A 113,343-nucleotide genomic window follows, 5' to 3' on the forward strand; every position below is an offset into this window, starting at 1 on the left:
CGGTTTGCTGATGGGACTCCGGCTCATGGTGTGCCGCGGTTTGCTGATGGGACTCCGGCTCATGGTGTGCCGCGGTTCCCTGATGGCACCCCGGCCCACGGTGTGCCCCGGTTTCCCGATGGCACACCCGCCCATGGAATGCCCCGCCTTCCCGATGGCGCCCCGGCTCATGGCATCCCGCGCTATCCCGACGGCACCCCGGCGCATGGCGTTCCCCGCGTCCGTGGTGGGCACCCTGAGCATCATGAATCCGGCGGTGGCTGGGGTGAGTTGAGGGCCGGGCCGGTCGCGGGTGGGATTCCGCAACAGCGGCCCGCATCCGTGTGTCGTGCGCCCCGGCAGGAGTACGTCGACGCCTTCGACCAGGACGTGGACGTCTTCACGCCCCGCAGCTCCGCCGACGCGTACGCCGCCGTCACCGACTGGTCCGCCGAGGTCGGCGTGGAGAGCGAGGCCGAGGCCGACTACCCTCCGCCCACCGGCGAGCCCGTCTCCGGCAAGGGCTCCAAGGGGCGTGCCTTCACCGGTATCGCGGCCGCCGCCGTCACCACCGTGCTCGCGATCGTGGTCGCCGGGCAGGTCACGGACCGGGGCGAGGACTCCGACGTCCAGACGCAGTCGGCCACCGACCAGGCGCGGGACGCGCGGGACTCCGCCTCGCGCGGGGACGGGCGGCCGGCGCCCTCGGAGCCGGCGGTGGCGCCGCTGACGTACGAGCGGAAGATGGGCAAGAGATACGCGCTCAGCGCCACGCTCGACGGGGCGGGGAAGTTCGACGCCGTGCCCGGCGTCGACAAGGCGCCCGGCACGGGGCAGAAGTTCACCTACCGCGTGGATGTGGAACAGGGGCTCGGCCTTGACGGTGAGCTCTTCGCGCAGGCCGTGCAGAAGACGCTGAACGACGACCGGAGCTGGGCGCACAACGGCGCGCGTACCTTCGAGCGCGTCTACTCCGGCAAGCCCGATTTCGTGGTCACCCTGGCCAGCCCGGGCACCACCGCCGACTGGTGTGCCAAGTCCGGCCTGGACACCACCGTGGACAACGTGTCCTGCGACTCGGCCGCCACCGAGCGCGTGATGATCAACGCCTATCGATGGGCGCAGGGCTCGGAGACCTACGGCGACCGGATCCACGCCTACCGGCAGATGCTGATCAACCACGAGGTCGGCCACCGGCTCGGCAACCACCACGTCACCTGCGACAAGGACGGCGGCCTCGCCCCGGTCATGCAGCAGCAGACCAAGTTCCTGGAGTACGACGGGATCAGCTGCCGCCCCAACCCCTGGGCGTATCCCGGGAGCTGAGTGCCCCCGCGGGAGGTGGCCGGGGCCTGACGAAGCGTAATCAATTGATCTCTTAGCGCGACCGAACGCTACTCGTGTGGGAAAGTTACGACCGTTCACCCCTTTTGGTGGCGCGATGGACAACCGTCCGTCGCGCCACCGCCTTGTCCGCATACGTTCGTCCCGCTGCGAGCCGTCGGGTCAACGGCGGCTCCCCTTACGGGAGATCGGGGGTGCACTCGTGCGCATCGGACTGCTTACGGAGGGTGGCTATCCGTATGTGAGCGGTGACGCCAGGCTCTGGTGCGACCGGCTCGTGCGCGGGCTCGGGCAGCACGAGTTCGACGTCTACGCGCTCAGCCGCAGCGAGCGCCAGGAGGACGAGGGCTGGGTCGCGCTGCCGCCGCAGGTCAGACGGGTGCGGACGGCACCGCTCTGGAGCGCCGAGGACGACGGGGTGGCGTACGGGCGGCGTGCGCGCCGGCGATTCTCCGAGCACTACGGCGCGCTGGCCATGGCGTTGTGCGCCGGAGCCGATCCTCAGGACAGTGGTTCCGAGGAGTCGTCCCTTGATGTGGCGGACCGTTTCGGCAACGCGCTGTACGGGCTCGCCGAACTCGCCCGCGACGAGGGCGGTCTGGCCGGCGCGCTCCGGTCCGAGACCGCCGTACGCGCCCTGGAACGTGCCTGTCGCGCGCCGGGCGCCCTCCGCACGGCGCGCGAGGCGCGCGTTCCCGATCTGCTCACCGTCGCCGCGCACCTGGAGCGCGCCCTGCGCCCCCTCTCGCTCGACTGGTACGAGGACGAGGGGCTCGGCTCGGTCGACCTGTGCCATGCCGCCTCCGGTGGGTCGGCGGCTCTGCCCGGGCTGCTCGCCCGGCACTTCTCCGGAGTGCCGCTGCTGGTGACCGAGTACGGCGTGCGGCTGCGCACGCACTACCTCGCCGCCACCGAGGCGCCGCCCGCCGTACGGGCGCCGCTCGCGGCCTTCCACGGCCGGCTCGCCGCCGAGATCTACGGCCGGGCCGAGATCATCACGCCCGGCAACGCGCACGCCCGCCGCTGGCAGGAGCACTGCGGCGCCGACCGCGCCAAACTCCGCACGGTCTACCCCGGCATGGACGCCTCCCGCTTCGCGGAGGTCGGCGAGGCCCCCGAGCGCGCGGACCCCGACACCCTCGTCTGGGTCGGCCGGGTGGAACCCGCGAAGGACCTGGTCTCCCTGCTCCACGCCTTCGCCGAGATCCGCAAGGAAGAGCCGAAGACCCGGCTGCGGATCGTCGGTGCCCCGGCCGGTTCCGAGGGCGCGGCCTATCTCGGCCACTGCAAGGCGCTGGCCGCGCAGCTCTTCCCCGACGAGGCAGAGGGGCTGCACGCCGTCGGCGACAACCCCGTGTCCTTCGAGGAGGTCGGCGGCCCGGAGCTGCCGACGCTCGCCGACGCGTACGCCGCGGGCGCCGTGACCGTGTTGTCCAGCGTCGTCGAGGGCTTTCCGATCAGCCTCGTCGAGGCCATGTTCTGCGGCCGCGCGACGGTGTCCACGGACGTGGGCGCGGTGGTCGAGGTCATCGGCGGCACCGGGCTCGTCGTACCCCCGCGCAATCCGCGGGCGCTCGCCGAGGCGTGCGTGGCGCTGGTGCGCGACCCCGAGCGCCGTGAGCGCCTGGGCGCCGCCGCACGCGCGCGTGCCCTCGAACTGTTCACCGTCGAGCAGAACATCACGGCATTTCACGGCATTTACCTGGAGATCGTCGCGCGCTGCCCGGTCCGCCGGGTCGTCCTCGACGAGACCGGCGAACCCTTGCCGTTCGCCGTGCCCGCCGAGGCCCATGTCCCCGGCCGCTGGGCCGGACCCGCCGCGCGTCTCATGGCCCGGGGCGGCCCCGGCTGGGCGGCGGGCCCGCCCGTGCGGGCCACTGCGCACGTGGCCGCGGAGGGAGCGCGATGAGCGGGCTCGGCGGACTGGACCGCCCCGGAGCACCGATCAGCCCCGGGGCCTGGGACGCACGGTCGGAGGAGTCGCTGGTGGCGGAGACGGATCTACCGGGCGCTGACGCATCGGACCCCGACGAGCCCGGCTCCGCGACCGCGACCGAGCGCCGTCCCAGCACCGCGCGACGCACCGCGGTCGACCCCGTGAAGGCGCTGATGCACCGTCACCGCGAGCTGTGCGAACGGGCCGTGGACCCCCTGGAGATCGCCGCGGGCCTGGAGGCGCACGGCGTCACCGACCGCACCGCGTCCCGCTTCCGGCACCGGGACGTCTTCTCCCTCGCCGAGGAGATGTACGCGCGCGTGTCCCGCGACGGGGACACACCGGCGCACACCACGACCCCGAGCGCCCTGCGGGCACGGGCCGACTGGGCCGTCCTCGCGCTGCTCCCCGGGGTGTTGTGCGCCGCCGCGGTGACCGCCCTGCGGCTCACCGAGGGACAGGCACGCCTGATCGTGGCCGTGGTGGGGGCCCTGGCCGTCGCCGTGGTGCTGCGCGTCGCCCTGTCCCGTGGCCCCTTGCGCATCGCGGACCGCCGCCCACGCCCCACCGCGGCCTGGGTCTGCTGGCTGATCGCGTACGCGGCCCTCGGCGACGGACTGCTCCGGTCGGCCCTCGCCGACGGTCCAGGCGCCCTGCCCACCGGTTCCCCGGACGGCGCCTGGCCCCTGGCCGCCGCCGGTGTCCTCGCGCTTGCCCTGTCCTGCGCCCCCGCGGTCTGGTGCGCCCACCTCTTCGCCGCCCGCGCCCGCCGCAGACTCGCGGCCAGCCGGGGCCTTGAGGAGTACGCCACCTCCGTACAGCCCTTGCTGCTCGGCACCTTCGCCCTTTTCCTGGCCTCCCTCGCCGCCCTCGTGGCCCTGTCCTCCGCGGCTCTGGACGAGGCCGCCGCCTACCCCCAAGTCCTGGCCCTGGGCGCGCTCCTGCTGCTCGCCCGGCTCCTCGCCGCACACGGCTTCACCCACGCCCCCGGGGCGGTCCTCGGCGCCGCCGCGACCGCCGAGGCCGTCGTCCTCGCCTCGGTGTTCGCCGCCCGCCTCCCCGGCTGCGGCTTCGTGGCCACCCCCGTGGAATCCCTCGTCACCGCCTGGGGGCCGGGCGCCGTCCCCACGCTCGTCTGCGGCGCGGGCGCCCTGACCCTGCTCATCCACTCCTCCCGCACCCTGACCCGGGCCTCGGCCCACGCCACGCCGGACGCACCGTGCTGACGCGACGTGTGCGAGCGAGCGCGTGTTCCCTCCCCGCGCGCAGGCCGCCGCAGGCACCGACCCATCCCTCCGAAGGAGAACCGCACATGATCACCTCCCGACCCGACCCCTCGGCCCCGGGAGCCGCGCGATGAGAGTCCTGCTGATCGGAGCCAACGGCTACCTCGGCCGCTATGTCGCCGACCGTCTGCTCGCCGACCCGGCCGTCCAGCTCACCGCCCTCGGCCGCGGCGACGACGCCGACGTCCGCTTCGACCTCGCGTCCGGCAGCCCCGGTGCCCTGACCCGCTTCCTCGACGCGGTCCACCCGGGCGTCGTCATCAACTGCGCGGGCGCCACCCGCGGCGGCGCCCGCGAACTGACCCGCCACAACACGGTGGCCGTCGCCACCGTCTGCGAGGCCCTGCGCCGCAGCGGCTGCGGCGCGCGTCTGGTGCAGATCGGCTGTGGCGCCGAGTACGGCCCCAGCCAGCCCGGCTCCTCCACCGCCGAGGACGCCGTCCCGCGACCCGGCGGCCCGTACGGCGTGAGCAAACTCGCCGCCACCGAACTCGTCCTCGGCTCCGGCCTGGACGCCGTGGTGCTGCGCGTCTTCTCCCCGGCGGGTCCCGGCACGCCCGCCGGATCGCCGCTCGGCCGGCTCGCCGAGGCCATGCGCCGCGCGATGCAGTCCGGAGACGGCGAGCTCAAGCTCGGCGGACTCGGCGCCCAGCGCGACTTCGTGGACGTCCGCGATGTCGCCCGCGCCGTGCACGCCGCCTCCCTCTCCGCCGCGCAGGGCGTCATCAACATCGGCTCGGGCCGCGCCGTCCGGCTCCGGGACGCCGCCGTGGTCCTCGCCCGCGTGGCCGGATACGGCGGCGCCCTCCACGAACTCGACGGCCCCCCAGGCCCGTTGCGGACCTCCATCGGGCACCCGCGCCCCGACCCGGACCATGTGGCCCCCGTCGCGTATCCGTACCCGGACGGCTGCGGCAGCTGGCAGCAGGCTGATGTGCGCACCGCACGCGACCGGCTCGGCTGGCGGCCCCGGATCAACCTCGAAGAGTCCCTCGCCGACATCTGGATGGAGGCGGCATGCCGCATCTGACCAGCACCAAACCGGGGACCGCGAGCACCGATCTGCGCACGGGGCTGGGCGTCCCCGGCTTCGCCCACCCCCTCGTCGCCCCCGCCGAATGGGCCGAGCTCATCCGTCCGGGCACGCCCCTCCACTGGGCCGCCCTCGATGTCGCCGACGGCCCCGGCAGCCGTCCCGACCCGCACTGTCTCGCCGCGGCCGGCCGGTTGCGCACCGCCGGTGTCCGGGTCATCGGGCGCCTCGACAGCACCTACGGCGCCCGCTCCTTCGGGGAGCTGATCTCCGAGGCCCACCGTTACCTCGACTGGTACCAGGTCGGCGGCTTTCTGCTGGACCGCTGTCCCACGGAGCGGACGGCGCTCCCGGAGATCCGGCGCATGGTCACCACGCTGCGCGCGCTGCGTGACGACGCCCGCATCGTCCTCGGCCACGGCACCCACCCGTACCCCGGCTACGCCGAGCACGCCGACCAACTGGTCACTTTCTCCGGGCCCTGGAGCGACTACCGCTGGTCGCAGGTGGCGGAGTGGACGGCCGACTATCCCCCCGACCGCTTCTGCCACTTCGTCCACGGAGTGCCCCGCGGACACCTGGAGGAGGCGCTGCGCATCGCCCGCTGGCAGGGCGCCGCCACGATCTGGTTCACCGACCGCACGGACCGTGGCGGGAGCACTGATCCCTGGGCGGCCCTGCCCGGCTACTGGGACGAAATCGTCTCGCGGATCGGAACAGGTGTCTCGGAATGAAAAAGGCCATGGCACTGTTACGGAGAGAACAACCGTAGTGATGAACCGACCAACGGAGCCCCCGTGTCGCTGCCACCCCTGGTCGAGCCAGCTCCTGAGCTCACCGTAGACGAGGTCCGCAGGTACTCCCGCCACCTGATCATCCCCGATGTGGGGATGGACGGGCAGAAGCGGCTGAAGAACGCCAAGGTGCTCTGTGTGGGCGCCGGCGGCCTGGGCTCGCCGGCGCTGATGTACCTGGCCGCCGCGGGCGTCGGCACCCTCGGCATCGTGGAGTTCGACGAGGTCGACGAGTCGAACCTGCAGCGCCAGATCATCCACAGCCAGGCCGACATCGGCCGTTCCAAGGCCGAGTCCGCCCGCGACTCCGTCAAGGGCATCAACCCGTACGTGAACGTGATCCTTCACGAGGAGCGGCTGGAAGCCGACAACGTGATGGACATCTTCAGCCAGTACGACCTGATCGTCGACGGCACCGACAACTTCGCCACGCGTTACCTGGTGAATGACGCCTGCGTGCTGCTGAACAAGCCGTACGTGTGGGGTTCGATCTACCGGTTCGACGGCCAGGCCTCGGTCTTCTGGTCCGAGCACGGCCCCTGCTACCGCTGCCTGTACCCGGAGCCCCCGCCGCCCGGTATGGTCCCCTCCTGCGCCGAGGGCGGCGTCCTCGGCGTGCTGTGCGCGTCCATCGGCTCCATCCAGGTCACCGAGGCCATCAAGGTCCTCACCGGCACCGGTGAGCCCCTGGTCGGCCGGCTGATGATCTACGACGCCCTGGAGATGCAGTACCGCCAGGTCAAGGTCCGCAAGGACCCGAACTGCGCGGTCTGCGGCGAGAACCCGACCGTCACCGAGCTCATCGACTACGAGGCCTTCTGCGGCGTCGTCTCCGAGGAGGCCCAGGAGGCGGCCGCCGGTTCGACGATCACTCCCAAGCAGCTCAAGGAGTGGATCGACGACGGCGAGAACATCGAGATCATCGACGTCCGCGAGATCAACGAGTACGAGATCGTCTCCATCCCGGGCGCCAAGCTGATCCCGAAGAACGAGTTCCTGATGGGCACCGCCCTGGAGGGCCTGCCGCAGGACAAGAAGATCGTCCTGCACTGCAAGACGGGTGTCCGCAGTGCGGAAGTCCTCGCGGTCCTGAAGTCCGCGGGCTTCTCCGACGCGGTCCACGTGGGCGGCGGTGTGATCGGCTGGGTCAACCAGATCGAGCCGAGCAAGCCGGTCTACTGACCCCAGATCTCCGTCACGGCGGGGGCTCCGGACGCCAAGGGCGCCTGGAGCCCCCGCCGTCGTCATGAGCAGACCTTGCCGTCCTTCGGAACCGTGCCGGACAGCAGGTAGTCGTCCACCGTGGAGTCGACGCAGTCGCTCCCGCTGCCATAGGCGCCGTGCCCCTCGCCCTTCCAGGTGAGCACCACACCGACGCCCTTGCCGAGCTCGTCCGCCATCTTCCGGGCGCCCTCGTACGGCGTCGCCGGGTCGCCGGTGTTGCCGACCACCAGGACCGGCTCCGCACCCGGCGCACTCACCTCCGGGGAGTCGTACTGACCGGGCACCGGCCAGTCGTGGCACCAGCCGGCCGTGTCCCAGCCCAGGGAGGTCCCGAACACCGGCGAGATCTTCTCGAACTCGGGCAGCAGCTTCTTCGTCTCCTCCACGGTCGGCCGCTGCTTGGCGTCCAAGCACGATATGACCCGCTGTGAGTGGGTCGTCGTGCCGTAGCTCCCCGACGCGTCACGCTCGTTGTAGTCGTCGGCGAGCGTCAGCAGCTCCGAGCCGTCCCCCGCCTCCGCCGCCTCCAGGGCGCTGGTCAGCGTCGGCCAGCTGGACTCGCTGTACAGCGGCAGCACGATCCCGGTGACGGCGAGCGTCTGCGTCAGCTTCCGCTCCGACGACGTCGGCAGCGGGTTCGCGTCGATCCGCTCCAGCAGGTCCGCGATCTTCCGCGAGCCCTCCTCGGGGTCCTGCCCGGTGGACTTCAGGTAGTTGTTCAGCGCCCGCTGGAAGCCCCGGGCCTGGTTCTTGGCGTGGTCCACGGTGTCGGCGCTCGGGTCGACCGCCGCGTCGAGGACCAGCCGCCCCACGTTCTGCGGGAACAAGTGGGCGTACACACCGCCGAGTTGGGTGCCGTAGGAGAAGCCGAAGTAGCGCATCTTGTCGTCGCCGAGGACCTGGCGCATCAGGTCCATGTCGCGGGCGGTGTCGGTGGTCGACACATGGGCCATCAGCTTCCCGGCCGACTTCGCACAGCCCTTCCCGAAGTCGCCGGCGTCCTTGAGGTACGCCATCTCCTCGGCCGCGGTGTCCGGAGTGGCGTCCACCGCCTCGGCGGCCTGGATCTCCTTGTCGCTGCGGCAGCGCACACCCTCGCTGGAGGCGACTCCGCGCGGGTCGAAGCTCACGAGGTCGTAGCGCTCGTGCAGCTTGGACACGGTGGAGCTGTAGTACGGCATCATCGAGACGCCCGAGCCGCCGGGCCCGCCGAAGTTGAACAGCAGCGAGCCGATGCGGTCTTCCCCGGTCGCCTCGGAGCGGATCAGGGCGATCCCGAGCGTCTCGCCCTCGGGCTTGGCCCAGTCCAGCGGCACCCTGAGCGTCGCGCACTCCCAGTCGCCGCCCGGGGCAGCCGAGTCCTCGGTGGCCTCGCAGCGGTCCCAGTCGAGCTTCTGGGAGGTCAGGGAGGCGGGCAGCGGCGCCCCGGAGCCGGAGGAACCGGCCGACGGTGTTCCGCTGCTGGTCTCCTCGCCGCCCTTGCCGTCACTGCCCTCGTCGCTCCCCGAGCTGCAGCCCGTGACCAGGAGCGCGGTGGCGGCGGTCAGAGCCGCCCACCGTACGCAACGCGCCATGTGCACTACCCCCTCGCAGGCCGTCCGCACCGTGCAGCGGATGGCGGTCAGGCCATAGTAGGCGGAGCACGCGAGACCTGCTCCGGCCTGTGGATAACCTTCTGACCTGCGGTTTTGGCGAGCCCGGGGGGTGTCAGTCGAGCCTGGGGTGGTGCCAGTCGATCCGGGGGTGGTGCCAGTCGAGCCTGGGGGGTGGGGTCAGGAGCAGACGGTCCCCGCCGCGGGCACCTTCCCGTCCAGCAGGTAGCCGTTCACCGCGTTCTGCACGCACCTGTTCTTGGAGTCGTAGGCGCCGTGCCCCTGACCCTTGTACGTCAGCTCGACTCCGACGCCCGCACCCAGCGCCTGCACCATCTTCCGCGCGCCCTCGTACGGTGTGGCGGGGTCGCCGGTGTTGCCCACCACGAGGATCGGCGCCGAGCCGGGCGCGCTCACGTCGGGGTGGTCGGCGGCGCCCGCCACGTCCCAGTCGGTGCAGGAGACCATGCCCCAGGCCAGGAAGTCGCCGAACAGTTCGGAGGCCGCCTGGAACTCCGGCAGTTTCGACTGCACGTACTCGGCGGTGTAGCGCGGCTTGTCGTCAGCGCAGTTGATGGACACGTTGGCCGCGGTGATGTTGCTGTACTCGCCGTTCTCGCTGCGGCCGTTCATGGAGTCGGACAGCAGCATCAGGATCCGGCCGTCCCCGTCGTACGCCTGCTGCAGGCCCTGGGTGAGGTACTCCCAGAAGTCCTGCGAGTACAGCGCCTGCGCGATGCCGTTGGTCGCGGCGGTCTGGGTCAGATCGCGCGGGAAGATGCCCGGCAGCGGCTTCTTGTCGAGGTCCGTAAGCAGCTTGGCGATGCGGTCCTTCACATCCTGTGCGCTGTCCCCGATCGGACAGTCCTCGACCTTCGAGGTGCAGTCCTCGGCGAAGTTGTCGAGCGCCAGCTGGAACCCCTCGGCCTGTCCGAGCGAGCCCTGTTCGGGGTTCTGCGTCGGGTCGACGACCGCGTCGAAGACGGCACGGCCGACCCGCTTGGGGAACAGGTGCGCGTACACACCGCCGAGTTCGGTGCCGTAGGAGATGCCGAAGTAGTACAGCTTGTCGTCGCCGAGGACCTGGCGCATCAGGTCCATGTCGCGGGCGGCGTCGGTGGTGCGCACATGCGGCAGCACCTTCTTGGAGTTCTCCTCACAGGCCGCGTTGAACTCCTTGGTGTTGTCCAGCAGCTCGGTGCGCTCGGTGGCGTCGTCCGGAGTCGCGTCCTGCTGGAAGTAGGCGTCGAGCTCCTGGTCGTTCTCGCACTCCACGGGGGCGCTGCGGCCGACCCCGCGCGGGTCGAAGCTGACCAGGTCGTAGCGGGTGCGCAGGGCCGCGTAGTCCTCGCCGAAGGCGGGCAGCGTGGTGACGCCCGAGCCGCCGGGCCCGCCGAAATTGAAAAGGAGGGAGCCGATCCGCTTGCTCTTGTCGCCGCTGGTCTCCGCGCGGATCAGCGCGAGGCCGATCGTGTCCCCCTCGGGCTCGTCCCAGTCCAGCGGGGCCTTCATGGTGGCGCACTGCCACTCGTCGCCGTTCGGCAGCGGCGAGGGTGCGGCGCCGCCGCCCTGCGCCTCGGAGGGGGCCGGGCAGTCCTTCCAGCTCAGCTCCTGGGCCGTCAGATCCTCGTCCTGGGAGTCGTCGCCGCACCCCGCCAGCAGCGAGGACAGCAGCACGGCGGAGGCGGTCAGGACAGCGGCGCGCAGGCGGGAGGGGTTCGGCATGATCCCATCCTGAGGTCGCGCACGACGGGACGCTCGGGGCACGGGCCGTACGAGGTACGGGCTGTGCGCGTCCTAGACCCGTACTTAGCAGGTCACCCGATCGTGAAGACCAAGCGGTCGTAGCTGATCGCTCGCCGGTCGGAACCGCAGCAGCGATGGCCGTCTCGGTCCGGCCCGGTCGAGATCGGACGCCGTGAGGCCGATGCGGAGAACCTTTTCGGCGACCTGCGAAGTACGGGCCTAGAGCGCGCCCTTGCGCGTGAGGTGGTTGAAGGCCAGCCAGCCCGGCAGGACGGGCAGCCACAAGGTGAGCAGCCGGTACAGCAGTACCGCGGGGGCGGCGACCTCGCTGGGCAGGCCGACGGCGATCAGACCGACCGTCAGGGTCGCCTCGACCGCGCCGACTCCGCCTGGTGTCGGGGCGGCGGAGCCGAGCGCGTTGCCCGCGAGGAAGACGACGGCGACGCTGGCGAGGCTGATCGACGTCTGCTCGTCGCCGAACGCGCGGATCGACGCGTCCAGGCACATCACGAAGAAGGCCGTCAGCAGCAGCATGCCGCCGATGCCCGTGATCAGCTTCTGGGGCCGCTGCAGCACATCGAGCATGCGCGGCACCACGCCCGCGAAAAGCGACCGCACGCGCGTGACGACGAATTTCCGCAGGAAGGGCACCGAGGTCACCACGAGCACCAGCACCGCGACCGTCAGCAGACCCGCGATGACCGTCCGGGACGGCGACAGCGACGGCGTCTTCTCCGTACCGGTCAGATAGCCGAAGGACAGCAGCATCAGGATGTGGCAGCCGAGCCCGAACAGCTGGGACGCGCCCACGCTCGCCACCGCGAGCCCCGGTCGCACGCCCGCGCGTTGCAGGAACCGGGTGTTGAGAGCGACCCCGCCCACCGCGGCCGGGGCGACGATCTTCACGAAGGATCCGGCGACCTGCGCCGCCACCGTCCGCATGAACGGCACCCGCTCCGGCACGAACCCGAGCAGCGCCATCGCCGCCGCGAAGTAGCTGGCCGCGGAGAACAGCGCGGCCGCGGCGACCCAGCCCCACTCGGCGTTGGAGACCAAAGGGCCGAACTCGATGTGGGTGAGCTGCGTCAGCAGGAAGTACGCGCCGATGGCACCGGCGATGAAGCTGATCAGCGTGCGCGGCCGCACCCGCTCCAGACGGGCCGGCTCGACCGGAGCCTGCGGCCTGATCCGCAGCACCTCGTGCCGGATCTGGGTGAGCAGATCCTCCTCGCGCGCTTCCTCGATGGCCTCGTCGATGGCCCGCTTCTCGGCCCGCTCCTGAGCCCGTACGGCTTTCTTGGCGGCCTTTTCCAGCACGACGGGCCCGGTGTCGTCGGCGGCGGCCTCCACGCGCGCGTGCTTGGCCTGCCGGGAAGCGTCCAGGACCGCCTCACGCTCACGCTCCGCCCGCTCCCGCGCGAGTCTGCGCAGCGTCGCGCGCGTGGAGCGCGTCAGCGCGATGGGCTGGAGCATCGGCAGACAGCCGGCCACGGCGTCGGGGCCGAGCACGCCGACCGCGGAGGCGACGGCGCGTTCGGCGCCCACCCGGAGCCCGAGCGTCGTCACGAGCTGCGCGATGTCCATGCGCAGCAGCAGCTCGCCTGCCGCGATCTCGCCGCCGCGCAGATCGGTGAGGATCACCGTGCCGGAACGATCCACCAAAATCGCGTCACCCGCGAGCCTGCGGTGCGCGATACGCCGTGACTGCAACGCCCGCACCTGATGCCAGGTGTTGCGCAGCAGTTCGTCGGTGATCTCCTCGTCGGCGAGCGAGTCCAGTGTGCGTCCGCCGCTGTGCTCGTAGACCAGCATGACCGCGTCGGGGCCGAGCTCGGAGGTGGCGATCAGCTTGGGCGCGTTGGCGCCGGCCGCGATGGCCGCGTAGGCGAGCAGCGCCTCCTGCTCCAGCGCCTGGCGCAGCGACTGCAGGCTGCGGCGGGTGGCGATGCCGCGCAGCGTCAGATTGCGCCATACCCGGTAGAAGAAGCCCTGTGCCTGCTGCTCACGGTCGACCACCGTGACATCCAGCGGCGGGCCGTCCTCCAGGGTGACGAAATAGCGCCTGCCGCGGTCGCCGTTGTCGCCGTGGTCCGCGGTCTCGTCCCGGGCCGCGCTCACCGGACGGAAGCCGACGGTCCGCAGGCCCGCCATCAGCGTCCGGCCGGTCGGACGGACATTGGGGGAGCCGACCGCGTACAGCGTGCCGTACGCCACGGTCCAGCCGATGAGCACCGTGAGGATGATCGAGAACGGGGTGGTGTACCCGGTGACGAGCATCGAGAAGGCGTCGAGCAGCAGCACGATCCACAGCACCGCGCGCCATCTCGGCCGGCGGGACATGCCGACGGCGGTCATGTAGGCGATGACCGGGGCCAGATAGCCGTGCACCGGGTCGGTGAGGGCGTTGATGTCACCGGGGTAGGGCCGGGTGAGCGCCTCCTGGATGGAGTCGGGGGCGGCCTTGGCGACCCAGAGATCGGTGGCGAGAGTCACACCGTGCGCGAGGACGGCGGCGAGCACACCGTCGGCGATGCGCAGTCCGTCGCGCTTGATCAGCCGTTCGATCGCGAAGGCGACCGGCACCAGCAGGATCGCGATGCTGGAGGCCAGTCCCGCGATCTTGATGAACAGGTCGGGTGCCTGTCCGGTGCCCTTGTTGATGTCCTGTTCGAGGCCCGAGGTGGTGCCGTGCGCGAACGCGGCGATGGCGATCAGTACGGCCACCGCGAGGACGCCCACCAGCAGCCGCATGAGGTCGGAGGGACGGTGCACGCGCGCGGGGAGCAGCGGTTCGTCGCCCTCCACCTCGTCAGCGGGCGGCTCGTCGTACTCCGCGGCCTTGTCGGCGTCGTTCGTGGCCGCGCCCTTCCTGTCGTCGGCGGCGTCCGGGCGCGACGAAGCCTCAGAGGTGCTCTCCGCATCCTCGGGGTGCACACCCTGCTGCTTCATCTTCTCTTCTTGATCTCGTATCAACGGTCACCGCCCGCACGATGGTGGCATGCCCCACCGACACACGGGGGCGTCAGGGTGCAGATGCGGGGCGCACAGTCTGCCGGAAGCGCCGCTCGGGGGCGAGGGCCACGCACCGTCGCGGGCCCGTCACATTGTCGGTGGAGTGGTGCAGGATGGGTCGGATGAGCGAGGAGAGCCTTCCGGAGGACGCCCACCCGGAGTACGCGGACGCGCTGCCCGAGTACGCCGAGCGGGTCCTTGAGGTCGCCGAACTGATCCAGCCCGGGCGCGTGATGACGTACGGGGACGTCGCCGAGTGGCTCCAGGAGGGCGGCCCCAGACAGGTCGGCCGGGTGATGGCCCTGTACGGCGGAGCCGTTGCGTGGTGGCGTGTCGTCCGCGCGGACGGCGTCCTGCTCCCGGGGCACGAACTGCGGGCGCTCGGCCACTACCGCACCGAGGGCACGCCCCTGAGGGAGGCCGGCCGAACCACCGAGGGGCACCTGCCGCGCCTCGACATGAAACGGGCACGATGGGACGGCGGCGAACACGCGGAAGGTCACACCTGACAGCTTCCGCCATCCGACGGGCCGCTGTGTGACCCGTGATCCGTACGGGGGAACAGGGGCACGTCCGTGGCATGACGTACGTTCGTGAGTCGAGGGACCCATGTGACGTGAGCGTCCCGAGGGATGAATCGGAAGCCCTGCTTCCGCCGGATCCGTCGGCGTAGCGTCGGCTGCACGCGTCCCCCTCATCCCGCCGCCACCGCCCTCCACGCGCGGTGGCCAGCCCACCAGCACAACCACCAGGACCGGCGAACCACGTGAGCTCCTCTTCCTCCACCAGGCGCCTGCCGCACCCCCAGGTGCGGCAGGGGAGTCGTGGCGCTTACCGACTGGTGCGTACCCCGCCGGCCAGGGTGGACCCCCCTCGTCTGGACGCCGCCCAGCGCTCCGTGGTTGACCACGGCACCGGCCCACTGCTCGTCCTCGCAGGTCCGGGGACCGGGAAGACCACGACCCTGGTCGAGTCGGTGGCGGAGCGGATCGCCCGGGGCGGAGATCCGGCGCGCATGCTGGTGCTGACCTTCAGCCGCAAGGCGGCCGTGGAGCTGCGGGACCGCATGGCGCTGCGCACCGGCGCCGCGCGAGCGCCCCAGGCGACCACCTTCCACTCGTTCTGCTACGCCCTGGTCCGCGCCCACCAGGACAGCGAGCTGTTCGTGGAGCCGCTGCGGCTGCTGTCCGGCCCCGAGCAGGACGTGGCCGTGCGCGAACTGCTCGCGGGCCAGCCGGACCTGGAGCGGCTGGGTCTCGCCCATGTGCGCTGGCCGGACGAACTGCGCGCCTGCCTGACCACCCGCGGCTTCGCCGACGAGGTCCGGGCGGTCCTCGCCCGCAGTCGTGAACTGGGCCTCGGACCCGACGCCCTGGACGCCTTCGCCCGCCGTATCGGCCGCCCCGACTGGCGGGCCGCGGCCGCCTTCCTCGCCGAGTACCTCGACGTCCTCGACCTCCAGGGCGTGCTCGACTACGCCGAACTGGTCCACCGCGCGGTGCTCCTCGCCCAGCGCCCCGACGTCAGCCGGCAGCTCGCCGACCGGTACGACGCCGTCTTCGTCGACGAGTACCAGGACACCGACCCGGCGCAGGTACGGCTGCTGCACGCGCTCGCCGGCAGCGGTCGCACCCTGATCGCCTTCGGCGACCCGGACCAGTCGATCTACGCCTTCCGGGGCGCCGACGTGAACGGCATCCTGGAGTTCCCGCATGCCTTCCCGCGCGCGGACGGCCGCCCGGCGCCCGTCGCGGTCCTGCGCACCTCCCGACGCGCCGGCGCGACGCTGCTGGCCGCGACCCGGCTGCTGACCCAGCGGATGCCGCTGACCCGCCTCCCCGCCGAGAAGGTCCGCGCCCACCGTGAGCTCGCGCCCGTCCGGGACGGAGGGCGCGTCGAGGTGTACACGTACCCGACGCCCGGCACAGAACTGGACAACATCGCCGACATCCTGCGCAGGGCGCACCTGGAGGACGGCGTCCCGTGGCGCGAGATGGCCGTCCTGGTGCGCGCCGGCTCCCGCACGATTCCCACGGTCCGCCGCGCCCTCACCTCCGCCGGCGTCCCCCTGGACATCGACGGCGACGATCTCGCCCTGCGCCACGAACCGGCGGTGGCGCCCCTGTTGACGGCGCTGCGGGCGGTGGCGGAGGCGGAAGCGGAGACTCGGGGGAGCGACGGGGAGGCGGACGAGGATTCCGCCGACGAGGACTCGGACCTCTGCTGGCTCGACACCGAGACCGCCCTGACCCTCCTCGCCTCCCCCTTGGCCGGCATGGACGCGGCCGACCTGCGCCGCCTCGGCCGTGCCATGCGGGACGAGGAGCGCGCCGCCGGGGTCGCCCTGCCGCCGCCCTCGGACGAACTGCTCGCGCGGGCGCTGGCCGAGCCCGAGCGGCTGGTCGCGCACGACCTCGTGTACGCGCGTGGCGCGCAGCGGCTCGGCGCCCTTCTGCGCAAGGCCCGTGAGCGCCTCGCGGGCGGCGGTACGGCCGAGGAGGCGCTCTGGGACCTGTGGGAGGGCACCCCGTGGCCCGGGCGCCTGGAGCGCGCCGCCCGGCGCGGCGGCGCGGCGGGGCGCAACGCCGACCGTGACCTGGACGCCGTATGCGCGCTGTTCGCGACCGCGGCCCGCTCCGAGGAGCGCACCGGGGGCCGTGGCGCGCTGAACTTCCTGGAGGAGATCGAGGCCGAGGACATCGCCGCCGACACCCTCACCCGGCGCGCCCTGCGCCCCGACGCCGTCCGCCTGATGACCGCCCACCGATCCAAGGGCCTGGAGTGGCGGCTGGTCGTCGTCGCCGGTGTCCAGGAGGGCCTGTGGCCCGACCTGCGCCGCCGCGGCTCCCTGCTGGAGGCCGACCGGATCGGCCGCGACGGACTCGCCGAACCGCTCACCCCGGGGGCGCTGCTCGCCGAGGAGCGCCGTCTGTTCTACGTGGCCGCCACGCGCGCGCGTGAGCGCCTCGTCGTCACCGCGGTGAAGGCTCCCGCGGACGACGGCGACCAGCCCTCCCGCTTCCTGACCGAACTCGGGGTCGAACCCAAGGACGTCACCGGCCGCCCGCGGCGCCCGCTGTCGCTCGCGGCCCTGGTCGCGGAACTGCGCGCCACGACCGTCGACCCGCGCGTGTCCGACGCTCTGAGGGAGGCCGCCGCCCGTCGCCTTGCCCGGCTCGCCGCGCTCGCCGACGAGGACGGCCGCCCGCTGGTCCCCTCCGCGCACCCCTACCGCTGGTGGGGCATGTTCGAGCCGACCGAGAGCAAGGTGCCGCTGCGCGATCGCGACCAGCCCGTGGTGCTGTCCGGCAGCGCCCTCGACCAGCTCGCCAACACCTGCTCCCTGCAGTGGTTCCTGGGCCGCGAGGTGAAGGCCGACGCGCCCGCGACCGTCGCCCAGGGTTTCGGCAACGTCGTGCACGTCCTCGCCGACGAGGTCGCCTCCGGGCACACCCCGGCCGATCTCGCCGTCCTCATGGAGCGTCTGGACTCCGTGTGGAACGCGCTCGCCTTCGACGCGCCGTGGAAGTCGGTGCAGGAGAAGGAGAACGCGCGCGTGGCGCTCGAACGCTTCCTCAAGTGGCACGTCACGGACCGCACCGGCCGTACTCCGGTCACCAGCGAGCACGACTTCGACGTCACCCTCGAAGCGGGCGACTACGAGGTCCGCATCCGCGGCCAGATGGACCGCGTCGAGGCCGACGGCGAAGGCCGCGCCTATGTCGTCGACTTCAAGACCGGCAAGCAGGCGCCGAGCTCGGCCGAGGTGGCCCGGCACCCGCAGCTCGCCGTCTATCAGCTCGCCGTCCGCGAGGGCGCCGTGGACGAGGCCTTCGGCGGACTGCGCCCCGAGCCGGGCGGCGCCGAACTCGTCCATCTGCGCCAGGGCGCCGCCAAGCGGGACGGCGGCGAGACCCTGCCCAAGGTGCAGGCGCAGGAGCCGCTTGAGGGTGAGTGGGTCGGTGAGCTGCTGGCCACCGCCGCCGGCAAGGTCCTCGACGAGCGGTTCACGCCGACGGCGGGTCAGCACTGCACGCACTGCGCCTTCCGGGCGTCGTGCAGCGCGCGGCCCGAGGGGCGGCACGTGGTGGAGTGACGGACCGCACCTCACGTGCTGACCTGCACTTCTTCCCTCTCGACAGCCGATTCGGCATCGACTGTCAGTGGCCGCCGCTAGCCTCTCTGAGGTGCCACCACGTATCACCGATCCCGATCAGCTCAAGGAGCTCCTCGGTATCCCGTTCACCCCGGAGCAGACGGCCTGCATCACCGCGCCGCCCGCCCCGCAGGTGATCGTGGCCGGAGCGGGGTCGGGCAAGACAACGGTGATGGCGGCGCGCGTGGTGTGGCTGGTCGGCACCGGCGAGGTCGCACCCGAGCAGGTCCTCGGCCTGACCTTCACCAACAAGGCCGCCGGTGAACTCGCCGAGCGCGTCCGCAAGGCGCTCATCAAGGCCGGCGTCACCGACCCCGACGTCATCGACCCGGACAACCCGCCGGGCGAGCCGGTGATCTCGACGTACCACGCCTTCGCCGGCCGCCTCCTGACCGACCACGGCCTGCGCATCGGGCTCGAACCGACCTCCCGTCTGCTCGCCGACGCCACCCGCTACCAGCTGGCCGCGCGCGTGCTGCGCGAGGCGCCCGGCCCGTATCCGGCACTGACCCGCTCCTTCGCGGACCTCGTCAGCGACCTCCTCGCTCTCGACGCCGAGCTCGCCGAACACCTCGTACGCCCCGAGTCCCTGCGCGCCCATGACGCGCAACTGCTGCTCACCCTGCACGGCGTCAAGCTCACCAACGCCGATCTGCGCAAGGTCCCCGAGACGGCCGCCGCGCGCCGTGAACTGGCCGACCTGGTGGTGCGTTACCGGGCCGCCAAGCGTGAGCGGGATCTGCTCGACTTCGGTGACCAGATCGCCCTGTCGGCACAGCTCGCCGGGATCCCCGAGGTGGGCCGCGTCCTGCGCGACGAGTTCCGCGTGGTCCTCCTCGACGAGTACCAGGACACCTCGGTCGCCCAACGGATCCTGCTGGCCGGCCTGTTCGGCGGTGGCACCGGGCACCCCGTGACCGCCGTCGGGGACCCCTGCCAGGCGATCTACGGCTGGCGCGGCGCCTCCGTCGCCAACCTGGACGACTTCCCCGAGCACTTCGCGCACGCCGACGGCCGCCCCGCCACCCGCCAGGCCCTCAGCGAGAACCGCCGCAGCGGCGGCCGTCTCCTGGACCTCGCCAACGGGCTCGCCGAGCCCCTGCGAGCCATGCACGCGGGCGTGGAGGCCCTGCGCCCGGCCCCGGGCGCCGAACGCGACGGCATGGTCCGCTGCGCCCTGCTGCACACCCACGCCGAGGAGATCGACTGGATCGCCGACTCAGTCGCCCACCTCGTGAACACCGGCGAGGCGCCCGGCGAGATCGCCGTCCTGTGCCGTACGGCCACCGACTTCGCCGAGATCCAGGGCGCGCTGGTGGCCCGGGACGTCCCGGTTGAGGTGGTCGGCCTGTCCGGGCTGCTGCATCTGCCCGAGATCGCCGACCTGGTCGCCGTCTGCGAGGTCCTCCAGGATCCCGGCGCCAACGCTTCCCTGGTGCGGGTGCTGACCGGCCCGCGCTGGCGCATCGGCCCCCGCGACCTCGCCCTCCTGGGCCGCCGCGCCCGACGTCTGGTGTCGCACGCGCGCGTGGACGGCGACGACGACGCGGACCGCCGGCTCGCCGAGGCCGTCGAGGGGGTCGACCCCTCCGAGGTGATATCGCTCGCGGACGCCCTCGACACGTTCCTGGAGACACCGCTCGACGGCACCGGGGACGACGACGGGCTGCCCTTCTCGCCGGACGCGCGCGTGCGGTTCGCCCGCCTGGCCACCGAACTGCGCGACCTGCGCCGCTCGCTGGCGGATCCGCTGATGGACGTCCTCCACCGGGTCCTCGCCGTCACCGGCCTGGAGGTCGAGCTGTCGGCGTCCCCGCACGCCCTGGCCGCCCGCCGCCGCGAGACCCTGTCGAACTTCCTGGACATCGCCGCCTCCTTCGCCGCAGGCGACGGCGAGGCCTCCCTGCTGGCCTTCCTCGGCTTCCTGCGCACCGCGGCCCAGTACGAGAAGGGCCTCGACAACGCCCTCCCGGGCGGCGAGAACACCGTCAAGGTGCTCACCGCGCACAAGTCCAAGGGCCTCGAATGGGATGTCGTCGCCGTCCCGGGCCTGGTCACCGGCACCTTCCCGAGCACCCAGGGCCGCGAGAAGTGGACCTCCCAGGGCAAGGTGCTGCCCCACGCCCTGCGCGGCGACGCCGCCACCCTGCCCGACGTCGAATCCTGGGACTCAAGCGGCCTGAAGGCCTTCCACGAGGCCATGAAGGAGCACCAGCACACCGAGGAACTCCGCCTCGGCTACGTCACCTTCACCCGCCCCCGCTCCCTGCTCCTCGGCTCCGGCCACTGGTGGGGCCCCAGCCAGAAGAAGCCCCGCGGCCCCTCCGGCTTCCTCCAGGACCTCCACGACCACTGCGCGGCCGGGTACGGCGAGATCGAGGCCTGGGCGGACGAGCCCGCCGAGGACGAGGAGAACCCCGCGCTGCACGCGACCGACACCGACCAGGTGTGGCCGTTGCCCCTGGACGACGCGGCGCTGGCCCGGCGCAGGGCGGCCGCCGAGACGGTCCTCGCGCACCTGTCCACCTATGAGGACGGCCACCCGGCTGGGACGCACGACCCGGACTGGCCCCCACCGCCGGACGACGAAAACGCCTACGACGAAGCCCCCTACGACGACGAAGCCCCCTACGACATCCCCGAGGAGGACCCGTTCGCGGAAGCCGCCACCGACCCCGCCGACGAGGACCCGTTCGCGGAAGCCGCCACCGACCCCGCCGACGAGGACCCCTTCCCGGAAGCCGCCACCGACCCCGCCGACGAGGACCCCTTCCCGGAAGCGCCCACCGACCCCGCCGACCGGGACTCCTGGACCGCGGACCGCCCCACCGTCCCCCACCAGGCGACGCCCCCCGAGGCGGAGCCGGCCCACACCCGCCTCACCCCGGAAGAGACCCGCACGATCGCCTCTTGGGACCGGGACCTGGACGCCCTCACCGGAGAGCTCCTCCGCGCGAGGGACAGCGTCACCGACGTACCCCTGCCGGCCTCCCTGACCGCCTCCCAGGTGCTGCGTCTGGCCGCCGACCCGGACGGCCTGGCTCAGGAGCTGGCCCGCCCCATGCCCCGGCCGCCGCAGCCCGCGGCACGGCGCGGCACCCGCTTCCACGCGTGGGTCGAGGCCCGCTTCGAAGAGCTGACCCTGCCCATGCTGGAGCCGGAGGAGCTGCCCGGCGCCGAGGCCGAGATCGCCGACGAGCGGGACCTGGAGGCGCTCAAGGAGGCCTTCGAGCGCACCGAGTACGCGCACCGCACCCCGTATCGCGTCGAGGCCCCCTTCCAGCTCGCCCTCGCCGGCCGCGTCGTGCGGGGCCGGATCGACGCCGTCTACAAGGAGGGCGACGGCGAGCGGACGACGTACGAGATCGTCGACTGGAAGACCAACCGCGCCCGCGACGCCGACCCGCTCCAGCTGGCCGTGTACCGGCTGGCCTGGGCGGAGCAGCAGGGGGTGCCCCTGGAGTCGGTCAGCGCCGCGTTCCTGTACGTGCGCGGCGGCGAGGTCGTCCGTCCGGACGGTCTTCCGGACCGGGCCGCACTGGAGCGGCTGCTGACCGAGGAGCCGTCGTGTGACGAACCGCCCAGCAAGGATGTCGGTGCGGGCCGATAGGCTCGTGACCATGAGCCAGACCCCGGACAAAGCCGTCCGTACGTACATCGAGCAGCACCGCGCCGCCTTCCTCGACGACCTCGCCGCATGGCTGCGCATCCCCTCCGTGTCGGCCCAGCCCGACCACGCGCCCGATGTACGACGCAGCGCCGACTGGCTCGCCGCCAAGCTCACCGGGACCGGCTTTCCGACCGTCGAGATCTGGCAGACACCCGGCGCCCCGGCCGTCTTCGCCGAGTGGACCTCCGATGACCCCGAGGCGCCCACCGTCCTCGTCTACGGCCATCACGACGTGCAGCCCGCCGCCCGCGAGGACGGCTGGGACAGCGACCCCTTCGACCCCGTCGTCCGGGGGAACCGCCTCTACGCGCGCGGGGCGGCCGACGACAAAGGCCAGGTGTTCTTCCACACACTCGGCGTCCGCGCCCACCTCGCCGCGACCGGCCGCACCGCCCCTGCCGTCAACCTGAAGCTGCTGATCGAGGGTGAGGAGGAGTCAGGCTCGCCGCACTTCGAGGCCCTCGTCGAGGAGCACGCCGACCGGCTCGCCGCCGACGCCGTGATCGTCTCCGACACCGGTATGTGGTCCGAGGACACCCCCACCGTGTGCACCGGTATGCGCGGCCTCACCGAGTGCGAGATCCGGCTGTACGGACCCGACCAGGACATCCACTCCGGCTCCTTCGGCGGCGCCGTGCCCAACCCGGCCACCGCAGCCGCCCGTCTGGTCGCCGCCCTCCACGACGAGCACGGGCGCGTGGCGATCCCCGGCTTCTACGACGGCGTCGTCGAGCTCACCGACCGCGAGCGGGAGCTCTTCGCCGAGCTGTCCTTCGACGAGCAGCGGTGGCTGCGCACCGCCAAGTCCTACGCCACCCACGGCGAGGCCGGGTACACCACCCTGGAGCGCATCTGGGCCCGCCCCACCGCCGAGGTCAACGGCATCGGCGGCGGCTACCAGGGCCCGGGCAGCAAGACGATCGTCCCGTCCGGCGCGATGCTGAAGCTCTCCTTCCGCATGGTGGCGGGCCAGGAACCCGGGCACATCGAGAAGGTGGTCCGCGCGTGGGCGGCCGAGCAGGTGCCCGCCGGAATCCGCTGCGAGGTCGTCTTCGGCCCGGCCACGCGCCCGTGCCTGACACCGCTGGACCACCCCGCCCTGCAGTCCGTGGCCCGCGCCATGGGCCGCGCCTTCGAGAAGCCCGTGGGCTACACCCGCGAGGGCGGCTCGGGCCCGGCCGCCACCCTCCAGGAAGTGCTCGGCGCCCCCGTGCTCTTCCTGGGCATCTCCGTTCCCTCCGACGGCTGGCACGCGCCGAACGAGAAGGTCGAACTGGACCTGCTGCTCAAGGGCGTCGAAGCCACCGCGTACCTGTGGGGCGACCTCGCGGAGAACTGGCGCCATGCGCCCTGACCGCCCGGCACCGTCCGGAGCGGCACCGCGCGCGGGGCACACTGGTAGAGCCGCCCCGTACCGCACCGGCCTGCCGGACACGGTCCCCTCCCGTCCCACGTCCCGCTGAACCGCCCGCCGAAATCAACCGTTCCACCGGGGGAGTTGGAAGCACCCGTGACCACCTGGACCGACCACACCGCCGACCGCCCCATTTCGCTCACCGCCCCGAGCGGCATCGACCGCGCCGCCCACCACCGCCTCGACGAGGCCTGGCTGGCGGCGGCATGGAGCCACCCCACGACCCGCTGCTTCGTGGTCTCCGGCGGCCAGGTCCTGATCGACGAGACGGCCGACGGCCGTACCGAACTCGTCATGACCCCCTCCTTCGAGGCCCCCCTCACCGAGGCACACCGCTACTTCCTCGGCATCGACGAGGACGGCGTCAGCTACTTCGCACTCCAGAAGGACGCCCTGCCCGGCCGTATCGACCAGTCCGCCCGTCCGGCCGGACTGCGTGAGGCGGGCCTGCTGCTGTCCCCGCGCGACATCGGCCTGATGGTGCACGCGGTCGGCCTGGAGAACTGGCAGCGCACCCACCGCTTCTGCTCCCGCTGCGGTGAACGCACGGTGATCGCCGCCGCCGGGCACATCCGCCGCTGCCAGGCGTGCGGCGCCGAGCACTACCCGCGCACCGACCCGGCCGTGATCATGGCCGTCACCGACGAGGACGACCGCATCCTGCTGGGCCGCCAGGTCCACTGGCCCGAGGGCCGCTTCTCCACGCTCGCCGGCTTCGTCGAGCCCGGTGAGTCCATCGAGCAGACGGTGCGCCGCGAGGTCTTCGAAGAGGCCGGGATCACCGTCGGGCAGGTCGAGTACGTCGCCAGCCAGCCGTGGCCCTTCCCGTCCAGCCTGATGCTGGGCTTCATGGCACGCGCCATTTCCACCGAGATCGACGTCGACGGCGACGAGATCCACGAGGCCCGCTGGTTCTCCCGTGACGAACTGGGCGCCGCCTTCGAATCGGGCGAGGTGCTCCCGCCCTACGGCATCTCGATCGCGGCCCGCCTGATCGAGCTCTGGTACGGCAAGCCGCTGCCGACGCGAAGTTTCATCTGACACGGCTTCATCCGACACAGCTTCATCACAGCCGGAAGGCGGTTCCCAGATCTCCTGGGAACCGCCTTTCGGGTAGCGCCGGACAGCGAGCCGTCAGACTCCGACCTTCTGCTTGACCTGAGCCAGCGACGGGTTGGTGAGCGTGGAGCCGTCCGCGAAGAGAACGGTCGGGACCGTCTGGTTTCCGCCATTGGCCTTCTCGACGAACGCCGCGGAATCCGGGTCCTGCTCGATGTTGATCTCGGTGTACGCGATGCCCTCGCGGTCCAGCTGCTTCTTCAGCCGCTGGCAGTAGCCGCACCAGGTGGTGCTGTACATCGTCACAGTGCCCTGCATGTCTCGCGCGCTCCTTCGATGGCTCGGGGACCAGGTCGTCCGATGAGGGAACGTACGCGACCGGGCCGCCATTCCCGCCGGGGGTATGCCCGGCGACGTGACGCCCGCCGCATTAGTACGACTGCGAGGCCCTGCCTGTGGACAACCGGCTCACCCGTCTCCGGCGACCTGGCAGCATGGCGGTGTGACAGCAGCAACGCACTCCCCGCTCTTCCCGCAGGTACCGGACTCGGCCGACGCGGTGCTCCAGGGGCTCGACCCCGAGCAGCGCGAAGTGGCCACCGCCCTGCACGGACCGGTGTGCGTGCTGGCCGGGGCCGGTACGGGCAAGACGCGGGCGATCACCCACCGCATCGCCTACGGAGTGCGCGCCGGGATCCTCCAGCCGTCCACCGTGCTGGCGGTCACCTTCACCAACCGTGCCGCCGGAGAGATGCGGGGCCGACTGCGGCAGCTCGGCGCCGGGGGCGTCCAGGCCCGGACCTTCCACTCGGCCGCCCTGCGACAGCTCCAGTACTTCTGGCCGAAAGCGATCGGTGGCTCCATGCCCCGGCTCGTGGACCGCAAGATCCAGCTCGTCGCGGACGCGGCCGCCGCCTGCCGCATCCGCCTTGACCGGGGCGAGCTGCGGGACACCACTGGCGAGATCGAATGGTCCAAGGTCACCCAGACCGTCCCCGCCGACTACGCGCTCGCCGCCGCCAAGGCCGGCCGAGAGACCCCCCGCGACCCGGCCGAGATCGTCCAGCTCTACTCCGCCTACGAGGACCTCAAGCGCGAGCGCGGCGTGATCGACTTCGAGGACGTGCTGCTGCTGACCGTGGCGATCCTCCAGGACCGCCATGACATCGCCGAACAGGTCCGCTCCCAGTACCAGCACTTCGTGGTCGACGAGTACCAGGACGTCAGCCCCCTCCAGCAGCGCCTGCTGGAACTGTGGCTCGGCGACCGGGACAACCTGTGTGTGGTCGGCGACGCCAGCCAGACGATCTACTCGTTCACGGGAGCAACCCCCGACCATCTGCTCGACTTCCGCACCCGCCACCCCGGCGCCACCGTCGTCAAGCTGGTCCGCGACTACCGTTCCACCCCCCAGGTCGTCCACCTCGCCAACGGCCTGCTCGCCCAGGCCCGGGGCCGCGCCGCCGATCACCGCCTGGAACTGATCTCCCAGCGAGACCCGGGCCCCGAGCCCGGCTACGCCGAGTACACCGACGAGCCCGCCGAGGCCGAGGGCGCCGCCCGACGCATCCGCGAGCTCATCGACTCCGGAGTCCCGGCCAGCGAGATCGCCGTCCTGTTCCGTACGAACTCCCAGTCCGAGACCTACGAACAGGCCCTCGCCGACGCCGGCATCCCCTACCAGCTGCGCGGCGCGGAGCGCTTCTTCGACCGTCCCGAAGTGCGCAAGGCCGGTATCGCCCTGCGCGGGGCGGCCCGCTTCGGCGGCAACGACTCCCTCCTCGACGACGCCGTCGACCTGCCGGCCCAGGTGCGCGCCGTGCTCTCCGGGGAGGGCTGGACCACCGAGCCGCCCGCAGGATCCGGCGCGGTCAGAGAGCGCTGGGAGTCCCTGGCCGCCCTGGTCAACCTCGCCCAGGACTTCGCCGTCGCCAGACCCGGCGCCACCCTCGGCGACCTCGTCGCCGAACTCGACGAACGGGCGAACGCCCAGCACGCCCCCACCGTCCAGGGCGTCACCCTCGCCTCCCTGCACTCGGCCAAGGGCCTGGAGTGGGACGTCGTCTTCCTCGTCGGTGTCGCCGAGGGCATGATGCCGATCACCTACGCAAAGACCGACGAGCAGATCGAGGAGGAACGCCGGCTCCTCTATGTCGGCGTCACCCGCGCCCGGGAGCACCTCCATGTCTCCTGGTCCCTCGCCCGCTCACCCGGCGGCCGCGCCAACCGTCGCCCCAGCCGGTTTCTCGACGGGCTGCGCCCCGGCGGCTCCACCGGCACCGCGGGCCGCGCCGGCGCGGGGCGCTCCGGGGGCGTGGAGCGCGGCTTCACCACCAGACCGGACGCCGCCCCGCGCCGCACCCAGCGCACCGTCGCCCGCTGCCGGGTCTGCGGACGCACCCTCACCGACGCCGGCGAGATGAAACTGATGCGCTGCGAGGACTGCCCGTCCGACATGGACGAGGGGCTGTACGAGCGGCTCCGCGAGTGGCGCGCGGACCAGGCCCGGCGCAGCGGGCAGCCCGCCTTCTGCGTCTTCACCGACAAGACGCTGATGGCGATCGCCGAGTCGAGCCCCGACGACGAGGGCGACCTCGCGCGGATTCCCGGGGTCGGCGTGCGCAAGCTCAACCGCTACGGAGCCGATGTCCTGGCCATCTGCGCAGGCCGGCAGCCCGGGGGAGACGAAGACGGGGACTGAAACGAACTCGTCGAAAAAATAGTTTGCGCATGCCCCAGCAATCCCCATAGGTTCTTAGGCATTGGAACGGAGGCCTTCCTGGAGGCCCCAATTCCGTGTTGTACTTGCATACCCGCCGGACTGGCTCACCCCAGTTCCCCAAGACGCCGAGAGGAGGCGAGCCCAGTGATCAGCATCAAGGCCAGCTCCACCATCAGCACCGTGAAAATGACCGATCGCTCGGTCGTCGCCTCCCTGTGCATGCTCGGCGCCTCGAACCCGGGCACCGGTCTGTCCGGCATCCGTGCCGTGCGTCCGGCCGCCTCCCTGTCTCTCGCGGGTCTTCCCATCCGTGAGCGCAATGAGCGACCGACCCAGGCACTGGAAGCGGCAGTAGTGGCACAGGCGCAGGCCTATGCCTTTACGGCGACCGGTGCCGGATTCCGGAAGCAGACGACGCAGCACCACCAGATGTGGGCCTTCCGTGGGCCAGAACCCTGGAGTGATCCAGCCTGATTGATCAGGCCGGCGCCTTCAGGGCCGCGGAACCCCATCCGGGATCCGCGGCCCTTCTGTTTGTCCCCGAACGGGGACGACGGAGCGAAGGGGCCTCGGGACAAGAAAAGAACCCGGTACCAGCCGCCACCCGGTCCAACCCCGACCGGAACGACCAGACGAGGAAGACGAACCGTGCAACTCGAAGCGCACGCCCCGTCCGTACCGCCTTCCGAAACGATCCCCCCGCCCGGCCTCACGGAGGACTCCACCTTGACCCCGCTCACTGCGCTCACCGCGCTCGACGACGCCATCGAGAACCTCGGCGTACCCGTCCCCTGCCGCTCCTACGACCCGGAGGTCTTCTTCGCGGAGTCGCCGGCGGACGTCGAGTACGCCAAGTCCCTGTGCCGCACCTGCCCGCTGATGGAGGCCTGCCTCGCCGGCGCCAAGGAGCGGCGTGAGCCCTGGGGCGTCTGGGGTGGCGAGCTGTTCGTCCAGGGTGTAGTCGTCGCCCGGAAGCGGCCGCGTGGCCGCCCGCGCAAGAACCCGGTCACGGCATGAACACCGCAGGAACGATCGACCGCCCCCTCACGCACGACCCCAAGAAGCAGGCCCCGATGAAGCCGTCCACCAACGAACTTGCAGGCGCCACGCCTGAAGACTTCACCTCCACCGGCGCGATCGACTCGCGTCAGAACAGGACCCGCGAAATGCAACTCATCCCAGAAGCCCTGGCTCGTGCGCATATGCACGAGCGCCTGCACGAGGCGGATCGGGAACGCCGAGCGCTGCGCCTGGTGACCGCCCGCCGTATGCAGCGCCGCGCCGAGCGTGCCTCGCGGCGCGCCCGCCGCGCGATCGCCATGGCGGTCATGCAGTAATCGACCCGACTGAAGCAGTCGCCTCCCGGCGTGGGAGGAAGTCGCTCCCCGCGGGGGCCGGTCCGTCCGAACGGACCGGCCCCCGCGGTGCGTTGTGCGCGCCGAGGCGTCGAAGGCGGCGATATCGTCGCGGGGTGACGAGTCTTCCCGGCGGCAGTGACGACCCTGACTCCGCCACGGAGCAACAAGCCCTGGTGTGCGCCGGCTGTGGCGTCAAGGCCGAGAGCCCCCAGCCCACCTGGACCTTCTCCGTGGAGAACGGCGAACGTCGCTACTTCTGCGACGCGTGTTCCCGGGAGAACCTCAGGGCGATCGAGGGACGGCTGGACTCGTCCTGGTGGTAGGGCTCAGGCCTCCGCGACCGACTCCTCCGGAACCTCGTCCTCCAGCACGAAGCCGGGCAGCCACTCCTCCAGCTCCTCGCGCAGCCGGACCGTGGCCCCCAGCTGGCACAGGACGCCGATCGTGCTCAGTGTCACCCGGTGTATCAGCAGATAGGAGGGCGGCAGATTGAGCTGCTTGCCCAGCTGATAGGCAGGAGAGCGAGGGTCGGCGACACGGGCCGCCTGGCTGCGCATCCAGCCCCGGGTGAAGGTGAACGCGTCGATCTGTGCCGGTTCGATGATCGGCAGGAGGTAGTCGAGGACGGCGTCCGGGTCCAGCTCTATGGACTCCTTGACGAAGCCCTCCCGGCACAGCAGCTCGTAGACGCCCTCCGCGTCGCCGTCCAGGGTCATACGCAGCGACTCACCGATCGGGGTGGGCAGACCTCCGGGCAGTCGGTCGACCGTGCCGAAGTCCAGGACGCCGAGGCGCCATTCCTCCTCGTCGTCCGGGCCGCCGGGCAGCAGACGGAAGTTGCCGGGGTGCGGGTCGGCGTGCAGCAGGCCGGTGCGGGCCGGGCCGGAGAAGAGGAAGCGGGCGAGCAGCTGGCCTGCGCGGTCGCGCTGCCCCTCGGTGCCGTCGGCGATGATCTCCGACAGCGGGATGCCGTCGATCCACTCGGTGATCAGAACTTGGTCGCACTGATGGACCACGTCGGGCACCAGGACGTCCGGGTCGCCCGCGAACTCCTCCGCGTGGACCCGCTGCGCCTGGGCCTCAAGGCCGTAGTCCAGTTCCTCGGAGACACGGTCCTTCAGCTCCGTGATGAGCGGCTTGATGTCCATGCCGGGGACCAGCGGGCCCAACAGACGGGCGAACCTGCTCAGTTGGGTGAGGTCGGAGAGCAGGGCCTCCCCCGCGCCCGGGTACTGGACCTTGACCGCCACCGCACGCCCGTCCTGCCACACCGCCCGGTGCACCTGACCGATGGAGGCCGCCGCGGAGGGCTTGTCGTCGAACTCGACGAACAGCTCGCGCCAGTCCTCACCTAGCCGCTCGGCGAGCACAGCGTGCACCGTGCGCGTCGGCATCGGCGGCGCCGCCTCCTGGAGCTTCGTCAGCGCCGCGCGGTAGGGACCGGCGACCTCCTCGGGCAACGCCGACTCGAAGACGGACAGGGCCTGCCCGAATTTCATCGCACCGCCCTTGAGCTCACCGAGCACCTTGAACATCTGCTCGGCGGTGCGCTGCTGCAGCTCTCTGCCGACGAGCTCCGCGGACTCGCCCACGATTCGCTTGCCCAGTCCCCAGGTCGCCCGTCCGGCGAAGCCGAGCGGGAGTGCGGCGAGCTTGGCGGTCCGGGTGACCGCCTTCCGGGGAAGATCAGACATGCGCCCTCCAGGTCCCAGCCGGCCGCGGGTCAGCCTGACGGCGTGACGTTCTCGACGGCCGTTGCTCCACCATTGTCTCGTGCGCCTCCCTGTCCTTGGAGGTGTGTCCTTCCTTACCTTTCTCCGCGGCCCCGCACGGGCATGCGGGATGGGCCCAGACCGGCCGCGCGTGCCAGGTCAGACCGGGCAGCGACACCTCCCATCGGACACCCGCGCTGGAGGGAGCCCCGCCGTCGAGGAACGCCAGCGCGTGCGCCGCCGCCAGTCCCGCGACCGTCGTGGCCAGCGTCAGATCGCAGGCCGGCACCGGGCGGGCCTTCCCTCCACCCGAACGCCACTGGGCGACCAGCCGGGGCCAGACCGGGTCCCGGTCGGTGCGTCCCTCGTGCAGACAGCCCGCGCAGCCTGTCTCGCCCGGCAGGACGAGCGGACCGACGACACCGGTTCCCTCGACCACTCCCGCGTAGAGATGCGGCGTACCGGAGGCGATCAGCGGATCGGCGGTGGACGGGACGGGCGCGTGCACCGCGACCTCGTCCCGTGGGGCGAGGATCACCAGGGAGTGGCCCGGATCGGCGTCCTCGGGCGGTGACTGAGGGCCGCGGCGGGGCGGGCGGGCCGGGGCCGCTCGGCGTACGGCCCGGCGGGCGGCCTCGTCCCTGCGCTCGCCGATCGCCTCGGAGGGCAGCCCGCCCGGTGCCACGTCCCACGGCTCGACCCGGCCGCCGTCGCGCACCTCGACCTCGCCGACACCCGCGCCCGACAACAGTGCGGCCAGCACCGCGCCCACCCGGCCGGCGCCGCGCACCTGCACCCGCAGGGAGCGGCGGGCGGCAAGCCGGTGCATGGCCTCGCCCGGCTCGGACGTGGTCAGGGAGAGCGAGGCCAGATCGGGGCGGAGCCGGTCCAGGACCTCCTTCTTCCCGCGCAGTTCGGCACCGCGCGAACCGCCCCCGCGCGCGTCGTCGAGCAGCCCGGCCCGCGTCAGCCGGGTCACAAGACCGTCGACATGGCCGTCGGGCAGGCGCATCCTCCGGCCCTCCGCGCGCAGCAGCTCCAGCCCTCGGGTGCCGTTGAGCAGGTCGAGGAAGCTGCCCGTGGCCGTGTCCATCGGGCCGAGCGTCATCGCGTGCGCCGGAGTCATCCCGAACTGCACGGTATTGAGATCGCGCCAGCCCCGCCTGAGCGCCGGTTTCACCATCGGATGCATGACAGGCCCCCGTAGTCATGGTTCGTCCCCGTAAGCCGGAGTCGTCGCGCGAGTGCAAAGGTAGTCACCCGCGTGCAACAGGCACTCGCTCGCGGCTGCCCCGGCGAGAGCCAGCATGCCCGGATGCGCGGTCCGGCGCCGAAAGTTGTCCACAGGCCCAGGGATTCTTCGTACAAATCAAACGCATGGTGGGGTCTAGGCGCCGAACCGTACCGGAGTCGGGACTTCCCCCGTGTGCAGCGGGTAACGTCGGGGCGTGTCCGTCGACCCACTGCACCGCGCCGGAACGCCACAGCGCCGCACGACGAGCCCGCCGCCGAACGGTTCGGGGGCGAGCGCGATCGAGGTGCGCAGAAGTCCCCGGCGCCGCAGGACGGTCTCCGCGTACCGCGAGGGTGATCGGACCGTCGTGCTCATCCCCGCCCGGATGTCCGAGGCGGAGGAGCAGCGCTGGGTGAGCGTCATGCTCGACAAGCTGGCCGCCCAGGAGAGCAAGCGGGTTCTCGGCGACACCGAGCTGGCGGAGCGCGCTGAGCGGCTCTCCGCCCAGTACTTCGACGGCCGCGCCCGGCCCAGCTCGGTCCGCTGGGTCACCAACCAGAACACGCGCTGGGGCTCGTGCACCCCCTCCGAGGGCAGCATCCGTCTGTCGCACCGGCTGCAGGGCATGCCCGAGTACGTCGTCGACTACGTCCTGCTGCACGAGCTCGCGCATCTGCTCGTGCCCGGTCACGGGCCCCGGTTCTGGCGGCTGCTGGAGGCGTACCCGCGGACCGAGCGGGCCCGGGGTTACCTCGAAGGAGTGGTCGCCGCCGATCGGCTGCCGCATCTGCCCGGCGCACGCGGAGAGTGACCGCTCCCCGACCTTCAGGTACCGCGGGGCGCTGGTTCTGTACCGGCTCTGTACCGACTTCGTCCGGTGTCCGAGTTTGCCGTTAGCCTGACGCGACGCACTCATATTCGGGATGGGGGACGGTCGTTACGCATGGCCAGGGAATTCCAACGCGGCCACAAGGCCAGGATCAGTGACCTCACCGCGGGCACGGATCTGTACGTAGGTGTGCAGATCTCCGGTCCCGGTCTGACCTTCGACATCAGCTGCTTCGGCCTCGACGCCGATGAACGGCTCTCGGACGACCGTTACTTCGTCTTCTTCAACCAGCCGAAGACCCCCGAGGAGTCCGTCCAGCTCCTGGGTGCCCAGGCCGGTGACACGGAGTCCTTCCGGGTCACGCTGGAGCGGATCCCGCCGCAGATCCAGAAGCTGTCGTTCACCGCGACGATCGACGGCGCCGGGCAGATGTCGCAGATCAGTCCCGGATACATCCGCATCGTGGCCGGTGGCGAGGAAGTCGCCCGGTACGCGTTCAGCGGCTCGGAGTTCAGCACCGAACGGGCCGTCATGCTGGGCGACTTCTACCTGAAGGACGTCTGGCGGTTCGCCGCGGTCGGACAGGGCTTCGACGGCGGCCTGGACGCGCTGCTGAAGAACTTCGGCGGCGAGGTCATGGAGGAGGAGACTCCCGCCCCGGCCCCGCAGCAGCCGCAGTCCGGCGCGGCCCCCGGTTTCGCGCCCCCGGCGCAGGCCGCCGCACCGCCGTCCTTCGGCGCCCCGGCAGCACCGGCGCCCGCTCCGGCACCGGCCCCCGCGCCCGCTCCGGCCCCCGCGCCGCAGCCCGCAGCCCAGGGCTTCGCGCCCCCGCCGGGAGCCACGCCGCCACCGCCCCCGGCCCCGTCGGTGCACGCCCAGCCGACGATCATCGCCCCCATGACGCCGCCCAGCGGCACCCAGGTGCCGCCGCCGGCCCCGGCCCCCGCGCCCTACGGCCAGCCCGCTCAGCCGCAGCAGCCGTACGGCCAGCCGCCGAGCGCACCGCTGCCCCCGGGCTACAGCCAGCCCCAGGCACCGCAGGCTCCCCAGGGGTACGGCCAGCCGACGCCGCCCCCCGGCTACGGCCAGCAGTCGGCGTACGGGCAGGTCCCGGGCCAGCCCGCCCCCTACGGCGCTCCCCAGGGTGCTCCGGCGGCGCCCGGTGTGGCCGCCGCGCTGGAGCAGTTCAGGGAGACACCCACCGGGCAGCGCTGGACGCAGCAGAACAAGAAGATGGTCCGCGTAGACCTCGGCATCGGCGGGCAGCCGGTGCTGGCCCGGCAGGGCAGCATGGTGCTCTACCAGGGCAAGGTCGACTTCAGCTACAAGGGCGCCGGGTTCGCGGGCCGTATCGCGGGCAACGCCACCGGCCAGGAGTTGCAGCTGATGCGCTGCACCGGCCAGGGTCAGGTGTTCCTCGCCGAGAACTCCACGATGCTGCACCCCATCGAGCTCCAGGGCGACGGGGTCTGCGTCTCCGCCGAGAACGTCCTCGCCTTCGACGAGGGCCTCCAGTACGAGGTCCGCCGTATCGAGGGGCACGGCATCCCCGGCGGCGCGCTGTTCACGATGCAGTTCACCGGCACCGGCACGATCGTCCTCAAGACGCACGGCACGCCCCTCGTCCTGCCGGTCACGCCGACCACCTTCGCCGACTGCAACGCCGTGGTCGCCTGGTCGGCCGCCGCCCAGGTGGTCGTCTCCAGCCAGGTCCGCATGCGGCGCAACGCCTACCCCGGTGACACCGGAGAGAGTGTCAATCTCCAGTTCCGGGCCGCTCCCGGCAACTTCGTCGTCGTCCAGCCGTACGAGATCTGAGGGAGAGCCCGTCATGAACCAGCCGCTCGCGGGCTACGCTCCCGCACCCGTCACCGCCCGCATGGAGAACCACGGCAACCACATGGTGAAGGTCGCCATGCAGACCGGGAACGACCTCCTCGCGCGCGTGGGGTCGATGGTCGCCTACGAGGGCTTCGTCCAGTACGAGCCCAACCCGCCGGCCGTGCGCCAGATCGCCAAGGACTGGATGACCGGCGAGGGCGCGCCCCTGATGAAGTGCTCCGGCGACGGACTGCTCTACCTCGCCGACTACGGCGCGAACGTCGTCGTCATCAACCTCAACGGCGATGGGATCTCCGTCAACGCCACCAACCTGCTCGCCTTCGACGCGCATCTGACGTGGGGCGTGGAGCGCGTGAAGGGCCTGGCGAAGTTCGCCGGACAGGGCCTGTGGAACACCAGGATCTCCGGGCAGGGCTGGGTCGCGCTGACCTCCCGGGGCAAGCCGATCGTCGTCGACTGCGGCGGCGGCGAGAACGAGACGTACGTCGACCCGGACGCGCTCGTCGCCTGGTCCCCGAACCTCAAGGTGAAGGGCAAGCGCAGCTTCAAGGCACAGTCGCTGATCGGCCGGGGCAGCGGCGAGGCCTACCAGATGGCCTTCTCCGGCCAGGGCATCGTCGTCGTCCAGCCCAGCGAGGACAGCACCGACCGCCTCCGAGTCCGGGGCTGAGGGGGAGCACCACACCATGCAGAGCCCGCTTTTCGCCCACAACGACCAGCAGACCCAGGAGCGCTGGAGCCTGCAGAACAAGCAGATGCTCCGGCTCACCCTGGAGGGCCACGACGACATCCTCGCCCGCAAGGGCACCATGGTCGCCTACCAGGGCCTGATCGAGTTCGACGCCGAGTACCAGAGCAACGACCAGGGACGCTCGCGTGCCCACACCGGCGAGGGCCTGGACCTGATGCGCTGCCACGGGCAGGGCACGGTCTACCTCGCCAACCTCAAGCAGCACATCCACATGGTGGATGTGGAGCAGGACGGGCTCACCGTCGACAGCAGCTATGTGCTGGCGATGGACTCCTCGCTGCACCACGAGGTCATCGCCGTGGACAGCCTGTACGGCATCTCCGGCTCGGGTAGGTACCAGCTCAACATCACCGGCCGCGGCAAGGTCGCCCTCATGACCTCCGGGATGCCGCTGATGATGCAGGTCACCCCGGACAAGTACGTCAACTGCGACGCCGACGCGATCGTCGCCTGGTCCACCAGCCTGCGCGTCCAGATGCAGGCCCAGACGCACTCCTCCGGGGTGTGGCGGCGCCGCGGCAACACCGGTGAGGGCTGGGAGCTCAGCTTCATGGGCAGCGGCTACGCGCTCGTGCAGCCCAGCGAACTCCTGCCGCCGCAGAACGCCCAGATCGGCTCGGGCCTCGCCGCGCAGTACGGCATGGGCCAGCAGGGCGCCCGCGGCCAGAACCAGGGCAACGTCTGGAGCTGAGCCCGAGTAAGGGGTGACCGCAACGGCGGTCACCCCTTACCGCTTCAGAGACCGGCGCGGGTTGCTTCGAGCAGCCGTACGACGGAGGCGTCCGCTACGTCCGCCACCTCGTCGTAGGCGAACCAGCGCAGGTCGAGCGACTCGTCGCTGATCGCTTCCACGGCTCCGCTCGGGGCTATGGCGGCGTACTGCACGTCCAGGTGCCAGGCACAGGGCGTCAAGTGCCGGTCCAGGCGGACCGGGGTGCTCCGCAGCAGGCGCAGTGAGGGGATGCCCGACTCTTCCGTGGCCTCCCGGAGCGCGGCGCCCGCGAGTGTGTCGTCGCCCCGTTCGCAGTGACCGCCCATCTGGAGCCACATACGCAGCTTCTTGTGGAGCGTGAGCAGGACGCGATCACGCTCGGGGTCGATCACCAGGGCGCTTGCCGTGATGTGCCCGTCCTTGCAGTCCTTCCACATTCCGTTGGGATGACCGTCCAGATGGCCCAGGTAGACCTGACGCAGATCCAGCTGGTCCTCGTAGGCCTTCAGTACCTGGACCGCGTCGCCGTGCAGAGTCACTCGGAGTCGTCGTCCTTATCCGGCTTCCCGGCGGAGCCGTCCGCCGCCTCGCCGAGCATCTTGTCGAGCTCGGAGAAGTCCAGCTGCTCCCGGTGGACGAAGCCGTCCGGGTCGTCCAGGTCGGTCGCCGTCGGCAGCATGTCCGGGTGGGACCACAGGGCGTCGCGGCCGTCGACTCCGCGCGCGTCCGTCAGCGAGGCCCACAGACGCGAGGCGTCGCGCAGCCGGCGCGGGCGCAGCTCCAGACCGATCAGCGTGGCGAACGTCTGCTCGGCCGGACCGCCCGAGGCGCGGCGGCGGCGCAGGGTCTCGCGCAGCGCGTCCGCGGAGGACAGGCGCGGCTTCGCGGCCGCGTGCACCACCGCGTCCACCCAGCCCTCGACCAGCGCCAGAGCCGTCTCCAGACGGGCCAGGGCGGCCTTCTGCTCGGGCGTGTCCTCCGGCTGGAACATGCCCTGCTGAAGGGCGTCCTGCAGCTGCTCGGGGTTCTGCGGGTCGAACTGGCCGACCACGTCCTCCAGCTTGGCGGTGTCGACCTTGATCCCGCGCGCGTAGCCGTCGACGGCGCCGAACAGATGCGAGCGCAGCCATGGGACGTGGGCGAACAGGCGCTGGTGGGCGGCCTCGCGCAGGGCGAGATACAGCCGCACCTCCTCCTTGGACACGCCGAGGTCCTTGCCGAACGCCTCGATGTTCACCGGCAGCAGGGCGGCCTTGCCGGCCGGGCCGAGCGGCAGGCCGATGTCGGTGGAGCCGACGACCTCGCCCGCGAGCACGCCGACGGCCTGCCCGATCTGCGTGCCGAACATGGCGCCGCCCATGGAGCGCATCATGCCGATCAGCGGACCGGCCATGGCCTGCATCTCCTCCGGCAGGACATCGCCCATGGCGGTGCCGACACGCTCGGCGACCGGGTCCACGAGCTCCTTCCAGGCCGGCAGCGTCGCCTCGACCCACTCCGCGCGGGACCAGGCCACCGCGGAGCCGGCTCCGGACGGCAGCGATGTCGCGTCGTCGAGCCACAGGTCGGCCAGGCGGACGGCCTCCTCGACGGCGGTGCGCTCGGCGGGGCCGACGCTCGCGTCCTTGGTGCCGTCCGACGTGCCCTGGGAGACCGTCTGGCGGGCGATCTGCTTGGCCATGTCCCAGTTCACCGGACCGCCCTCGTACGAGAGCATCTGGCCGAGCTGCTGGAATGCGGCGCCCAGGTCGGTGGGGTTCAGCGAACCGAACATGGCGGCGAACGGATTGTCCGCACCGGGGCCGCCAAAGCCCCCGGCACCGGGCAGGCCGCCGAAACCGAACGGGTTGGCAGGTCCCTGACCACCACCGCTCTCCTGGTCCTTCTTCTTGCCCTCGTCGCCGTCGTCCGGCTCCTCCGGCGGAAGGCCGAATCCGAATGGGGTGTCACTCACGGGATTCCTCGGCTGGTAAGGCCGCCGGTTTCGCTCCGACGGCGCGACTGCCCGATAACACCACCCAGCGTAGACACCACGGGCGGTTAGGGCCTCGGTGCTTCGCCGACTCTCGGCCTGCGGCAGGATGGATGCCACCTGGTACGTACGCGTCACTCGCGTATCTACTGAAGACAACCGCTGGAGACGCCCGGTGAGTTCCCCTGATCCGCAGGTTCGCGCAGCGCGAAACCAGTCAACCAGTCCCGCCGCGCGCGGGCCCGTCGTGGCGGTCACCGGTGCCGCGTCCGGCGTCGGAGCGCTGCTCACCGAGCGGCTCGCCGCGTCCGAGGAGATCAAGCAGGTCATCGCCATCGACGAGCGGCGTGGCGAGTGCGCGGGTGCCCAGTGGCACATCCTGGACGTGCGGGACCCCGCCATCGCGGACAAGCTCCGAGGGGCGGACGTCGTCGTCCATCTCGCGCTCGATCTGGATCTGGAGACCGACGGTGCCGCCCGGACGGCGTACAACGTCCGGGGGACGCAGACCGTGCTGACGGCCGCGGCGGCCGCCGGGGTGCACCGGGTCGTTCTCTGTACGTCCTCGATGGTCTACGGCGCGCTTCCCGACAACGAGCTGCCGCTGTCGGAGGACGCGGAGCTGCGGGCGACCGCTGAGGCGACCGGGGTCGGGGATCTGCTGGAGATCGAGCGGCTCGCCCGGCGGGCGCCTCGGGCGCACCCGGGACTCAATGTGACCGTGGTGCGGCCCGCCGTGCTCGTAGGAGGCACCGACACCGCGCTGACCAGGTATTTCGAGTCGCCGAGGCTGTTGGTCGTCGCCGGCTCGCGGCCTGCCTGGCAGTTCTGTCACGTCGAGGATCTGTGCAGTGCTCTGGAGTACGCCGTCCTGGAGAAGGTCGACGGGGAGCTTGCCGTCGGGTGCGACGGGTGGCTGGAGCAGGAGGAGGTCGAGGAGCTCAGCGGGATCCGTCGGATGGAGCTGCCGTCCGCGGTCGCCCTGGGGGCGGCGGCTCGGCTGCACCGGATCGGGCTGACGCCTTCGCCGGCCGGGGATCTCGCTTACACGATGTATCCCTGGGTGGTGAGCGGGAGCCGGCTGCATGACGCGGGGTGGCGGCCGCAGTGGACGAACGAGGAGGTGCTGGCCGAGTTGCTGGAGGAGGTGACCGGGCGGCACACGGTGGCCGGGCGGCGGCTCGGGAGGAAGGACGCGACGGCTGCGGGTGCGGCCGGGGCGACGGTGGCGCTGCTGGGCGCGGCCGCGGTGGTGCGGCGGGCGCGGAAGGCTCGGCGGCGGATCTGATCGGGCGGGTCCGGTGCCGGGCCGCACCGTCTGTAGGAGGCTCCAAAGCCGCACGCGTGTGTGCCGGGTGATTTCGGTATTCCCCGGGTTCCTCCGGGTGGGGCACGATGGGGCCATGGCACCCATGAACGACCATCCCGGTGAGCAGGCCGGGCAGGATCCCATCAAGTTGATCTCCGTCCGGGAGACCGCCCTCTCTCTTGACGAGGTGTTCCGGGCTGTCGGGGACGACGCCGCCGGCGGGACCGCCCTGTTCGTCGGGACCGTGCGCAACCACGACGGGGGTGCCGATGTCGACGAGCTCGGGTACTCCTGTCATCCCAGTGCCGAGAGCGAGATGCGGCGGATCGCCGAGAAGGTTGCCGCCGAGTACCCGGTGCGGGCCCTCGCCGCCGTGCATCGGATCGGGGACCTCCAGGTGGGGGATCTCGCCGTCGTCGTCGCCGTCTCCTGTCCGCATCGCGGTGAGGCCTTCGAGGCCTGCCGGAAGCTGATCGACGATCTCAAGCACGAAGTGCCCATCTGGAAGCACCAGAGGTTCTCCGACGGCACCGAGGAGTGGGTCGGCGCCTGTTGACCGACGCCCACCCCCCTCCGGTTGCGTAACCGCACCCCTGCCCCGAGCGTTGTCAGTGCGGATGGTTAATCTGCTGATCAGTCAGTTGCGGTCGCTCATTGGGGTTGGGAGGACGGCATGGCGGCGCTCGCCTGGTTGCTGATTCCGCTTGTCGCTGCGATCGGCGCCGGTCTGTGGGGCAGTTGGGCCAACCGGACCCGAAAGGTCCGTAGCGACGGTCCCGAGCTGGACGGATATGCCCGGTTCCGCGCTGCCATGGAGAAGACGCGGCCCTGACGGGACGCTGACAGGGGCGTCCCGTACTGTCGAGGCATGCCACGCCGCACCGCGACGATGCTCGCCTCCACTCTGATGCTGATCGCGCTTCTGTGCGCGGGAGTGTTCATCCCCGTGCCGTATTCGGAGATGTCCCCGGGGCCGACGGTGAACACGCTCGGGGACCACGGCGGCGAGCCGGTGCTGCAGATCTCGGGACGCAAGACGTACGCCACCAGCGGGCATCTGAACATGACCACGGTCCGGGTCACCAGCGCCGACTACAAGATGAACCTCGTCGAGGCCGTCTACGGCTGGCTCGCGCACGACAACAAGATCGTGCCGCACGAGACGCTCTACCCGGACGGCAAGACGGAGGAGGAGTCCACCCAGGAGAACGCCGAGGAGTTCAGCCAGTCCCAGGAGAGCGCGAAGGTCGCCGCCCTGGAGGCGCTGGACATCCCCGTGCGGTCCTGGGTGATCGTCTCCACCGTCGTCAAGGACTCCCCGGCCGAGGGCAAGCTGCACGCCGGCGATGTGATCAAGGCGGTCGACGGCAAGGCCGTCAAGGAGCCCGCCGACGTCGCCGAACTGGTCACCCAGCACAAGCCTGGCGAGGACGTCGACTTCACGATCGTGCCCGCCAAGGAACAGGCCGCGGCCGAGAAGGAGCAGCGGGCCCCGGCCAAGACGCAGAACGTCACGATCACCACGGCAACGTCCGAGGACGACGGCGAGAAGCGCGCCATCGTCGGGATCTCCGCAGGGACGGACCAGACCTTCCCGTTCACCATCGACATCAAGCTCGCCGACGTGGGCGGGCCGAGCGCGGGTCTGATGTTCGCGCTCGGCATCTACGACAAGCTCACCCCGGGCAGCCTGACCGGCGGCTCCTTCGTGGCGGGCACCGGCACCATCGACGACGACGGCAAGGTCGGCCCCATCGGCGGCATCGAGATGAAGACGGTCGGCGCCCGCGACAGGGGCGCCCAGTACTTCCTCACGCCCGCCGACAACTGCGCGGCCGCCGCCAAGGACACCCCCGAGGGGCTCACCCTCGTCAAGGTCCGCACCATGGACGACGCGCTCGCCGCCCTGAAGGACATCCGCGCCGGCGACACCGCCGACCTGCCGAAGTGCAAGGCGAGCCAGGCCTAGTCCTCGAACGTCGCCGCCAGCGCCTCCGCCAGACCCGGGACCAGGTCCTTGCCCGTCAGGACGTCGGTCGGGGTGTCCTTCTCGCGCAGCCGCAGGGCCGACTCCCGGGTGCCGTCGCGCAGCACGGCGACGGTCATCCGGACCTCCTGCCGCTCCGGGTGCCCCGCCACCCACTTCGTCAGCGCGGCCTCGTCGAGATCCTTCGGAACCTGCGCCTCCGCGGACGGCGGCAGCATCAGCCGCTCCACGGTGAGCGCGCAGCCGGTCACCGCGTCGGGCCAGGCGATGGTGCCGAGGAACTCATCGAGCGGCTTGCCCGTTGGCACTTCGTCCTGCTCGATGGGGGTCAGGCCGGAGGTCTCCTGCTCGTCCTCCAGGCCGAGCTGGGCGGCGAGGCCGGGTTCCTGGGCCCGCAGCCGTGCGGTGTCTACGAGGGCGAACAGACGGGCGGGCTGGTCCCAGCCGAGGCCGGAGGCGTACTCGTCGATCTCGAGTACGGCCCGGGTGAGCGGGCTCGCCGCCATGGGAGTGTTGGACATGGTCACAATCCTGCCTCGTTCCCGGCCGGAATCGGGAACCGAGTAAAGCGTGAGTAAGTTGCATAGGTGTGGGCCTACGATCACGAGGCCCCCCGGAGGGCCCGAAAAGTCGCGGGCCTGACGGATCGACAGCGAACTTCGAGGTGCGTACCTTGGCTTTCCAGATGCCGGACCGCGGCGGAGGCCCCACGGGGCCGCGGATCAGAGTGGGCCGCCCGTCCCGGCGTGTCCGGACCCTGCTCATGACGCTGGGCGTCCTTGCCGTACTCGGCATGGCGTTCACCATGTTCGCGGGCTTCTGGACGGACTGGCTGTGGTACCGGTCGGTGAACTATTCGTCCGTCTTCACGACCACCCTGTGGACGAAGATCGGTCTCTTCTTCGTCTTCGGCCTGCTGATGGCCCTGTCGGTCGGCTTCAACATCTGGCTGGCACACCGGCTGCGCCCACCGCTGAGCGCCATGTCGATGGAGCAGCAGAGCCTCGACCGCTACCGCATGGGCATCGCGCCGTACAAGAAGTGGCTGCTGCTCGCGATCACCGCGCTGGTGGGTCTGATCGCGGGTGCTTCCGCGTCCGGTCAGTGGCGGACCTGGCTGATGTGGGTCAATGGCGTGTCCTTCGGCCAGAAGGACCCGCAGTTCCATCTGGACGTCAAGTTCTACGCCTTCGACCTGCCCTGGTACCGGTTCCTGCTCGGCTTCGGCTTCGCCGCCGCGATCCTGTCCCTGATCGCCGCCGCGCTCACCCACTACCTGTACGGCGGGCTGCGCATCACCAGCCCCGGCGCGCGTGCCACCGCGGCGGCCACCGGGCATCTGTCGGTGCTGCTCGGCATCTTCGTCGCGCTGAAGGCGGTCGCCTACTGGCTCGACCGGTACGGCCTGGCCGTGAAGTCCAGCGACTTCAAGGCCACCGACAACTGGACCGGCCTGAGGTATGTCGACGCCAACGCCTATCTGCCGGCGAAGACGATCCTGTTCTGCATCGCGGTCATCTGCGCCCTGCTGTTCTTCGCCACCCTGTGGCGGCGCACCTGGCAGCTGCCCGTCATCGGCTTCGGTCTGATGGTGCTCTCGGCGATCCTCATCGGCGGTCTGTACCCCGCGATCGTCCAGAAGTTCCAGGTCCAGCCGAACGAGCAGGCCAAGGAAGCGCCGTACGTCGAGAAGAACCTCAAGGCGACGCGTGAGGCGTACGGCATCGACGACGCCAAGGTCACCGAGTACTCGGGCCAGAGCAGCACCGACGACAAGACCAAGCTGCGCGACGACGTCGACAACACGGCGAGCATCCGCATCATGGACCCGAACGTGGTCTCGCCGACCTTCCAGCAGCTCCAGCAGATCAGGAACTACTACGGGTTCCCGACCAACCTGGACGTCGACCGGTACAGCAAGGACGGCAAGGACCAGGACACGGTCATCGGTCTGCGTGAGCTGAACCTCAACGGCATTCCGAAGAACAACTGGATCAACGACCACTTCCGCTACACCCACGGTTACGGCGCGGTCGCCGCCGAGGGAACCAGCGCCGACTCCCAGGGCCGCCCGGTCTTCACGGAGTCCGACCTGCCGTCCAAGGGCGACCTCGGCAAGTACCAGCAGCGCATCTACTACGGCGAGAAGACCTCGACGTACTCGATCGTCGGCGGTCCCCAGAAGGAGATCGACTACTCCGACGACACCGGTGAGAAGACCTACAGCTACGAGGGCAAGAGCGGGGTCAACCTCTCCAACCCGATAAACCGCGCGGCGTACGCGGTGGCGTTCAGCGAGCCGCAGATCCTGTACTCCGGGGCGATCGGCGAGGGTTCGCGGATCCTCTACAACCGCACGCCCAAGGAGCGCGTCGAGGCGGTCGCGCCCTGGCTGACCATCGACGGTGACGCCTACCCGGCGGTCGTGGACGGCAAGATCCAGTGGATCGTGGACGCCTACACGACCACCAACGGCTATCCGTACGCCTCGCGTACGACCCTCGGTGACACGACGGCCGACTCGCTGACGGCGACCAACAACTCCCGCGCGGTGGTGGCCCAGCAGAACCAGGTCAACTACATCCGCAACTCGGTGAAGGCGACCGTCGACGCGTACAGCGGTGAGGTCAAGCTCTACCAGTGGGACACCCAGGACCCGGTCCTGAAGACCTGGATGAAGGCGTTCCCGAACACAGTGGAGCCCAGGAGCGACATCTCCGCGTCGCTGATGGCCCATCTGCGCTACCCGCAGGACCTGTTCAAGGTCCAGCGCGAGCTGCTCAGCCGCTACCACGTGGAGGACGCGACGACGTTCCTCAGCGGCAGCGAGGTGTGGCAGGTGCCGGACGACCCGACCAACAAGTCGGGCAACGCGGTGCCGCCGTACTACCTGAGCATGAAGATGCCGGACCAGAAGTCCCAGGCGTTCTCGCTGACGACGACGTTCACACCGAACGGCCGTGACAACCTCAGTGCGTTCATGGCGGTCGACGCGGAAGCCGGCACCAGTGACTACGGCAAGATCAGAATCCTGAAACTGCCGACGAACACCACCGTCAACGGACCCAAACAGGTCCAGAGCCAGTTCAACTCCGAACAGGACATCGCCGAGACGATCAGCCTCCTCAGCAGAGGCGACTCGAACGTCGAGTACGGCAACCTGCTCGCGGTGCCACTGGACGGCGGTCTGCTCTACGTCGAACCCGTCTATGTCCGCGGTGGCGGCCTCAAGTACCCGCTGCTGCGCAAGGTGTTGGTGACCTACGGAGGCAGTACGGCCTTCGAGGACACCCTCGACCAGGCTCTCAACAAGGTCTTCGGAGCGGAGGGTTCGACCCCCGAGCCACCGGAGGACCCCGGCGGTGACACCCCCGAGCCCACGCCACCGCCGACGACCGAGAACCCCACGGTCCAGGAGGCGCTGAACGACGCCCAGAAGGCCTTCGAGGACGGACAGCAGGCGCTGAAGGACGGCGACTGGGAGGCGTACGGCAAGGCGCAGAAGGCCCTGGAGGAGGCGCTGCGGCGGGCCGAGCAGGCCCAGTCCGGCGAGTCCGGTGACGGGGCGAGTCCCAGCCCGAGCCCCAGTCCTGACAGCAGCTGATCAAGAGCCCGTCTCGCGCCGTGATAGTGTTCAAACACAACGGCGCGGGGTGGAGCAGCTCGGTAGCTCGCTGGGCTCATAACCCAGAGGTCGCAGGTTCAAATCCTGTCCCCGCTACTGAAAGCGAAGGCCCGGATCCTCACAGGGATCCGGGCCTTCGTGATGTGCGAACGCATGTGCCGAGGGGCGGTACGGCCGTGCCGCTGTGGGGAGTTGGCAGAACTGTGTTTGACTTGTCTCTCTGTGGGCATGTCGACAAAACGCTGAAGTGACCTCACTGGCTGCGGTATACCAGGTGTACCCAGGTTGCAGGTGGTGCGACGATGGACGTTATGGGGGACAAGGCAACTCTGTTGGAGACAGGGCGTTTTGTGCAGTCTTCCGACCGGGACGAAGCCGGTGAGGCTGCCGAGGAGCTGCGCCTGCGGCTCGCCGCCGAGGCCGGCGATGTCGAGGCGATGAGCGTCTTCGGCTCGCTGCTGCTGCGCCGCGGTGATCTCGACGGAGCCGAGCCCCAGTTGCGTGCCGCCACCGCCGCGGGGGACCGTGCCGCCGCGAACAATCTGGGAGTCCTCCTTCATCAGCGTGGGTACGCCGACGAGGCGGCGGGCTGGTGGCGCATCGCCGCCGTCGCCGGATCGGCCGCGGCCGCGCACGCGTTGGGACGTCATCACCGCGAGCGCGGGGACGAGCCGGCCGCCGAGTACTGGCTGCGGCAGTCCGCCGAGCAGGGGCATGCGCTGGGCGCGTACGCGCTCGCCGATCTGCTGGAGCACCGCGGGGACTCCGGGGCCGAGCAGTGGATGCGGGCCGCCGCCGAGCGGGGGCACCGGGAGGCCGCGTACCGGCTGGCGCGAGCGCTGGACCGGCGGGGCGCGGGGGAGGCCGATGGTGACAACGGTGTCGATGCCGGTGCTGACGAGGACGCGTCCGCCGCGGAGGAGGCCGAGCAGTGGTACCGGCAGGCCGCCGCGCGCGGGCACCGGCGGGCCGCGCTGCATCTCGGGGCGATCCTTGAGCGGCGCGGTGAGCTCAAGGAGGCCGGGCGCTGGTATCTGACGTCCGCCAAGGACGGCGAGGCGCGGGCCGCCTGTGCGCTCGGGTTCCTGCTGCGGGACGCGGGAGACACCGAGAGCGCCGCCGTGTGGTGGCTGCGGGCCGCGCAGGAGGGGGACGGGAACGCCGCGAACGCGCTGGGCGCGCTGCATGCCGAGCGGGGCGAGACCCAGACCGCCGAGCGCTGGTACCGGGCCGCGATGGACGCCGGTGATGTGAACGGCGCCTACAACCTCGGGCTGCTCTGCGCCGAACAGGGACGGACCGCGCAGGCGGAGCAGTGGTACCGGCGTGCGGCGTACGCCGGGCACCGGGAGGCGGCCAACGCGCTCGCGATTCTGCTGCTCCAGGGCGGCGACACCGCCGGCGCCGAGCCGTGGTTCTCCAAGGCGGCGGAGGCGGGGAGTGTGGATGCCGCCTTCAACCTGGGGATTCTGTTCGCCGGGCGGGGCGAGGACGGCGTCGCCCTGCGGTGGTACGAGCGGGCGGCGGCCGCCGGTCATACGGAGGCCGCGCTTCAGGTCGGTATCGCTCGGTTGCGGGACGGCGACGAAGGCGGGGCCGAGCGGCATCTTCGGTGCGCCGCGGGGGGCGGCAGCGCGGAGGCCGCGTACCGGCTGGCCACCGTGCTCGACGCCCGGCGGCCGCCGACGCCCGCGCATGAGCTCGGGGAGTCCGTGCACGAGAAGAGCGAGTGCGAGGAGTGGTACGAGCGGGCGGCCGGGCAGGGGCACCGCCGGGCGCAGGTGCGGGTGGGGATGCTCGCCGCCGCGCGGGGCGATGTCGTGGAGGCGGCCCGGTGGTACCGCGAGGCCGCGGAGGCCGGGTCGCGCAATGGCGCCTTCAATCTCGGGCTGCTGCTCGCTCGGGAGGGGAGTGAGCCTGAGGCGGCGGTGTGGTGGACCCGGGCCGCCGATGCCGGGCACGGTCGGGCGGCGCTGCGGCTGGCCCTGGTCTACGCGCGTCGCGGGGAGCTGGCGGAGGGGCAGCGATGGGCCGACCGGGCCGTGGCGCTGGGGCCGGGGGAGGTTGCGGAGCGCGCGGCACGGTTGCGGGACGCGCTACGAGAGGAGCTGTCGGCGTGACGCCGTTGAGCGATTTGCTTCTGTCCGCGTCCTTGACGTAACGTTGCATTCATCGACGCGGGGTGGAGCAGCTCGGTAGCTCGCTGGGCTCATAACCCAGAGGTCGCAGGTTCAAATCCTGTCCCCGCTACTGAAGGCCGAGGGCCGGAATCCGAAAGGGTTCCGGCCCTCGGTGTTTTCAACCGCGGTGGCCCACCGCCTCCTCGTACAGGGCGCCTGTCACCGTCTTCGACTCGGGAAGCGCTGAACCCGTCGTCGCGCCCGCGCTTTGGCCGCCGACTGCAGACGCGCTGTCGTGCCCGCGCGGATCTCCCAGTCCATACGGAGGGGCGGAGTTGAGCTCAGGACTTCCTTGTCCGTCTTCAGCAGCTTCGCCAAATACGTGACAAAGGTCTCATCCGCCTTGTAGTCCGACGCGAAGTACGAATTCAGCGTCCGGATGTACGCCCTCAGCAGCGCCACCCCGGCATCCACGTCCTCCTGCAGCAGCACCCGGCCGTACAGCATGCCGCCCAGCGGCTCGCCCCTCGGCTGGCCGCCCAGGAACGCGTACCCGGGTGTGCCGTCCACCCTGCGCCACACCGGGTCCAGCAGCCACGCCGAGTCCACGCCGCCGCCCTTGTCGAGGTCGACCTGGAGCGGTGCCACGTACTCCGCGCTCAGGGTGCCCGTCGCGATCGTCAGGCTCCGCCGTTCCGCCGGCGGCCGGGCCGGCGGGGCGCCCGGCCGGCAGCGGGCCGGTGCCCGGTTCGGGGAGCGGTCCCTGGGGTCGGTCCACGATGAGGATCCGCAGCCCTCGACCGGGCTGGTCGTCCGGCCTCCGACGTCCGCCCCGGGCGCCGCATCCCCTGCGTACGGCGAGGAACAGGCCGCCACCGCGAGCAGCGCGAGTACGGCGCCGTAGACCCGCATGTTCACGACTGGCCCCTTCCTCGGTCCCTCGGTGCCCAGGGGGTGAGCAGACGGCCCGCCAGGCGGACCGGCTCGGAGAAGGCCACGCCCATGGCCGCCACGCACACGATGCCCACGAACATCACGTCGTTCTGGAACAGCGCGCGGAAATCTCCAGGCGGCCCGTGCCGGGGCGGAGCAGGCCCGCGGCGATGCGCAGGAGCGTCGACTTGCCGCAGCCCGACGGGCCTACCAGGCAGACGAACTCGCCGCGGGCGATGGTCAGATCGAGGGGGCCAGGGGCTGCGACCGCCCCCGGGCCTCTGCCGAAACGTGCGGGTCAGGTCGTGTACGCGGACTTTCGGATACGGCTCTCCCACTGCTGTCTCCCCGCGGAGTGCGGAACGGACTGGTGGGTGCCGCCAGCGATATGACGGCCAGTCAGATACCGGAAGGTCGCGTACCCGGGCGGCAAAAAGCCCCGGCACCGATCACTCGGTGCCGGGGCTCCTCGCGGGCGTCTGGTTACGCGGCCGCCGCGCAGTTCGGGCAGAGGCCGCGGTAGGTCACCTCGACGTCGGAGACCGTGAAGCCGAAGCGCTCCGAGGAGGGGAGGTCGGCGAGCGGGTTGCCGGTCGGGTGGACGTCCCGGATCGCGCCGCACCGGGCACACACCAGGTGGTGGTGCGGACGGTGCGCGTTCGGGTCGTACCGCTTGGCGCGCTTGTCGGTGGCGACCTCAAGCACCTCGCCGAGGGTGACCAGCTCGCCCAGCGTGTTGTAGACGGTCGCGCGGGAGATCTCGGGCAGCTTGGCGACAGCCCTGGCGTGGACCTCGTCGGCCGTCAGGTGGACGTGTTCGCCGTCGAGGACCTCGGCCACGACACGCCGCTGCGCGGTCATCCGCCATCCACGTCCGCGCAGCCGTTCCAGAAGGTCGCTCATGGCCAACAGCCTAACAGCAAGGGGACCAGATCCCGAATGGATGTGACTTTGGAACTTTATTTGACTTAGACATTGTCCATTGTAGGATCGGGAACGGCTTTAGCCAAGGGACAGGTACGGCAAGGAATGGCGCAGGAGGCACACGTGACACAGGGACCGCTCACTACGGAGGCCGGCGCACCGGTGGCCGACAACCAGAACAGCGAGACCGCGGGCGTCGGTGGCCCCGTGCTCGTGCAGGACCAGCTCCTTCTGGAGAAGCTGGCCCACTTCAACCGTGAGCGCATCCCGGAGCGTGTGGTGCACGCCCGCGGCGCGGGTGCGTACGGCACCTTCACGGTGACCGCCGATGTGACCCCGTACACGCGCGCCAGGTTCCTCTCCGAGGTCGGCAAGCGGACCGAGACCTTCCTGCGGTTCTCCACCGTCGCGGGCAACCTCGGCGCGGCCGACGCGGTGCGCGACCCGCGTGGCTGGGCGCTGAAGTTCTACACCGAGGAGGGCAACTACGACCTCGTCGGGAACAACACCCCGGTGTTCTTCATCAAGGACGCCATCAAGTTCCCGGACTTCATCCACACCCAGAAGCGCGACCCGTACACCGGTTCCACCGAGGCGGACAACGTCTGGGACTTCTGGAGCCTGAGCCCGGAGTCCACGCACCAGGTGACCTGGCTCTTCGGCGACCGCGGCATCCCCGCCTCGTACCGCCACATGAACGGCTACGGCTCGCACACCTACCAGTGGAACAACGAGGCCGGCGAGGTCTTCTGGGTCAAGTACCACTTCAAGACCGACCAGGGCATCAAGAACCTCACGCAGGCCGAGGCCGACGAGCTCGCGGGCAAGGACCCCGACTCGCACCAGCGCGATCTGCGGACCGCCATCGAGCGCGGGGAGTTCCCGAGCTGGACCGTGCAGGTGCAGATCATGCCGGCGGCGGACGCGGCGACGTACCGCTTCAACCCGTTCGACCTCACCAAGGTGTGGCCGCACGAGGACTACCCGCCGATCGAGATCGGCAGGCTGGAGCTCAACCGCAACCCGGAGAACATCTTCGCCGAGGTCGAGCAGTCGGTCTTCAGCCCCGCGCACTTCGTGCCCGGCATCGGCCCGTCCCCGGACAAGATGCTCCAGGGCCGCCTCTTCGCCTACGGCGACGCCCACCGCTACCGCGTCGGCATCAACGCCGACCACCTGCCGGTCAACCGCCCGCACGCCACCGAGGCGCGCACCAACTCCCGCGACGGCTTCCTCTACGACGGCCGCCACGGCGGGGCGAAGAACTACGAGCCGAACAGCTTCGGCGGCCCGGCCCAGACCGGCCGTCCGCTGTGGCAGCCGTACGACGGTTTCGGCGGCGGCACGGGCAACCACCCGGCGCCCGTGCACGCCGAGGACGACGACTTCGTGCAGGCCGGCAACCTGTACCGGCTGATGTCCGAGGACGAGAAGGAGCGCCTGATCGAGAACCTGGCCGGCTTCATCGCCAAGGTCTCGCGCGAGGACATCGTCGAGCGGGCGATCGGCAACTTCCGCAACGCGGACGACGACTTCGGCAAGCGGCTGGAGGCCGCGGTCCAGGCCCTGCGCGGCTGAGAATCCCACCAGCACTGGATCGCTCGCCGAAGCGGGCCGGATCCCCTGAGGAAGGGGGGCCGGCCCGTTCGCCCGTCCCTAGGCCGGCACCTTCTGCCGCAGCGGGGCCCAGCAGCGGATGATGTCGCGGACCGACACGATCCCGACGGGTTCGTCGTGATCGAGCACGATCAGATGGCGGAAGCCGCCGTGCGCCATCGCGTGGGCCGCCTCCTCCAGGGTCCAGGACGGAGCCGCGAAGACGACGTCGGTGGTGGTGTGGGCGTGGGCGTGTTCCGCGTCCGGGTCCTGACCCAGGCCTACGGAGTTGAGGACGTCGCGTTCGGTGAGGATGCCGATTCCGCCGGCGTCGGGGTCGAGGACGACGGCCGCGCCCACCCTGCGGGCGGACATCAGCGCGGCGGCCTGGCGAAGGGTGTGGGTGGGGCCGATGGTGAGGACCACGGTGCTCATGGCGTCGCGGACGAGCATGGATGCAGCCACCTCCTGAGGAGTACCCCGCCGTTTGTCCATCGTTTCACAAATTCACAAGGGGCGGGACTCTCAGAGTGGCAGGCAAAGAGGGGGTCAACAAGAGGGCGCGTGAAGCTCAGTGGCGCTCGTTGAGGTAGCCCAGGAACTCGTCGTGCAGCAGGCCGTTGGAGGCGGCGGCATTGCCGCTGTGCGGGCCCGGGCGGCCGTCGAGGCCCGTGTAGGTGCCGCCGGCCTCCGTGACGACGATCGCGGTGGCGGCCATGTCCCACAGCGAGAGCTCCGGCTCGGCGCAGATGTCGACCGAGCCCTCGGCGACCATCATGTACGGCCAGAAGTCGCCGTACGCGCGCGTGCGCCAGACCTCGCGGGTGAGGTCGAGGAAGCCGTTCAGCCTGCCCTGGTCCTCCCAGCCGGTGAGCGAGGAGTACGCGAAGGAGGCGTCGCTCAGCTTCGAGACGCGGGAGACCTTCAGCCGGGTGGCGGAGGAGAGGCTCCGGCCGGTGAAGGCGCCGTGCCCCTTCGCGGCCCACCAGCGGCGGCCCAGGGCGGGGGCGGAGACGACGCCGACGACGGGCTGGTAGCCGCCCTCGCCCGCCTCCATCAGGGAGATGAGGGTGGCCCAGACGGGGACGCCCCGGACGTAGTTCTTGGTGCCGTCGATGGGGTCGATGACCCAGCGGCGCGGTCCTGTGCCCTCGATGCCGTACTCCTCGCCCAGGATGGCGTCCCTCGGGCGGGCGCGCTGGAGCTGGCCGCGGATGAGTTCTTCCGCCGCCTTGTCCGCTTCGCTGACCGGGGTCATGTCCGGCTTTGTCTCGACCTTGAGATCGAGGGCCTTGAAGCGGTCCATGGTGGCCGCGTCTGCCGCGTCCGCGAGGACGTGGGCGAGGCGGAGGTCGTCCAGGTAGTCGGGCATGTCGTGAACGGTATCTGCCGGTGGTCGTAGGGGGCTACCGGGGCCGGAGTGTGGACGGTGCGGGGGTCTGGGGGCGCTTGCCGGCTGGAGGGCGCCGGGCTGTGCGCTCGCGGACCCTTGACAGTGCTTCCGCGCGCGTCAAATCTGGGCGCAGAGCCGGGGCCCTGGGAGGCGACGATGCCTGCAGCGCGGGAATCTCTGCTGGATGCCGCTTATACGGCGCTTGCGCGTCGGTCGTGGTCGGCTGTGCGGATGGTGGACGTGGCCGCTGCGGCCGGGGTTTCGCGGCAGACCCTCTACAACGAGTTCGGGAGCAAGGAGGGGCTCGCCCGGGCGCTTGTGCGGCGGGAGGCCGATTCCTATCTCGCCGGTGTGGAGCGGGCGTTGAACACGCAGTCCGACGCCCGGGACCGGCTCACCGCCACCGCCGAGTGGACCACCACCGTCGCTCGCGACAACGCCCTCGTCCGCGCCATGCTCACCGGCTGCTGGAGCGAGCGCCTGCCCTCGCCGACCCTGTCGCCCGTCCCGTCCTCCTCCGCGGTACCGGCCCAACGCCGGGCCGACGGCCCGCTGCCCTCACCCGGCGACTTCGTGACCATCGTCCGCGACCGTGCCGTGGCCGCCCTGTCCGCCCCCGGGGCCAACAACAGCGGGGAGCTTGCCCGGTCCTGCGAGCTCGTCGTCCGGATCGCGTTGTCCTGTGTGTCGGCACCGCCGGGTGAGGGCGGCGTGGCCGATCTCGTACGGGGCGCCCTGCACCGGCAGTTACAGGCCTGAAGACCCCTAGGGGGTGTTTTGAAAGTCCCGCACAGCACCCACGGCGCCCGGCACGCACCCTCGCCGCACCGGCCAAAGACCCAAGTACGTCCAGTACGAGGGCCTTCGTCCGGCACGCCGAGGGCACGCACCGAACACCGCGGGCACCGCACAGGACTTTCAAAACACCCCCTAGTTCGCCGACCCCGACAGCTGCAGTCCGATGACCCCCACGATCACCAGGCTGATCGAGACGATCTTCAGCGTCGAGACGATGTCACCGAGGAAGATCATTCCGTAGATCGCGGTGCCGGCCGCGCCGATGCCCGTCCACACCGCGTACGCCGGTCCGACGTCGAGTTTCTTCAGGGACAGGGTCAGCAGACCGAAGCTGCCGAGCGCGAAGATACAGAACGCGATCGTCGGCCAGAGTCTGGTGAAGCCGTGGGAGAGTTTCAGACACACGGCGAACCCGGTTTCGAGCAGTCCCGCCACAACGACCAGCAGCCACGCCATGTGCTGTCCTCCCGTATCCCCACGTACTGTGACCGCTTCGTCAGGCTTTGGTCAGGCTTGGTTCCGGCTCGGTGCGATTATGCCCTTACCGGACTCGGGTGGAGACAAACAACGCGGAGGTCAGTCGCCTTCCTTGCGCTCCCTCGTGGCCAGCAGCCTGCGCAGTGAGTACAGCCGCGCCGGGTCCGCGTGACCCTCGGCCACCCACTGGTCGAGAGCGCAGTCCGGCTCATCATGACTGCACGCGCGCGGGCAGCCCTCGGTTCCCGATTCCAGGTCCGGGAAGGCGTGGATCACGCGGGACGGGTCGATGTGCGCGAGCCCGAAGGACCGCACACCCGGGGTGTCGACCACCCAGCCGCCGGTCCCGGCGAGGGGGAGGGCCAGCGCCGAGGTCGTCGTATGCCGGCCTCGGCCCGTCACCGCGTTCACTTGGCCCGTCAGCCGCCGCCGCTCCTCCGGCACCAGCGCGTTCACCAGGGTCGTCTTGCCGACGCCCGAGTGCCCCACGAACGCCGTGATCTTGCCGTCCAGTTCCGCGTGCACCCGTTCCGCCGCTTCGCCGTTCTCCAGCTCCTCGCGGCTGGTGACGACGTACGGGATGTCCAGGTGGCCGTAGAGCTCCAGCAGCTTGTCGGGCTGGGCCAGGTCCGACTTCGTCAGGACCAGGAGGGGAGTCAGGCCGCCGTCGAACGCGGCCACAAGACAGCGGTCGATCAGGCGCGGGCGGGGTTCGGGGTCGGCGAGGGCGGTGACGATCGCCAGTTGGTCGGCGTTGGCGACGACCACGCGCTCGAACGGGTCGTCGTCGTCCGCAGTGCGACGCAGCACCGAGGTGCGCGGCTCGATGCGGACGATCCGGGCCAGGGTGTCCTTCTGGCCGGAGAGGTCGCCGACGATGGCCACCCGGTCGCCGACCACCGCGGCCTTGCGGCCCAGTTCGCGGGCCTTCATCGCCATCACGACCCGGTCCTCGACCAGGCAGGTCAGCCGGCCCCGGTCCACGGTGAGGACCATGCCCTCGACCGCTTCCTCGTGCTTGGGCCGGATGTTGGTACGCGGCCGGTTGCCCTTGCGGTTCGGGCGGCTGCGGATGTCGTCCTCGTCGGTGTGCTTGCCGTAGCGGCGCATGATCCCGGTCCGCCCGTCAGTTCCCGAGCATCCTGGCCCACAGTGCGGGGAAGTCCGGCAGGGTCTTGGCCGTCGTCGCCACGTTGTCGATCTGCACGCCCTCGACCGCGAGGCCGATGATCGCGCCGGCGGTCGCCATGCGGTGGTCCTCGTACGTGTGGAAGATGCCGCCGTGCAGTCGGCGCGGGCGGATGTGCAGACCGTCGGCGGTCTCGGTGACGTCACCGCCGAGTTCGTTGATCTCCTTGGTGAGCGCGGCCAGCCGGTCCGTCTCGTGCAGCCGCAGATGCGCCACGCCCCGCAGGGTCGAGGGGGAGTCCGCGAGGGCGGCGACCGCCGCGATGCCCGGGGTCAGCTCGCCGACATCGCCGAGGTCCACGTCGATACCGTGGACGGCACCCGAGCCGGTGAACTCCAGGCCGTACTCGGTCAGTTCGCAGGAGCCGCCCATCTCGGTGAAGATCTCGCGCAGCCGGTCACCGGGCTGGGTGGTACGGGACGGCCAGTCGGGGATCATCACCTTGCCGCCGGTGACCAGGGCGGCCGCCAGGAACGGCTGGGCGTTCGACAGGTCCGGCTCGACGGTGAGGTCACGGCCGAGCAGCGCGCCCGGCGTGACCCGCCAGACGTTCGGCTCGCCGCCCGACTCGGGGGTGTCCACCTGGGCGCCGACCGCGCGCAGCATGTCCACCGTCATCCGGATGTGCGGCATGGAGGGCAGCGTGGAGCCGGTGTGCCGGACCTCGACGCCCTGGTTGAAGCGGGGGCCCGACAGCAGCAGCGCCGACACGAACTGTGACGAGGACGAGGCGTCGATCTCCACGGGGCCGCCGTCCAGGGCGCCGCCGCCGTGCACGGTCAGCGGCAGCGCGCCCCGGCCGTCGTCGTCGATCCGGGCACCGAGGACGCGCAGCGCGTCGATCACACCGTGCAGGGGGCGCTCGTACGACCTCGGGTCGCCGTCGAAGCGGATGTCGCCGTCGGCGAGGGCCGCGACGGGGGGCAGGAAGCGCATGACGGTCCCGGCGTTGCCGACGTCCACCGTGGCGGGGCCCCGCAGTCCGGTGGGCAGGACGCGCCAGGCCTCGCCGGAGCCGTCGGGGCCCACGCCCTCCTCGATCTCCACGCCCATCGCGCGCAGGGCGCCGGCCATCAGGAGGGTGTCGCGGGAGCGGAGGGGGCGGCGGAGCCAGCCGGGTTCGCTGGCGAGGGCTGCGAGCACGAGGGCTCGGTTCGTGACCGACTTGGACCCGGGCACGTGGACGGTCGCTTCGACGGCACCGCGCGCATGGGGGGCGGGCCAGAGGGCGTTTTGTGCGTCGTTCGGGGCCATGCGTTCCACTCTAGTGGGCAGGGGGATGCGGGTCGGCTTTCGGCTGCGGGTCCATTGTGGCTGGTCGCGCCCACGCGGCGGAGCCGCACATCGATACAGCCCCGCGCCCCTGGTGACTTGCCCCTTCGGGGCTCGTCACATGGCCAACAGCCACCGTCCCCCGCCTATCAGCGAACACAGCGATACCGCATGGAACAGGAACAGCCACAGGCCCGCAGGTACATGCGTCAACCTCGACAACTGGTCCGCGTCCGAGTCGCCGGCGCCCCCACGCGCCCTCTTCGCCTGTAGCTCAAAAGCGGGACGTACCCCACCGATCAACAGGAACCACACCACCGCGTACGCGAACGCCGCCTGCACCTGCGGCCCCGCCAGCCACGAGACCACCACGAAGGTTCCGCCCGTCAGGAGGACCGTCAGGGCCCCGTACGCGTTGCGGATCATCACCAGCATCGCCAGGAGCAGGGCCGTCGCCAGCCACAGCAGCAAGGTGATGCGGCCCGCGCCCAGCAGAGCCGCGCCGCCCAGGCCCAGCAGGGGTGGTGCCGTGTAGCCCGCGGCCGCCGTGAGGATCATGCCGAGGCCGTGGGGTCTGCCTCGGCTGACCGTGAGGCCGCTGGTGTCGGAGTGCAGCCGTATGCCGGTGAGCCGGCGGCCGGTGAGCAGCGCGATCAGGCCGTGTCCCCCCTCGTGGGCGATGGTGATCGCGTTGCGGGCGAGGCGCCACACGCCCTGCGGGACGACCACCGCCACGGCGGCGACGAGGGTGGCGATCACGACCCACACATCCGGGTCGCTCTGGGTGCCGACGAGCTCGTCCCAGAGAGAGGTCGCTGTGCTGCTGTCCATGTGTCCGGGGTGCTCCCTCTGTTCCTACGGAGTCTGGCAGTGTGGCACGTATGTGCGGACGGTATGCATCGAGTCGTAGGCCCGAGGATCTCGCAGGAATCTTTGAGATCGAGAAGTGGGAGCCCGAGGAGACTCTTGAGCCCGACTACAACGTGGCCCCGACCAAAGAGGTCTACGCGGTCCTGGACCGTCCTCTGAAGGACGCGGACGAGAAGCGGCCGGTTCGGCAACTGCGCAAGCTCAAGTGGGGGCTCGTCCCCTCCTGGGCGAAGACCCCCGAGGGCGGCGCCCGGATGATCAACGCCCGCGCGGAGACGGTGCACGAGAAGCCGTCGTACCGCCGGGCCTTCGCCGCCCGCCGCTGCATCCTGCCCGCCGACGGCTACTACGAGTGGGTCACCGGCAAGCAGGAGCGGGACCTGGAGGAGGAGGGGAAGAAGAAGCGGCCGCGCAAGCAGCCGTACTTCGTGCTCCCCGCCGACGGCTCCGTCTTCGCGATGGCCGGTCTCTACGAGTTCTGGCGGGACAAGACCCTGCCCGAGGACCATCCGCAGGCCTGGTGGGTGACCTGCTCCGTGATCACCACCGAGGCGGAGACCAGCCCGCTCGCCGTGGCCCCGGCCGAGGGCCCGCACGCGCTGGCCGAGATCCACCCCCGGATGCCGCTGATGCTCACCCCGGACCGCTGGGACGCCTGGCTCGACCCGTCCCGCACCGACGTCGACGACCTGCGCGAACTGCTCGCCCCGCCGCCCGCCGGGCTGATGCGCGCCTACCCGGTGACCACCGCCGTCAGCAACGTCCGCAACAACGGCCCGGAGCTGCTGAAGGAGCTGGAGGGGCCCGAGGAGGGCACACTCTTCTGATGTGAGCACAGTGACCACCGAGATCATCAGCACCGAGGCCGGGAACGCCCGCATCACCTGGCACCGCGCGAAGAAGGCACGGCTCGTTCTCGCCGTCAGCCATGGCGCGGGCGGGGGCATCGAGGCGCGGGACCTGAAGGCGCTCGCCCAGGTCCTGCCCGCGCACGGGGTGACCGTCGCCCTCGTCGAGCAGCCCTGGCGGGTGGCCGGAAAGAAGGTCGCCCCCGCCCCGAAGACACTGGACGTCGGCTGGCGGGGCGTCTGGCCCGCGCTGACGAAGCCCGGCCTGCCGGTGATCTCCGGCGGCCGCAGCGCCGGCGCCCGTGTCGCCTGCCGTACCGCCACGGAACTCGGCGCCCACGCCGTCCTCGCGCTCAGCTTCCCGCTGCACCCGCCGGGCAGGCCGGAGAAGTCCCGTGCCGGGGAACTGCTCGGTTCCGGGGTGCCCACCCTCGTCGTCCAGGGCGACAACGACCCCTTCGGCAAGCCGGAGGAGTTCCCTGACGGCTCCTACGAACTGGTCGAGGTGCCCCACGGCGACCACGGCTTCGCCGTGCCGAAGCAGGCGGACATCACCCAGGAGCAGGCCGTGGCGATCGTCACCGACGCCGTGACCCAGTGGACCGGGTCACTCGGGTAAAGCTTCGGGAATGTTGAGCCCCGGACCACTGTTGAGGCGGACAGAAGCGCTGGCCACCAGCACCGACGTCGTAGGAGAGGAAGTCCGCCGCATGGGTTCGACCTTCTGCCCGGCCCGCAGCAGCCGCACTGACCTGGACTGGACGGTGCTGCACTCGGCCAAGACCGCTCCTATTCGAGGGGCGGCGGGAACGGGTAGTCGTCTATCCTCCGATTCTGGCGACACCGGCTTCGGTGCTGCCCGGAATCTTGAGGAGGTGGGTCCGGTCACCGGTACCGACGCAGGGACCGACAACGGCCAGGCCGAGTTGCCCGAGGGCCAGGGCGCGAGTACGGACACGTCCGCGGAGACCACCGCCGAGCGCAATGTGCGCTTCGAGCGGGACGCGCTCGAATTCCTCGACCAGATGTACTCGGCCGCCCTGCGCATGACGCGCAACCCGGCCGACGCCGAGGACCTGGTGCAGGAGACGTACGCCAAGGCGTACGCGTCCTTCCACCAGTTCCGCGAGGGCACCAACCTGAAGGCCTGGCTCTACCGGATCCTCACCAACACCTTCATCAACTCGTACCGCAAGAAGCAGCGTGAACCCCAGCGCTCCGCGGCCGAGGAGATCGAGGACTGGCAGCTGGCCCGCGCCGAGTCGCACATGTCGACGGGTCTGCGCTCCGCCGAGTCGCAGGCGCTCGACCATCTGCCCGACTCGGACGTGAAGGAAGCCCTCCAGGCGATCCCCGAGGAATTCCGCATCGCCGTCTATCTCGCGGACGTCGAGGGCTTTGCGTACAAGGAGATCGCGGACATCATGGGGACACCCATCGGTACGGTGATGTCCCGGCTGCACCGGGGCCGCCGTCAACTGCGCGGCATGCTCGAGGACTACGCCCGTGAGCGCGGGCTGGTCCCGGCGGGCGCCGGAGAGTCGAACGAAGCGAAAGGCTCGGGGTCATGAGCTGCGGAGAGCATCACGAGACGGACTGCAGCGAGGTTCTCGACCACCTTTACGAGTTCCTCGACAGCGAGATGCCGGACGTGGACCGCGACAAGTTCAAGCAGCACTTCCAGGAGTGCTCGCCGTGCCTGGAGAAGTACGGGCTCGAAGAGGCAGTGAAGAAGCTGGTCAAGCGGTGCTGCGGACATGACGACGTACCGTCCGACCTGCGCTCCAAGGTCCTGGGGCGGCTCGATCTGATCCGCTCCGGGCAGGCCGTCCCCGAGCACGACGTCACCATCACCCCGCAGGAGTCCTGAACTCCCGCCCCGGGAACGGCCGATCGTCACTCGAACGTGCTAATCAGCGGGTGATACGCCCGCACTCTCCCCCCTGGTCGCCCTAGGCTCCGGAGCCTGGAACAGGCATGGTCAGGGGAGGGGCTCATGGAGGGGATTCCCGCGCGGGCGCGTGTGTACGTAGCCTGCGCCGCCCTCGGTGCCCTGCTCTGTCTGCTGCCGCTGCCGGGCATCCGTACGCCCTGGTGGGCCCTCGCGCTCCTGGCCGCGCTGTACGCCGGCTGCGAGCAGATCGCCCGCCGGCGCTTCGCCGGCACCTTCTACCCCGTGCTGCTCGCCGGCGCCTTCCTGCTGCCCCCGCCCGCCGCCGCCCTCGTGGCGGTACCCGGAGCGCTGCTCTCCCAGGGCGCGCCCGTACGACGGGTCTGGCGGGCCGCCCAGTTGGCGCTCGCCGTGTGGGCCGCCGCCCGGGTGCACTGGGCGCTGGACGGGCGGGACGCGGTCGTCGCCTCCGACTTCCCGTACGCCCTGCTCCCCGCCGGGGCCGCGGTCCTGGCCTTCTGTCTGGCGCTCACCCTGCTCGACGGGGGCATCCTCGCCCTGGCCGAGCGGGTGCCGGTCCGCCGGGCCTGGCGCGGGCTGTTCCTGCGCTCGCTCGCCCCTGTCGCCGTGCACGGCCTCGCCGGGCTGATGATGGCCGTCCTCTGGCGTAGCCCCTACGGCCCGGTCGCCGCGCTGCTCGTGCTGCTGCCGATGTGCGTCTCCTGGTGGGTGTTCGCGCAGTACCACCGGGAGCGGGCCGCCCATCAGGCCACCATCCGGGCGCTGGTGCAGGCCGTCGACATCAAGGACGGCTACACCCGCGGACACAGCGAGCGCGTCGGACAGGCCTCGATGATGATCGCCCGCGAGCTGGGCCTGGACACCGAGCGCGTGGAGGTGCTGCGGTTCGCCGGGATCCTGCACGACGTGGGGAAACTCGGGGTGCCGACGAGGCTGCTGCGCAAGGACGGGCCGCTCACCCCGGAGGAACGGCGGATCATCGAGCTGCACCCGGAGTACGGGCACGAGATGGTGCGGGGCATCTCCTTCCTCGGGGAGGCCCGGGCCGCCGTACTTCATCACCATGAGCGGCTGGACGGGAGCGGGTACCCGTACGGGCTCGTGGGCGGGCAGATCCCGGAGTCCGCGCGGGTCGTCGCCGTCGCCGACGCCTTCGACGCGATGACGTCCACCCGGTCCTACCGGCGGGCGCGGCCGGTCCCCGTGGCTCTGGAGGAACTGGAGCGGTGCGCGGGGACGCAGTTCGACCCGCGGATGGTCTCGGCGCTGGGGCGGGTCATCGAGCGGTACGGATGGCACCCGGAGGTCACCGCGGGCGAGGGGCGCGTCCCGGCGCCCGGCGCCCCTCTCGCCGGTCGGCCGGGAGCCCATCGATGAGCTCGTCCCGGCCCACCTGGATCCTCGTCCTCATCCATGCCTCGGCAGCTCTGCTGGCCGCCGTCTCGCTCGCCGCCACCCTCTGGAACGGCCTGGAGGAACGTCCCGTCGCCCTGGCGTTCGGGCTCCTCATCACCGTCGGTGAGTTCACCCGCTGGACCGGCGCCCACGTCCGGGAGGCCGCGCCGCTCGGTGCCGCGGGCGCCCTGTCGTACGCGCTGCTCGGCGAGGACGCGGGGCAGCCCACGCACCACGGTGTGTTCCAGGTCGTCGCCATCGTCCTCGCCGCCGCCCTCCTCGGCGGAGTCCCGCACATCGCGCGTGGCCGCAGCCCGGAGCCCGACCATCTGGCCCGGCGTGTGCTCACCGTCGGCTTCGCCGCGATCTGCTTCCAACCCCTGTACAACCGGGGCGCGTTCGAGGAGTGGAGCGGCGCCGCCTACGCGCTGCTGCTGCTCGCGCTGCTCGCCCTCACCGCCCTGTGCGACGCCGTACTCGCCGCCGCGCTCGCCCACTCCAGGACCGGATGGCCGTTCGGCCCGCTGCTCAGGGACGAGATGCGCGCCCTGCTCGGGATCGGCTCGGCCGTCTGCGCGACCGGCGCGGTGATGGCGCTCGCGGTGGCCGTCGTCGGGCTGTGGGCGCTGCCCGTGTTCTGTCTGCCCCTGCTGCTCACCCAGCTCTCCTTCCGCCGCTACGCCGCCGTCCGCGCCACCTACCGCCAGACCATCGCCTCCCTCGCCCGGGCCACCGAGGTCGCCGGTTACACCCCGGCCGGACACGCCCGCAGGGTCGCCGCGCTCAGCGTCGCCGTCGGCCGGGACCTCGGCCTGTCCGGGGCCGAGCTCACCGTGCTGGAGTACGCCGCCCTCATGCACGACATCGGACAGCTCAGCCTGGTCGACCCGGTCCCGTCCGGCGCCACCGCGGGCCTGCCCGCCGCCGAACAGCGCAGGATCGCCCTCCTCGGCGGCGCCGTCGTCCGCCAGACCGGCGTCGACGGCTCGGTCGCCGTGGTCGTCGAGCGCCAGGCCGACCCCTGCCGGGAGCAGCCGGTCGCCGCGCGGATCGTACGGACGGTGAACGCCTACGACGAGAAGGCCCAGGGCACCGGGCCCGGCGGGCCGCTGACGGCGCTGGAGGAGCTGAGACTGGGCACCGCGGGGGACTATGACCCGGACGTCGTCGAGGCGCTGGCCAGGGTCCTGTCAAGAGACTGTCTGACCTTGGGTCGAGTGGGGTAACCCATGGGTAATGAGCGCCCCTCCAGCGGTACGTGGTTGGATGCGAAGGGAGAGGGTCTCCGAGAGGCTGTCCGGGGGCACAGCCGGCCCACTCCACGGAACTGGCAGGCGGGAATCGTGAGGATCTTCGGCAAGGGACGGCACCGGCCCTCCGCCTCCTGGCGGCAGGCCACCGACCGCGCGTTCACCCTGATCGGCGACGGTCGGTACGAGGACGCGGGCGCGCTGCTGACACGTGCCGCCGATCTGGAACCCTGGCTGTCCGAGTCCTGGTTCAATCTCGCCCTGCTGCACAAGTTCCGGCACGACTGGGAGCAGGCGCGGGCGGCGGGCCTGCGGGCCGTGGCGCTGCTCGACCGGGAGACCGGGGCGCCCGACTGGTGGAACGTCGGTATCGCGGCCACCGCCCTGCAGGACTGGCCGCTGGCCCGGCGGGCCTGGCAGGCCTACGGACTGCGGGTGCCGGGCGGCGCGACCGACTCCGGCGAGCCGGTCGGTATGGAGCTGGGCAGCGCGGCCGTACGGCTGTCCCCGGAGGGGGAGGCCGAGGTGGTGTGGGGGCGCCGACTGGATCCCGCCCGGATCGAGGTGCTGTCGATTCCGCTGCCGTCGTCCGGGCGGCGCTGGGGCGAGGTCGTCCTCCACGACGGAGTACCGCACGGCGAGCGGACCACGGCGGCCGGGCACGCCTACCCCGTCTTCGACGAGATCGAGCTGTGGGCGCCCTCTCCGGTGCCGACCTGGGTGGTGCTGCTGGAGGCGGCGACCGAGGCGGACCGGGACGCGCTGGAGCAGCTCGCGGCGGACGCCGGGTTCGCGGCGGAGGACTGGTCCTCTTCGGTACGGCTGCTGTGCCGGACCTGTTCCGAGTCCCGGATGCCTTCGGACGAGGGCGACGGGGAGCATCTGGATCCGCACGACCACAGCGAGCCGGGGCACCCCGGGCCGCTGGGGCATCGGACGGACGGGCAGCTGTGGGTGCCGGAGCGGGAGTGCGGGGTGGCCGCGCCGGCTTCGCTGGTTCGGGGGCTCTTGGACGGGTGGGTTGCGGACTCTCCTGATTCGCGGGACTGGCGGGATCTGGAAGAGGTCTGCTGAAACCTCGCCGTACCCTGTATCAGCACCGAATCCCAGTTTTCCAGGAAGGCATACGTCGGTCATGGCGCAGCAGGACACCGATCAGCAGCACGCGGGCGTGCTCCCCGTGGACGACGAGGGCTTCGTCATCGACACCGAGGAGACCGAGGAGCGCGAGAACGCCTGGCGCGAGCGGGGTACCTCGCGGCCGATCACCGTCGTCGGGAACCCGGTGCTCCACAAGGAGTGCAAGGACGTCACCGAGTTCGGCCCGGAGCTGGACCAGCTGATCGCGGACATGTTCGCCTCGCAGCGCACCGCCGAGGGCGTGGGCCTGGCCGCCAACCAGATCGGCGTGGACCTGAAGGTCTTCGTCTACGACTGCCAGGACGACCAGGGCGTGCGGCATGTCGGCGCCATCTGCAACCCCAAGCTCGTCGACCTGCCCGCCGACAAGCGCCGCCTCGACGACAGCAACGAGGGCTGCCTGTCCGTGCCGACCGCGTACGCGCCGCTCGCCCGGCCCGACTACGCCGAGGTCACCGGGCAGGACGAGAAGGGCAACCCGGTCAAGGTGCGCGGCACAGGCTACTTCGCGCGCTGTTTGCAGCACGAGACCGACCACCTGTACGGCTACCTGTACATCGACCGGCTCTCCAAGCGTGAGCGCAAGGACGCGCTGCGGCAGATGGCCGAGAACGAGCCTCGCTACCCGGTGGTCGCGAACGGCTGACGCCCCGCAAGGTCTCTCAAGTCCCGTACGTACGGCGCCTGTTCAGGAACCCCTTCCTGAACAGGCGCCGTACGTCTGTGCGTCGCACGTTCGATCCCGTGTGCGCGGCTAGTGATCCATAATCAGTCACACAAGGGGAGATTCTCGGCACTGTGGGGTAGTGAATGAAGCAAATCCGTTCCCAGATCGGTCAGTTGTAGTGCTGAATGGGAAGTGCGGGGATACGCAACGGCGCACGCCCGGCACGGCGGGAGGGGTGTGTGCGTAACTGGCGGCTGAGAGGGGTTTGTTCGTGCATGCTTTCTCACACAGCACCACATCGACGCCGACGGCGGTCGCGGTCCCACCATCGCTCTCCCTCCCGGTGATCGAGGCGGCGTTTCCCAGGCAACTCCACCCGTATTGGCCCCGACTTCAGGAGAAGACCCGCACCTGGCTGCTGGAAAAACGGCTCATGCCGGCAGACAAGGTGGAGGAATATGCCGACGGTCTTTGCTACACCGACCTGATGGCGGGCTACTACATTGGCGCCCCCGACGAGGTCCTGCAGGCGATTGCGGACTACAGCGCGTGGTTCTTCGTCTGGGACGACCGGCACGACCGGGACATCGTGCACCGCCGCCCGTCCGCCTGGCGGCGGCTGAGGTTCCGGTTGCATGCGGCCCTCGACTCTCCCGAGGACCACCTGCACCACGAGGATCCGCTGGTGGCCGGGTTCGCGGACAGCATGGTGCGGCTGTACTCGTTCCTGCCGTCGACGTGGAACGCCCGGTTCGCCCGGCACTTCCACGCGGTGATCGAGGCGTACGACCGGGAATTCCACAACCGTACGAACGGAATCATCCCGACCGTCGAGGATTACCTCGCCCTGCGCCGCCTCACCTTCGCGCACTGGATCTGGACCGATCTGCTGGAGCCGAGCGCCGGGCGGGAACTTCCGGACTCGGTGAGGAAACACCCGGCATATCGGCGGGCGGCGCTGCTGAGCCAGGAATTCGCCGCCTGGTACAACGACCTCTGCTCGCTGCCCAAGGAAATAGCGGGCGACGAGGTGCACAATCTCGGAATCAGCCTCATAAAGCACCTGGGGCTGACTCTGGAACAAGCGGTGGTGGAAGTCAGGCGGCGCGTCGAGGAATGCATTACCGAATTCCTGGTGGCCGAACGGTCCGCCCTTCGGCTCGCCGACGATCTCGCCGACGGCACCCTGCGGGGAAAGGAATTGAGTGCCGCCGTACGGGCCTGTGTCTGCAATATGCGGAACTGGTTCAGCACCGTCTACTGGTTCCACCACGAGTCCGGCCGTTACAGGGTCGACAGCTGGGACGACCGGTCCACGCCCCCGTACGTCAACAACGAAGCGGCAGGTGAGAAATGACCGTCGAGTCTGTGAAGCCCGAAGCGCAGATATATGCGGATTCGGAGCTGTGTGAGCCGCCTTTCGCCGGCGGCGGTGTCCCGCTTCTCGGCCACGGCTGGAAGCTGGTGCGCGACCCGCTCGCGTTCATGGCGGCGCTGCGCGAGCACGGGGATGTCGTCCGGCTGAAGCTGGGCCCGAAGACGGTGTACGCGGTCACCTCCCCGGACCTCACCGGCGCCCTGGCCCTCAGCACCGACTTCAAGATCGACGGGCCGCTGTGGGAGTCCCTCGAAGGCCTGCTCGGCAAGGAGGGTGTGGCCACCGCGAACGGCCCCCGGCACCGGCGGCAGCGGCGCACCATCCAGCCCGCGTTCCGGCTCGACGCGATCCCCGCGTACGGGCCGATCATGGAGGAGGAGGCGCATGCGCTGACCGTGCGCTGGCGGCCCGGCGAGACCATCGACTGCACCTCGGAGTCCTTCCGGGTGGCCGTCCGGATCGCCGCCCGCTGTCTGCTGCGCGGCGACTACATGGACGAACGGGCGGAACGGCTGTGCATTGCACTCGCCACCGTCTTCCGTGGTATGTACCGCAGGATGGTGATACCGGCCGGACCGCTCTACCGGCTGCCGCTTCCGCCCAACGGCAAATTCAACCGGGCCCTGGCCGATTTGCATCTGCTGGTCGACGAGATCGTCGCCGAGCGGCGGGCATCTGGTCAAAAGCCGGACGATTTGCTGACGGCCTTGCTGGAGGCGAAGGACGAGAATGGCGAGCCGATCGGGGAACAGGAGATCCACGACCAGGTCGTCGCGATACTCACCCCCGGCAGCGAAACGGTCGCTTCCACCATCATGTGGCTCCTGCAAGTACTCGCGGAACATCCCGAGCACGCCGACCGGGTGGCCGCGGAGGTCGAATCCGTCACCGGCGGCCGGCCCGTCGCATTCGCGGATGTCCGGGGGCTCCGGCACACGAACAATGTCGTCGTCGAGGCCATGCGTTTGCGCCCGGCCGTCTGGATATTGACGCGCCGGGCGGTCACCGACACCGAGCTCGGCGGGTATCGCATTCCGGCGGGCGCGGACATCGTCTACAGCCCGTATGCGATCCAGCGTGACGCGAAGTCGTACGCGGACAACCTTCGGTTCGACCCCGACCGCTGGCTTCCGGAACGCGTGAAGGAGGTGCCGAAATACGCCATGAGCCCCTTCAGCGTGGGCAACCGCAAGTGCCCGAGCGACCACTTCTCCATGGCTCAGCTGACGCTGATCACGGCGGCGGTGGCCACGAAGTACCGCTTCGAGCAGGCGTCCGGTTCCAACGACACCACCCGGGTGGGCATCACTCTGCGCCCGCACAACCTGCTGCTCAGGCCGGTGCCCAGGTGACGGCTCAGGCCGCCTCCGGGCCCCGGAAGGTGCGCCGGTAGGCGTTCGGCGTGGTCCCCAGGGCACGGACGAACTGGTGGCGCAGCGCCGCCGCGCTGCGCCCGCACAACCTGCGGCTCAGGCCGGTGCCCAGGTGACGGCTCAGGCCGCCTCCGGGCCCCGGAAGGTGCGCCGGTAGGCGTTCGGGGTGGTCCCCAGGGCACGGACGAACTGGTGGCGCAGCGCCGCCGCGGTGCCGAACCCGGTCCGGCTCGCGACGGCGTCCACCGTCTCGTCCGTCGTCTCCAGCAACTGCTGGGCCAGCAGTACGCGCTGGCGCAGGATCCAGCGGTAGGGAGTCGTGCCCGTCTCCTGCTGGAAGCGGCGGGCGAAGGTGCGCGGTGACATGTGCGCGAGGTCGGCGAGCTGCTCGACGGTGACCTCCTCGTCGAGATGCCGCTCCATCCAGGTCAGGACGTCGCCGACCGTGTCGCACTGGGAGCGGGGCAGCGGGCGGTCGATGTACTGCGCCTGCCCGCCGTCCCGGTGCGGTGGCACCACCATGCGCCGGGCGATGGCGTTGGCGACCTCCACCCCATGCTCCTTGCGGACGAGATGCAGACAGGCGTCGATCCCGGCGGCCGTGCCCGCCGAGGTGATCACCGGGTCCTCGTCCACGTACAGCACATCGGGTTCGATCACCGCGCGCGGACAGCGCCGGGCGAGCTCGTCGGCCTGCCGCCAGTGCACGGCGCAGCGCCGTCCGTCCAGCAGCCCGGCCGCGCCGAGCACGAAGACACCGGAACAGACGCTGAGCACCCGGGCACCCCGGTCCACGGCCCGCACCAGGGCGTCGAGCAGCGCGGGCGGATACTCCCGGCCGATGTAGTCGCTGCCCGCCGGCACGGCGATCAGATCGGCCTCGTCGAGCCGGTCGAGTCCGTATGGCGTGGAGACCGTGAACCCCGGGACATGGGTGGCCAGCGCCGGGCCCTCCGCCGAGACGACCGCGAAGTCGTACACGGGAAGTCCCTGGTCACTGCGGTCGAGTCCGAAGACCTCGCAGACGACGCCGAGTTCGAAGGGGTGTACGCCGTCGAGCAGGGCGACGGCCACGTTTTTCAGCACACCGCCAGTGTGCCACCCTCGTGGCAGTAATTCGAGGGTGTACGGCAGTCCTGCCACTGTCATGAGTGTTCACCGGGAACGAGACTTACCGCATGAACACAGTCCTCGAATACGTCGCCCTCTTCCTGCTCTTCTCTCTTCTTGCGGGTCCGGCGCTCGTGGGAGCGGTCCACGAGCGCCGGATCGACCGCCAGTTGAAGCGGGCGGAGACTCAGAAGTCCTCGTCCAGGTCCACGGTGCCCTCCACCGCGACCTGGTACGCCGAAGGACGCCGCTCGAAGAAGTTGGTGAGCTCCTGAACCCCCTGCAGCTCCATGAAGGAGAAGGGGTTCTCCGAGCCGTACACCGGAGCGAAGCCGAGCCGGGTCAGACGCTGGTCGGCGACGCACTCCAGGTACTGCCGCATCGAGTCGGTGTTCATGCCCGGGAGGCCGTCACCGCACAGGTCGCGCGCGAACTGCAGCTCGGCCTCGACGGCCTCCCGCAGCATGTCGGTGACCTGCTGCCGAAGCTCGTCGTCGAAGAGCTCCGGCTCCTCCTTGCGGACGGTGTCGACGACATCGAAGGCGAAGCTCATGTGCATCGACTCGTCGCGGAACACCCAGTTGGTACCGGTGGCCAGACCGTGCAGCAGACCCCGGCTGCGGAACCAGTAGACGTACGCGAAGGCGCCGTAGAAGAACAGGCCCTCGATGCACGCGGCGAAGCAGATCAGGTTGAGGAGGAAGCGGCGGCGGTCGGCCTGGGTCTCCAGGCGGTCCAGCTTCTCCACCTCGTTGATCCACTTGAAGCAGAACCCGGCCTTCTCGCGGATGGAGGGGATGCTCTCCACGGCGTCGAAGGCCGCCGCCCTGTCCTCCGGGTCGGGGAGGTAGGTGTCCAGCAGCGTCAGGTAGAACTGGACGTGCACGGCCTCCTCGAAGAGCTGACGGCTCAAGTACAGCCGCGCCTCGGGGGAGTTGATGTGCTTGTACAGCGTCAGCACCAGGTTGTTCGCGACGATCGAGTCGCCCGTCGCGAAGAAGGCCACCAGACGGCCGATCAGGTGCTGCTCGGAGGGCGTGAGCTTGGCGAGGTCGGCGACGTCCGAGTGAAGGTCGACCTCCTCGACGGTCCAGGTGTTCTTGATGGCGTCCCGGTAGCGCTCGTAGAAGTCGGGGTAGCGCATGGGGCGGAGAGTCAGCTCGAAGCCGGGGTCGAGCAGGTTCTGATTGCTGGGCATTACTGGCAGGCCTCGCAGGACTCGGGGTTCTCAAGAGAGCAGGCGACGGCGTCTTCGGGAGCCGGCTGCTGCACGGGGACAGTTGCCTGGGCGGCGCGGGCGATGCGGGTCGCCGGGCGCGAGCGCAGGTAGTACGTCGTCTTCAGCCCGGACTTCCAGGCGTACGCGTACATCGAGGAGAGCTTGCCGATGGTCGGCGTCTCCAGGAAGAGGTTCAGGGACTGGGACTGGTCCAGGAACGGGGTCCGGGCCGCCGCCATGTCGATCAGGCCGCGCTGCGGGATCTCCCACGCCGTGCGGTAGAGCCGTCGTACGTCCTCGGGGACCCAGGCGAAGTGCTGCACCGAGCCGTTCGCCTCGCGCAGCGCCTCGCGGGTGCGGGCGTCCCAGACGCCGAGCTCCTTCAGCTCCTGCACCAGGTAGGAGTTGACCTGGAGGAACTCACCCGACAGCGTCTCGCGCTTGAACAGGTTGGACACCTGCGGCTCGATGCACTCGTAGACACCGGCGATGGAGGCGATGGTCGCGGTGGGCGCGATCGCCAGCAGGAGGGAGTTGCGCATCCCGACCTCGGCGATACGGCTGCGCAGCGCCGCCCAGCGCTCCGGCCAGGCGAGTTCGGCGTCGTAGTGGTCGGGGTGCAGGACGCCCCGCGCGGTACGCGTCTTCTCCCAGGCCGGCAACGGGCCGTTGCGCTCGGCGAGATCGGCGGAGGCCTCGTAGGCGGCCAGCATGATGCGCTCGGCGATCCGGGTGGACAGCGCCTTGGCCTCGGGGGAGTCGAAGGGCAGGCGCAGCTTGAAGAAGACGTCCTGCAGGCCCATCGCGCCGAGCCCGACGGGGCGCCACTTGGCGTTGGAGCGGCCCGCCTGCTCGGTCGGGTAGAAGTTGATGTCGACCACGCGGTCGAGGAAGGTGACGGCGGTACGGACGGTGGCGTCCAGGCGCTCCCAGTCGATGTCCCCGTCGTTCACGAACGCGCCGAGGTTGACCGACCCCAGGTTGCAGACCGCCGTCTCCCCGTCGTCCGTGACCTCCAGGATCTCCGTGCAGAGGTTGGAGGAGTGGACCACATGGCCCGGCAGGGCCGTCTGGTTGGCGGTGCGGTTGGCGGCGTCCTTGAAGGTCATCCAGCCGTTGCCGGTCTGCGCGAGGGTGCGCATCATGCGGCCGTACAGATCACGGGCGGGGATGGTCTTCTTGGCGAGGCCCCTTTCCTCCGCCTTGCGGTACGCCTCGTCGAACTCCTCGCCCCACAGGTCGACCAGCTCGGGCACATCGGCGGGGGAGAACAGCGACCACGGGGCGTCGGCGTTCACCCGGCGCATGAACTCGTCCGGGACCCAGTGCGCGAGGTTCAGGTTGTGCGTACGGCGGGCGTCCTCGCCGGTGTTGTCGCGCAGCTCCAGGAACTCCTCGATGTCGGAGTGCCAGGTCTCCAGGTAGACCGCGGCCGCACCCTTGCGCCGGCCGCCCTGGTTCACGGCGGCGACGGAGGCGTCGAGGGTCTTCAGGAACGGGACGATGCCGTTGGAGTGCCCGTTGGTGCCGCGGATCAGCGAACCCCGGGAGCGGATACGGGAGTACGAGAGCCCGATGCCGCCGGCGTGCTTGGAGAGGCGGGCGACCTGGTGGTAGCGGTCGTAGATGGAGTCCAGCTCGTCCTTGGGGGAGTCGAGGAGGTAGCAGGACGACATCTGGGGGTGCCGGGTGCCGGAGTTGAAGAGGGTGGGGGAGGAGGGGAGGTAGTCGAGGCGGCTCATGAGCCCGTAGAGCGCGGCGACTTCGTCGAGGGAGCGGACGGTGTCGTCCTCGGCGAGGCCGGCGGCGACGCGGAGCATGAAGTGCTGCGGGGTCTCGATGACCTTGCGGGTGATGGGGTGCCGCAGGAGGTAGCGGCTGTGGAGGGTGCGCAGCCCGAAGTAGCCGAAGCGGTCGTCGGCGCCGGTGTCGACCAGCGCGTCGAGACGGGCGGCGTGGATCCGCACGAACTCCGCGGTCCGGTCGGCGATGAGCCCCTCCCGGTGCCCGACCGCGACGGACTCGGTGAAGGACGTGACGCCCTGGGAGGCGGCCTCGGCGGCGATCGAGACGGTCAGCAGCCGGGCGGCCAGCCGGGAGTAGGCGGGGTCCTCGGAGATGAGGCCGGCCGCGGCCTCGGTGGCCAGCTCGCGCAGCTCCGACTCGTCGGCCCGCGCGGACCGGCCGCGCAGCGCGGCGGCGGCGACCCGGCCGGGGTCGGCGTCGGGAAGGTCGGCGGTCAGCTCGGTCAGGGTCCGCAGCAGCGCGGTTCCGGGACCGTCGGTCTCCACCTGGGCGGCTGAAGCCGGGTCGGCTGGCGCGATGGTCACTGGGGGCTCTCCCTCGCTCGGCACGGGGCCTTGCGAAGAGCGGGCGGCAGCTCACGAGCGCACGGGGCGTCGCGTCCACCGGCCCATTCCCCGAGGCCCGGACGTCTGGCACCCGGACCGGACGGCCGGGCGCGCTGTCGGCAGGTCCTCGGACTGACTCCTGTGCACCCGTTCCTGGGAACAGACATGCACAAGTACACCGTTGCGGGACAGTTCCGGATTCGCACCGGATTCCCCTGCGACGACAGCGAGCATGAGCATACATCTTGTGCCGCCTAGCGGTGGCACCCCCAGATGTTGTGTCGCGTCGGCTTCAGAGCGTCAACCCGTAAGTGAGGAGAGTGAACTCCGGGTGCTCCGGGATCGGGCTCCAGTCGCGCTCCGGGGCGCGGGTGAAGCCGAGGCGTTCGTAGATGCGGTGCGGTGGGCGGTGTGCATCAGTGGCTGCGTCGACAGGACGATGCCGGTGCACTCCGCGGTTCTTGCCCGGTCGACACAGGCTCGTACGAGCGCTTCCCCGGCGCCCCTGCCACGGGCCGCGTGGGCGACGGCCAGCATGCGGATCTCCGCCTCCTCTGGGCGGGCCAGATCGGCCATGGGGCCGGGGGAGGGGACGAAAGTGACGCCGCCGAGGAGGTGGTTGTGGTCCACGGCCACCAAGACCTCGGCGGCGGCCGCCCGCTTGGCGACGTTCCTGAGTTCGCCGAGGTACCAGTCGCTCTCGCCGAAGGTGAGGAGGTCGTCCTGGAGGTAGGCCTGGGCGGTGATCTCGCCCAGTTCCTCGTATTCGGTGGGTTCCGCCGGGCGGATCTCGAAGTCCATGGAGTGAGTGTGTACGACAGAGGGCCGCCGTTCGACCTGCTTTCGGCGGCCCTGTGCGGAGGATGCGTCAGTGCACCGGGGTCAGGTCCTTCTGTACGCCCGGGTCTCCCGCGTCCGCCGTGTAGTCCTCGGGGCTCGTCTCGTCGATGCCCTCGGGAGCCTTCGCCGCCTTCAGGACGAAGGTCAGGACCACCGTCACGACCAGGTTCAGCACGAACGCCGTCAGGCCGATGTAGCCGATCTCCCCGATGCCCGGGATCTCCTTCGACGAACCGCCGAAGTGCTTCTGCGTCGGGGACGCGACACCGTACGCCGCCACCGTGCCGTAGATCATGCCGACCGCCCAGCCGGCGAGCAGCGCCCAGCGGTGGAACCAGCGGGTGAACAGGCCGCCGACCAGGGCGGGGAAGGTCTGCAGGATCCAGATGCCGCCCAGGAGCTGGAAGTTGATGGCGACCGTCTTGTCCATCGTCAGGACGAAGGCCAGCGCGCCGACCTTCACCAGCAGCGAGACCAGCTTGGAGACCTTCGTCTCCTGTGCGGGGGTCGCGTCCGGCTTGATGAAGTCCTTGTAGATGTTGCGGGTGAAGAGGTTCGCCGCCGCGATGGACATGATCGCCGCCGGCACCAGCGCGCCGATGCCGATCGCCGCGAAGGCCACGCCCGCGAACCAGTCCGGGAACATGTTCTCGAACAACTGCGGGATCGCCAACTGGCCGTTCTCCACCTTCACTCCGGCCGCGATCGCCATGAAGCCCAGCAGGGCGAGCAGGCCGAGCATCAGCGAGTACAGCGGCAGGATCGTGGTGTTGCGGCGGATCACGTCACGGCTCCGGGAGGAGAGGGTCGCGGTGATCGAGTGCGGGTACATGAAGAGCGCCAGGGCCGAGCCCAACGCCAGGGTGGCATACGTCCACTGGCCCGCCTCCGCGGGGACCAGGCCGCCCACTCCGGTGGTGGTGAACTTCTCGCCCGCGTTGGCGAAGATGTCGTCGAACCCGCCCAGCTTGACCGGGATGTAGATGATCGCCACCGCGATGACCAGGTAGATCAGGGTGTCCTTGACGAAGGCGATCAGGGCGGGCGCCCGCAGCCCTGACGAGTAGGTGTACGCCGCCAGCACGCCGAACGCGATCAGCAGGGGGAGGTCCTTGATGAACCAGTTCGTGTCCTCCCCGCCGCCGACACCCATCACGTCCAGCACCGCCTGGATGCCGACGAGCTGGAGCGCGATGTACGGCATGGTCGCCAGGATGCCGGTCACCGCGACCGCCAGCGAAAGCCCCTTCGAGCCGAAGCGCCCGCGCACGAAGTCCGACGTCGTCACATACCCGTGCTTGTGGGACACCGACCACAGGCGGGGCAGGAACGTGAAGATCAGCGGGTAGACGAGGATCGTGTACGGCACGGCGAAGAAGCCGGCCGCTCCGGCCGCGTAGATCGCCGCCGGGACCGCCACGAAGGTGTACGCCGTGTACAGGTCGCCGCCGAGCAGGAACCAGGTGACCCAGGTGCCGAACGAGCGTCCGCCCAGGCCCCATTCGTCGAGGCTGTGCTCGTTCTCGGCCTTGCGCCAGCGCGCGGCGAGGAAGCCCATGACCGTGACGGCCAGGAAGAAGAAGATGAAGACGGCGAGTGCGACGCCGTTCACGCCGTCGTTCACTTGGTACCCCCACGGCGGGCGCGCTGGTCACGCTGCCACAGCTTGTACGCGATCATCGTCAGCGCGGTCGACAGAAGGACCCAGGCCATCTGGTACCAGTAGAAGAACGGGATGCCGATGAAGGCAGGGTCGGCCTTCGCATACGAACCCACCCACAACATCGCCACGAAGGGCGCGATCAGGCAGAGGGCGATGACGACGCGCACAGGCGTCACCACCGGCTCTCTGCTCGCCTCTGGGGCTTCTGACATCTGACGGCACCGTCCCCTCACTGATCACCTGTGTAACGCGCAGGCAATCTAGGTCACGGTGTCGCAGAAGCGGAACCCCTCGTCCGCATATCGGTCCCTCAAGCTTCCCTCAACAGCAGCGGAACCCCTGGCGGGGGTCCGACTCCTGTCGGTCCGTCCGCATCCGTTCGAAGTCGCGCCGGCACGGCACGGGCGCCCGGGGGTGGTCCTTGCGCACGTGCGCCACATAGCGGTCGTAGGCGGATTCGTCGGTCAGTTCACGGACGTACCAGCGCACGGCCCTAAGGGCGCGCCGCAGTGACCGCATCGCGCTGCTCCTCCTTCTCCTCGCGGGTCGGGAACAGTCCGGCCGGGGCGACGATCTTCGACTCGACGTACGGTGCCTCGCTGAGCGTGGACAGGGCGGGGCGGCGGATGTGCCGGACGCAGACGCGCGTCGCGTCCACGATGACGATGATGATCAGCAGGGCGAGGACAGCCGAAAGGACGCCGTCCACCGTGGAGTTGGTGACCACGGTGTGCATGTCGTCCATGGTCTTGGCGGGCGGCAGGATCTTGCCCTCGTCGATCGCGTCCTGGAAGACCTGGCGCTGCTTGAAGAAGCCGACCTTGGGGTCGCTGGAGAACACCTTCTGGTAGCTGGCGGTCAGCGTGACCGTCGCGTCCCAGGCGAGCGGAATCCCGGTGATCCAGGCCCACTTGAGACGGCCGGACTTCACCAGCAGGGTCGTGCACACCGCCAGCGCGACCGCCGCCAGCAACTGGTTGGAGATACCGAAGATCGGGATCACTCTCGCCGCGGGCCAGCGCGAGCACCGCCCAGCCGGTGTCGCCGACCAGCGCGACGAGGGTCCAGATGACGATGGTTCGAGTGTTCGCGGTGCGCACCGGGTCGTCCTCCCGTCCATGCGATGACGGGGAGGACCGTAGTGCGGGAACAGCAGGGGCGCTACACCACGAGCACTACTCTTGTGGACGCTTCAACCGTGCAACGAACTTGTAGCGGTCCCCCCGGTACACCGACCGCACCCACTCCACCGGCTGCCCCTCCCGGTCCAGCGAGTGGCGGGACAGCATCAGCATCGGCAGGCCCACGTCGGTGCCGAGCAGGCCTGCCTCGCGGGGAGTGGCCAGCGAGGTCTCGATGGTCTCCTCGGCCTCGGCGAGATGGACGTCGTAGACCTCGGCCAACGCGGTGTAGAGGGACGTGTACTTGACCAGGCTGCGCCGGAGCGCCGGGAAGCGCTTGGCGCTCAGATGGGTCGTCTCGATCGCCATCGGCTCGCCGTTGGCCATGCGCAGGCGCTCGATGCGCAGCACGCGGCCGCCGGCGGTGATGTCGAGCAGTCCGGCGAGGCGGTCGTCGGCGGTGATGTAGCCGATGTCCAGCAGCTGGGAGGTGGGTTCGAGGCCCTGGGCGCGCATGTCCTCGGTGTACGAGGTGAGTTGGAGCGCCTGGGAGACCTTGGGCTTCGCGACGAAGGTGCCCTTGCCCTGGATGCGCTCAAGTCGGCCCTCGACGACGAGCTCCTGCAGGGCCTGGCGCACCGTCGTGCGGGAGGTGTCGAACTCCGCCGCCAGGGTCCGCTCGGGCGGGACCGGGGTGCCCGGCGCCTGCGTCTCGGTCATGTCGAGCAGGTGCTTCTTCAAGCGGTAGTACTTGGGCACGCGCGCGGTACGGACGGTGGCCCCACCCTCGTTCTCCGCACTGCTGACGTCGGTGCTCATGCTCTGCCTTCCCGGCTCCGGATGCGGCTCACATCGTGATCCCCTCTGTATACCGTCGCCACCGCTTTTGGTCTAGTCCATAGCGTCAAGTGGTCTAGCGGACGAGAGTACTCCGGCGCCGTTAATTTCGCTGGCTTCTTACTTAAAGGTTCCTGCATATGTAGGTCGCATAACGGCTGGTCAGAGCCCTTTCTGACCCCCTTGACAGGATTTTTGGTCTGGTCCAAGCTCCCCCTACTGGTCTACACCATTGGTCCAGGTCCCGGCCCATGGGCGGGAGGTGTGGGGATCCCTGAGGAGGGTGGCGTGAAGCGCAAGCTGATATCCGCGATCGGTGTCGCGGCAATGATGGTCTCCATCGCGGCGTGCGGGGGCGACGACGGCGACGAGGGCGGCAAGGCCGGCGCGGACGGTTACGCGGGCCAGACCCTCACCGTGTGGGTGATGGACGGTTCCTCCCCCGACCAGTGGCAGAAGGACGTCGCCGCCGCCTTCGAGAAGAAGACCAAGGCGAAGGTCAAGTTCGAGGTCCAGCAGTGGAACGGCATCCAGCAGAAGCTGACCACCGCCCTGTCGGAGGAGAACCCGCCGGACGTCTTCGAGATCGGCAACACCCAGACCCCGGCCTATGCCAAGGCCGGCGGCCTCGCCGACCTCGCCGACCTCAAGACCGAGATCGGTGCCGACTGGACCGAGTCCCTGAACAACTCCTCCGTCTTCGAGGGCAAGCAGTACGCGGCCCCCTGGTACTTCGCCAACCGCGTCGTCCTCTACAACAAGAGCGTCTGGGCCGAGGCGGGCATCAAGGACACCCCCAAGACCCGCGACGAGTTCTACGAGGACCTCAAGACCATCGGCGAGAAGACCGACGCCGAGCCGATCTACCTGCCCGGCCAGAACTGGTACCACTTCGTCGGCCTGACCATCGGTGAGGGCGCCGAGCTGGTGAAGAAGGAAGGCGACAAGTACGTCTCCAACCTCGCCGACCCCAAGGTCGCCGCCGCCATGGAGACGTACAAGAAGTTCCAGTCCCTCTCCAAGGCCCCCAAGGACAAGGACGAGGCCACCCCGCAGCAGGGCGAGGTCTTCGGCAAGGGCAACGTCGGCGCCTTCATCGGCATGGGCTGGGAAGCCGGTATCGCGATCGAGGCCAACAAGAAGATCGAGAAGGAGATCGGCTACTTCACCATCCCCGGTGCCACGGCCGACAAGCCCGAGGGTGTCTTCCTCGGCGGCTCCAACCTCGCCGTCGCCGCGGGCAGCAAGAAGCAGGAGCTGGCCAAGGAGTTCCTGCGGATCGCCCTGTCCGACAAGTACGAGGGCCAGCTCGCCAAGGAGAACGGCGTCATCCCCAACAAGGAGTCGCTGCAGAGCAACCTGAAGGGGAACGTCGTCGCCGAGGCCGCCGCGCCGGCCGCCGCGGGCGGTGGCACCACCCCGCTGATCGCCGAATGGGCCGCCGTCGAGAACGCGCCCAACCCGATCAAGACCTACATGACCGCCGTGCTGAACGGAAAGTCCCCGGCCGAGGCGGCAGCCCAGGTCGAGGAGGAGTTCAACAAGCGCCTGTCCCAGCAGCAGTAGGCGCATCCGGGGCGGGGGCCGTCGAGGCGGCCCCCGCCCCGCGTTCAGGTTGGTCGAGGAGGAAGAGAACGCGAGCATGACCGTGCAGACCGAACGGCCGCCCTCCGGCCCGGCGGACGTCCGCAAGGACCCCTCGGGATCCGGCGGGCCCCATCCGCGAGCCGCGTCCCGCATCGGCGCGCTCGCCCCGTACCTTCTGCTGCTGCCGGCCGTCGCGGCCTCCGTGCTGCTGCTCGGCTGGCCGCTGCTGAAGGACCTGCTGCTGTCGTTCCAGAACCTCAACATGGCGCAGCTGATCCAGCACGTCACCGAGTGGAACGGCATCGACAACTACAAGGACGTCCTCACCGGCGAGGACTTCTGGCGCGTCACCCTCCGCTCGATCCTGTTCACGGCGGTCAACGTCGCCCTGACCATGGTCCTCGGCGGGTTCGTCGGCCTGCTGCTCGCCCGCCTCGGCAGGCGCATGCGGGTCACCCTGATGATCGGCCTCGTGCTGGCCTGGGCCATGCCCGTGGTCGCCGCCACCACCGTCTACCAGTGGCTCTTCGCCCAGCGCTTCGGCGTGGTCAACTGGGTGCTGGACAAGCTCGGCTGGCACTCCATGGCCGACTACAGCTGGACCAGCGACCAGATGTCGACATTCTTCGTCGTCACCGTGCTCATCGTCTGGATGTCCATCCCGTTCGTCGCGATCAACCTCTACGCCGCCACGACGACCATCCCGGGCGAGCTCTACGAGGCCGCCGCCCTCGACGGCGCCGGCGCCTGGAAGAGCTTCACCACGGTCACCCTGCCGTTCCTGCGGCCCTTCCTCTACGCGACCACGTTCCTGGAGATCATCTGGATCTTCAAGGCGTTCGTGCAGGTCTACACCTTCAACCAGGGCGGCCCCGACCGCCTCACCGAGATCCTGCCCGTCTACGCCTACATCGAGGGCGTCGGCAACCAGCACTACGGCATGGGTGCCGCCATCGCCTTCCTGACCATCCTGATCATGATCGGCCTCACCGCGTACTACCTGCGGATCGTGCTCAAGCAAGAAAAGGAAGAGGAGGCCGGGCTGTGAAGCGCTCGCTCTTCGGCCGCATCTGGCCCAACGCCACGGCCGTCGTCCTGTTCATCGGCTTCGTCTTCCCCGTGTACTGGATGATCGCCACGGCCTTCAAGCCGACCGGCGACATCATCTCCGAGGACCCGGTCTGGTTCCCGGCCGACATCACCCTCGAGCACTTCAAGACGGCCACCGGCGCCGACAACTTCTGGACGTTCGTCACCAACTCGCTGACCGTCACGGTCCTGGCCGTGGTGTTCTCGCTGGTCATCGCGCTCGCCGGATCCTTCGCCCTGGCGCGGATGCGGTTCAGGGGGCGGCGCGGCTTCATCATCGGCTTCATGCTCGCCCAGATGGCGCCCTGGGAAGTCATGATCATCGCGATGTACATGATCGTCCGGGACGCGTCGATGCTCAACAGCCTCGTCCCGCTGACGGCCTTCTACACGATGATGATCCTCCCCTTCACCATCCTCACCCTGCGCGGCTTCGTCGCCGCCGTGCCCGCGGAGCTTGAGGAGTCGGCGATGGTCGACGGCTGCACCCGTATGCAGGCCTTCCGCCGGGTCATCCTGCCGCTGCTCGCGCCGGGCCTGATGGCCACCTCGATGTTCGGCTTCATCACCGCCTGGAACGAGTTCGCCCTCGTCCTCGTGCTCAACAAGGACGCCGAGGCGCAGACGCTGCCGCTGTGGCTGACCAGCTTCCAGACCGTCTTCGGCAACGACTGGGGCGCCACCATGGCCGCCTCCACGCTCTTCGCCGTCCCGATCCTGATTCTGTTCGTCTTCCTCCAGCGCCGGGCCGTCAGCGGTCTGACCGCCGGTGCCGTGAAGGGATAACGCCACCCGATGACGACCATCGCCAGCGGTACAGACACCCTGACACGGGACGCCCTCACCGTCCTCCAGCCCGGCTTCCCCGGCACCACCGCCCCCGACTGGCTGCTGCGGCGCCTCGGCGAAGGCCTCGCCTCCGTCGGCCTGTTCGGCCGCAACATCGCCACCCCCGAACAAGTCGCCGCGCTCACCGCCCAGTTGCGCGCCGAACGCGAGGACGTCCTCGTCGCCATCGACGAGGAAGGCGGAGACGTCACCCGCCTGGAAGTACGCACCGGCTCCTCCTTCCCCGGCAACCACGCCCTCGGCGCGGTGGACGACACCGACCTCACCCGCGAGGTCGCCCATGAACTCGGCCGCCGACTCGCGGCCTGCGGCGTCAACTTCAACTGGGCGCCGTCGGCCGACGTCAACTCCAACCCGGCCAACCCGGTCATCGGCGTCCGCTCCTTCGGCGCCGACACCGACCTGGCCGCCCGGCACACCGCCGCCTACGTCACCGGCCTCCAGGCCGCGGGCGTAGCGGCCTGCACCAAGCACTTCCCCGGCCACGGCGACACCGCCGTCGACTCCCACGAGGCGATGCCCCGCATCGAGGTCGGACTCGACGTGCTCTCCGAGCGCGACCTGACCCCGTTCCGCGCCGCCATCGCCGCGGGCAGCCGCGCGATCATGACGGCCCACATCCTCGTCCCCGCCCTGGACCCCACCCGCCCGGCCACCCTCTCCCGGCCCATCCTCCGTGACCTGCTCCGCGGCGAACTCGGCTACGACGGCCTCATCGTCACCGACGGCATGGAGATGCGGGCCATCGCCGCCACCTACGGCATCGAACGCGGCAGCGTCCTCGCCCTCGCGGCCGGCTCCGACGCGATCTGCGTGGGCGGCGGCCTGAACGACGAAGCCACCGTGCGCCGCCTCCGCGACGCCCTCGTCACAGCCGTCCGCACCGGCGAACTCCCCGAGGAACGGCTCGCCGACGCGGCCGAACGCGTCCGCGCCCTGGCCCGCTGGACCAGGACCGCCGCCACCACCGAGGACAGCGCCCCCTCCGACATCGGCCTGGTAGCTGCCCGCCGCGCCGTACGGCTCACGACGACCGAGGCCCACACGCCCGTCACCGAGCCCCCCTACGTGGCCGCACTGAGCCCGCAAGCCAACATCGCGGTGGGCGACGAAACCCCCTGGGGCGTGGCAGCGGAACTCGCCGCACTGCTCCCCGGCACCGAAACCGCCACCTACACCGACGAGTCGGCGGCCCGGGCAACCCTCGACGCGGCAGGCACCCGCCGTATCGTCGCCGTCGTCCGCGACGAACACCGCCACCCGTGGATGGCCACCACCCTCGACGCCCTCCTGCGCGAGCGCCCGGACACCATCGTGGTCGAAATGGGCGTACCCCAGTCCCCGCCGCGAGGCGCCCTGCACATCGCGACCCACGGCGCGGCCCGCGTATGCGGACGAGCGGCGGCGGAGATCATCGCAGGCAAGTAAGGGCTACGACGACGAAGGCGCCGGTTCCGGACGGGGGAAACCGGCGCCTTCGTCCCGCTCGGGGCCCGTCGTAGGCTGAACCCCGCGCGCGAGAGACAGGGAGGCTTGAGGTGGCCGAGACAACACTGGCCGAGGTGATGGCCGAGCTGGCCGCACTCGACGACCCGAAGGCACGCGTCGTGAACGAGCGGCACGGTGACGACCACGGCGTCAACCTCAGCAAGCTGCGCGCCCTCGCCAAGCGGCTCAAGACACAGCAGGACCTCGCCCGTCGGCTCTGGGAGACCGACGAGACCGCGGCGAAACTCCTGTCCCTGCTGATCTGCCGCCCCAAGGCCTTCGACCGCGACGAACTGGACACCATGGTGCGCCAGACGCGGGCCCCCAAGGTGCACGACTGGTTCGTGAACTACGTCGTGAAGAAGAACCCGCACGCCGAAGAGCTGCGGCAGGCCTGGACCGCCGACCCCGACCCCGTGGTCGCCAGCGCCGGCTGGGCGCTGACCACCGAACGCGTGGCGAAGAACCCCGAAGGCCTCGACCTCGCAGGGCTCCTCGACGTCATCGAGTCCGAGATGAAGGACGCCCCGGACCGCCTCCAGTGGGCGATGAACCACTGCCTGGCCCAGATCGGCATCGAGCACCCCGAGAACCGCAGCCGCGCCCTCGACATCGGGGAGCGCCTGGAGGTGCTCAAGGACTACCCGGCCTCCCCCGGCTGCACGTCCCCGTACGCGCCCATCTGGATCACCGAGATGGTCCGCCGACAGGGCGACCGCGCCGGCCGCTGGGGCGGTCCCTAAATCCCCTGCCAGTCGGGCTTGTTGGCGTAGGTGTGCCGGAAGTAGTCCGACAGCTTCAGCTTGGACGCGGCCCCCTCGTCGACGACCACCGTCGCATGCGGATGCAACTGCAACGCCGAGGCGGGACACACCGCGGCCACCGGCCCCTCCACGGTCGCCGCGACGGCATCGGCCTTGCCCTCGCCCGTCGCCAGCAACACCAGATGCCGTGCCTCAAGGATCGTCCCGATCCCCTGGGTGATCACATGATGGGGAACCTGCGCGATGTCCCCGTCGAAGAACCGCGCGTTGTCCACCCGCGTCTGTTCGGTCAGCGTCTTGATCCGAGTACGCGAAGCGAGTGACGAGCACGGCTCGTTGAACCCGATGTGCCCGTCCGTCCCGATCCCCAGCAACTGAAGGTCGACGCCCCCGGCCTCCGCCAGCGCCACGTCATACGCCTCGCACGCCGCCTGTACGTCCGCCGCCGTCCCGTCCGGACCCATGAACGCGGACCTCCCGATCCCGAGCGGCTCCAGCACCTCGCGCCGCAGCACCGAGCGGTACGACTCCGGATGCTCGGCCGGCAGCCCCACATACTCGTCGAGCTGAGCGATCCGCGCCCGCGAGGCGTCCACGGCACCGGAGCGCACCTTCGCCGCCAGCGCCTCGTAGATGGGCAGCGGCGTCGAGCCGGTGGCCACGCCGAGCAGGGCGTCGGGCTTGCGCCGCAGGAGCTGCGCCATGGCCTCGGCGATGAGCTCGCCACCCGCCTTGGCGTCCGGAACGATGACAACTTCCACGCTGGGCCTGCCGATCTGAAGAGGGGACTCAACCGGTTCCCGAGAGGGCTATGTGGTTTAGACCAATCTAACAGGCGATGTTTACCGCGGGGGAGTGGAATGGGGATGGCTTGAGCAGATGCGGTGCCGCGCCCCTTCCTGAGAGGACTCCCATGAGCAGCCCCGAGACCCCGCACCCCCTGAGCGAGCTCCCCGGCCGGATCATGGCCCGGGAGATGGCCGAGCAGCCCGCGGTCCTGCGCCGGCTGCTGGAGGTGGGCGCGCCCGGGATCCGGCAGGTCGCCCAGGACATCGCCGCCCGGGGGCCCCGCTTCGTCCTGCTCACCGCCCGCGGCACCTCCGACAACGCCGCGCTCTACGCCAAGTACCTCCTGGAGATCCGCCTGGGCCTGCCCTGCGGCCTCACCTCCATGTCGACCACCACCGCCTACGGTGCCCGCCCCGATCTCACCGACGTCCTGGTCATCACGGTCAGCCAGTCGGGCGGCTCCCCGGACCTGGTGTCGTCCACCCGGGCCGCCCGCGCGGCCGGCGCCATCACCCTCGCCGTGACCAACAACCCCGACTCACCGCTGGCCGGCGTCTCCGAGTACCACATCGACATCATGGCCGGACCCGAGAAGGCCCTCCCCGCGACCAAGACCTACACCGCCTCCCTTCTCGCTCTCTATCTCTTCGTCGAAGGCCTGCGTGGCGGCGACGGCGCTCCCGCGAAGCTGCTCCCGGACCTCGCGGAGCAACTCCTCGCCCGCAAGGACGAGGTGCACGCCCTCGCCGCCCGCTACCGCTTCGCCGAACGCATGGTCATCACCTCCCGCGGCTACGGCTATCCCACGGCCAAAGAGGCCGCCCTCAAGCTGATGGAGACCAGCTACATCCCGGCGCTCGCCTACTCCGGCGCCGATCTGCTGCACGGCCCCCTCGCCATGGTCGACAACGTCTCCCCGGTCATCGCGGTCGTCACCGACGGCAAGGGCGGCGAGGCCCTGCGTCCCGTCCTCGAACGGCTCCGCGGCCGCGGAGCCGACCTGGTCGTCATCGGTCCGGCGGCCCAGGTCGAGCGCGCCTCGGCGGGCTTCGTCCTGCCCACCGAAGGCGTCGCCGAGGAACTCCAGCCGGTGCTGGAGATCATCCCGCTGCAACTCCTGGCCCACGAGGTCACCATCGCCCGCGGCCAGGACCCGGACGCGCCCCGAGCCCTCGCGAAGGTGACGGAGACCCGCTGAGCCCGGCCGGGCGGGATGCTCAGGTCAGCGAACCTCCCGTCGCGTCCACCCAGCTCCCCGTGACCCAGCGCCCGTCGTCCGACGCCAGGAACGCCACCACATCCGCGACCTCGGCCGGTGTGCCCACCTTTCCCAGCGCCGATATCGCCTCGGCCTGGGCCCAGCCGCCCTCGGTGCCGTGCAGGAAGGCCGCGGTGTTGTCGGTGTCGATGAGGCCCGGAGCCACCGAGTTCACCGTGATGCCCCGCGGGCCGAGGATCTTGGAGAGGTCCCGGGAGAAGACGTCCAGCGCGCCCTTCGTCATGGCGTAGGCGATGTTGTCCGGCATGACCGCGGTCCGGGCGAGCCCCGACGAGACGTTGATGACCCGGCCGCTGTCCCGCAGTCGTGCCCCAGCGTGCTTGACGAGGAAGAACGGCGCCTTCACGTTCACCTCGAAGACCCGGTCGTACTCCTGCTCCTCGATCGCGTCGATCGGCCGGGTGTTCCCGATCCCCGCGTTGTTCACCAGGATGTCCAGCCCGTCCGCGTGCCGGTCGAACTCCGCCCACAGTGCCTCGGCGTCCCCCGGCACGCCCAGCTCGACGCCGATCGCGAAGGCCGAGCCGCCCGCCGACTCGATCGCGGCGACCGTCTCCTTCGCCGCCGTCTCGTTCCTGCCGTAGTGCACCGCGACCCGTGCGCCGTCGCGCCCCAGCCGCTCGGCGATCCCTCGTCCGATGCCCCTGCTCGCCCCCGTCACGAGAGCCGTCCTGCCCGCGAGCGCGCCCATGTCGCCGCCCCCTTGTCATTTTTCTAGTGGTCGCTACAGAAATGACCGTAGGGCAGGCCGGGGCCTTTTGTCTAGCGTCCGCTATAAAATGCACTCCATGGTGAGCAGCGACAAGACGAAGGCGCAGACCCGGCGTGTGTCCAGGCCGCGCGGCCGCCCTCGCTCCTTCGACCGCGAGACCGCGCTGGAGAAGGCGCTGCTCGCGTTCTGGGAGCACGGCTACGAGGCCACCTCCGTCGCCGACCTCACCCGCGTGATGGACATCGGCGCCCCGAGTCTGTACGCCGCCTTCGGCGACAAGCGGTCGCTCTTCGAGGAGGTCGTGCACTCGTACGGCGCGAAGTACGGTTCCTTCACCGGCCGTGCCCTGGCGGAGGAGCCCACGGCCCGCGCCGCGGTCGCGCGGATCCTTCGCGAGGCCGCCGCCGAGTACACCGACCCCGGGCATCCGTACGGCTGCCTCGTCATCCACGCGGCCACCAACTGCTCCACCCCGGAGGTCGAAGAGTCCCTGCGGGTCCGGCGCAACGCCAATATCGCCGCCATCGAGAGCCGGATCCGCGCGGACATCGCCGCAGGTGAACTCCCCGCCAACACCGACGCCGGGACGCTCGCCCGGCACACCGGCGCGATGATCCAGGGCATGTCCCAGCAGGCGCGCGACGGCGCGAGCCGTGCGGAGTTGGCGGCGCTCGCGGAAATTGCCCTGTCCATCTGGCCCCGCACAGGAACCCACAAGGGTTAGGCTGCATGGTGAATGCTGGGACGTCCGAATAGTTGGCGCGCCCCGCATCGGATGTCACAACAACGAACATCCTCACACGCATGGACACGCCGAGTGGTCTAGTCCACAATGGTGAGAGTCCATGTGATACGAGGACACGCAATCCGTCTTCCCCGCACAGGAAGACGGACGGAGGAACCGGTGCTCTCTGCCCTGACTGCCCCGGATCCTCATCCTTCGGCCGACCGGGACCGCACACCCCACGGCCGATATTGCTCCGGGCTGCGGTGCCGGGAGGGTTGAGGGTCCCTCCCAGGCGCCGCGGCCCGCGGGTGTCCTCGGGGCCGTTCCGGATCCGGCGCCATTTCAGAGCCGTACAAACCGCCAGGTACGCTCGCACATGTGCCCTCCATGAACGAACTGGTCCACCAGCACACCGCCCTCGACGAGTCCGACCTCGAATGGCTCCACCTGCTGGTCTCGGAGTGGCAGCTGCTCTCCGACCTCTCCTTCGCCGACCTCGTCCTGTGGGTCCCCACCCGCGACGGCACCCGCTATGTGTCGGTCGCCCAGATGCGCCCCAACACCGGCCCCACCTCCTACCAGGACGACATGGTCGGTCACCTCGTCCCGCGCGGCCGCCGCCCCATGCTGGACGCCGCGCTCGACGAGGGCCGCATCGTGCGCGAGGGCGACCCCGAATGGCGCGAAGAGGTACCGGTCCGGGTCGAGTCGATTCCGGTACGACGCGAAGGGCGCGTCCTCGGTGTCATCGCCCGCAACACCAACCTGCTGACCGTGCGCACCCCGAGCCGCCTCGAACTGACGTATCTGCAAAGCGCCTCGGACCTCGCGCAGATGATCGCGGCCGGCTCCTTCCCGTTCGCGAACCAGCAGGTCGACATGGACGCCTCGCCCCGCGTCGGCGACGGACTGATCCGGCTGGACGCGGACGGCATCGTCCAGTACGCCTCCCCGAACGCCCTGTCCGCCTACCACCGCCTCGGCCTCGCCGCCGACCTGGTCGGCCACCACCTGGGCAAGACCACCGCCGAACTCGCCCCGACCCACGGGCCGGTGGACGAGGCACTCGCCAAGGTGGCCAGCGGCTGGGCACCCCGTGAGTTCGAGATCGAGTCGGACGACGGTGTCATCCAGTTCCGGGCGATCCCGCTCAAGCCCAAGGGCACCCGCATCGGTTCCCTCGTCCTGCTCCGCGACGTCACCGAACTGCGCCGCCGCGAACGCGAGTTGATCACCAAGGACGCCACCATCCGGGAGATCCACCACCGGGTGAAGAACAACCTCCAGACGGTCGCCGCCCTGCTCCGCCTCCAGGCCCGGCGCATCGAGTCCGACCGCGGCCGGGAAGCCCTCGAAGAGGCGGTACGGCGGGTCGGCTCGATCGCGATCGTGCACGAGACGCTCTCCCAGAACCTCGACGAGCGCGTGGAGTTCGACGAGATCGCCGACCGGGTCCTCGCGATGGTCGCCGAGATCTCACCGGGCAAGGTCACCGGCCGGCGCACCGGCCGCTTCGGCATCCTGGACGCCGAGGTCGCCACCCCGCTGTCGATGGTCCTGACCGAGGTGCTCCAGAACGCCCTGGAGCACGGCTTCCGTCAGGGCGAGACCGGAACCGTCGAGGTCTCCGCGGTCCGCGGCGGCACCACCAAGGAGTCCCGGCTGCTCGTCACCGTCCAGGACGACGGCGTGGGACTGCCCGAGGGCTTCGACCCGCACACCGCAGGCAACCTCGGCCTGCAGATCGTACGGACCCTGGTGGAGGGGGAGTTGGGCGGTACGTTCGACATGGTCCCGGCGCCGGAGCGCGGTACGCAGGTGATCCTGGACATCCCGGTACGGGCCCAGAAGTAGCCGGTCCGCAAAAGCAATGAGCCCCGGACCAGTGTGGTCCGGGGCTGAAAGCTCGTGCGATGGGGGTACCCCCATGCCCTTAAGGCTATGGGGGAGCATCGGGGGTACTGCGCGCTGCGGCTCGGGGGCGGGAGATGCGTACGCGCTGTACGCGCCGCCAAGCTCAGGCTGTTGCGGGGCGGGAGTGTCAGGCGGAGGCCTGACGGGCCCGGTTGCGGGCGGCACGGCGCTTCATCGCGCGACGCTCGTCCTCGCTGAGACCACCCCAGACGCCGGAGTCCTGACCGGACTCAAGCGCCCACTGCAGGCACTGCTCCATGACGGGGCAGCGGCGGCAGACGGCCTTGGCTTCCTCGATCTGCAGCAGCGCAGGACCGGTGTTGCCGATGGGGAAGAAGAGCTCGGGGTCTTCCTCGCGGCAAACGGCGTTGTGACGCCAGTCCATGGCTGCTACCTCTCCTTGGTATTACATGCAAGTTGCTTGTGAATGTGAACGCTTTCACGAATCCCTCAACAAGTGAAGGGCCGACCGTCAGGTTGCCCTGCCGTGGTCCTGTGTTTTGGAGAGGGGTTCCGGTGATCTATGGAGGCTGGTCTTGCGGGCCGTCCCGATCGCCACGTAGAGACTCGCAAACCTCAGCGGCGGATACAACCCCTTCCGGAAAGTTTTTTTTGATTCCTCGGTGTCGACTAGGTCACAGCCGTACTTCCATGGGGTGGATCCTGGCCTAAACGTTCGAGTGAAAGGACTTCAGCCCTTTCTGCTCACACAATCACACGCAGTGCACGGCGTACGCCTGTGAACGTCACGCTAGTACGCAGCCCGAGGTGGTCGCCGTCCATCTGAAGGGGTAGCGGGGCCTTCGAATGCAAGGTGAACTGGTCCAGGTCGTGCAGTGAGACGGCGTGCTTGCCATGGGGTCCCCGCTCGGGGGACGAAGTGAGCAACTGGGTCGCATACCGGGCAACGGCGACCGTGGACATCCGGCTGAGACCGAGTACGTCGAGTCCCGTATCGAACGACGCCTTAGGCGACGCGTACACCGGGCGATTGCCCAGATAGGTCCACGGAGAGGTGTTGCAGACTATGGACAGCACCAAATCGGTCACCGGTTCGGCGCCGGGCCGCTCCAGTGTGATCGTGCCGTGCCGCCGGTTGGGCTCCTGCAGGAACTGGCGCAGGGCCTGGCGCATATAGAGGGCGTGCGTGGACTTCCTGCCCCGCTCCCGCTGCTGCTCGACCCGGCCGACCACACCCGCGTCGAAGCCGAGCCCCGCGCAGAAGGTGAACCACCTCGCGGGCACCCCCTCGTCCTCGGTGCCCGGCGTCCCCCCGGCGATCCCCATCCCCACCGTCCGCTCGCTGCCCTCGCGCAGCGCGTCCAGCAGCGCGCCGGTCGCCTCCACGGCGTCGTTGGGCAGGCCCAGCGCGCGGGCGAAGACATTGGTGGAACCGCCCGGGACCACGGCGAGGCGCGGCAGGCGGTCCGGGTCGGGGCCGGCGTGCAGCAGGCCGTTGACGACTTCGTTGACCGTGCCGTCGCCGCCGAGGGCCACCACCAGGTCGACGTCCTCACTGTCCGCCGCCTGCCGGCCCAGGTCGTGCGCGTGGCCGCGGTACTCGGTGGTGACCGCTTCCAGCTTCATCTCGCTGGCCAATGCATGGATCAGGACATCGCGCGTACGTGCGCTTGTGGTGGTTGCCGCCGGATTGACCACGAGAAGTGCACGCATGGATTGCAGCGTACCTACTGGGGGGTACCGGGCCCACACCGGAGAGGGATCCAGTAGGAGAATCAGAGCGTGAAGCTCGCCACGGGCGCGGCTGCCGTGCCCCGGGCGCCCGCGGGGGCGGACACCGCGAGGGCTACCCTTCTGGGGTGAGTACTGAGCAGAAACCCGCCCCGGAAACCGGACCCCGCCCGCGGCGGCTGACCTACGCGGCGGCGCTCGCCGCGCTGGAGGGGCTTGCCCTGGTGGCCGGCGGGATCTGGATCCTCGTCCTGGGCCTCACAGGTGACCCTGACGACCGTCAGCAGGCCGTCACCGGCGGAGTGACGCTGGTCGTGCTCGCGCTGCTGCCGCTGCTGGCCGCCCGCGGACTGCTCGCCCGGCGCGGCTGGTCGCGGGGCCCGGCCGTGATCACCCAGATCCTGGCGCTGCCGATGGCCTACAACCTGCTGCAGGCCGACAGCATCGCCATCCCCGCCGGGATCGCCCTCGCGGTGGTCGCCGTCACCGCGCTGGTCCTGCTGATCAACGCCGAGACGACCCGGGCCCTCGGAATCCGAGGACCCGGAAGCGTCCAAGGCCAGAAGTAGCTCACTCCTCCACGAGGAGCTTCTCCCGCAGCTGGGCCAGCGTGCGCGCCAGCAGGCGCGACACATGCATCTGCGAGATGCCGACCTCCTGCGCGATCTGCGACTGCGTCATGTTGCCGAAGAACCGCAGCAGCAGGATGCGTTTCTCGCGCGGCGGCAGATCCTCCAGCAGCGGCTTGAGGGACTCGCGGTACTCGACGCCCTCCAGCGCCTCGTCCTCCGCGCCCAGGGTGTCCGCCACGGCCGGCGACTCGTCGTCGGTGTCGGGGACGTCCAGGGACAGCGTGGAGTACGCGTTCGCGGACTCCAGGCCCTCCAGGACCTCCTCCTCCGAGATGCCCAGCTTCTCGGCCAGCTCATGGACCGTGGGGGAGCGGCCGTGCAGCTGCGAGAGCTCCGCCGTCGCCGTGGTGAGCGCGAGACGCAGCTCCTGAAGCCTGCGCGGGACGCGCACCGCCCAGCCCTTGTCGCGGAAGTGCCGCTTGATCTCGCCGACGACCGTCGGGGTCGCGTACGTCGAGAACTCCACCCCGCGGTCCGGGTCGAAGCGGTCGACCGACTTGATCAGGCCGATGGTGGCGACCTGGGTGAGGTCGTCCAGCGGCTCGCCGCGGTTGCGGAAGCGGCGGGCGAGATGCTCGACGAGCGGCAGATGCATCCGGACCAGCTGGTTGCGCAGCTCCGCGTACTCCGGGCTGCCGTCCTTCAGCTTGCGCAGCTCGACGAACATGGCACGCGCTCCGCTGCGGTCCTGCGGCTCGCGTTCCTGTACCTCGTGCTGCGTGGCCGGCACGCCCTGATCGTCGTCTCGCTCGTGCTCGCTCATCGTCCCGCCCGTCGCCCTCTGTCGAGCTCTCGTCTCAGCCCGGCCGGGGGTGCCCCCGATCCGCCTCTGTGGAGGCGAGCCCTGCACGGCGCTGTCCCGGGAACCCGCCCGCGCGGAGGCCGCGTCGTCCTCCGGATGCGGCCTGGCCTGCTCGGGAATGCCGTCAACGCCGTCCGCCAAGTGTCGGGAACCGCCCGGAGCGACTGCGTCGTCGGCGTTCTCGGCCGGCAGCTCCCGTGTGCCGCGCTCTTCGTCCCGCACCGGCCCGTCCCCGTCCCTCACGCCGGCCCGGGTCCCGCGCCGCGCTGTTTGTAGAGGCTGATCGAAACGGTCTTGTCGTCGTCCACGGCGGAGGAGACCTTGCCCGCGAGGGCGGACAGCACGGTCCAGGCGAAGGTGTCCCGTGACGGTGCGTGACCGCCAGTGGTCGGCGCCGAGACGGTGACCTCCAGCGAGTCGTCGACGAGCCGGAACACACAGCTGAGCACTGAGCCGGGCACGGCCTGCTGAAGCAGGATCGCGCAGGCCTCGTCCACCGCGATGCGCAGGTCCTCGATCTCGTCGAGGGTGAAGTCCAAACGGGCCGCGAGACCGGCAGTCGCCGTACGCAGCACCGACAGGTAGGCACCCGCAGCCGGCAGCCGGACTTCCACGAAGTCCTGGGTCGCGGGCTCGCCTGCGATCTGGGACACCCTCACCTCCAAGGTGGTACAAGCTTTACGGGGCCGAGGGTCGCCCCCCGGGGTAACGCGATGTGTGGTTCAGCGGTGACGCTATCGCGCTCCGAACTTTCCTGTCCCCAGGACCCCAACCCCTTGCTGTCACTCATAGTAAACACACGGATACGCTCCGTGGCTAGGGGGTCTGCGGGCCCAATTGGGAAGAGCGCGCGCCGGTTTGACGTACCCACGCGTTCGACGGTCGAACCGTCCGGATCCGCAGCCGTCGCGTCACACGAGGACGTGGTCCACGAAGCACCACCGCCAGCTCTCCCCGGGCTCGAAGGTACGCATCACCGGATGCCCGGAGTCCTTGTGGTGCTCGGTCGCGTGCCGTCCGGGTGAGGAGTCGCAGCAGCCGACGTGACCGCAGGTGAGGCACAGCCGCAGCTGTACCGGATGGGTGCCGTCCGCCAGGCACTCCGGACACGTCTCGCTGAGCGGTCCGGGTTCCGGGTGCGGCAGCACGTCGGCATGCGTGCACTGTTTCATGATTGCCAGGTTACGACGGGCGCGCGGAAGGCCGCGTGGAAAAACGAGGGCGGGCGAACGGCGATGAGTGAGGGCGGGCGAGGTTCATGGACGTGATGCCGCTGCTGTTGTTGGTGGCGGGCAGTGCCGCGGTCGCCGCGGGGGCCCGGCGGACCCCCGTCCCGGCGCCGCTGCTGCTGGTGGCGGCGGGCCTCGCGGTGTCGTATGTGCCCGGGGTGCCCGACTACACCCTCGACCCGCACATCGTGCTGCCGCTCATCCTGCCGCCGCTGCTGCACACGGCCGCCAGCGACAGCTCCTATCTGGATCTGCGGGCGCAACTGCGGCCCGTCGCGCTGCTGTCGGTCGGGTACGTGCTCTTCGCGACCTTCGCCGTGGGCTGGGCCGCGTACATGATCGTGCCCGGTCTGCCGCTCACCGCGGCCCTGGTGCTGGGCGCGGTGGTGGCGCCGCCCGACGCGGTCGCGGCCACGGCTGTCGCGCGCCGGGTGGGACTGCCGTCGAGGATCACCACGATCCTCCAGGGCGAGTCCCTCGTGAACGACGCGACCGCGATCACCGCCTACCGAGTGGCGCTCGCGGCGGCGGTCGGCGAGGGCGCCACCTGGGCCGGCGGCATCGGCGAGTTCCTGGTCGCGGCGATCGGCGGCATCGGCATCGGCCTGGTGCTCATGGTGCCGATCCACTGGCTGCGCACTCACGTGAAGGAGGCGCTGGTGCAGAACACGCTGTCCCTGCTGATCCCGTTCGTCGCCTACGCCGTCGCCGAGCAGGTGCACGCCTCCGGGGTGCTCGCGGTCGTGGTCGTCGCGCTGTGGCTGGGACACCGCGCGTGGGAGGTCGATTTCGCGACTCGCCTCCAGGAGGAGGCCGTGTGGAAGATGGTCGCCTTCGTGCTGGAGTCGGCGGTGTTCGCACTGATCGGACTGCAGCTGCCGGTGGTCCTCAAGGGCCTTGGGGAGTACGAGGGAGGCCGCGCCGCCGGGTACGCGATCGTCATCTTCCTCGTGGTCGTCGCCTCCCGGTTCGTGTGGGTGTATCCGGCGACCTTCCTGCCGCGCATGATGTCGGCCCGGATCCGGGAGCGGGAGGAGAACCCGACCTGGAAGGGGCCCTTCGTCATCGCCTGGGCCGGGATGCGGGGCGTGGTCTCGCTCGCCATCGCCTTCTCCATCCCGCTCACCGTGCACGGCGGCGAGGACTTCCCCGAGCGCAACCTGATCCTGTTCCTGACCTTCACCACGGTCATCGGCACCCTGGTCGTCCAGGGCGTCACCCTCCCGCCGCTGATCCGCGTGCTGAAGCTGCCCGGCCGCGACGTACAGGCCGAGACCCTCGCCGAGGCCAACGCCCAGGCCCAGGCCTCGCGGGCCGCCGAAAGACGCCTCGACGAACTCCTCTCCGACGAACGCAACGCGCTCCCGCCCCCGCTCGCCGACCGCCTCCGCACCGTCCTGGAACGCCGCCGCAACGCCGTCTGGGAACGCCTCGGCCAGGTCAACCCGGTCACCGGAGAGACCGTCGACGACACCTACCGACGACTGTCCCGCGAAATGATCAGCGCCGAGCGGTCGGTCTTCGTGAAACTCCGCGACGGCCGCTACATCGACGACGAGATGCTCCGGACGCTGCTGCGCCGACTGGACCTGGAGGAGGCGGCGGCGTTCCGGGAGGCGGCGTGAAGGTGCCTACGGGAAGGGGCGTCCGGTGACCACGGCCGCGATTGTCGTCCCGCGCGGGAAGGCGCCCTCCTCCGCGAGGGCGACCAGTCCGTACAGCAACTTGGCGACATACAGACGTTCCACGGGCACGCCGTGGCGGTGCTCGAAGTCCGAGGCGAAGGCTTCCAGTCCGGGGGCGGTGCGGGCGTAGCCGCCGAAGTGGAAGCGGTCGTCGAGGGCCCAGGTGCCTCGGGGGCCGCCGAAGGCCCGGTGCTGCAGGGTGCGTATGTCGTCCGTCAGGAAGCCGCCCTTCAGGACGGGGATGCCGAGGGCCCGCTGGCCGGGGGCGAGGCCGGCGGCCAGGCCGGCGAGGGTGCCGCCGGTGCCGCAGGCGAGGGCGACGAGGTCGGCGCGGCCGCGGAGCTCCGCGCCGAGGTCGCGGCAGCCGCGCACGGCGAGGTCGTTGCTGCCGCCCTCCGGGACGACGTACGCGTCCTCGGCGCCCGCCGCGCGCAGGATCGCCGCCAGGGTGTCCGGTTCGGTTTTGCGGCGATACGTCGATCTGTCGACGAAGTGCAGGCGCATGCCGTAGCCCGCGCACCGGGCCAGGGAGTCGTTCAGGGGACGGTCGGACAGTTCCTGGCCGCGGACCACGCCGACCGTGGGCAGGCCCAGAAGGCGGCCCGCCGCGGCCGTGGCGCGAAGGTGGTTGGAGTAGGCGCCGCCGAAGGTGAGGACGGCCCGGCCGGCCGCCGCGGTGAGGTTCGGGGCGAGCTTTCGCCACTTGTTGCCGATGAGCTCCGGGTGGATCAGGTCGTCACGCTTGAGGAGCAGGCGGACGCCGGAGCGGGCGAAACGGTCGTCGACGAACTCCTGGAGCGGCGAGGGGAGCCGGGGGCGGAGGGCGTCGAGGCTGGTCACGGGACCATTGTCGCCCGGTTCATCGGGGTCGGTTACTGCCGTGGAAATGATCGGTGCGTCGGCCGCCGAACGCGGCCTGCTGTACCGCGGGTTGTACCGAAACAGGAGGATCGTGAACCAGCCGTTCGTACGGCGTGCGAGCCGTTTCGGACAACAAGCGGAATCGGGCCGGTGGACAGGAAATGCCCATGTGCCCAGTCGTCCGTGATCCATTCCCGCTCTTTCGTGTAATAGCACCGGCACGCTCCGTGAGGAAGGCTTGGTCCTGCGAATCGATGCCCGGCGCCGAATGGCGTCGGCGCATGACCGGGAGGGCAATTCCTTATGTCGGTAGGCGAAGAGATCCGCACTGATGAAGGCAGGCCGCAGCAGAGTCTCGGCACCGGCGCCGCGCGGAACCTGGCCACCACGACCAAGTCCGCGCCCCAGATGCAGGAGATCAGCTCACGCTGGCTGCTGCGCATGCTGCCGTGGGTGAATGTGCAGGGCGGCACTTATCGAGTGAACCGCCGCCTGACCTACGCCGTGGGGGACGGCCGTATCACCTTCGTGAAGACCGGTGACCGTGTCGAGGTCATCCCCGCGGAGCTGGGCGAACTGCCCGCGCTGCGCAGTTACGAGGACCAGGACGTGCTCGCCGAGCTCGCCCGGCGCTGTGAGCAGCGCGAGCTCGCCGCCGGTGAGGTGCTCGTCTCCTTCGGCAGCCCCGCCGACGAGGTGTATCTGCTGGCGCACGGCCGCGTGGAGAAGGTCGGCACCGGCCCCTACGGCGACGACGAGTCCCTCGGTGTGCTGGCCGACGGCGCCTACCTCGGCGACCAGGCGCTGCTCGGCTCCGACGCCATCTGGGAGTACACGGTCCGCACCGTCACCGCGTGCACCGTCCTCGTCCTGCCCCGCCAGGACGTCGAGCAGATCGCTGAGCGCGCCGACTCGCTGCGCGAGCACCTCGACGCGCAGCGCTCGATCCCCGCCCAGCGCGCCAACAAGTACGGCGAGAAGGAGATCGACCTCGCGGCCGGCCACAGCGGCGAGCCGGACATCCCGCACACCTTCGTCGACTACGAGGCCAGGCCCCGTGAGTACGAGCTGAGCATCGCCCAGACCGTGCTGCGCATCCACTCCCGCGTGGCCGACCTCTACAACCAGCCGATGAACCAGACCGAGCAGCAGCTCCGGCTGACCGTCGAGGCGCTCAAGGAGCGCCAGGAGCACGAGCTCATCAACAACCGCGAGTTCGGGCTGCTCAACAACTGCGAGTACGAGCAGCGGATCCAGCCCCACGACGGCGTGCCGGGGCCCGACGACATGGACGAACTGCTCAGCAGGCGCCGCGGCACCAAGCTGTTCCTCGCCCACCCGCGCGCGATCTCCGCGTTCGGCCGCGAGCTCAACAAGCGCGGACTGGTGCCCGAGACCATCGAGATGGCCGGCAACCGCATCCCCACCTGGCGCGGGGTGCCGATCTTCCCGTGCAACAAGATCCCGGTCAGCGACGCCCGTACGACCTCGATCATCGCCATGCGTACCGGCGAGGCCGAGCAGGGGGTCATCGGGCTTCAGCAGGCCGGTATCCCCGACGAGATCGAGCCGAGCCTGTCGGTGCGGTTCATGGGCATCAACGAACAGGCGATCATCAAGTACCTGGTGACCGCCTACTACTCGGCCGCGGTCCTGGTGCCGGACGCGCTCGGCGTGCTGGAGAACGTCGAGATCGGGCGGTGGCGGTGACCCTCCCGCGGACAACCGGTGTCCCCGCCCTCCGGGGCGGGTACATCCTGGGGGTGCCCAGTGACCGAGACGCGTGAAAGGCGGAGGCCCATCGGGACCCAGACACATGCCGGACCGGGTCCGCTCGACGGGCAGGAGGCGATGGCGATCCTGGAGCGCGCGCGAGGGTCCGTCGACCCCGAACTGCGTTCCGCCATCGACTCGTTGCCGACCTCCATGCGCCGGATCGCGCTCTACCACTTCGGCTGGGAGCACGCGGACGGCACACCCGCGGCGGGCAACGCGGGCAAGGCGATCCGCCCCGCGCTCGTCCTCACCGCGGCCGAGGCACTCGGTGGTCCACCCGCCCGCAAGGCCGCGGTACGGGCCGCCGCGGCGGTGGAGCTGGTTCACAACTTCACGCTGCTGCACGACGATGTGATGGACCGGGACACCACCCGACGGCACCGGCCCACCGCCTGGACCGTGTTCGGCGACGCCGACGCGATCCTCGCCGGGGACGCCCTCCAGGCCCTCGCCCTCAGACTGCTCGCCGAGGATCCGCATCCGGCGTCCACCGGGGCCGCCGCCCGGCTCGCCGCCTGTGTCGTCGAACTGTGCGAGGGCCAGCACGCGGACACCGCCCTGGAGCAGCGGGCCTGCGCCGAGGTCGGCCTCGACGAGGCGCTCGCCATGGCGGAGGCCAAGACGGGAGCGCTGCTGGGCTGCGCCTGTGCCCTCGGCGCGCTGTACGCGGGCGCGGCGGGGGAGGACGTGGAGGCGATGGACGCCTTCGGCCGTGAGGCCGGGCTCGCCTTCCAGCTCATCGACGATGTCATCGGCATATGGGGCGACCCGCGGCGCACCGGCAAACCGGCCGGCGCGGACTTTGCCGCCCGCAAGAAGTCGCTGCCGGTCGTCGCCGCGCTCACCTCCGGTACCGCGGCGGCGGCGGAGCTGGCCGAGCTGTACGAAGTGCCGTACGGCAAGGGCGGTATGGCGGCCGAGGAGGAGACCGCGCGCACCGCGCTGGCCGTGGAACAGGCGGGCGGACGTGACTGGGCGCAGGTCCAGGCCGCCGACCGGATGGCCCGCGCGATGCAGGAACTGGCCCGAGCGGTACCCGAACCGGAGGCGGCGGGCGGTCTGCTGGCCCTGGCCGAGTTCGTCACCCGGCGCAGCACCTGAATCCCCGGACCGGTGGCCGTGCGGCTCCTGACCCCGCACGGCCACCGGCTCCGGCCTGACGGGTCCCGCACATCCCCACGGTGTGCGGGGCCCGTTCGCTCACCGATCCACCCGATCCGGACGGACACGAGCACCGCCCGGCGCGGGTCCGGACGTGGCAGGGCACCGCCCGGTACGGGTCCGGACGTGGCAGGGCACCGCCCGGTACCGGCCCGGACGCGCGCCACACCGCCCGGTGACGCGCACCACACCAGCCCGGCACCGAATCCGAGAGCCCCCCGCACCCCCGCCACCGAATCCCGACAATCTTCGGCCGCCCCCGCCACGCGCGCCCCAACCGCCCTACGATCAAGGCTGGTTGAGACGAAGGGGCGGGACATGGGTGTGGCGATCCGGGCGGCGGGCGAGGCGGACCGGGACTTGGTGGTGGGGCTGCTGGACGAGGCATTCCAGGGTGATCCGGTCAGCGCTTGGGTCTTTCCCGGTGCCGAGTACCGCCGGGCGACCCATCACCGGCTGATGGCGGCCTTCACCGACATCGTGCTCGCCGAGGGGCGGGTCGACCTGACCGAGGACGGCTCGGCCTGCGCGCTGTGGCTGCCGACCCCGGCCGGGGAGCACGACCCCGATGACGACGGGCCCGCGCAGCTCCGAGACGCGGTCGACCCGGAGAACGAGCGCGTCGAGCTGATCGGCCGGCTCACCGCTCGGATCCACCCCTGCGACAGTGCCCATCAGTACCTGTGGATGATCGGCGTCTCGCCCGGCCGGCAGGGCGAGGGACTCGGCTCCGCGCTCATCGGCGCCGTACTCGACCGCTGTGACAGCGAAGGTGTCCCCGCGTACCTGGAGGCGAGCAGCGCCCGCAGCCGGAAGCTGTACGAACGCCTCGGCTTCGCACTCCTCGGCAGCCCCCTCGACCTGCCCGACGGCCCGCAGATGTTCCCGATGTGGCGCGAGCCGCGTCAGGTCTGAGGCACCACCGTCTCCACGATCCGTTCGATCAGCCCCTCCGGAACGCTCACCCCCGGCAGCACACCCTCCAGTACCCCCGGCAGCGTCAGGTGCTCCATGATCAGGCCGAGCATGGCGAGATAGAGCACGGTGACGGTCTCGTCGCCGCCGGGGAGCCCCGCGTTCCGGTGGAACTCCATGCCCTCCGTCAGGTCCCCGCGCACCGACTCCGTGTACGAGGCCCGCAGTTCGGGCCGCCGGGTCGCCTCCAGGCGCATCTCCAGCAGCGCCAGATGGCCGGTGCGGTCGCGGATGGCCCGGCCCATCAGGTCGTGCATGAACGCCGTGACCAGTGACCGGTCCTTCGGCCGCTGGAGCAGCTCGGCGATCACCTCGGGGTCGGGGGCCAGCCGTACGTGCAGCCGGGCGTCGATCTGGCGCAGCAGGTCGTCGCGCCCGGTGAAGTAGTTGGAGGCCGTACCCACCGGCACCCCGGCCTCGGCGTCCACCGCGCGGAAGGTCAGTCCGCGCGCCCCTTCCCGCGCGAGCACCTCCACACCGGCGTCCACCAGTGCCGCCCGCCGCTCCGGATTCCTGGCCAATGCGGAATCTCCTCTCCCACTTCAATCCCGCTCCGGAAAAAGCCTGCAACCACTACATGTGAAGTACTACAACTGCAGTTGTTCAAACGACAGCCTACGGAAAGAGCCCCGGCTTGCGAAAGCTCACGTACTACATCGCCTGCTCCAGCGACGGCTTCATCGGCGACCCGAACGGCGACGCCACGTCGATGTTCGCGTTCCTGGACGAGGAGTTCCTCGGCTACCTCGCCTCGACCTGGCCGGACACCATCGCGGCCCAGGGCCGTGAACACCTCGGCCTCAAGGGTGCCGAGAACCTCCACTTCGACACGGTGATCCAGGGCCGCGGCAGCTACCAGCTCGCCCTCGACGCCGGCACCGCCAGCCCGTACGGCCATCTGCGCGAGTATGTCGCCTCGCGCTCCCTCGGCCCCTCCCCGGACCCGAACGTGACCGTGATCGACGGCGACCTGGTCGCCCGGATCCGGGAACTGAAGGCCGAGGACAGCGAACTGGGCATCTGGCTCTGCGGCGGCTCCCAGATCGCGGGTGAACTGCTCGACGAGATCGACGAGCTGGTCATCAAGACCTACCCGCAGGTCTACGGCTCGGGGATGCCGATGTTCGGCGGCGCCGGGTTCGCCGTCACCGACTTCGCCCTGCAAGAGGTCCGCACGTTCGGTAACGGAGTGCTCGTCCGCACCTACGCACGGAAGCGCTGACCGGCCTACCCTGAGGACATGGACAGCGAAGAACACGCCTGTCCCGTCTGCGGGCAGTCCGTCGAAACGGTCGTCCGGCGTCACAAGACGCTGGGCGCATGGGTACCGCGCTGGGTGGCAGGCCCCTGCCGTAATCCCCAGTGCGAGGCGTTCGTCGAGCACGGCGACGAGGAAGAGCCCCGCGAGCACCACCAGTACCACCGGCGCCGCGCACATCATGAGCCGGCCGAGCGCCGGGAGGAGCCCGAGAAGCCCGAGAAGCCCGCCGCGAGCAATTCCTGAAACGTCGTCCCGAACCATGTCGAGAACCCGGGCCCGGCTCCGACGTCCCCTGTGAGAGCCGCCCGACAGGCGGCGCGAGACAAAGGAGCCAGTCATGAAGTATCTGGTCATGGTGCAGGGCAGCCAGGCGGACTACGAGGCGATGAAGGGCAAGGCGTCGGAGAACTCGCCGGCCTGGAGCGAGCAGGACGTGCAGGCGATGTTCGCCTTCATGGGCGCGATCAACGACGACCTCGCCGAGACCGGCGAACTGGTCGACGCCCAGGGTCTGGCCGAGCCCGCCCGCACCCGGCACGTGGATCTCGGCCCGGACGGCAAGCCCGTCATCACCGACGGACCGTACGGCGAGACCAAGGAGCTGCTGGCGGGCTACTGGGTCCTGGACTGCGCGAGCCTGGAGCGGGTCACGGAGATCGCCGCCCGTGTCCTGCAGTGCCCGCAGCCCGAGGGCGCGCCCGTGTACCCGGTCGTGATCCGGCCCATCGGCGAGGACACCGGAGACGTCTGAACCCGATGAGCGACACCGTCGAGGACCTGCTGCGCCGGCACGCGCCGCAGGTCCTCGGTGCGCTCGTGCGGCGGTACGGCCATTTCGACGCCGCCGAGGACGCCGTACAGGAGGCGCTGCTCGCCGCGGCCGGGCAGTGGCCGGCGGCCGGGGTGCCCGACAATCCGCGCGGCTGGCTCATCAAGGTGGCCTCGCGGCGGCTCGTGGACGCGCTGCGCGCCGACGACGCCCGGCGGGCGCGGGAGGAGAAGGCGGTGGCGCTCGGGGAACGCCTCGCGCCCGGGCAGGACCGCGCACCCCGCGAGGACGACACCCTCTCCCTGCTCTTCCTGTGCTGCCATCCCGACCTGACCCCGCCCGCGCAGATCGCGCTCACCCTGCGCGCGGTCGGCGGTCTGACCACGGCGGAGATCGCCCGCGCCTGGCTCGTCCCCGAGGCGACCATGGCCCAGCGCATCAGCCGGGCCAAGCAGAAGCTGCGCGGTGTGAGCTTCGGGCGCCCCGACCACTGGGCGGAGCGGCTGCCCGCCGTCCTGCACACCCTCTACCTGATCTTCAACGAGGGGTACACGGCGACCTCGGGCCGCAGCCTGCAGCGCCGCGATCTCGCCGGCGAGGCGATCCGGCTGACCCGCACGGCCCACCGGCTGCTCCCGGCCTCCGGCGAGGTGACCGGGCTGCTCGCGCTGATGCTGCTCACCGACGCCCGCCGCGACGCCCGTACCGGTCCGCACGGCGACCTCGTGCCCCTCGACGAACAGGACCGCGACCGCTGGGACAAGGCCGCGATCGAGGAGGGCGTCGCGCTGGTCACCCACGCCCTTCGGCGCGGCCCCGCCGGCCCCTACCAACTGCGCGCGGCCATCGCCGCCGTCCACGACGAGGCACCGTCCGCGGAGGCCACGGACTGGCGGGAGATCCTGGGCCTCTACGACGTGCTGGTGGGCCTCGTCCCGGGCCCCGTCGAGCGCCTCAACCGCGCGGTCGCCGTCGCCATGGTGCGCGGTCCTGAGGCCGGGCTCGCGGAAGTGGACGCGCTGGAGGGGGAGTTGGGGCACCGGCGGGATGCCGTACGGGGGCATCTGCTGGAGCGGGCCGGGGACCTCGACGCGGCCCGGGCGGCCTACGAGTCGGCGGCCGCGCAGACCATGAGCCTGCCCGAGCAGCGGTATCTGCGGGGGCGGGCGGCGCGGCTGAACCCGTAACGTGGCGTCATGTCCACCACCATCGTGCACCTCACCGAACGCTCCCTGTGGGAGGAAGCCCGCGCCCGCGGGACGTACGAGATGTCCACCCGCGGCCGCACCCTCCAGGAGGAGGGCTTCATCCACTGCTCGACCCGCGGGCAACTGCCGAAAGTGGCCGCTTTCCTCTATGCCGACTACGACGGCCCCGACGAGCTCGTGCTGCTCGTCATCGACCCCGCCCGGCTCGGCGTAGAGGTGAAGTACGAGGCCCCCGAGCCCGGTGCCGAGGAGTTCCCGCACATCTACGGGCCGATCCCGGTGGACGCCGTGGTGGGCGTGGAGCCGTGGGCGTGAGCGGGCGGCGCCGGTTATGGCGGTGGGCCATGGCCGTGTGGCTGGTCGCGGTGGCCGTCGGCGGCGGGCTCACCCTGTGGCTCCAGGACGCGGGGGAGCCGGAGGGGGCCTATCAGTGGCAGGAGGCCGAGCCTCCCGACGTGGACATGGACTCCGACTGCCCGGGCCCGGGCATCACCCCGCCGCCCCGGGACGACGGGAGGATCGTCCTGTGCGCCTACGCGACGGCCCGTTAGGCCGGCAGCCCGCCCGTCCGCGGATCCCGGCCCGTCAGGCAGTACAGGCCGCCCGCGGGATCGCGCATCACGCGCCAGTGGGTGCCGCGGTACACGAGCGTGGCGCCCAGCTCTTCGTGAGCCGTCCGGGCGGCGTCGATGTCAGTGCAGGCCAGGTCGAGATGGGCCGACGACGGGCGCTCCTCGCCGAGGCGCTGGAGCAGGATGCGGATCGGCAGCCCCGCCGGGGGCTTGACCACGTGGAACTCCGGGAGGGAACCCGGCAGCGACGCCCACTCGGGCAACAGCGCGCTCCAGAAGGCGACTTCGGCGTCGTAGAGCGAAGGCGGGATGTCCAGGCACACCTGGTCGAGGCGGGTTCCGCGCACCGCGGGCGGGCGCAGCGACTCCCCGTGCCAGGGCACCGCGCAGAACAACTGCCCGGCCGGCGACCGCAGTACGGCCCAGCCCCCGTGCTCGGAGACCATCCCGGCCCCGGCCCGCCGGGCCTCCTTCACGAAGCCCGTGACGTCCTCGACGGCGAAGTCCAGGTGGGCGCCGCCGGGCCCTTCCGCGACCCCCTGGACCTTGACGCAGGCGTCGCCGGACTCGGGGAGCAAGGTCACGAACTCGCCCTGGTCGCCCCGGAGTTCCGACAGGCGCGTGCCGGTGGCGGCGGTCCAGAAGTCGCAGGCGGGGCCGAAGACGGCGGCGGGCCGGTCGACGAAGGCGTACGTCCAGCGAAGGGTCATGGGCGTGATCGTAGTCAGCCCTGCTTCGACGGCTCCATGAAGCGCAGCATGTTCCCGGCCGGGTCCCGGAAGGCGCAGTCGCGCACGCCGTACGGCTGGTCCGTCGGCTCCTGGATCACGTCGGCGCCGGACTCCCGTACCCGGGCGTACAGCTCGTCGCAGTCGGAGGTGGTGAAGTTGACCCCGCGCAGCACGCCCTTGGCGAGCAGCTGGGCCATCACCTCCTTGTCGGCGGGGGAGGTGTCCGGGTCCGCGGCGGGCGGCTCCAGCACGATCTCCACGTCCGGCTGCAAGGGCGACCCGACGGTCACCCAGCGCATCCCCTCGAACCCGACGTCACCGCGGACCTCAAGGCCCAGCACGTCGCGGTAGAAGGCGATCGCCTTGTCGTGGTCGTCGACGGCGAGGAAGCACTGCTTGAGTCTGATGTCCATGACGGCAGATTAGGGCGCGACCGGTGATGCGGCCGCTACGACCGCTTCGGCCGGGTGAACCGCCGGGCCACGCACGCCGGAATCGTCTCGCCGTCCTCGTGCGAACGGGCCCGGTAGGCGCTCGGCGTCTGGCCGACCAGCTCGGTGAAGCGCGCGCTGAAGGAGCCGAGCGAGGTACAGCCGACGGCCATGCAGACCTCCGTCACGCTCAGGTCGCCGCGCCGCAGCAGCGCCTTGGCGCGCTCGATCCTGCGGGTCATGAGATAGCCGTACGGCGTCTCGCCGTACGCGGCGCGGAAGCTGCGCTGGAAGTGGCCGGGGGACATCAGCGCGGTCCGGGCGAGCGCCGTGACGTCGAGGGGCTCGGTGTACTCGCGGTCCATGCGGTCGCGCGCCTGCCGCAGCCGGACCAGGTCCTCGGTGTTCACCCCGCCAGCATCCCACGACGGACGGCCGAAGGGGCCCGGCCGCGTACTGCGGACGGGCCCCTTCGGGGATGCCCTTCGACCTGCGATGGTGCACCGACCGCCGGTCGCGGCGATCCGAACAGGTCCTGGATCAGGCCTTCTTGGTCTCCCAGAAGATCTTGTCGATCTGGGCGATGTAGTCCAGCGCCTTCTGGCCGGTGGCCGGGTCGGTGGACGCCTTGGCGGCCGACAGGGCCTTCAGGGCGTCGTTGACCAGCTGGTGCAGCTCCGGGTACTTCTCGAAGTGCGGGGGCTTGAAGTAGTCGCTCCAGAGGACCGACACGTGGTGCTTGGCGAGCTCGGCGCGCTGCTCCTTGATGACGGTCGCACGCGCCTGGAAGTGCGGGTCGTCGTTGGCGGCCATCTTCTCCTGCACGGCCTTGACCGACTCCGCCTCGATGCGGGCCTGGGCCGGGTCGTACACACCGCAGGGCAGGTCGCAGTGCGCGCTGACCTTCACCTTGGGGGCAAACAGGCGGGAAAGCATGGAGCATTCCTTCCTCGTGATCGTCTTCTCAGGTGGGACATTACTCCCTGAGGGACGGGTTTTCGCGAGTGCCCCCATGGGCTTAGGACAAAAGTCCAGGGTCAGACTGAGACTGGTGGAGGATAGGACCGGGGAGGTGCCGGTGATGCCGGAACTGTCGCAGGAGACCGAACGCGGGCGGCCGTTGCTGCCCTTCGGGCCGGCCGAGGTGACCGGGCCGTCCATGGTGCCCACGCTGCACCACGGGGACCGGCTGCTGGTGCACTACGGGGCCCGGATCCGGCCCGGTGACGTGGTCGTTCTGCGCCATCCGTTCCAGCAGGACCTGCTGGTCGTCAAGCGGGCCGCGGAGCGCCGCGAAGGCGGCTGGTGGGTGCTCGGGGACAACGTGTACGCGGGCGGGGACAGCACGGACTACGGGACGGTGCCGGCGGAGCTGGTGCTGGGCAAGGTGCGGGGCCGGTTCCGGCCGCGCAAGGCGGATCAGCGCTCGCCGTTCGCGCTGGTGCGCTGGGCGCTGTCCGCCGTGCGGCCGGTGCTGTCCGACCGGTCCGCCTCCAGGCGCTTGCGGGCCCGGTAGGCGGCCACGTTCGCGCGGGTGGCGCAGCGGTCGGAGCAGTAGCGCCGGGAGCGGTTGGTCGAGGTGTCGAGGTAGGCGTTGCGGCACGGCGCTGCCTCGCACAGGCCGAGCCGGTCCACGCCGTACTCCGTCAGATGGAAGGCCAGGCCCATCGCCGCGATGGCCGCGTAGCCCGCGGTCGCGTTCGAGGGGTGGTCGGCGAGGTGCATGTGCCACAGCGGGCGGCCGTCGTCGTCCCGGAAGTCGTGCCCGGAGATCTGGGGGCTGACCGGGAACTCCAGCAGGAGCGAGTTCAGCAGGTCCACCGCGAGCGTCTCGTCGCCGCCGTCCGCCGCCTCGAAGACCGCGCGCAGCCGGGCCCGGACCGAGCGGAAGCGGGTGACGTCCGCGTCCGTCGCGCGACGGCCCGCCGACTGGTTCACGCCGAACAGATCACGGACGGCCCCGACCGACGTCAGCGCGTCCTTGCCCCGGGCCGGGTCCTCGCTGTTGACGAGCCGTACGGCGTAGTCCGAGTAATAGGCCAGTTCCACTTGTAGTCCTTACGAAGGCGCTCTATGGTCGTGCTGCGGTCGGGGTAACAGACGATTGTGCTTCCAGGGTATTACGCATATGTCCTAAGAGGGAGCTCCCATGACGACCAGTACCGGAACCGACTGGCACGCCTGGCAGGAGAGCTGGGACCGGCAGCAGGAGTGGTACATGCCCGACCGGGAGGAACGCTTCCAGATCATGCTCGACATGGTCGAGGCACTCGTCGGGCCCGAGCCCAGGGTGCTCGACCTCGCCTGCGGCACCGGCTCCATCACCGCCCGGCTGCTGGCCCGTCTGCCCGGCGCCACCAGCACCGGCGTCGACCTCGACCCGGCGCTCCTCGCCATCGCCGAGGGCACCTTCGCGGGCGACGAGCGGGTCACCTTCGTCACCGCCGACCTCAAGGACCCCGACTGGCCGGCGCAGCTGCCGTACGGCTCCTACGACGCCGTCCTGACGGCCACGGCCCTGCACTGGCTGCACCGTGAACCCCTCGCGGCCCTCTACGGTCAGGTCGCGGGTCTGGTCCGCGACGGCGGTGTCTTCATGAACGCGGACCACATGATCGACGACACGACGCCCCGGATCAACGCCGCCGAGCGGGAACTGCGGCACGCGCGCATGGATCAGGCCAGGGCCGACGGCGCCCTGGACTGGGCCGAGTGGTGGCAGGTCGCCGCGCAGGACCCCGTCCTCGCCGAGCCGACCGCCCGCCGCTTCGAGATCTACGGCGAGCACGCCGACGGCGACATGCCGTCGGTGCAGTGGCACGCGCGCGTGCTGCGCGAGAAGGGGTTCGCCGAGGCGCGGTCGGTGTGGTGCTCGCCGTCGGACACCTTGCTGCTGGCGTTGAAGTGACCCGCTGAGGGCCGGAACCCGCGGCCGTGGCAGCGCGAAGGGGCGGTACGGGAATCCCGTACGGCCCCTTCGTCTTCGTCAGTGAAACGTCACAGCACGTCACAGCACCTTGGAGAGGAACGCCTTCGTGCGCTCGTGCTGCGGGTCCGTCAGGACGTCGCGCGGGTTGCCGGACTCGACGACCACACCACCGTCCATGAAGACGAGGTTGTCGCCCACCTCGCGGGCGAAGCCCATCTCGTGGGTGACGACGACCATCGTCATGCCGGACTCGGCGAGGTCGCGCATGACGTCGAGGACGTCACCGACCAGCTCCGGGTCCAGGGCCGAGGTCGGCTCGTCGAACAGCATCAGCTTCGGGTCCATGGCGAGCGCCCGGGCGATCGCCACGCGCTGCTGCTGGCCGCCGGAGAGCTGCGAGGGGTAGGTCCCGGCCTTGTCGGCGAGGCCGACGCGGTCGAGCAGCTCCCTCGCGCGCTCCCTGGCCTGGGCCTTGCTGACGCCCTTGACCTGGATCGGCGCCTCCATGACGTTCTCCGCGGCCGTCATGTGCGGGAACAGGTTGAACCGCTGGAACACCATGCCGATGTCCCGACGCTGCTGCGCGACCTCGCTGTCCTTGAGCTCGTACAGCTTGTCGCCCTTCTGGCGGTAGCCGACCAGATCGCCGTCGACGTACAGCCGACCGGCGTTGATCTTCTCCAGGTGGTTGATGCACCTGAGGAACGTCGACTTGCCGGAGCCGGAGGGGCCGATGAGGCAGAACACCTCGCCGGTCTGCACCTCCAGGTCGATGCCCTTGAGGACCTGTACGGCGCCGAAGGACTTGTGGACGCCCTCGGCCTTCACCATGGCGGTCATGCCCCAGCACCCCTTTCGCGACCCAGTCCGAGCAAGTTCGCCTTGACCTTCTGCCACGGCGTCGCCGGCAGCTGGCGCAGCGAACCGCGGGCGTAGTGGCGCTCCAGGTAGTACTGGAAGACGCTGAACACGCTGGTCATGACCAGGTACCAGATGGAGGCCACGAAGAGCAGCTCCATCACGGCGTACGACGTGGAGCCGATCGTCGAGGTGGCCCGCAGCAGTTCGTTGTACGTCACGACGTAGACCAGCGACGACGTCTTGAGCATGTTGATGAACTCGTTGCCGGTGGGCGGCACGATCACCCGCATCGCCTGCGGGATCACGATCCGGCGCAGCGTCTTGGCGTGGCTCATGCCGAGCGCGTGCGAGGCCTCGGTCTGGCCCTCGTCGACGGCCATCAGACCGGCACGGCAGATCTCGGCCATGTACGCCGCCTCGTTCAGGCCCAGACCCAGCAGGGCCGCCATGAACGGGGTCATGACCTGCACCATCTCGTCCTTGTAGATCGGACCGAGGTTCAGGGTCTCGAAGACCAGCGCCAGGTTGAACCAGATGAGCAGCTGGACGTAGACCGGCGTGCCGCGGAAGATCCAGATGTAGAGCCAGGCGACCGAGCTGGTCACCGGGTTCTTGGACATCCGCATCACGGCCAGGATGACGCCCAGGACCACGCCCATGATCATCGCGAGGATGCTGATCAGCAGGGTGCGGCCGGCGCCCGCCAGGACCGTGGAGTCGAAGACGTAGTCGCCGACGGCGCTCCACTGGATCTTCTCCGCGGTGGCGAACGCGTTGATCAGCAGGGCCAGCAGGGCCAGCACGATCACACCGCTGACCCAGCGGCCGTAGTGGCGGACCGGGATGGCCTTGATCGCCTCGGGCGGGAGGTCCCCGCCCTCCTTGGAGACAACGGCCGACGGCTCCGCGTCGGCCGGCTCCTTGTCGAACTTGTCAGTCACTGTGACTGCCCTTCAGAGGTGCTCGGGACGGTCACTTGCCGCCGTTGATCGCGGCCTTGTCGATCGCGCCGGTCTCGGCGCCCCACTTCTCAAGGATCTTCTTGTAGGTGCCGTCCTCGATGACGGCGTTGACAGCCGCTTCCAGTGCCGCGGTGAGCTGCTTGTTGTCCTTGTTCACCGCGATACCGAACGGACCGGCGTCGACCTGCTCGCCGACGACCTCGAAGTCGTTGCCGCCGCCGGCCTTGCGGGCCAGGTCGACCGCGACCGGGTAGTCGTTGACGCCCGCGACGGCGCCGCCCGACTTCACTCGGGTCTGGGCCTCGGTGTCATTCTCGAACGACTCGATCTTGATCGCCTTGTCACCGGCGTCCGTGCACTTCTTGGACTGGTCCTTCAGCGCCTGCTCGTACGTCGTACCGCGCTGCACGGCGGCCGTCTGGCCGCACAGGTCCTCGATCGAGTTGATGTTCTTCGGGTTGCCCTTCTGGACGTACACGGCGGTGCCGGCCACGAAGTAGTCGACGAAGTCGACACCCGGGCCGAGCTTCTTGCCCTTGTCGTCCAGGCCCTCCTGGCGCTGCTTGTTGTCCGTGATGGAGGACATGGCGATGTCGTAGCGGCCGGTGTTCAGCGAGGTGATCAGGCCGTCGAAGGAGCCGGAGGTGAACTTGAACTCCACGCCCAGCTTCTCGCCCAGCGCGGCGGCGATGTCGGGGTCGACACCGACGATCTTGCCGCCCTCCTGGTACTCCATGGGCGCGTACTCGGCGTTGGTGCCGACCTGGATCTCGCCCTTGTCCTGGATCTTCTTGGGCAGCTTGGAGAAGAGGGGCGCGGTGCTGGACGTCCCGGTCTCCTTCGACTCCGAGCTGCCGCTGTCGGTCTGGTCACCGCAGCCGGTGAGAATCAGGGCGCCTGCGACCGCGATCGAGCCGACCGCTGCCAGCCGGGAGCGCGTGGCGGTCGTACGACGGGTGGTGCGTGCGGTCATGGTGGGTTCCTCCGGCGGATGGGTGGAGTTGCCGATGGGTCGACGAGAGCACACGTCTTCGAGTGTCGCGACCTCGTGTGATTACGGCATCTTGCCATTCGGACTGAGCCATTCAGGGGGCCAGCTATGTCAAAATCGGATAACGGGCTACCCCCGAACCACACCAGGTCGGTACATCACGACCGCACCTTCTTCGGGAATCTCTCCTTCCGGCCGGAAGATCTTCGGCGCATCTCAGGATGCGGATGCTCCGGCGAGGTCGCCTCGGGGCCACTTGAGTGCCGCTCGGGCGCTCGTCAAGAGGGTTTCGGGGGCTTGTTCTCTATAACATCCCATGATTCATGTCACCGCTGCGGTGATCGATGATCGTTCTTCGCTCCGTCATGTGACCTTGCACGTATTGGACTCGTCCTCGACGGCGTCCGTCCGGTAAGAAGGTGCTTTACACCCCTCATCCGGGGCTCAGGGCGCGTGTGCGGCGCGCCCGTCGCGTATACGCCCGCAGTGACCGTACGTATCGGTAACTGGGCCGTGCGCGGTGCCCGCCCACTTCTCAACCAGGAGTGGCCACCCTCAAACCATGAATATCTAAGGGGTCAGACAAAGTGGCAGCGGAGATCGTCAATCCTCGCAGCGACAGCGATACGGGTCAGGACGGAGGGGCGGAGCCCCTCGATTCCTTCGACCCCGCGTTCGCGCTGCACCGCGGCGGCAAGATGGCTGTGCAGGCCACCGTGCCGGTCCGCGACAAGGACGACCTGTCCCTCGCGTACACACCCGGCGTGGCGAAGGTGTGCAGCGCCATCGCCGAGCAGCCGGATCTCGTCCACGACTACACGTGGAAGTCGTCGGTCGTCGCCGTCGTGACGGACGGTACGGCCGTGCTCGGACTCGGCGACATCGGTCCTGAGGCCTCCCTTCCGGTGATGGAGGGCAAGGCGATTCTGTTCAAGCAGTTCGGCGGCGTGGACGCGGTGCCGATCGCGCTGGACTGCACCGGCGTCGACGAGATCGTCGAGACCGTGGTGCGCCTCGCGCCCTCCTTCGGGGGCGTCAACCTTGAGGACATCTCGGCGCCGCGGTGCTTCGAGATCGAGCGCAAGCTCCAGGAGCGCCTCGACATCCCGGTCTTCCACGACGACCAGCACGGTACGGCGGTCGTGACGCTGGCGGCGCTGCGGAACGCCGCGCGGCTGAGCGGGCGGGAGATCGGGCAGCTGCGGGCGGTCATCTCGGGCGCCGGGGCGGCCGGGGTCGCCATCGCCAAGATGCTGGTCGAGGCCGGTATCGGGGATGTGGCGCTCGCCGACCGCAAGGGCATCATCTCGGTGGATCGTGCGGATCTGACCGATGTGAAGCGCGAGGTCGCCGGGTTCACGAACAAGGCGGGGCTGACGGGCTCCCTGGAGGACGCTCTCGCCGGTGCCGATGTCTTCATCGGTGTCTCCGGCGGTACGGTCGCGGAGTCCGCGGTGGCTTCCATGGCGTCCGGCGCGTTCGTGTTCGCGATGGCCAACCCGAACCCCGAGGTGCACCCCGACGTCGCGCACAAGTACGCGGCGGTCGTGGCGACGGGTCGTTCGGACTTCCCGAACCAGATCAACAACGTGCTGGCGTTCCCCGGTATCTTCGCGGGCGCGCTCCAGGTCCGGGCCTCCCGGATCACGGAGGGTATGAAGATCGCGGCGGCGGAGGCGTTGGCCTCGGTGGTCGGGGATGACCTGGCCGCGGACTATGTGATTCCGTCGCCGTTCGATGAGCGGGTTGCTCCGGCGGTCACGGCGGCGGTCGCTGCGGCGGCTCGGGCGGAAGGTGTGGCTCGGCGGTGAGCTGAGTGCGGGTTGGGTGACCCCGGTCGGGTTGGTTTCTCGGCCGGGGTCATTTTTTACCTTGAGGGTGGGCCGGCCGGGTGGTTTTCGCCCCCGCCGCCCCTACCCGTCCATCCCGGGGGCTGCGCCCCCGGAGCCCCCTGTCGGCCCTGAAGGGGCCTCGTCCTCAAACGCCGGACGGGCTGGATGTGCTGGCCGGGGTTGAAGAGCCTGCGCAGATGCGCCGCCGGGTTGGCCGGACGCCTGAGCACAAGAGGGCATGTGTCACAGCCATCCCCGGTTCCGGAGTTGGATGTGCGGGCCTATCGTCAAGGTCATGTTCGCCGTCTACGCCGCCCGAATCGACCGCGACCAGCCGCTCACCGGCCTTGAGTTGGGGGAGCGTCCTGCCCCCGAGGCCCGTTCCGGCTGGAGCGTCGTCAACGTCAAGGCCGCCTCCCTCAACCACCACGACCTGTGGTCCCTGCGTGGCGTGGGCCTCGCAGAGGACAAGCTGCCGATGATCCTCGGCTGTGACGCCGCCGGCGTCGACGAGGACGGCAACGAGGTCGTCCTGCACTCCGTCATCGGCCAGAGCGGCCATGGCGTGGGCCCGAAGGAACCCCGCTCGATCCTCACCGAGCGCTACCAGGGCACCTTCGCCGACCAGGTCGCCGTACCGACCTGGAACATCCTCCCCAAGCCGAAGGAGCTGTCCTTCGAGGAGGCCGCCTGTCTGCCCACGGCCTGGCTGACGGCGTACCGGATGCTCTTCACCAACGCGGGTGTACGTCCCGGCGACTCCGTCCTCGTCCAGGGCGCCGGCGGTGGTGTCGCCACGGCCGCGATCGTCCTCGGCAAGGCCGCGGGGCTGCGTGTCTTCGCCACCAGCCGGGACGAGGCCAAGCGCAAGCGGGCCCTGGAGCTGGGTGCCGTGGAGGCGGTGGAGTCGGGCGCGCGGCTGCCGGAGCGGGTCGACGCCGTCATCGAGACCGTGGGTGCCGCGACCTGGTCGCACTCGGTCAAGTCGCTCAGGCCCGGGGGCACGCTCGTCATCTCCGGCGCCACCAGCGGCGACCGGCCCTCGCACGCCGAGCTGACCCGGATCTTCTTCCTGGAGCTGAAGGTCGTCGGCTCCACGATGGGGACCAAGGACGAACTGGAGGACCTCCTCTCCTTCTGCGCCGCCACCGGTGTCCGTCCCGTCATCGACGAGGTGCTGCCGATGGACCGGGCGCGTGAGGGCTTCGAGCGGATGGCGTCGGGGGAGCAGTTCGGCAAGATCGTGCTCACCAACTCCTGAGCCTTTCAAGGGTTTCGGCCAGGCGGGTCCGGTGGTTTCCGGGCCCGCCTCTTGCGTGCCGGGCATGTCAACCAGGGTTGACAGCAAGGGGCTGTCAACCTAGATTGACAGCATGAGTGAGGCAACGGATCTCGCCGAGCGCGCGGGTGACCGCGACCCGAGGGTCGGCCTTCGTGCCGTCGCCGCGCTGCGCCGGCTGCTGGAGCAGCTGGAGGCGGTGCAGGTGCGCGGTGCGCGCCATCAGGGGTGGTCGTGGCAGGAGATCGCCGCGGAGCTCGGTGTCAGCAGGCAGGCCGTGCACAAGAAGTACGGGAGGCATTGATGTTCGAGCGGTTCACGAAGGATGCCCGGGCGGTTGTGACGGGCGCGGTCGAGCACGCGGAAGGGGCAGGGGCCGGCACCGTGGGCGCCGAGCATCTGCTGCTCGCCCTGCTGGACCGGGAAGCCGGCCGCGCCTCCATCGCGCTGGCCGCGCTGGGGCTCGCGGAGCGCAAGGAGTCGGTACGGGAAGCACTGGGCGAGGCGCGACGGCGGGCCGGTCTTTCCCAGGCTGAGGCGGACGCCCTCGCGGGACTCGGTATCGACGTCGCGGAGATCGTCTCCCGGGTCGAGGAGGTGCACGGCGTCGGCGCGATGTCCGGCGACCGCAAGTACAGGGGCTGGTGGTCCGGGCGCCCTTCCTTCAGCCGGGAGGCCAAGGACACGCTCGTGGGCTCCCTGCGCATCGCCATGGCCCACAGCGACGGCCACATCGGCGACGAACACATCCTCCTGGCCCTGACGACCCGCCCCGGAGTACCGGCCGAGGTCCTGGCCGACCACGGAGTGACGAACGCGTCCCTGACGCGGGTGCTCTATGGGGAGGGCCAGGCAAAGGCGGGGTGATGCGGGGTGGGGCGTACGTGGCGGCGGGGCGCGGATGCTCTACGGCCGTGAAGCCGGGGCTGGTTGAGCCGACGGCCCGCCCCAGCCGGTTGCCCCGGGCCGCGCTGTCGCAGCCCCAGAAGCACGGCGTTCCCGCCGGTCGCCTCCGGAGGTTGGCCGCCAGCGGCAGTTGCCGGGGGCGTGCTGCCGCAGCCGCAGCCCTCAGAGGCACAGCCCGCGGACGGTTTGTCCCCGGCTCGCCGATGCCTCGGCCGGGTTCCTCGGTCGTCGGCCCGAGGGCCGCTCAGCCCCCGCCCGGCCGCACGGCCCTGACCGACCCGCGCCGGCCTCAGCTGCACCCCGCCCCCCAGGGCACTCCTCAGCCCTTCGGCGTCCGCAGCAGTGCCCCTATGTGGGCCGCCGCCGTCGACAGGTGTCTGCGGGCGTCCCGGAGTTGGTCGGCGGTGACGCCATGGTCCCGGGCCGCGTCGCGGATGTCGTCGCGGAAGCGGTCCAGGAGGCGGTCCAGGTCGCGGGCCGGGTCGCCGGTGGGGTCCTCGTGGGCCCAGGACGGTTGGTACTCGGCGGGGAAGTCCTCCGGGGTGTCGGAGTACTCGGGGGAGGGCCTGGGCGCCGTACCGGTGCGGCCGAAGCCGAAGTCCTTCCCGAACTCCTTGCCGAAGTCCTTTCCGAACTCGCCGAACTCCTTGGCCAGTTCCGTCAGACCCTCGCGGACACCCGTCGGCCAGTCGCCCCGCGTGAAGTGGTCCTGCACATGGTCCTGGACCCGCTTGGCGACGCGCTGCATCTCCTCCTGGGCCTGGGCGCGGGCCCGGTCCTGGGCCTCCTTGGCCTGGCGCCGGGCGCGCTGGGCCTCCTCACGGGCCCTGCGGCTCTCGTCCTTGGCGCGTCGGGCCTGCTCCTTCCACTCCTGCTTGGCGCGGCGCATCTCCTCCTTGGCCGCGCGCCAGGCTTCCTTGTCGGTGTAGTCCGCGAAGTCACCGAGAGGCACGTCCCCCTTGGCCCCGTTGCCCTGGCGGGCCTCGGAGGCCGCCGCCCGCATCTCGCGCCGGAGGTCACCGGCCGCGCCGCGGACATCGGCCCGGATCTCGGCGGCGAGCTCGGCGACCGACTCCCGGATCTCCAGCTCCAGATCGGCCAGTTCACCGCTGCGGTCGGCCAGCTCGGCCCGCCCGGCGTCCGTGATGGCGTACACCTTGCGGCCGCCCTCGGTGGTGTGGGTGACCAGGCCCTCGCTCTCCAGCTTGGCCAGACGGGGGTAGACGGTGCCCGCCGAGGGCGCGTACAGGCCCTGGAAGCGCTCCTCCAGGAGGCGGATCACCTCGTAGCCATGGCGCGGGGCCTCGTCCAGCAGCTTCAGCAGATACAGGCGCAGGCGGCCGTGGGCGAAGACGGGAGGCATGTCAGAGCACCTTCTTGTCGGTCGTGCCGTCGGCCGGGTCGCCCGGGCTGGCGTCGGTGGGGGCGGTGGTGTCCCGGCCGGAACCGGAATTCTCCCCCGGGCCGGCCGGTGCGCTGTCGGCCGGGGCCTCTTCCCAGGCCTCCGCCTCCCAGGGCTCCTCCTCGCGGGCCGGCCGGCGCAGCAGGGCGATGGAGCCGGAGACCGTCGTCGCCCGCAGCTTGCCGTTGCCCGCGCCCAGTCGGCCGGTGATCTTGTGGGCGCCC

General features: G+C 70.4%; 105 protein-coding genes, 2 tRNA genes, 5 pseudogenes and 1 riboswitch (1 of these 113 only partly in view). Of the genes and pseudogenes, 65 read left to right on the forward strand and 47 right to left on the reverse strand.

Annotation, left to right across the window (positions count from 1 at the left end; all coding sequences use genetic code 11):
• The 6 genes from RMT89_RS09960 to moeZ form a co-directional block, all read left to right on the forward strand.
• Positions 1-1,305 (forward strand): DUF3152 domain-containing protein (locus RMT89_RS09960; RefSeq protein WP_399497862.1); only part of this gene is annotated, 1,305 nt, incomplete at its 5' end.
• A gap of 220 nt (positions 1,306-1,525) precedes the next feature.
• Positions 1,526-3,232 carry a DUF3492 domain-containing protein gene (locus tag RMT89_RS09965; protein ID WP_315883450.1) on the forward strand — a complete coding sequence of 569 codons (1,707 nt, stop codon included), beginning with the start codon at positions 1,526-1,528 and terminating at the stop codon, positions 3,230-3,232.
• Positions 3,229-4,485, forward strand: coding sequence for a hypothetical protein (locus RMT89_RS09970; protein WP_315883451.1), 1,257 nt, complete (start codon positions 3,229-3,231; stop codon positions 4,483-4,485). Before RMT89_RS09965 ends, RMT89_RS09970 begins: the two co-directional genes overlap by 4 nt.
• A 130-nt stretch (positions 4,486-4,615) precedes the next feature.
• Positions 4,616-5,575, forward strand: a complete 960-nt coding sequence (locus RMT89_RS09975) for an NAD-dependent epimerase/dehydratase family protein (protein WP_315883452.1) — start codon at positions 4,616-4,618, stop codon at positions 5,573-5,575.
• Positions 5,563-6,312 carry a spherulation-specific family 4 protein gene (locus RMT89_RS09980; RefSeq protein ID WP_315883453.1) on the forward strand — a complete coding sequence of 250 codons (750 nt, stop codon included), beginning with the start codon at positions 5,563-5,565 and terminating at the stop codon, positions 6,310-6,312. The genes RMT89_RS09975 and RMT89_RS09980 overlap by 13 nt, the downstream gene beginning before the upstream one ends.
• Before the next feature lie 63 nt (positions 6,313-6,375).
• Positions 6,376-7,554 carry an adenylyltransferase/sulfurtransferase MoeZ gene (gene moeZ, locus RMT89_RS09985; RefSeq protein ID WP_315883454.1) on the forward strand — a complete coding sequence of 393 codons (1,179 nt, stop codon included), beginning with the start codon at positions 6,376-6,378 and terminating at the stop codon, positions 7,552-7,554.
• Between the two features lie 62 nt (positions 7,555-7,616).
• Here moeZ and RMT89_RS09990 read toward each other — a convergent pair whose 3' ends face one another.
• The 3 genes from RMT89_RS09990 to RMT89_RS10000 form a co-directional block, all read right to left on the reverse strand.
• Positions 7,617-9,170, reverse strand: a complete 1,554-nt coding sequence (locus tag RMT89_RS09990; protein ID WP_315883455.1) for an alpha/beta hydrolase — start codon at positions 9,168-9,170, stop codon at positions 7,617-7,619.
• Between the two features lie 198 nt (positions 9,171-9,368).
• Positions 9,369-10,913: an alpha/beta fold hydrolase gene (locus RMT89_RS09995; RefSeq protein ID WP_315883456.1), complete on the reverse strand. Its 1,545-nt coding sequence runs from the start codon at positions 10,911-10,913 to the stop codon at positions 9,369-9,371.
• A gap of 240 nt (positions 10,914-11,153) precedes the next feature.
• A complete protein-coding gene (locus tag RMT89_RS10000; protein WP_315883457.1) occupies positions 11,154-13,883 on the reverse strand; it encodes a lysylphosphatidylglycerol synthase transmembrane domain-containing protein in 2,730 nt (909 codons plus the stop codon).
• 185 nt (positions 13,884-14,068) lie between these two features.
• On the opposite strand from RMT89_RS10000, the gene RMT89_RS10005 reads away from it, so the two are divergent.
• The 5 genes from RMT89_RS10005 to nudC all read left to right on the forward strand — a co-directional run bounded on the left by RMT89_RS10005 (position 14,069) and on the right by nudC (position 24,227).
• Positions 14,069-14,455, forward strand: coding sequence for an MGMT family protein (locus RMT89_RS10005; protein ID WP_315883458.1), 387 nt, complete (start codon positions 14,069-14,071; stop codon positions 14,453-14,455).
• Positions 14,456-14,712: 257 nt separating this feature from the next.
• Positions 14,713-18,042 carry an ATP-dependent DNA helicase gene (locus RMT89_RS10010; RefSeq protein ID WP_315883459.1) on the forward strand — a complete coding sequence of 1,110 codons (3,330 nt, stop codon included), beginning with the start codon at positions 14,713-14,715 and terminating at the stop codon, positions 18,040-18,042.
• Positions 18,043-18,133: 91 nt separating this feature from the next.
• Positions 18,134-21,712, forward strand: a complete 3,579-nt coding sequence (locus RMT89_RS10015) for a UvrD-helicase domain-containing protein (RefSeq protein WP_315883460.1) — start codon at positions 18,134-18,136, stop codon at positions 21,710-21,712.
• Positions 21,713-21,722: 10 nt separating this feature from the next.
• Positions 21,723-23,126, forward strand: coding sequence for a dipeptidase (locus tag RMT89_RS10020; protein WP_315883461.1), 1,404 nt, complete (start codon positions 21,723-21,725; stop codon positions 23,124-23,126).
• Positions 23,127-23,282: 156 nt separating this feature from the next.
• Complete coding sequence (gene nudC / locus RMT89_RS10025; protein ID WP_315883462.1) at positions 23,283-24,227, forward strand: NAD(+) diphosphatase; 945 nt, start codon at positions 23,283-23,285, stop codon at positions 24,225-24,227.
• 93 nt (positions 24,228-24,320) lie between these two features.
• Here nudC and RMT89_RS10030 read toward each other — a convergent pair whose 3' ends face one another.
• Positions 24,321-24,563: a mycoredoxin gene (locus RMT89_RS10030; RefSeq protein ID WP_315883463.1), complete on the reverse strand. Its 243-nt coding sequence runs from the start codon at positions 24,561-24,563 to the stop codon at positions 24,321-24,323.
• A 184-nt stretch (positions 24,564-24,747) separates the two neighbouring features.
• Here RMT89_RS10030 and RMT89_RS10035 point away from each other — a divergent pair, with 184 nt between their 5' ends.
• The 5 genes from RMT89_RS10035 to RMT89_RS10055 all read left to right on the forward strand — a co-directional run bounded on the left by RMT89_RS10035 (position 24,748) and on the right by RMT89_RS10055 (position 28,648).
• A complete protein-coding gene (locus RMT89_RS10035) occupies positions 24,748-26,946 on the forward strand; it encodes an ATP-dependent DNA helicase UvrD2 (protein ID WP_315883464.1) in 2,199 nt (732 codons plus the stop codon).
• A 165-nt stretch (positions 26,947-27,111) separates the two neighbouring features.
• Positions 27,112-27,441, forward strand: coding sequence for a hypothetical protein (locus tag RMT89_RS10040; protein ID WP_315883465.1), 330 nt, complete (start codon positions 27,112-27,114; stop codon positions 27,439-27,441).
• A gap of 174 nt (positions 27,442-27,615) precedes the next feature.
• On the forward strand, positions 27,616-27,984 hold the full coding sequence (locus tag RMT89_RS10045) for a WhiB family transcriptional regulator (protein WP_005480495.1): 369 nt from the start codon (positions 27,616-27,618) through the stop codon (positions 27,982-27,984).
• Positions 27,981-28,304, forward strand: coding sequence for a hypothetical protein (locus RMT89_RS10050; RefSeq protein WP_315883466.1), 324 nt, complete (start codon positions 27,981-27,983; stop codon positions 28,302-28,304). Before RMT89_RS10045 ends, RMT89_RS10050 begins: the two co-directional genes overlap by 4 nt.
• A 134-nt stretch (positions 28,305-28,438) precedes the next feature.
• A complete protein-coding gene (locus RMT89_RS10055; RefSeq protein ID WP_315883467.1) occupies positions 28,439-28,648 on the forward strand; it encodes a hypothetical protein in 210 nt (69 codons plus the stop codon).
• Positions 28,649-28,651: 3 nt separating this feature from the next.
• Here the strand turns inward: RMT89_RS10055 and RMT89_RS10060 are convergent, their stop codons facing one another.
• Positions 28,652-30,019 carry an AarF/UbiB family protein gene (locus tag RMT89_RS10060; RefSeq protein WP_315883468.1) on the reverse strand — a complete coding sequence of 456 codons (1,368 nt, stop codon included), beginning with the start codon at positions 30,017-30,019 and terminating at the stop codon, positions 28,652-28,654.
• On the reverse strand, positions 30,012-31,229 hold the full coding sequence (locus RMT89_RS10065; protein WP_315883469.1) for a TOMM precursor leader peptide-binding protein: 1,218 nt from the start codon (positions 31,227-31,229) through the stop codon (positions 30,012-30,014). The genes RMT89_RS10060 and RMT89_RS10065 overlap by 8 nt, the downstream gene beginning before the upstream one ends.
• A 256-nt stretch (positions 31,230-31,485) precedes the next feature.
• On the opposite strand from RMT89_RS10065, the gene RMT89_RS10070 reads away from it, so the two are divergent.
• The 4 genes from RMT89_RS10070 (at position 31,486) to RMT89_RS10085 (ending at position 35,384) form a co-directional block, all read left to right on the forward strand.
• A complete protein-coding gene (locus RMT89_RS10070; RefSeq protein WP_315883470.1) occupies positions 31,486-32,082 on the forward strand; it encodes a M48 family metallopeptidase in 597 nt (198 codons plus the stop codon).
• Positions 32,083-32,214: 132 nt separating this feature from the next.
• Positions 32,215-33,918, forward strand: coding sequence for a TerD family protein (locus tag RMT89_RS10075; protein WP_315883471.1), 1,704 nt, complete (start codon positions 32,215-32,217; stop codon positions 33,916-33,918).
• A gap of 13 nt (positions 33,919-33,931) precedes the next feature.
• Positions 33,932-34,612, forward strand: a complete 681-nt coding sequence (locus RMT89_RS10080; protein ID WP_315883472.1) for an AIM24 family protein — start codon at positions 33,932-33,934, stop codon at positions 34,610-34,612.
• 16 nt (positions 34,613-34,628) lie between these two features.
• A complete protein-coding gene (locus tag RMT89_RS10085; RefSeq protein WP_315883473.1) occupies positions 34,629-35,384 on the forward strand; it encodes an AIM24 family protein in 756 nt (251 codons plus the stop codon).
• A 44-nt stretch (positions 35,385-35,428) separates the two neighbouring features.
• On the opposite strand, the gene RMT89_RS10090 is transcribed toward RMT89_RS10085, so the two are convergent.
• Together RMT89_RS10090 and RMT89_RS10095 are read right to left on the reverse strand one after the other, a co-directional pair.
• Positions 35,429-35,944, reverse strand: coding sequence for an NUDIX hydrolase (locus tag RMT89_RS10090; RefSeq protein ID WP_315883474.1), 516 nt, complete (start codon positions 35,942-35,944; stop codon positions 35,429-35,431).
• A complete protein-coding gene (locus RMT89_RS10095) occupies positions 35,941-37,359 on the reverse strand; it encodes a zinc-dependent metalloprotease (protein WP_315883475.1) in 1,419 nt (472 codons plus the stop codon). Before RMT89_RS10095 ends, RMT89_RS10090 begins: the two co-directional genes overlap by 4 nt.
• A 193-nt stretch (positions 37,360-37,552) precedes the next feature.
• Between RMT89_RS10095 and RMT89_RS10100 the strand changes: the two genes are divergently transcribed.
• From RMT89_RS10100 to RMT89_RS10115, 4 genes are all read left to right on the forward strand, one after another.
• Positions 37,553-38,665 carry an SDR family oxidoreductase gene (locus RMT89_RS10100; protein ID WP_315883476.1) on the forward strand — a complete coding sequence of 371 codons (1,113 nt, stop codon included), beginning with the start codon at positions 37,553-37,555 and terminating at the stop codon, positions 38,663-38,665.
• Between the two features lie 115 nt (positions 38,666-38,780).
• Positions 38,781-39,242: a molybdenum cofactor biosynthesis protein MoaE gene (locus RMT89_RS10105; RefSeq protein WP_315883477.1), complete on the forward strand. Its 462-nt coding sequence runs from the start codon at positions 38,781-38,783 to the stop codon at positions 39,240-39,242.
• A gap of 117 nt (positions 39,243-39,359) precedes the next feature.
• Complete coding sequence (locus tag RMT89_RS10110; protein ID WP_188292446.1) at positions 39,360-39,518, forward strand: hypothetical protein; 159 nt, start codon at positions 39,360-39,362, stop codon at positions 39,516-39,518.
• A 36-nt stretch (positions 39,519-39,554) separates the two neighbouring features.
• Positions 39,555-40,655 (forward strand): PDZ domain-containing protein, encoded by a 1,101-nt coding sequence (locus tag RMT89_RS10115; protein WP_315883478.1) that lies wholly within the window; start codon positions 39,555-39,557, stop codon positions 40,653-40,655.
• Here RMT89_RS10115 and RMT89_RS10120 read toward each other — a convergent pair.
• On the reverse strand, positions 40,652-41,194 hold the full coding sequence (locus RMT89_RS10120) for a PPA1309 family protein (protein ID WP_315883479.1): 543 nt from the start codon (positions 41,192-41,194) through the stop codon (positions 40,652-40,654). The two genes, RMT89_RS10115 and RMT89_RS10120, sit on opposite strands and share 4 nt — an antisense overlap.
• A gap of 164 nt (positions 41,195-41,358) precedes the next feature.
• Here RMT89_RS10120 and RMT89_RS10125 point away from each other — a divergent pair, with 164 nt between their 5' ends.
• From RMT89_RS10125 to RMT89_RS10140, 4 genes are all read left to right on the forward strand, one after another.
• Positions 41,359-44,277 carry a UPF0182 family protein gene (locus RMT89_RS10125; protein WP_399497904.1) on the forward strand — a complete coding sequence of 973 codons (2,919 nt, stop codon included), beginning with the start codon at positions 41,359-41,361 and terminating at the stop codon, positions 44,275-44,277.
• A gap of 43 nt (positions 44,278-44,320) precedes the next feature.
• Positions 44,321-44,394, forward strand: a tRNA-Met gene (locus RMT89_RS10130).
• 206 nt (positions 44,395-44,600) lie between these two features.
• Positions 44,601-46,418 carry a tetratricopeptide repeat protein gene (locus RMT89_RS10135; RefSeq protein ID WP_315883481.1) on the forward strand — a complete coding sequence of 606 codons (1,818 nt, stop codon included), beginning with the start codon at positions 44,601-44,603 and terminating at the stop codon, positions 46,416-46,418.
• Between the two features lie 56 nt (positions 46,419-46,474).
• Positions 46,475-46,548, forward strand: a tRNA-Met gene (locus RMT89_RS10140).
• A 48-nt stretch (positions 46,549-46,596) separates the two neighbouring features.
• On the opposite strand, the pseudogene RMT89_RS10145 reads toward RMT89_RS10140, so the two are convergent.
• The 4 genes and pseudogenes from RMT89_RS10145 to RMT89_RS10160 form a co-directional block, all read right to left on the reverse strand.
• A pseudogene (locus RMT89_RS10145) lies at positions 46,597-47,330 on the reverse strand (hypothetical protein).
• A gap of 2 nt (positions 47,331-47,332) precedes the next feature.
• Positions 47,333-47,482: pseudogene (locus RMT89_RS10150) on the reverse strand (ABC transporter permease); the annotation flags it as partial.
• Positions 47,461-47,689, reverse strand: a pseudogene (locus RMT89_RS10155) (ATP-binding cassette domain-containing protein); the annotation flags it as partial. The pseudogenes RMT89_RS10150 and RMT89_RS10155, both read right to left, overlap by 22 nt.
• Positions 47,690-47,834: 145 nt before the next feature.
• Complete coding sequence (locus RMT89_RS10160) at positions 47,835-48,254, reverse strand: Fur family transcriptional regulator (protein ID WP_315883482.1); 420 nt, start codon at positions 48,252-48,254, stop codon at positions 47,835-47,837.
• Positions 48,255-48,380: 126 nt separating this feature from the next.
• Here RMT89_RS10160 and RMT89_RS10165 point away from each other — a divergent pair, with 126 nt between their 5' ends.
• Entirely contained in the window at positions 48,381-49,853 is a 1,473-nt protein-coding gene (locus RMT89_RS10165; RefSeq protein ID WP_315883483.1) for a catalase, read from the forward strand.
• Positions 49,854-49,931: 78 nt separating this feature from the next.
• Here RMT89_RS10165 and RMT89_RS10170 read toward each other — a convergent pair whose 3' ends face one another.
• On the reverse strand, positions 49,932-50,324 hold the full coding sequence (locus RMT89_RS10170) for a CBS domain-containing protein (protein WP_315883566.1): 393 nt from the start codon (positions 50,322-50,324) through the stop codon (positions 49,932-49,934).
• 118 nt (positions 50,325-50,442) lie between these two features.
• A complete protein-coding gene (hisN, locus tag RMT89_RS10175) occupies positions 50,443-51,243 on the reverse strand; it encodes a histidinol-phosphatase (RefSeq protein WP_315883484.1) in 801 nt (266 codons plus the stop codon).
• 177 nt (positions 51,244-51,420) lie between these two features.
• Between hisN and RMT89_RS10180 the strand changes: the two genes are divergently transcribed.
• Positions 51,421-52,023, forward strand: a complete 603-nt coding sequence (locus RMT89_RS10180) for a TetR/AcrR family transcriptional regulator (RefSeq protein WP_315883485.1) — start codon at positions 51,421-51,423, stop codon at positions 52,021-52,023.
• A gap of 171 nt (positions 52,024-52,194) precedes the next feature.
• Here RMT89_RS10180 and RMT89_RS10185 read toward each other — a convergent pair whose 3' ends face one another.
• The 4 genes from RMT89_RS10185 to RMT89_RS10200 all read right to left on the reverse strand — a co-directional run bounded on the left by RMT89_RS10185 (position 52,195) and on the right by RMT89_RS10200 (position 55,831).
• Positions 52,195-52,518, reverse strand: a complete 324-nt coding sequence (locus RMT89_RS10185) for a multidrug efflux SMR transporter (protein WP_315883486.1) — start codon at positions 52,516-52,518, stop codon at positions 52,195-52,197.
• A 120-nt stretch (positions 52,519-52,638) separates the two neighbouring features.
• Entirely contained in the window at positions 52,639-53,649 is a 1,011-nt protein-coding gene (rsgA, locus tag RMT89_RS10190) for a ribosome small subunit-dependent GTPase A (protein WP_315883487.1), read from the reverse strand.
• 16 nt (positions 53,650-53,665) lie between these two features.
• Positions 53,666-54,982: a 3-phosphoshikimate 1-carboxyvinyltransferase gene (aroA, locus tag RMT89_RS10195; RefSeq protein WP_315883488.1), complete on the reverse strand. Its 1,317-nt coding sequence runs from the start codon at positions 54,980-54,982 to the stop codon at positions 53,666-53,668.
• 135 nt (positions 54,983-55,117) lie between these two features.
• Complete coding sequence (locus tag RMT89_RS10200; RefSeq protein WP_315883489.1) at positions 55,118-55,831, reverse strand: M50 family metallopeptidase; 714 nt, start codon at positions 55,829-55,831, stop codon at positions 55,118-55,120.
• A 50-nt stretch (positions 55,832-55,881) separates the two neighbouring features.
• Here RMT89_RS10200 and RMT89_RS10205 point away from each other — a divergent pair, with 50 nt between their 5' ends.
• The 10 genes from RMT89_RS10205 (at position 55,882) to RMT89_RS10250 (ending at position 65,812) form a co-directional block, all read left to right on the forward strand.
• Positions 55,882-56,697 (forward strand): SOS response-associated peptidase, encoded by an 816-nt coding sequence (locus RMT89_RS10205; RefSeq protein ID WP_315883490.1) that lies wholly within the window; start codon positions 55,882-55,884, stop codon positions 56,695-56,697.
• 10 nt (positions 56,698-56,707) lie between these two features.
• Entirely contained in the window at positions 56,708-57,337 is a 630-nt protein-coding gene (locus tag RMT89_RS10210) for an alpha/beta family hydrolase (protein ID WP_315883567.1), read from the forward strand.
• Positions 57,338-57,593: 256 nt separating this feature from the next.
• Positions 57,594-58,289, forward strand: a complete 696-nt coding sequence (locus tag RMT89_RS10215) for a sigma-70 family RNA polymerase sigma factor (protein ID WP_315883568.1) — start codon at positions 57,594-57,596, stop codon at positions 58,287-58,289.
• On the forward strand, positions 58,286-58,588 hold the full coding sequence (rsrA, locus tag RMT89_RS10220) for a mycothiol system anti-sigma-R factor (RefSeq protein WP_315883491.1): 303 nt from the start codon (positions 58,286-58,288) through the stop codon (positions 58,586-58,588). Before RMT89_RS10215 ends, rsrA begins: the two co-directional genes overlap by 4 nt.
• Before the next feature lie 126 nt (positions 58,589-58,714).
• A complete protein-coding gene (locus RMT89_RS10225; RefSeq protein ID WP_315883492.1) occupies positions 58,715-60,007 on the forward strand; it encodes an HD domain-containing phosphohydrolase in 1,293 nt (430 codons plus the stop codon).
• Entirely contained in the window at positions 60,004-61,251 is a 1,248-nt protein-coding gene (locus tag RMT89_RS10230; protein WP_315883493.1) for a metal-dependent phosphohydrolase, read from the forward strand. Before RMT89_RS10225 ends, RMT89_RS10230 begins: the two co-directional genes overlap by 4 nt.
• Positions 61,252-61,368: 117 nt before the next feature.
• The gene (locus RMT89_RS10235) at positions 61,369-62,349 is read left to right on the forward strand and encodes a tetratricopeptide repeat domain-containing protein (RefSeq protein ID WP_015657916.1); all 981 of its coding nucleotides are present in this window, start codon (positions 61,369-61,371) and stop codon (positions 62,347-62,349) included.
• 61 nt (positions 62,350-62,410) lie between these two features.
• The gene (gene def, locus RMT89_RS10240) at positions 62,411-63,061 is read left to right on the forward strand and encodes a peptide deformylase (protein ID WP_315883494.1); all 651 of its coding nucleotides are present in this window, start codon (positions 62,411-62,413) and stop codon (positions 63,059-63,061) included.
• 292 nt (positions 63,062-63,353) lie between these two features.
• Positions 63,354-64,439 (forward strand): epi-isozizaene synthase, encoded by a 1,086-nt coding sequence (gene cyc1 / locus RMT89_RS10245; protein ID WP_315883495.1) that lies wholly within the window; start codon positions 63,354-63,356, stop codon positions 64,437-64,439.
• Positions 64,436-65,812: a cytochrome P450 gene (locus RMT89_RS10250; RefSeq protein WP_315883496.1), complete on the forward strand. Its 1,377-nt coding sequence runs from the start codon at positions 64,436-64,438 to the stop codon at positions 65,810-65,812. Before cyc1 ends, RMT89_RS10250 begins: the two co-directional genes overlap by 4 nt.
• 141 nt (positions 65,813-65,953) lie before the next feature.
• Here the strand turns inward: RMT89_RS10250 and RMT89_RS10255 are convergent, their stop codons facing one another.
• The 9 genes and pseudogenes from RMT89_RS10255 to RMT89_RS10295 form a co-directional block, all read right to left on the reverse strand.
• The gene (locus RMT89_RS10255) at positions 65,954-66,919 is read right to left on the reverse strand and encodes a helix-turn-helix domain-containing protein (RefSeq protein ID WP_315883497.1); all 966 of its coding nucleotides are present in this window, start codon (positions 66,917-66,919) and stop codon (positions 65,954-65,956) included.
• Positions 66,920-67,130: 211 nt separating this feature from the next.
• Positions 67,131-68,141, reverse strand: coding sequence for a ribonucleotide-diphosphate reductase subunit beta (locus tag RMT89_RS10260; RefSeq protein ID WP_315883498.1), 1,011 nt, complete (start codon positions 68,139-68,141; stop codon positions 67,131-67,133).
• Positions 68,141-70,492 (reverse strand): ribonucleoside-diphosphate reductase subunit alpha, encoded by a 2,352-nt coding sequence (locus tag RMT89_RS10265; RefSeq protein WP_315883499.1) that lies wholly within the window; start codon positions 70,490-70,492, stop codon positions 68,141-68,143. Before RMT89_RS10265 ends, RMT89_RS10260 begins: the two co-directional genes overlap by 1 nt.
• A 121-nt stretch (positions 70,493-70,613) precedes the next feature.
• Positions 70,614-70,783: riboswitch (cobalamin riboswitch) on the reverse strand.
• A gap of 22 nt (positions 70,784-70,805) precedes the next feature.
• Positions 70,806-71,314 (reverse strand): annotated as a pseudogene (locus tag RMT89_RS10270) (GNAT family N-acetyltransferase).
• A 67-nt stretch (positions 71,315-71,381) separates the two neighbouring features.
• On the reverse strand, positions 71,382-72,977 hold the full coding sequence (gene mctP, locus RMT89_RS10275; RefSeq protein WP_315883500.1) for a monocarboxylate uptake permease MctP: 1,596 nt from the start codon (positions 72,975-72,977) through the stop codon (positions 71,382-71,384).
• The gene (locus tag RMT89_RS10280) at positions 72,974-73,228 is read right to left on the reverse strand and encodes a DUF3311 domain-containing protein (protein WP_315883501.1); all 255 of its coding nucleotides are present in this window, start codon (positions 73,226-73,228) and stop codon (positions 72,974-72,976) included. The genes mctP and RMT89_RS10280 overlap by 4 nt, the downstream gene beginning before the upstream one ends.
• A gap of 109 nt (positions 73,229-73,337) precedes the next feature.
• Positions 73,338-73,535 carry a YbdD/YjiX family protein gene (locus RMT89_RS10285; RefSeq protein ID WP_315883502.1) on the reverse strand — a complete coding sequence of 66 codons (198 nt, stop codon included), beginning with the start codon at positions 73,533-73,535 and terminating at the stop codon, positions 73,338-73,340.
• A pseudogene (locus RMT89_RS10290) lies at positions 73,510-74,022 on the reverse strand (carbon starvation CstA family protein); the annotation flags it as partial. The gene RMT89_RS10285 and the pseudogene RMT89_RS10290, both read right to left, overlap by 26 nt.
• A 169-nt stretch (positions 74,023-74,191) precedes the next feature.
• On the reverse strand, positions 74,192-74,956 hold the full coding sequence (locus RMT89_RS10295; protein ID WP_315883503.1) for a GntR family transcriptional regulator: 765 nt from the start codon (positions 74,954-74,956) through the stop codon (positions 74,192-74,194).
• 306 nt (positions 74,957-75,262) lie between these two features.
• On the opposite strand from RMT89_RS10295, the gene RMT89_RS10300 reads away from it, so the two are divergent.
• The 5 genes from RMT89_RS10300 (at position 75,263) to RMT89_RS10320 (ending at position 80,730) form a co-directional block, all read left to right on the forward strand.
• A complete protein-coding gene (locus RMT89_RS10300; protein WP_315883504.1) occupies positions 75,263-76,540 on the forward strand; it encodes an extracellular solute-binding protein in 1,278 nt (425 codons plus the stop codon).
• A gap of 76 nt (positions 76,541-76,616) precedes the next feature.
• Positions 76,617-77,609, forward strand: a complete 993-nt coding sequence (locus RMT89_RS10305) for a sugar ABC transporter permease (RefSeq protein WP_315883505.1) — start codon at positions 76,617-76,619, stop codon at positions 77,607-77,609.
• Positions 77,606-78,436: a carbohydrate ABC transporter permease gene (locus tag RMT89_RS10310; protein WP_315883506.1), complete on the forward strand. Its 831-nt coding sequence runs from the start codon at positions 77,606-77,608 to the stop codon at positions 78,434-78,436. Before RMT89_RS10305 ends, RMT89_RS10310 begins: the two co-directional genes overlap by 4 nt.
• Before the next feature lie 9 nt (positions 78,437-78,445).
• Complete coding sequence (locus RMT89_RS10315) at positions 78,446-79,927, forward strand: glycoside hydrolase family 3 protein (protein ID WP_315883507.1); 1,482 nt, start codon at positions 78,446-78,448, stop codon at positions 79,925-79,927.
• 137 nt (positions 79,928-80,064) lie between these two features.
• Positions 80,065-80,730, forward strand: coding sequence for a DNA alkylation repair protein (locus tag RMT89_RS10320; protein ID WP_315883569.1), 666 nt, complete (start codon positions 80,065-80,067; stop codon positions 80,728-80,730).
• Here the strand turns inward: RMT89_RS10320 and nagB are convergent.
• Positions 80,727-81,512 carry a glucosamine-6-phosphate deaminase gene (gene nagB / locus RMT89_RS10325; RefSeq protein WP_315883508.1) on the reverse strand — a complete coding sequence of 262 codons (786 nt, stop codon included), beginning with the start codon at positions 81,510-81,512 and terminating at the stop codon, positions 80,727-80,729. The genes RMT89_RS10320 and nagB overlap by 4 nt on opposite strands.
• A gap of 152 nt (positions 81,513-81,664) precedes the next feature.
• On the opposite strand from nagB, the gene RMT89_RS10330 reads away from it, so the two are divergent.
• Positions 81,665-82,738, forward strand: a complete 1,074-nt coding sequence (locus RMT89_RS10330) for an SIS domain-containing protein (RefSeq protein ID WP_315883509.1) — start codon at positions 81,665-81,667, stop codon at positions 82,736-82,738.
• A gap of 19 nt (positions 82,739-82,757) precedes the next feature.
• Here the strand turns inward: RMT89_RS10330 and RMT89_RS10335 are convergent, their stop codons facing one another.
• Entirely contained in the window at positions 82,758-83,510 is a 753-nt protein-coding gene (locus RMT89_RS10335) for an SDR family oxidoreductase (RefSeq protein WP_315883510.1), read from the reverse strand.
• A 97-nt stretch (positions 83,511-83,607) separates the two neighbouring features.
• Between RMT89_RS10335 and RMT89_RS10340 the strand changes: the two genes are divergently transcribed.
• Positions 83,608-84,255 carry a TetR/AcrR family transcriptional regulator gene (locus RMT89_RS10340; protein WP_315883511.1) on the forward strand — a complete coding sequence of 216 codons (648 nt, stop codon included), beginning with the start codon at positions 83,608-83,610 and terminating at the stop codon, positions 84,253-84,255.
• Between the two features lie 390 nt (positions 84,256-84,645).
• The gene (locus RMT89_RS10345; RefSeq protein ID WP_315883570.1) at positions 84,646-86,112 is read left to right on the forward strand and encodes a PAS domain-containing sensor histidine kinase; all 1,467 of its coding nucleotides are present in this window, start codon (positions 84,646-84,648) and stop codon (positions 86,110-86,112) included.
• 187 nt (positions 86,113-86,299) lie between these two features.
• On the opposite strand, the gene RMT89_RS10350 is transcribed toward RMT89_RS10345, so the two are convergent.
• Both RMT89_RS10350 and RMT89_RS10355 read right to left on the reverse strand, forming a co-directional pair.
• The gene (locus RMT89_RS10350; RefSeq protein WP_016639615.1) at positions 86,300-86,557 is read right to left on the reverse strand and encodes a WhiB family transcriptional regulator; all 258 of its coding nucleotides are present in this window, start codon (positions 86,555-86,557) and stop codon (positions 86,300-86,302) included.
• A gap of 320 nt (positions 86,558-86,877) precedes the next feature.
• Entirely contained in the window at positions 86,878-87,846 is a 969-nt protein-coding gene (locus tag RMT89_RS10355; protein ID WP_315883512.1) for a diacylglycerol kinase family protein, read from the reverse strand.
• Positions 87,847-87,992: 146 nt separating this feature from the next.
• Between RMT89_RS10355 and RMT89_RS10360 the strand changes: the two genes are divergently transcribed.
• Positions 87,993-88,433 carry a hypothetical protein gene (locus RMT89_RS10360; RefSeq protein ID WP_315883513.1) on the forward strand — a complete coding sequence of 147 codons (441 nt, stop codon included), beginning with the start codon at positions 87,993-87,995 and terminating at the stop codon, positions 88,431-88,433.
• 1 nt (position 88,434) lies between these two features.
• Here RMT89_RS10360 and RMT89_RS10365 read toward each other — a convergent pair whose 3' ends face one another.
• The 3 genes from RMT89_RS10365 to RMT89_RS10375 form a co-directional block, all read right to left on the reverse strand.
• Positions 88,435-89,520 carry an RNA polymerase sigma factor SigF gene (locus RMT89_RS10365; protein ID WP_315883514.1) on the reverse strand — a complete coding sequence of 362 codons (1,086 nt, stop codon included), beginning with the start codon at positions 89,518-89,520 and terminating at the stop codon, positions 88,435-88,437.
• A 17-nt stretch (positions 89,521-89,537) separates the two neighbouring features.
• Positions 89,538-89,951: an anti-sigma regulatory factor gene (locus RMT89_RS10370; protein ID WP_315883515.1), complete on the reverse strand. Its 414-nt coding sequence runs from the start codon at positions 89,949-89,951 to the stop codon at positions 89,538-89,540.
• Positions 89,952-90,209: 258 nt separating this feature from the next.
• Positions 90,210-90,470, reverse strand: coding sequence for a UBP-type zinc finger domain-containing protein (locus RMT89_RS10375; RefSeq protein ID WP_315883516.1), 261 nt, complete (start codon positions 90,468-90,470; stop codon positions 90,210-90,212).
• 86 nt (positions 90,471-90,556) lie between these two features.
• On the opposite strand from RMT89_RS10375, the gene RMT89_RS10380 reads away from it, so the two are divergent.
• Positions 90,557-92,152, forward strand: coding sequence for a Na+/H+ antiporter (locus RMT89_RS10380; RefSeq protein WP_315883517.1), 1,596 nt, complete (start codon positions 90,557-90,559; stop codon positions 92,150-92,152).
• A gap of 6 nt (positions 92,153-92,158) precedes the next feature.
• Here the strand turns inward: RMT89_RS10380 and RMT89_RS10385 are convergent, their stop codons facing one another.
• Positions 92,159-93,052, reverse strand: coding sequence for a pyridoxal-phosphate dependent enzyme (locus tag RMT89_RS10385; RefSeq protein WP_315883518.1), 894 nt, complete (start codon positions 93,050-93,052; stop codon positions 92,159-92,161).
• Between the two features lie 324 nt (positions 93,053-93,376).
• Here RMT89_RS10385 and RMT89_RS10390 point away from each other — a divergent pair, with 324 nt between their 5' ends.
• The 3 genes from RMT89_RS10390 to RMT89_RS10400 all read left to right on the forward strand — a co-directional run bounded on the left by RMT89_RS10390 (position 93,377) and on the right by RMT89_RS10400 (position 96,925).
• Positions 93,377-94,783, forward strand: a complete 1,407-nt coding sequence (locus tag RMT89_RS10390) for a family 2B encapsulin nanocompartment shell protein (protein WP_315883519.1) — start codon at positions 93,377-93,379, stop codon at positions 94,781-94,783.
• 60 nt (positions 94,784-94,843) lie between these two features.
• On the forward strand, positions 94,844-95,950 hold the full coding sequence (locus RMT89_RS10395; RefSeq protein ID WP_399497886.1) for a family 2 encapsulin nanocompartment cargo protein polyprenyl transferase: 1,107 nt from the start codon (positions 94,844-94,846) through the stop codon (positions 95,948-95,950).
• 378 nt (positions 95,951-96,328) lie between these two features.
• Entirely contained in the window at positions 96,329-96,925 is a 597-nt protein-coding gene (locus RMT89_RS10400) for a GNAT family N-acetyltransferase (protein ID WP_315883520.1), read from the forward strand.
• Here the strand turns inward: RMT89_RS10400 and RMT89_RS10405 are convergent.
• The gene (locus tag RMT89_RS10405; RefSeq protein ID WP_315883521.1) at positions 96,916-97,506 is read right to left on the reverse strand and encodes a TetR family transcriptional regulator; all 591 of its coding nucleotides are present in this window, start codon (positions 97,504-97,506) and stop codon (positions 96,916-96,918) included. The two genes, RMT89_RS10400 and RMT89_RS10405, sit on opposite strands and share 10 nt — an antisense overlap.
• A gap of 113 nt (positions 97,507-97,619) precedes the next feature.
• Between RMT89_RS10405 and RMT89_RS10410 the strand changes: the two genes are divergently transcribed.
• The 6 genes from RMT89_RS10410 to RMT89_RS10435 all read left to right on the forward strand — a co-directional run bounded on the left by RMT89_RS10410 (position 97,620) and on the right by RMT89_RS10435 (position 100,774).
• On the forward strand, positions 97,620-98,207 hold the full coding sequence (locus RMT89_RS10410; protein ID WP_315883522.1) for a dihydrofolate reductase family protein: 588 nt from the start codon (positions 97,620-97,622) through the stop codon (positions 98,205-98,207).
• A gap of 18 nt (positions 98,208-98,225) precedes the next feature.
• Positions 98,226-98,489 carry a hypothetical protein gene (locus tag RMT89_RS10415; RefSeq protein ID WP_315883523.1) on the forward strand — a complete coding sequence of 88 codons (264 nt, stop codon included), beginning with the start codon at positions 98,226-98,228 and terminating at the stop codon, positions 98,487-98,489.
• A gap of 94 nt (positions 98,490-98,583) precedes the next feature.
• Positions 98,584-98,997 carry a YciI family protein gene (locus RMT89_RS10420; RefSeq protein ID WP_315883524.1) on the forward strand — a complete coding sequence of 138 codons (414 nt, stop codon included), beginning with the start codon at positions 98,584-98,586 and terminating at the stop codon, positions 98,995-98,997.
• A gap of 5 nt (positions 98,998-99,002) precedes the next feature.
• Entirely contained in the window at positions 99,003-100,202 is a 1,200-nt protein-coding gene (locus RMT89_RS10425; protein WP_315883525.1) for a sigma-70 family RNA polymerase sigma factor, read from the forward strand.
• Between the two features lie 9 nt (positions 100,203-100,211).
• Entirely contained in the window at positions 100,212-100,538 is a 327-nt protein-coding gene (locus tag RMT89_RS10430) for a DUF952 domain-containing protein (RefSeq protein ID WP_315883526.1), read from the forward strand.
• Positions 100,535-100,774, forward strand: a complete 240-nt coding sequence (locus RMT89_RS10435; RefSeq protein ID WP_315883527.1) for a hypothetical protein — start codon at positions 100,535-100,537, stop codon at positions 100,772-100,774. The genes RMT89_RS10430 and RMT89_RS10435 overlap by 4 nt, the downstream gene beginning before the upstream one ends.
• On the opposite strand, the gene RMT89_RS10440 is transcribed toward RMT89_RS10435, so the two are convergent.
• The 4 genes from RMT89_RS10440 to sodN all read right to left on the reverse strand — a co-directional run bounded on the left by RMT89_RS10440 (position 100,771) and on the right by sodN (position 102,893).
• Positions 100,771-101,505, reverse strand: coding sequence for a VOC family protein (locus tag RMT89_RS10440; protein WP_315883528.1), 735 nt, complete (start codon positions 101,503-101,505; stop codon positions 100,771-100,773). The two genes, RMT89_RS10435 and RMT89_RS10440, sit on opposite strands and share 4 nt — an antisense overlap.
• A 14-nt stretch (positions 101,506-101,519) precedes the next feature.
• A complete protein-coding gene (locus tag RMT89_RS10445; protein ID WP_315883529.1) occupies positions 101,520-101,939 on the reverse strand; it encodes a VOC family protein in 420 nt (139 codons plus the stop codon).
• Positions 101,940-101,974: 35 nt separating this feature from the next.
• Positions 101,975-102,367, reverse strand: coding sequence for a helix-turn-helix transcriptional regulator (locus RMT89_RS10450; protein WP_315883530.1), 393 nt, complete (start codon positions 102,365-102,367; stop codon positions 101,975-101,977).
• Positions 102,368-102,497: 130 nt separating this feature from the next.
• Positions 102,498-102,893, reverse strand: coding sequence for a superoxide dismutase, Ni (gene sodN, locus RMT89_RS10455; protein ID WP_020123534.1), 396 nt, complete (start codon positions 102,891-102,893; stop codon positions 102,498-102,500).
• 145 nt (positions 102,894-103,038) lie between these two features.
• Between sodN and sodX the strand changes: the two genes are divergently transcribed.
• Complete coding sequence (gene sodX / locus RMT89_RS10460) at positions 103,039-103,473, forward strand: nickel-type superoxide dismutase maturation protease (RefSeq protein WP_315883572.1); 435 nt, start codon at positions 103,039-103,041, stop codon at positions 103,471-103,473.
• Here sodX and RMT89_RS10465 read toward each other — a convergent pair.
• Positions 103,377-104,006 (reverse strand): CGNR zinc finger domain-containing protein, encoded by a 630-nt coding sequence (locus RMT89_RS10465; protein ID WP_315883531.1) that lies wholly within the window; start codon positions 104,004-104,006, stop codon positions 103,377-103,379. The genes sodX and RMT89_RS10465 overlap by 97 nt on opposite strands.
• Positions 104,007-104,106: 100 nt before the next feature.
• Here RMT89_RS10465 and RMT89_RS10470 point away from each other — a divergent pair, with 100 nt between their 5' ends.
• Complete coding sequence (locus tag RMT89_RS10470; protein WP_315883532.1) at positions 104,107-104,865, forward strand: class I SAM-dependent methyltransferase; 759 nt, start codon at positions 104,107-104,109, stop codon at positions 104,863-104,865.
• A gap of 99 nt (positions 104,866-104,964) precedes the next feature.
• On the opposite strand, the gene RMT89_RS10475 is transcribed toward RMT89_RS10470, so the two are convergent.
• The 3 genes from RMT89_RS10475 to RMT89_RS10485 are packed head-to-tail and all read right to left on the reverse strand — an operon-like array spanning position 104,965 to position 107,682.
• Positions 104,965-105,726, reverse strand: coding sequence for an amino acid ABC transporter ATP-binding protein (locus tag RMT89_RS10475; RefSeq protein ID WP_315883533.1), 762 nt, complete (start codon positions 105,724-105,726; stop codon positions 104,965-104,967).
• Positions 105,723-106,688 carry an amino acid ABC transporter permease gene (locus tag RMT89_RS10480; RefSeq protein ID WP_315883534.1) on the reverse strand — a complete coding sequence of 322 codons (966 nt, stop codon included), beginning with the start codon at positions 106,686-106,688 and terminating at the stop codon, positions 105,723-105,725. The genes RMT89_RS10475 and RMT89_RS10480 overlap by 4 nt, the downstream gene beginning before the upstream one ends.
• Positions 106,689-106,719: 31 nt before the next feature.
• Positions 106,720-107,682 (reverse strand): ABC transporter substrate-binding protein, encoded by a 963-nt coding sequence (locus RMT89_RS10485; protein WP_315883535.1) that lies wholly within the window; start codon positions 107,680-107,682, stop codon positions 106,720-106,722.
• 605 nt (positions 107,683-108,287) lie between these two features.
• Here RMT89_RS10485 and RMT89_RS10490 point away from each other — a divergent pair.
• The 4 genes from RMT89_RS10490 (at position 108,288) to RMT89_RS10505 (ending at position 111,678) form a co-directional block, all read left to right on the forward strand.
• Positions 108,288-109,511, forward strand: a complete 1,224-nt coding sequence (locus tag RMT89_RS10490) for an NADP-dependent malic enzyme (protein WP_315883536.1) — start codon at positions 108,288-108,290, stop codon at positions 109,509-109,511.
• Positions 109,512-109,827: 316 nt separating this feature from the next.
• The gene (locus RMT89_RS10495) at positions 109,828-110,793 is read left to right on the forward strand and encodes a zinc-binding dehydrogenase (RefSeq protein WP_315883537.1); all 966 of its coding nucleotides are present in this window, start codon (positions 109,828-109,830) and stop codon (positions 110,791-110,793) included.
• 112 nt (positions 110,794-110,905) lie between these two features.
• On the forward strand, positions 110,906-111,115 hold the full coding sequence (locus RMT89_RS10500) for a helix-turn-helix domain-containing protein (RefSeq protein ID WP_315883538.1): 210 nt from the start codon (positions 110,906-110,908) through the stop codon (positions 111,113-111,115).
• Positions 111,115-111,678, forward strand: coding sequence for a Clp protease N-terminal domain-containing protein (locus RMT89_RS10505; RefSeq protein ID WP_315883539.1), 564 nt, complete (start codon positions 111,115-111,117; stop codon positions 111,676-111,678). Before RMT89_RS10500 ends, RMT89_RS10505 begins: the two co-directional genes overlap by 1 nt.
• Positions 111,679-112,036: 358 nt before the next feature.
• Here the strand turns inward: RMT89_RS10505 and RMT89_RS10510 are convergent, their stop codons facing one another.
• Entirely contained in the window at positions 112,037-113,080 is a 1,044-nt protein-coding gene (locus RMT89_RS10510) for a helix-turn-helix transcriptional regulator (protein ID WP_315883540.1), read from the reverse strand.
• Between the two features lies 1 nt (position 113,081).
• A protein-coding gene (locus RMT89_RS10515; protein ID WP_315883541.1) for a DUF4097 family beta strand repeat-containing protein crosses the window boundary here: on the reverse strand, positions 113,082-113,343 show its 3' end. Its footprint extends 704 nt past the window's final position; only the last 262 of its 966 coding nucleotides appear in the window; the start codon falls outside the window, past its right edge; its stop codon occupies positions 113,082-113,084.

The organism is Streptomyces sp. P17, assembly GCF_032436805.1.
Lineage (GTDB): Bacteria > Actinomycetota > Actinomycetes > Streptomycetales > Streptomycetaceae > Streptomyces.

Bases quoted from the DNA above. Each gene is read 5' to 3' on its own strand.
- RMT89_RS09970 (WP_315883451.1), top strand. From the start codon at position 3,229: ATGAGCGGGCTCGGCGGACTGGACCGCCCCGGAGCACCGATCAGCCCC.
- RMT89_RS09975 (WP_315883452.1), top strand. From the start codon at position 4,616: ATGAGAGTCCTGCTGATCGGAGCCAACGGCTACCTCGGCCGCTATGTC.
- RMT89_RS09980 (WP_315883453.1), top strand. From the start codon at position 5,563: ATGCCGCATCTGACCAGCACCAAACCGGGGACCGCGAGCACCGATCTG.
- RMT89_RS09990 (WP_315883455.1), bottom strand. From the start codon at position 9,170: ATGGCGCGTTGCGTACGGTGGGCGGCTCTGACCGCCGCCACCGCGCTC.
- RMT89_RS09995 (WP_315883456.1), bottom strand. From the start codon at position 10,913: ATGCCGAACCCCTCCCGCCTGCGCGCCGCTGTCCTGACCGCCTCCGCC.
- RMT89_RS10000 (WP_315883457.1), bottom strand. From the start codon at position 13,883: ATGAAGCAGCAGGGTGTGCACCCCGAGGATGCGGAGAGCACCTCTGAG.
- RMT89_RS10005 (WP_315883458.1), top strand. From the start codon at position 14,069: ATGAGCGAGGAGAGCCTTCCGGAGGACGCCCACCCGGAGTACGCGGAC.
- RMT89_RS10020 (WP_315883461.1), top strand. From the start codon at position 21,723: ATGAGCCAGACCCCGGACAAAGCCGTCCGTACGTACATCGAGCAGCAC.
- RMT89_RS10030 (WP_315883463.1), bottom strand. From the start codon at position 24,563: ATGCAGGGCACTGTGACGATGTACAGCACCACCTGGTGCGGCTACTGC.
- RMT89_RS10050 (WP_315883466.1), top strand. From the start codon at position 27,981: ATGAACACCGCAGGAACGATCGACCGCCCCCTCACGCACGACCCCAAG.
- RMT89_RS10060 (WP_315883468.1), bottom strand. From the start codon at position 30,019: ATGTCTGATCTTCCCCGGAAGGCGGTCACCCGGACCGCCAAGCTCGCC.
- RMT89_RS10065 (WP_315883469.1), bottom strand. From the start codon at position 31,229: ATGCATCCGATGGTGAAACCGGCGCTCAGGCGGGGCTGGCGCGATCTC.
- RMT89_RS10075 (WP_315883471.1), top strand. From the start codon at position 32,215: ATGGCCAGGGAATTCCAACGCGGCCACAAGGCCAGGATCAGTGACCTC.
- RMT89_RS10080 (WP_315883472.1), top strand. From the start codon at position 33,932: ATGAACCAGCCGCTCGCGGGCTACGCTCCCGCACCCGTCACCGCCCGC.
- RMT89_RS10085 (WP_315883473.1), top strand. From the start codon at position 34,629: ATGCAGAGCCCGCTTTTCGCCCACAACGACCAGCAGACCCAGGAGCGC.
- RMT89_RS10105 (WP_315883477.1), top strand. From the start codon at position 38,781: ATGGCACCCATGAACGACCATCCCGGTGAGCAGGCCGGGCAGGATCCC.
- RMT89_RS10110 (WP_188292446.1), top strand. From the start codon at position 39,360: ATGGCGGCGCTCGCCTGGTTGCTGATTCCGCTTGTCGCTGCGATCGGC.
- RMT89_RS10115 (WP_315883478.1), top strand. From the start codon at position 39,555: ATGCCACGCCGCACCGCGACGATGCTCGCCTCCACTCTGATGCTGATC.
- RMT89_RS10120 (WP_315883479.1), bottom strand. From the start codon at position 41,194: ATGTCCAACACTCCCATGGCGGCGAGCCCGCTCACCCGGGCCGTACTC.
- RMT89_RS10125 (WP_399497904.1), top strand. From the start codon at position 41,359: ATGCCGGACCGCGGCGGAGGCCCCACGGGGCCGCGGATCAGAGTGGGC.
- RMT89_RS10135 (WP_315883481.1), top strand. From the start codon at position 44,601: ATGGACGTTATGGGGGACAAGGCAACTCTGTTGGAGACAGGGCGTTTT.
- RMT89_RS10160 (WP_315883482.1), bottom strand. From the start codon at position 48,254: ATGAGCGACCTTCTGGAACGGCTGCGCGGACGTGGATGGCGGATGACC.
- RMT89_RS10165 (WP_315883483.1), top strand. From the start codon at position 48,381: ATGGCGCAGGAGGCACACGTGACACAGGGACCGCTCACTACGGAGGCC.
- RMT89_RS10170 (WP_315883566.1), bottom strand. From the start codon at position 50,324: ATGCTCGTCCGCGACGCCATGAGCACCGTGGTCCTCACCATCGGCCCC.
- hisN (WP_315883484.1), bottom strand. From the start codon at position 51,243: ATGCCCGACTACCTGGACGACCTCCGCCTCGCCCACGTCCTCGCGGAC.
- RMT89_RS10180 (WP_315883485.1), top strand. From the start codon at position 51,421: ATGCCTGCAGCGCGGGAATCTCTGCTGGATGCCGCTTATACGGCGCTT.
- RMT89_RS10185 (WP_315883486.1), bottom strand. From the start codon at position 52,518: ATGGCGTGGCTGCTGGTCGTTGTGGCGGGACTGCTCGAAACCGGGTTC.
- rsgA (WP_315883487.1), bottom strand. From the start codon at position 53,649: ATGCGCCGCTACGGCAAGCACACCGACGAGGACGACATCCGCAGCCGC.
- aroA (WP_315883488.1), bottom strand. From the start codon at position 54,982: ATGGCCCCGAACGACGCACAAAACGCCCTCTGGCCCGCCCCCCATGCG.
- RMT89_RS10200 (WP_315883489.1), bottom strand. From the start codon at position 55,831: ATGGACAGCAGCACAGCGACCTCTCTCTGGGACGAGCTCGTCGGCACC.
- RMT89_RS10205 (WP_315883490.1), top strand. From the start codon at position 55,882: ATGTGCGGACGGTATGCATCGAGTCGTAGGCCCGAGGATCTCGCAGGA.
- rsrA (WP_315883491.1), top strand. From the start codon at position 58,286: ATGAGCTGCGGAGAGCATCACGAGACGGACTGCAGCGAGGTTCTCGAC.
- RMT89_RS10225 (WP_315883492.1), top strand. From the start codon at position 58,715: ATGGAGGGGATTCCCGCGCGGGCGCGTGTGTACGTAGCCTGCGCCGCC.
- RMT89_RS10230 (WP_315883493.1), top strand. From the start codon at position 60,004: ATGAGCTCGTCCCGGCCCACCTGGATCCTCGTCCTCATCCATGCCTCG.
- def (WP_315883494.1), top strand. From the start codon at position 62,411: ATGGCGCAGCAGGACACCGATCAGCAGCACGCGGGCGTGCTCCCCGTG.
- RMT89_RS10250 (WP_315883496.1), top strand. From the start codon at position 64,436: ATGACCGTCGAGTCTGTGAAGCCCGAAGCGCAGATATATGCGGATTCG.
- RMT89_RS10260 (WP_315883498.1), bottom strand. From the start codon at position 68,141: ATGCCCAGCAATCAGAACCTGCTCGACCCCGGCTTCGAGCTGACTCTC.
- RMT89_RS10280 (WP_315883501.1), bottom strand. From the start codon at position 73,228: ATGTCAGAAGCCCCAGAGGCGAGCAGAGAGCCGGTGGTGACGCCTGTG.
- RMT89_RS10285 (WP_315883502.1), bottom strand. From the start codon at position 73,535: ATGCGGTCACTGCGGCGCGCCCTTAGGGCCGTGCGCTGGTACGTCCGT.
- RMT89_RS10295 (WP_315883503.1), bottom strand. From the start codon at position 74,956: ATGAGCACCGACGTCAGCAGTGCGGAGAACGAGGGTGGGGCCACCGTC.
- RMT89_RS10305 (WP_315883505.1), top strand. From the start codon at position 76,617: ATGACCGTGCAGACCGAACGGCCGCCCTCCGGCCCGGCGGACGTCCGC.
- RMT89_RS10315 (WP_315883507.1), top strand. From the start codon at position 78,446: ATGACGACCATCGCCAGCGGTACAGACACCCTGACACGGGACGCCCTC.
- RMT89_RS10320 (WP_315883569.1), top strand. From the start codon at position 80,065: ATGGCCGAGCTGGCCGCACTCGACGACCCGAAGGCACGCGTCGTGAAC.
- RMT89_RS10330 (WP_315883509.1), top strand. From the start codon at position 81,665: ATGAGCAGCCCCGAGACCCCGCACCCCCTGAGCGAGCTCCCCGGCCGG.
- RMT89_RS10335 (WP_315883510.1), bottom strand. From the start codon at position 83,510: ATGGGCGCGCTCGCGGGCAGGACGGCTCTCGTGACGGGGGCGAGCAGG.
- RMT89_RS10340 (WP_315883511.1), top strand. From the start codon at position 83,608: ATGGTGAGCAGCGACAAGACGAAGGCGCAGACCCGGCGTGTGTCCAGG.
- RMT89_RS10345 (WP_315883570.1), top strand. From the start codon at position 84,646: ATGAACGAACTGGTCCACCAGCACACCGCCCTCGACGAGTCCGACCTC.
- RMT89_RS10350 (WP_016639615.1), bottom strand. From the start codon at position 86,557: ATGGACTGGCGTCACAACGCCGTTTGCCGCGAGGAAGACCCCGAGCTC.
- RMT89_RS10355 (WP_315883512.1), bottom strand. From the start codon at position 87,846: ATGCGTGCACTTCTCGTGGTCAATCCGGCGGCAACCACCACAAGCGCA.
- RMT89_RS10375 (WP_315883516.1), bottom strand. From the start codon at position 90,470: ATGAAACAGTGCACGCATGCCGACGTGCTGCCGCACCCGGAACCCGGA.
- RMT89_RS10380 (WP_315883517.1), top strand. From the start codon at position 90,557: ATGGACGTGATGCCGCTGCTGTTGTTGGTGGCGGGCAGTGCCGCGGTC.
- RMT89_RS10390 (WP_315883519.1), top strand. From the start codon at position 93,377: ATGTCGGTAGGCGAAGAGATCCGCACTGATGAAGGCAGGCCGCAGCAG.
- RMT89_RS10400 (WP_315883520.1), top strand. From the start codon at position 96,329: ATGGGTGTGGCGATCCGGGCGGCGGGCGAGGCGGACCGGGACTTGGTG.
- RMT89_RS10415 (WP_315883523.1), top strand. From the start codon at position 98,226: ATGGACAGCGAAGAACACGCCTGTCCCGTCTGCGGGCAGTCCGTCGAA.
- RMT89_RS10420 (WP_315883524.1), top strand. From the start codon at position 98,584: ATGAAGTATCTGGTCATGGTGCAGGGCAGCCAGGCGGACTACGAGGCG.
- RMT89_RS10425 (WP_315883525.1), top strand. From the start codon at position 99,003: ATGAGCGACACCGTCGAGGACCTGCTGCGCCGGCACGCGCCGCAGGTC.
- RMT89_RS10430 (WP_315883526.1), top strand. From the start codon at position 100,212: ATGTCCACCACCATCGTGCACCTCACCGAACGCTCCCTGTGGGAGGAA.
- RMT89_RS10440 (WP_315883528.1), bottom strand. From the start codon at position 101,505: ATGACCCTTCGCTGGACGTACGCCTTCGTCGACCGGCCCGCCGCCGTC.
- RMT89_RS10445 (WP_315883529.1), bottom strand. From the start codon at position 101,939: ATGGACATCAGACTCAAGCAGTGCTTCCTCGCCGTCGACGACCACGAC.
- sodN (WP_020123534.1), bottom strand. From the start codon at position 102,893: ATGCTTTCCCGCCTGTTTGCCCCCAAGGTGAAGGTCAGCGCGCACTGC.
- sodX (WP_315883572.1), top strand. From the start codon at position 103,039: ATGCCGGAACTGTCGCAGGAGACCGAACGCGGGCGGCCGTTGCTGCCC.
- RMT89_RS10470 (WP_315883532.1), top strand. From the start codon at position 104,107: ATGACGACCAGTACCGGAACCGACTGGCACGCCTGGCAGGAGAGCTGG.
- RMT89_RS10475 (WP_315883533.1), bottom strand. From the start codon at position 105,726: ATGACCGCCATGGTGAAGGCCGAGGGCGTCCACAAGTCCTTCGGCGCC.
- RMT89_RS10485 (WP_315883535.1), bottom strand. From the start codon at position 107,682: ATGACCGCACGCACCACCCGTCGTACGACCGCCACGCGCTCCCGGCTG.
- RMT89_RS10495 (WP_315883537.1), top strand. From the start codon at position 109,828: ATGTTCGCCGTCTACGCCGCCCGAATCGACCGCGACCAGCCGCTCACC.
- RMT89_RS10500 (WP_315883538.1), top strand. From the start codon at position 110,906: ATGAGTGAGGCAACGGATCTCGCCGAGCGCGCGGGTGACCGCGACCCG.
- RMT89_RS10505 (WP_315883539.1), top strand. From the start codon at position 111,115: ATGTTCGAGCGGTTCACGAAGGATGCCCGGGCGGTTGTGACGGGCGCG.
- RMT89_RS10510 (WP_315883540.1), bottom strand. From the start codon at position 113,080: ATGCCTCCCGTCTTCGCCCACGGCCGCCTGCGCCTGTATCTGCTGAAG.